This window comes from Paraburkholderia silvatlantica (assembly GCF_003096715.1).
Classification (GTDB): domain Bacteria; phylum Pseudomonadota; class Gammaproteobacteria; order Burkholderiales; family Burkholderiaceae; genus Paraburkholderia; species Paraburkholderia silvatlantica.
Map to the genome: position 1 here is coordinate 287,674 of NZ_QEOL01000003.1, position 115,343 is coordinate 403,016.

100 protein-coding genes and 1 pseudogene (2 of these 101 only partly in view) are annotated in these 115,343 nt (G+C 64.1%); 59 read left to right on the forward strand and 42 right to left on the reverse strand.

Annotation, left to right across the window (positions count from 1 at the left end):
* The 4 genes from C7411_RS05730 to C7411_RS05745 form a co-directional block, all read left to right on the forward strand.
* Nucleotides 1-748, forward strand: the 3' portion of a protein-coding gene (locus C7411_RS05730; protein ID WP_110383699.1) for an ABC transporter ATP-binding protein. It extends 383 nt beyond the left edge of the window; 748 of the gene's 1,131 nt are visible here — the last part of the coding sequence; the start codon falls outside the window, past its left edge; its stop codon occupies nucleotides 746-748.
* 29 nt (nucleotides 749-777) lie between these two features.
* Nucleotides 778-993 (forward strand): hypothetical protein, encoded by a 216-nt coding sequence (locus C7411_RS05735; protein WP_110383698.1) that lies wholly within the window; start codon nucleotides 778-780, stop codon nucleotides 991-993.
* A 698-nt stretch (nucleotides 994-1,691) separates the two neighbouring features.
* Nucleotides 1,692-1,922 (forward strand): type II toxin-antitoxin system Phd/YefM family antitoxin, encoded by a 231-nt coding sequence (locus C7411_RS05740; RefSeq protein ID WP_110383697.1) that lies wholly within the window; start codon nucleotides 1,692-1,694, stop codon nucleotides 1,920-1,922.
* Nucleotides 1,922-2,311, forward strand: a complete 390-nt coding sequence (locus C7411_RS05745; protein ID WP_042267575.1) for a type II toxin-antitoxin system VapC family toxin — start codon at nucleotides 1,922-1,924, stop codon at nucleotides 2,309-2,311. The genes C7411_RS05740 and C7411_RS05745 overlap by 1 nt, the downstream gene beginning before the upstream one ends.
* Here C7411_RS05745 and C7411_RS05750 read toward each other — a convergent pair.
* Complete coding sequence (locus tag C7411_RS05750; RefSeq protein ID WP_110383696.1) at nucleotides 2,290-3,339, reverse strand: LacI family DNA-binding transcriptional regulator; 1,050 nt, start codon at nucleotides 3,337-3,339, stop codon at nucleotides 2,290-2,292. The genes C7411_RS05745 and C7411_RS05750 overlap by 22 nt on opposite strands.
* A 312-nt stretch (nucleotides 3,340-3,651) precedes the next feature.
* On the opposite strand from C7411_RS05750, the gene C7411_RS05755 reads away from it, so the two are divergent.
* The 9 genes from C7411_RS05755 to C7411_RS05795 all read left to right on the forward strand — a co-directional run bounded on the left by C7411_RS05755 (nucleotide 3,652) and on the right by C7411_RS05795 (nucleotide 14,410).
* Entirely contained in the window at nucleotides 3,652-4,947 is a 1,296-nt protein-coding gene (locus C7411_RS05755; RefSeq protein ID WP_110383695.1) for an extracellular solute-binding protein, read from the forward strand.
* 60 nt (nucleotides 4,948-5,007) lie between these two features.
* Entirely contained in the window at nucleotides 5,008-5,925 is a 918-nt protein-coding gene (locus C7411_RS05760; protein ID WP_243413058.1) for a carbohydrate ABC transporter permease, read from the forward strand.
* A gap of 3 nt (nucleotides 5,926-5,928) precedes the next feature.
* Nucleotides 5,929-6,759 (forward strand): carbohydrate ABC transporter permease, encoded by an 831-nt coding sequence (locus C7411_RS05765; protein ID WP_110383694.1) that lies wholly within the window; start codon nucleotides 5,929-5,931, stop codon nucleotides 6,757-6,759.
* 56 nt (nucleotides 6,760-6,815) lie between these two features.
* Complete coding sequence (locus C7411_RS05770; RefSeq protein WP_110383693.1) at nucleotides 6,816-7,946, forward strand: ABC transporter ATP-binding protein; 1,131 nt, start codon at nucleotides 6,816-6,818, stop codon at nucleotides 7,944-7,946.
* 109 nt (nucleotides 7,947-8,055) lie between these two features.
* Nucleotides 8,056-10,464 carry a glycoside hydrolase family 3 N-terminal domain-containing protein gene (locus tag C7411_RS05775; RefSeq protein ID WP_110383692.1) on the forward strand — a complete coding sequence of 803 codons (2,409 nt, stop codon included), beginning with the start codon at nucleotides 8,056-8,058 and terminating at the stop codon, nucleotides 10,462-10,464.
* A gap of 88 nt (nucleotides 10,465-10,552) precedes the next feature.
* On the forward strand, nucleotides 10,553-11,320 hold the full coding sequence (xylB, locus tag C7411_RS05780; RefSeq protein ID WP_110383691.1) for a D-xylose 1-dehydrogenase: 768 nt from the start codon (nucleotides 10,553-10,555) through the stop codon (nucleotides 11,318-11,320).
* Entirely contained in the window at nucleotides 11,317-12,201 is an 885-nt protein-coding gene (locus C7411_RS05785) for an SMP-30/gluconolactonase/LRE family protein (protein ID WP_110383690.1), read from the forward strand. Before xylB ends, C7411_RS05785 begins: the two co-directional genes overlap by 4 nt.
* Before the next feature lie 131 nt (nucleotides 12,202-12,332).
* Nucleotides 12,333-12,959, forward strand: coding sequence for a hypothetical protein (locus C7411_RS05790; RefSeq protein WP_110383689.1), 627 nt, complete (start codon nucleotides 12,333-12,335; stop codon nucleotides 12,957-12,959).
* A 302-nt stretch (nucleotides 12,960-13,261) separates the two neighbouring features.
* On the forward strand, nucleotides 13,262-14,410 hold the full coding sequence (locus C7411_RS05795; RefSeq protein ID WP_110383916.1) for a GGDEF domain-containing protein: 1,149 nt from the start codon (nucleotides 13,262-13,264) through the stop codon (nucleotides 14,408-14,410).
* 24 nt (nucleotides 14,411-14,434) lie between these two features.
* Here C7411_RS05795 and C7411_RS05800 read toward each other — a convergent pair whose 3' ends face one another.
* Together C7411_RS05800 and C7411_RS05805 are read right to left on the reverse strand one after the other, a co-directional pair.
* The gene (locus tag C7411_RS05800) at nucleotides 14,435-15,319 is read right to left on the reverse strand and encodes an amidohydrolase family protein (protein WP_042267562.1); all 885 of its coding nucleotides are present in this window, start codon (nucleotides 15,317-15,319) and stop codon (nucleotides 14,435-14,437) included.
* Between the two features lie 39 nt (nucleotides 15,320-15,358).
* Nucleotides 15,359-15,856 (reverse strand): MarR family winged helix-turn-helix transcriptional regulator, encoded by a 498-nt coding sequence (locus tag C7411_RS05805; protein ID WP_110383688.1) that lies wholly within the window; start codon nucleotides 15,854-15,856, stop codon nucleotides 15,359-15,361.
* A 111-nt stretch (nucleotides 15,857-15,967) separates the two neighbouring features.
* Here C7411_RS05805 and C7411_RS05810 point away from each other — a divergent pair, with 111 nt between their 5' ends.
* From C7411_RS05810 to mhpT, 5 genes are all read left to right on the forward strand, one after another.
* Nucleotides 15,968-16,795, forward strand: a complete 828-nt coding sequence (locus C7411_RS05810) for a p-hydroxycinnamoyl CoA hydratase/lyase (RefSeq protein WP_042267557.1) — start codon at nucleotides 15,968-15,970, stop codon at nucleotides 16,793-16,795.
* 36 nt (nucleotides 16,796-16,831) lie between these two features.
* Entirely contained in the window at nucleotides 16,832-18,283 is a 1,452-nt protein-coding gene (locus tag C7411_RS05815; RefSeq protein ID WP_110383687.1) for an aldehyde dehydrogenase, read from the forward strand.
* Between the two features lie 82 nt (nucleotides 18,284-18,365).
* Nucleotides 18,366-20,279: a feruloyl-CoA synthase gene (locus C7411_RS05820; protein WP_110383686.1), complete on the forward strand. Its 1,914-nt coding sequence runs from the start codon at nucleotides 18,366-18,368 to the stop codon at nucleotides 20,277-20,279.
* A gap of 12 nt (nucleotides 20,280-20,291) precedes the next feature.
* Nucleotides 20,292-22,079, forward strand: a complete 1,788-nt coding sequence (locus C7411_RS05825; RefSeq protein WP_110383685.1) for an acyl-CoA dehydrogenase family protein — start codon at nucleotides 20,292-20,294, stop codon at nucleotides 22,077-22,079.
* 87 nt (nucleotides 22,080-22,166) lie between these two features.
* A complete protein-coding gene (gene mhpT, locus C7411_RS05830; protein ID WP_165822747.1) occupies nucleotides 22,167-23,396 on the forward strand; it encodes a 3-(3-hydroxy-phenyl)propionate transporter MhpT in 1,230 nt (409 codons plus the stop codon).
* A 22-nt stretch (nucleotides 23,397-23,418) separates the two neighbouring features.
* Here the strand turns inward: mhpT and C7411_RS05835 are convergent, their stop codons facing one another.
* From C7411_RS05835 to C7411_RS05845, 3 genes are all read right to left on the reverse strand, one after another.
* Nucleotides 23,419-24,375 (reverse strand): PDR/VanB family oxidoreductase, encoded by a 957-nt coding sequence (locus tag C7411_RS05835; protein WP_110383683.1) that lies wholly within the window; start codon nucleotides 24,373-24,375, stop codon nucleotides 23,419-23,421.
* 58 nt (nucleotides 24,376-24,433) lie between these two features.
* The gene (locus C7411_RS05840; protein ID WP_110383682.1) at nucleotides 24,434-25,480 is read right to left on the reverse strand and encodes an aromatic ring-hydroxylating dioxygenase subunit alpha; all 1,047 of its coding nucleotides are present in this window, start codon (nucleotides 25,478-25,480) and stop codon (nucleotides 24,434-24,436) included.
* A 93-nt stretch (nucleotides 25,481-25,573) separates the two neighbouring features.
* Nucleotides 25,574-26,344: a GntR family transcriptional regulator gene (locus C7411_RS05845; RefSeq protein WP_110383681.1), complete on the reverse strand. Its 771-nt coding sequence runs from the start codon at nucleotides 26,342-26,344 to the stop codon at nucleotides 25,574-25,576.
* 285 nt (nucleotides 26,345-26,629) lie between these two features.
* On the opposite strand from C7411_RS05845, the gene C7411_RS05850 reads away from it, so the two are divergent.
* The 5 genes from C7411_RS05850 (at nucleotide 26,630) to C7411_RS05870 (ending at nucleotide 35,319) form a co-directional block, all read left to right on the forward strand.
* On the forward strand, nucleotides 26,630-27,907 hold the full coding sequence (locus tag C7411_RS05850; protein WP_243413059.1) for an MFS transporter: 1,278 nt from the start codon (nucleotides 26,630-26,632) through the stop codon (nucleotides 27,905-27,907).
* 123 nt (nucleotides 27,908-28,030) lie between these two features.
* Complete coding sequence (locus tag C7411_RS05855; protein WP_243413060.1) at nucleotides 28,031-29,143, forward strand: porin; 1,113 nt, start codon at nucleotides 28,031-28,033, stop codon at nucleotides 29,141-29,143.
* Nucleotides 29,144-29,543: 400 nt separating this feature from the next.
* A complete protein-coding gene (locus C7411_RS05860) occupies nucleotides 29,544-30,779 on the forward strand; it encodes an MFS transporter (protein ID WP_110383679.1) in 1,236 nt (411 codons plus the stop codon).
* Between the two features lie 338 nt (nucleotides 30,780-31,117).
* Nucleotides 31,118-32,362 carry an ABC transporter substrate-binding protein gene (locus C7411_RS05865; protein WP_243413072.1) on the forward strand — a complete coding sequence of 415 codons (1,245 nt, stop codon included), beginning with the start codon at nucleotides 31,118-31,120 and terminating at the stop codon, nucleotides 32,360-32,362.
* Nucleotides 32,359-35,319, forward strand: a complete 2,961-nt coding sequence (locus tag C7411_RS05870) for a bifunctional diguanylate cyclase/phosphodiesterase (protein ID WP_110383677.1) — start codon at nucleotides 32,359-32,361, stop codon at nucleotides 35,317-35,319. Before C7411_RS05865 ends, C7411_RS05870 begins: the two co-directional genes overlap by 4 nt.
* Nucleotides 35,320-35,434: 115 nt before the next feature.
* Here C7411_RS05870 and C7411_RS05875 read toward each other — a convergent pair whose 3' ends face one another.
* Nucleotides 35,435-36,226 carry a 3-hydroxybutyrate dehydrogenase gene (locus C7411_RS05875; protein WP_110383676.1) on the reverse strand — a complete coding sequence of 264 codons (792 nt, stop codon included), beginning with the start codon at nucleotides 36,224-36,226 and terminating at the stop codon, nucleotides 35,435-35,437.
* Between the two features lie 26 nt (nucleotides 36,227-36,252).
* On the reverse strand, nucleotides 36,253-37,653 hold the full coding sequence (locus C7411_RS05880; RefSeq protein ID WP_110383675.1) for a GntP family permease: 1,401 nt from the start codon (nucleotides 37,651-37,653) through the stop codon (nucleotides 36,253-36,255).
* A 380-nt stretch (nucleotides 37,654-38,033) separates the two neighbouring features.
* Here C7411_RS05880 and C7411_RS05885 point away from each other — a divergent pair, with 380 nt between their 5' ends.
* Nucleotides 38,034-39,491: a sigma-54 interaction domain-containing protein gene (locus tag C7411_RS05885; protein ID WP_110383674.1), complete on the forward strand. Its 1,458-nt coding sequence runs from the start codon at nucleotides 38,034-38,036 to the stop codon at nucleotides 39,489-39,491.
* Nucleotides 39,492-39,509: 18 nt separating this feature from the next.
* Here C7411_RS05885 and C7411_RS05890 read toward each other — a convergent pair whose 3' ends face one another.
* Nucleotides 39,510-40,430, reverse strand: a complete 921-nt coding sequence (locus C7411_RS05890; RefSeq protein ID WP_110383673.1) for a 3-hydroxyacyl-CoA dehydrogenase family protein — start codon at nucleotides 40,428-40,430, stop codon at nucleotides 39,510-39,512.
* A 239-nt stretch (nucleotides 40,431-40,669) separates the two neighbouring features.
* On the opposite strand from C7411_RS05890, the gene rbsK reads away from it, so the two are divergent.
* The 6 genes from rbsK to C7411_RS05920 all read left to right on the forward strand — a co-directional run bounded on the left by rbsK (nucleotide 40,670) and on the right by C7411_RS05920 (nucleotide 46,814).
* On the forward strand, nucleotides 40,670-41,593 hold the full coding sequence (rbsK, locus tag C7411_RS05895; RefSeq protein ID WP_110383672.1) for a ribokinase: 924 nt from the start codon (nucleotides 40,670-40,672) through the stop codon (nucleotides 41,591-41,593).
* Nucleotides 41,590-41,988: a D-ribose pyranase gene (gene rbsD, locus C7411_RS05900; protein ID WP_110383671.1), complete on the forward strand. Its 399-nt coding sequence runs from the start codon at nucleotides 41,590-41,592 to the stop codon at nucleotides 41,986-41,988. The genes rbsK and rbsD overlap by 4 nt, the downstream gene beginning before the upstream one ends.
* A 19-nt stretch (nucleotides 41,989-42,007) precedes the next feature.
* Nucleotides 42,008-43,501, forward strand: a complete 1,494-nt coding sequence (locus tag C7411_RS05905; RefSeq protein WP_309147571.1) for a sugar ABC transporter ATP-binding protein — start codon at nucleotides 42,008-42,010, stop codon at nucleotides 43,499-43,501.
* 43 nt (nucleotides 43,502-43,544) lie between these two features.
* Nucleotides 43,545-44,504, forward strand: coding sequence for an ABC transporter permease (locus C7411_RS05910; RefSeq protein ID WP_110383669.1), 960 nt, complete (start codon nucleotides 43,545-43,547; stop codon nucleotides 44,502-44,504).
* Nucleotides 44,505-44,610: 106 nt separating this feature from the next.
* The gene (gene rbsB / locus C7411_RS05915; protein WP_110383668.1) at nucleotides 44,611-45,585 is read left to right on the forward strand and encodes a ribose ABC transporter substrate-binding protein RbsB; all 975 of its coding nucleotides are present in this window, start codon (nucleotides 44,611-44,613) and stop codon (nucleotides 45,583-45,585) included.
* Between the two features lie 197 nt (nucleotides 45,586-45,782).
* Nucleotides 45,783-46,814: a substrate-binding domain-containing protein gene (locus tag C7411_RS05920; RefSeq protein WP_110383667.1), complete on the forward strand. Its 1,032-nt coding sequence runs from the start codon at nucleotides 45,783-45,785 to the stop codon at nucleotides 46,812-46,814.
* Here C7411_RS05920 and C7411_RS38590 read toward each other — a convergent pair.
* A complete protein-coding gene (locus C7411_RS38590; protein ID WP_110383914.1) occupies nucleotides 46,811-47,038 on the reverse strand; it encodes a tannase/feruloyl esterase family alpha/beta hydrolase in 228 nt (75 codons plus the stop codon). The genes C7411_RS05920 and C7411_RS38590 overlap by 4 nt on opposite strands.
* On the opposite strand from C7411_RS38590, the gene C7411_RS05930 reads away from it, so the two are divergent.
* The 5 genes from C7411_RS05930 (at nucleotide 47,016) to C7411_RS05950 (ending at nucleotide 55,237) form a co-directional block, all read left to right on the forward strand.
* Nucleotides 47,016-48,977 (forward strand): amylo-alpha-1,6-glucosidase, encoded by a 1,962-nt coding sequence (locus tag C7411_RS05930; RefSeq protein ID WP_110383666.1) that lies wholly within the window; start codon nucleotides 47,016-47,018, stop codon nucleotides 48,975-48,977. The genes C7411_RS38590 and C7411_RS05930 overlap by 23 nt on opposite strands.
* 108 nt (nucleotides 48,978-49,085) lie before the next feature.
* Entirely contained in the window at nucleotides 49,086-51,812 is a 2,727-nt protein-coding gene (locus tag C7411_RS05935) for an MGH1-like glycoside hydrolase domain-containing protein (protein ID WP_110383665.1), read from the forward strand.
* A gap of 213 nt (nucleotides 51,813-52,025) precedes the next feature.
* Nucleotides 52,026-53,345, forward strand: a complete 1,320-nt coding sequence (locus C7411_RS05940) for a tetratricopeptide repeat protein (RefSeq protein WP_110383664.1) — start codon at nucleotides 52,026-52,028, stop codon at nucleotides 53,343-53,345.
* A gap of 148 nt (nucleotides 53,346-53,493) precedes the next feature.
* The gene (locus C7411_RS05945; protein ID WP_110383663.1) at nucleotides 53,494-54,714 is read left to right on the forward strand and encodes a TIGR03118 family protein; all 1,221 of its coding nucleotides are present in this window, start codon (nucleotides 53,494-53,496) and stop codon (nucleotides 54,712-54,714) included.
* A gap of 142 nt (nucleotides 54,715-54,856) precedes the next feature.
* Nucleotides 54,857-55,237 carry a BON domain-containing protein gene (locus tag C7411_RS05950; protein ID WP_110383662.1) on the forward strand — a complete coding sequence of 127 codons (381 nt, stop codon included), beginning with the start codon at nucleotides 54,857-54,859 and terminating at the stop codon, nucleotides 55,235-55,237.
* A gap of 68 nt (nucleotides 55,238-55,305) precedes the next feature.
* Here the strand turns inward: C7411_RS05950 and dmeF are convergent, their stop codons facing one another.
* Nucleotides 55,306-56,595, reverse strand: coding sequence for a CDF family Co(II)/Ni(II) efflux transporter DmeF (gene dmeF / locus C7411_RS05955; RefSeq protein WP_110383661.1), 1,290 nt, complete (start codon nucleotides 56,593-56,595; stop codon nucleotides 55,306-55,308).
* A 7-nt stretch (nucleotides 56,596-56,602) separates the two neighbouring features.
* On the reverse strand, nucleotides 56,603-56,875 hold the full coding sequence (locus tag C7411_RS05960; RefSeq protein WP_110383660.1) for a metal/formaldehyde-sensitive transcriptional repressor: 273 nt from the start codon (nucleotides 56,873-56,875) through the stop codon (nucleotides 56,603-56,605).
* Nucleotides 56,876-57,026: 151 nt separating this feature from the next.
* Here C7411_RS05960 and C7411_RS05965 point away from each other — a divergent pair, with 151 nt between their 5' ends.
* The 6 genes from C7411_RS05965 (at nucleotide 57,027) to phaP (ending at nucleotide 60,585) form a co-directional block, all read left to right on the forward strand.
* Entirely contained in the window at nucleotides 57,027-57,350 is a 324-nt protein-coding gene (locus tag C7411_RS05965; protein ID WP_110383659.1) for an ArsR/SmtB family transcription factor, read from the forward strand.
* A 12-nt stretch (nucleotides 57,351-57,362) separates the two neighbouring features.
* Entirely contained in the window at nucleotides 57,363-57,839 is a 477-nt protein-coding gene (locus C7411_RS05970) for an ArsI/CadI family heavy metal resistance metalloenzyme (protein ID WP_110383658.1), read from the forward strand.
* Nucleotides 57,840-57,861: 22 nt separating this feature from the next.
* The gene (locus C7411_RS05975) at nucleotides 57,862-58,356 is read left to right on the forward strand and encodes an arsenate reductase ArsC (RefSeq protein WP_110383657.1); all 495 of its coding nucleotides are present in this window, start codon (nucleotides 57,862-57,864) and stop codon (nucleotides 58,354-58,356) included.
* Between the two features lie 23 nt (nucleotides 58,357-58,379).
* A complete protein-coding gene (gene arsB / locus C7411_RS05980) occupies nucleotides 58,380-59,450 on the forward strand; it encodes an ACR3 family arsenite efflux transporter (protein WP_110383656.1) in 1,071 nt (356 codons plus the stop codon).
* Nucleotides 59,451-59,587: 137 nt separating this feature from the next.
* The gene (locus C7411_RS05985; RefSeq protein ID WP_110383655.1) at nucleotides 59,588-59,872 is read left to right on the forward strand and encodes a CppA family protein; all 285 of its coding nucleotides are present in this window, start codon (nucleotides 59,588-59,590) and stop codon (nucleotides 59,870-59,872) included.
* Nucleotides 59,873-60,291: 419 nt separating this feature from the next.
* Nucleotides 60,292-60,585 carry a phasin family protein gene (gene phaP / locus C7411_RS05990; protein WP_110383654.1) on the forward strand — a complete coding sequence of 98 codons (294 nt, stop codon included), beginning with the start codon at nucleotides 60,292-60,294 and terminating at the stop codon, nucleotides 60,583-60,585.
* 179 nt (nucleotides 60,586-60,764) lie between these two features.
* Here phaP and C7411_RS37340 read toward each other — a convergent pair whose 3' ends face one another.
* Nucleotides 60,765-60,932 carry a hypothetical protein gene (locus C7411_RS37340; RefSeq protein WP_165822748.1) on the reverse strand — a complete coding sequence of 56 codons (168 nt, stop codon included), beginning with the start codon at nucleotides 60,930-60,932 and terminating at the stop codon, nucleotides 60,765-60,767.
* A 207-nt stretch (nucleotides 60,933-61,139) separates the two neighbouring features.
* Here C7411_RS37340 and C7411_RS05995 point away from each other — a divergent pair, with 207 nt between their 5' ends.
* From C7411_RS05995 to C7411_RS06005, 3 genes are all read left to right on the forward strand, one after another.
* Nucleotides 61,140-61,733, forward strand: a complete 594-nt coding sequence (locus C7411_RS05995; RefSeq protein ID WP_110383653.1) for a J domain-containing protein — start codon at nucleotides 61,140-61,142, stop codon at nucleotides 61,731-61,733.
* An 85-nt stretch (nucleotides 61,734-61,818) separates the two neighbouring features.
* Nucleotides 61,819-62,148, forward strand: coding sequence for a hypothetical protein (locus tag C7411_RS06000; RefSeq protein ID WP_110383652.1), 330 nt, complete (start codon nucleotides 61,819-61,821; stop codon nucleotides 62,146-62,148).
* 117 nt (nucleotides 62,149-62,265) lie between these two features.
* Entirely contained in the window at nucleotides 62,266-62,562 is a 297-nt protein-coding gene (locus C7411_RS06005) for an H-NS histone family protein (protein ID WP_110383651.1), read from the forward strand.
* Between the two features lie 37 nt (nucleotides 62,563-62,599).
* On the opposite strand, the gene C7411_RS06010 is transcribed toward C7411_RS06005, so the two are convergent.
* The 6 genes from C7411_RS06010 to C7411_RS06045 all read right to left on the reverse strand — a co-directional run bounded on the left by C7411_RS06010 (nucleotide 62,600) and on the right by C7411_RS06045 (nucleotide 70,942).
* Nucleotides 62,600-63,361: a YoaK family protein gene (locus tag C7411_RS06010; protein WP_110383650.1), complete on the reverse strand. Its 762-nt coding sequence runs from the start codon at nucleotides 63,359-63,361 to the stop codon at nucleotides 62,600-62,602.
* Nucleotides 63,362-63,591: 230 nt separating this feature from the next.
* Entirely contained in the window at nucleotides 63,592-64,173 is a 582-nt protein-coding gene (locus tag C7411_RS06015; RefSeq protein WP_110383649.1) for a hemerythrin domain-containing protein, read from the reverse strand.
* Nucleotides 64,174-64,413: 240 nt separating this feature from the next.
* The gene (locus tag C7411_RS37815) at nucleotides 64,414-65,523 is read right to left on the reverse strand and encodes a hypothetical protein (RefSeq protein WP_183606397.1); all 1,110 of its coding nucleotides are present in this window, start codon (nucleotides 65,521-65,523) and stop codon (nucleotides 64,414-64,416) included.
* A gap of 450 nt (nucleotides 65,524-65,973) precedes the next feature.
* Nucleotides 65,974-67,890, reverse strand: a complete 1,917-nt coding sequence (locus C7411_RS06030; protein WP_110388065.1) for an NHL repeat-containing protein — start codon at nucleotides 67,888-67,890, stop codon at nucleotides 65,974-65,976.
* Nucleotides 67,891-68,113: 223 nt separating this feature from the next.
* The gene (gene phaC / locus C7411_RS06035; protein ID WP_110388066.1) at nucleotides 68,114-69,796 is read right to left on the reverse strand and encodes a class I poly(R)-hydroxyalkanoic acid synthase; all 1,683 of its coding nucleotides are present in this window, start codon (nucleotides 69,794-69,796) and stop codon (nucleotides 68,114-68,116) included.
* 426 nt (nucleotides 69,797-70,222) lie between these two features.
* Nucleotides 70,223-70,942 (reverse strand): TetR/AcrR family transcriptional regulator, encoded by a 720-nt coding sequence (locus C7411_RS06045; RefSeq protein ID WP_110388137.1) that lies wholly within the window; start codon nucleotides 70,940-70,942, stop codon nucleotides 70,223-70,225.
* A gap of 346 nt (nucleotides 70,943-71,288) precedes the next feature.
* On the opposite strand from C7411_RS06045, the gene C7411_RS06050 reads away from it, so the two are divergent.
* The 5 genes from C7411_RS06050 to hydA all read left to right on the forward strand — a co-directional run bounded on the left by C7411_RS06050 (nucleotide 71,289) and on the right by hydA (nucleotide 78,500).
* Nucleotides 71,289-72,554, forward strand: a complete 1,266-nt coding sequence (locus C7411_RS06050; RefSeq protein ID WP_110388068.1) for a Zn-dependent hydrolase — start codon at nucleotides 71,289-71,291, stop codon at nucleotides 72,552-72,554.
* A gap of 123 nt (nucleotides 72,555-72,677) precedes the next feature.
* Nucleotides 72,678-74,087, forward strand: a complete 1,410-nt coding sequence (locus tag C7411_RS06055) for an NAD(P)-dependent oxidoreductase (RefSeq protein ID WP_110388069.1) — start codon at nucleotides 72,678-72,680, stop codon at nucleotides 74,085-74,087.
* Between the two features lie 48 nt (nucleotides 74,088-74,135).
* Nucleotides 74,136-75,413 (forward strand): NAD-dependent dihydropyrimidine dehydrogenase subunit PreA, encoded by a 1,278-nt coding sequence (gene preA, locus C7411_RS06060; RefSeq protein ID WP_110388070.1) that lies wholly within the window; start codon nucleotides 74,136-74,138, stop codon nucleotides 75,411-75,413.
* Nucleotides 75,414-75,477: 64 nt separating this feature from the next.
* Nucleotides 75,478-76,980: an NCS1 family nucleobase:cation symporter-1 gene (locus C7411_RS06065; RefSeq protein WP_110388071.1), complete on the forward strand. Its 1,503-nt coding sequence runs from the start codon at nucleotides 75,478-75,480 to the stop codon at nucleotides 76,978-76,980.
* A 44-nt stretch (nucleotides 76,981-77,024) separates the two neighbouring features.
* Complete coding sequence (hydA, locus tag C7411_RS06070) at nucleotides 77,025-78,500, forward strand: dihydropyrimidinase (RefSeq protein ID WP_110388072.1); 1,476 nt, start codon at nucleotides 77,025-77,027, stop codon at nucleotides 78,498-78,500.
* A 24-nt stretch (nucleotides 78,501-78,524) separates the two neighbouring features.
* Here the strand turns inward: hydA and C7411_RS06075 are convergent, their stop codons facing one another.
* The 4 genes from C7411_RS06075 to C7411_RS06090 all read right to left on the reverse strand — a co-directional run bounded on the left by C7411_RS06075 (nucleotide 78,525) and on the right by C7411_RS06090 (nucleotide 84,624).
* Entirely contained in the window at nucleotides 78,525-79,451 is a 927-nt protein-coding gene (locus C7411_RS06075) for a lipase family protein (RefSeq protein WP_243413062.1), read from the reverse strand.
* Complete coding sequence (locus C7411_RS06080; protein ID WP_165822749.1) at nucleotides 79,394-82,324, reverse strand: patatin-like phospholipase family protein; 2,931 nt, start codon at nucleotides 82,322-82,324, stop codon at nucleotides 79,394-79,396. The genes C7411_RS06075 and C7411_RS06080 overlap by 58 nt, the downstream gene beginning before the upstream one ends.
* A 283-nt stretch (nucleotides 82,325-82,607) precedes the next feature.
* On the reverse strand, nucleotides 82,608-83,387 hold the full coding sequence (locus tag C7411_RS06085) for a phosphoribosyltransferase (protein ID WP_165822750.1): 780 nt from the start codon (nucleotides 83,385-83,387) through the stop codon (nucleotides 82,608-82,610).
* Nucleotides 83,388-83,505: 118 nt separating this feature from the next.
* Nucleotides 83,506-84,624: a patatin-like phospholipase family protein gene (locus C7411_RS06090; RefSeq protein WP_110388076.1), complete on the reverse strand. Its 1,119-nt coding sequence runs from the start codon at nucleotides 84,622-84,624 to the stop codon at nucleotides 83,506-83,508.
* A gap of 224 nt (nucleotides 84,625-84,848) precedes the next feature.
* On the opposite strand from C7411_RS06090, the gene C7411_RS06095 reads away from it, so the two are divergent.
* On the forward strand, nucleotides 84,849-86,540 hold the full coding sequence (locus C7411_RS06095) for an MFS transporter (RefSeq protein WP_110388077.1): 1,692 nt from the start codon (nucleotides 84,849-84,851) through the stop codon (nucleotides 86,538-86,540).
* Nucleotides 86,541-86,621: 81 nt separating this feature from the next.
* Here the strand turns inward: C7411_RS06095 and C7411_RS06100 are convergent, their stop codons facing one another.
* The 4 genes from C7411_RS06100 to C7411_RS37345 all read right to left on the reverse strand — a co-directional run bounded on the left by C7411_RS06100 (nucleotide 86,622) and on the right by C7411_RS37345 (nucleotide 90,568).
* Complete coding sequence (locus tag C7411_RS06100) at nucleotides 86,622-87,884, reverse strand: DUF3734 domain-containing protein (protein WP_110388078.1); 1,263 nt, start codon at nucleotides 87,882-87,884, stop codon at nucleotides 86,622-86,624.
* A gap of 26 nt (nucleotides 87,885-87,910) precedes the next feature.
* Nucleotides 87,911-88,693: a 3-hydroxybutyrate dehydrogenase gene (locus C7411_RS06105; RefSeq protein WP_110388079.1), complete on the reverse strand. Its 783-nt coding sequence runs from the start codon at nucleotides 88,691-88,693 to the stop codon at nucleotides 87,911-87,913.
* Nucleotides 88,694-88,724: 31 nt separating this feature from the next.
* On the reverse strand, nucleotides 88,725-89,534 hold the full coding sequence (locus C7411_RS06110) for an acetoacetate decarboxylase (RefSeq protein WP_110388080.1): 810 nt from the start codon (nucleotides 89,532-89,534) through the stop codon (nucleotides 88,725-88,727).
* 518 nt (nucleotides 89,535-90,052) lie between these two features.
* On the reverse strand, nucleotides 90,053-90,568 hold the full coding sequence (locus tag C7411_RS37345) for a hypothetical protein (protein ID WP_165822751.1): 516 nt from the start codon (nucleotides 90,566-90,568) through the stop codon (nucleotides 90,053-90,055).
* Nucleotides 90,569-90,640: 72 nt separating this feature from the next.
* On the opposite strand from C7411_RS37345, the gene C7411_RS06115 reads away from it, so the two are divergent.
* Complete coding sequence (locus C7411_RS06115) at nucleotides 90,641-92,122, forward strand: ATP-binding response regulator (protein ID WP_165822752.1); 1,482 nt, start codon at nucleotides 90,641-90,643, stop codon at nucleotides 92,120-92,122.
* On the opposite strand, the gene C7411_RS06120 is transcribed toward C7411_RS06115, so the two are convergent.
* A complete protein-coding gene (locus tag C7411_RS06120) occupies nucleotides 92,119-92,871 on the reverse strand; it encodes a response regulator (protein ID WP_243413064.1) in 753 nt (250 codons plus the stop codon). The genes C7411_RS06115 and C7411_RS06120 overlap by 4 nt on opposite strands.
* Before the next feature lie 157 nt (nucleotides 92,872-93,028).
* Between C7411_RS06120 and C7411_RS06125 the strand changes: the two genes are divergently transcribed.
* Together C7411_RS06125 and C7411_RS06130 are read left to right on the forward strand one after the other, a co-directional pair.
* Complete coding sequence (locus C7411_RS06125) at nucleotides 93,029-93,460, forward strand: hypothetical protein (RefSeq protein WP_110388083.1); 432 nt, start codon at nucleotides 93,029-93,031, stop codon at nucleotides 93,458-93,460.
* Between the two features lie 26 nt (nucleotides 93,461-93,486).
* Nucleotides 93,487-93,852, forward strand: coding sequence for a hypothetical protein (locus C7411_RS06130; protein ID WP_110388084.1), 366 nt, complete (start codon nucleotides 93,487-93,489; stop codon nucleotides 93,850-93,852).
* Nucleotides 93,853-93,971: 119 nt separating this feature from the next.
* Here the strand turns inward: C7411_RS06130 and C7411_RS06135 are convergent, their stop codons facing one another.
* Together C7411_RS06135 and C7411_RS06140 are read right to left on the reverse strand one after the other, a co-directional pair.
* On the reverse strand, nucleotides 93,972-96,011 hold the full coding sequence (locus C7411_RS06135; RefSeq protein WP_110388085.1) for a 2Fe-2S iron-sulfur cluster-binding protein: 2,040 nt from the start codon (nucleotides 96,009-96,011) through the stop codon (nucleotides 93,972-93,974).
* 33 nt (nucleotides 96,012-96,044) lie between these two features.
* Nucleotides 96,045-96,686: a glutathione S-transferase family protein gene (locus C7411_RS06140; RefSeq protein WP_110388086.1), complete on the reverse strand. Its 642-nt coding sequence runs from the start codon at nucleotides 96,684-96,686 to the stop codon at nucleotides 96,045-96,047.
* Between the two features lie 126 nt (nucleotides 96,687-96,812).
* Between C7411_RS06140 and C7411_RS06145 the strand changes: the two genes are divergently transcribed.
* Nucleotides 96,813-97,757 carry a LysR family transcriptional regulator gene (locus C7411_RS06145; protein ID WP_110388087.1) on the forward strand — a complete coding sequence of 315 codons (945 nt, stop codon included), beginning with the start codon at nucleotides 96,813-96,815 and terminating at the stop codon, nucleotides 97,755-97,757.
* 47 nt (nucleotides 97,758-97,804) lie between these two features.
* Here C7411_RS06145 and C7411_RS06150 read toward each other — a convergent pair whose 3' ends face one another.
* From C7411_RS06150 to C7411_RS06160, 3 genes are all read right to left on the reverse strand, one after another.
* Entirely contained in the window at nucleotides 97,805-99,031 is a 1,227-nt protein-coding gene (locus C7411_RS06150) for an FAD-dependent oxidoreductase (protein WP_110388088.1), read from the reverse strand.
* A 219-nt stretch (nucleotides 99,032-99,250) separates the two neighbouring features.
* Complete coding sequence (locus C7411_RS06155; protein WP_110388089.1) at nucleotides 99,251-100,246, reverse strand: O-fucosyltransferase family protein; 996 nt, start codon at nucleotides 100,244-100,246, stop codon at nucleotides 99,251-99,253.
* A gap of 298 nt (nucleotides 100,247-100,544) precedes the next feature.
* A complete protein-coding gene (locus C7411_RS06160; protein ID WP_110388090.1) occupies nucleotides 100,545-101,141 on the reverse strand; it encodes a DUF1571 domain-containing protein in 597 nt (198 codons plus the stop codon).
* Between the two features lie 104 nt (nucleotides 101,142-101,245).
* Here C7411_RS06160 and C7411_RS06165 point away from each other — a divergent pair, with 104 nt between their 5' ends.
* The 5 genes and pseudogenes from C7411_RS06165 (at nucleotide 101,246) to C7411_RS06185 (ending at nucleotide 106,543) form a co-directional block, all read left to right on the forward strand.
* Nucleotides 101,246-101,737 carry an SRPBCC family protein gene (locus C7411_RS06165; RefSeq protein ID WP_110388091.1) on the forward strand — a complete coding sequence of 164 codons (492 nt, stop codon included), beginning with the start codon at nucleotides 101,246-101,248 and terminating at the stop codon, nucleotides 101,735-101,737.
* A 148-nt stretch (nucleotides 101,738-101,885) separates the two neighbouring features.
* Nucleotides 101,886-102,008: pseudogene (locus tag C7411_RS06170) on the forward strand (ferritin-like domain-containing protein); the annotation flags it as partial.
* Nucleotides 102,009-102,033: 25 nt separating this feature from the next.
* Nucleotides 102,034-102,720: an ABC transporter ATP-binding protein gene (locus tag C7411_RS06175; protein WP_110388138.1), complete on the forward strand. Its 687-nt coding sequence runs from the start codon at nucleotides 102,034-102,036 to the stop codon at nucleotides 102,718-102,720.
* Nucleotides 102,721-102,723: 3 nt separating this feature from the next.
* Nucleotides 102,724-105,375: an ABC transporter permease gene (locus C7411_RS06180; protein ID WP_110388092.1), complete on the forward strand. Its 2,652-nt coding sequence runs from the start codon at nucleotides 102,724-102,726 to the stop codon at nucleotides 105,373-105,375.
* 4 nt (nucleotides 105,376-105,379) lie between these two features.
* A complete protein-coding gene (locus C7411_RS06185; protein WP_110388139.1) occupies nucleotides 105,380-106,543 on the forward strand; it encodes a lipocalin-like domain-containing protein in 1,164 nt (387 codons plus the stop codon).
* Nucleotides 106,544-106,580: 37 nt separating this feature from the next.
* Here the strand turns inward: C7411_RS06185 and C7411_RS06190 are convergent, their stop codons facing one another.
* The 9 genes from C7411_RS06190 to C7411_RS06230 form a co-directional block, all read right to left on the reverse strand.
* The gene (locus C7411_RS06190) at nucleotides 106,581-107,426 is read right to left on the reverse strand and encodes a GNAT family N-acetyltransferase (protein WP_110388140.1); all 846 of its coding nucleotides are present in this window, start codon (nucleotides 107,424-107,426) and stop codon (nucleotides 106,581-106,583) included.
* An 11-nt stretch (nucleotides 107,427-107,437) separates the two neighbouring features.
* Nucleotides 107,438-107,845 carry an OsmC family protein gene (locus tag C7411_RS06195; protein ID WP_110388093.1) on the reverse strand — a complete coding sequence of 136 codons (408 nt, stop codon included), beginning with the start codon at nucleotides 107,843-107,845 and terminating at the stop codon, nucleotides 107,438-107,440.
* Nucleotides 107,846-107,910: 65 nt separating this feature from the next.
* Nucleotides 107,911-108,381 (reverse strand): hypothetical protein, encoded by a 471-nt coding sequence (locus C7411_RS06200; RefSeq protein WP_110388094.1) that lies wholly within the window; start codon nucleotides 108,379-108,381, stop codon nucleotides 107,911-107,913.
* Nucleotides 108,382-108,562: 181 nt separating this feature from the next.
* Nucleotides 108,563-108,781, reverse strand: coding sequence for a hypervirulence associated TUDOR domain-containing protein (locus tag C7411_RS06205; RefSeq protein ID WP_042269291.1), 219 nt, complete (start codon nucleotides 108,779-108,781; stop codon nucleotides 108,563-108,565).
* Between the two features lie 137 nt (nucleotides 108,782-108,918).
* On the reverse strand, nucleotides 108,919-110,499 hold the full coding sequence (locus C7411_RS06210; RefSeq protein WP_110388095.1) for an isocitrate lyase: 1,581 nt from the start codon (nucleotides 110,497-110,499) through the stop codon (nucleotides 108,919-108,921).
* A 578-nt stretch (nucleotides 110,500-111,077) separates the two neighbouring features.
* Nucleotides 111,078-111,824: a glucose 1-dehydrogenase gene (locus tag C7411_RS06215; protein ID WP_110388096.1), complete on the reverse strand. Its 747-nt coding sequence runs from the start codon at nucleotides 111,822-111,824 to the stop codon at nucleotides 111,078-111,080.
* A gap of 219 nt (nucleotides 111,825-112,043) precedes the next feature.
* A complete protein-coding gene (locus C7411_RS06220) occupies nucleotides 112,044-113,039 on the reverse strand; it encodes an aldo/keto reductase (RefSeq protein WP_110388097.1) in 996 nt (331 codons plus the stop codon).
* Nucleotides 113,040-113,147: 108 nt separating this feature from the next.
* The gene (dctA, locus tag C7411_RS06225; protein ID WP_110388098.1) at nucleotides 113,148-114,512 is read right to left on the reverse strand and encodes a C4-dicarboxylate transporter DctA; all 1,365 of its coding nucleotides are present in this window, start codon (nucleotides 114,510-114,512) and stop codon (nucleotides 113,148-113,150) included.
* 104 nt (nucleotides 114,513-114,616) lie between these two features.
* A protein-coding gene (locus C7411_RS06230; RefSeq protein ID WP_110388099.1) for a mandelate racemase/muconate lactonizing enzyme family protein crosses the window boundary here: on the reverse strand, nucleotides 114,617-115,343 show its 3' portion. The gene runs 440 nt beyond the window's last position; the window shows 727 of its 1,167 coding nt (coding positions 441-1,167); its start codon lies beyond the right edge, outside the window — the gene reads right to left on this strand; it ends in the stop codon at nucleotides 114,617-114,619.

Sequence of the window (115,343 nt, forward strand, 5' to 3'; positions counted from 1 at the left end):
CGAGCGCAAGCCCAAGGCGCTCTCGGGCGGCCAGCGGCAGCGCGTTGCGATTGGCCGCGCGATCGTGCGCAAGCCGCGCGTGTTTCTGTTCGATGAGCCGTTGTCGAATCTCGATGCCGCGCTGCGCGTGCAGATGCGTATCGAACTGGCGAAGCTGCACCGCGAGCTCGGCACGACGATGATCTACGTCACGCACGATCAGGTCGAGGCGATGACGCTCGGCGAGCAGATCGTGGTGTTCAACAAAGGGAACATCGAGCAGAGGGGCGCGCCGCTCGATCTGTACGACCGGCCCGCGAACCGCTTTGTCGGCGGTTTTATCGGTTCGCCGCAAATGAACATGCTCAGCGCCACGGTCGTGTCGCAAAACGGTGCGCAGACCGTCCTCGCGCTTGCGGGTGCGAGCCACCGCGTAGCGTTGCCAGGCCGTCCGGACCGCGCGCTCAACGGCGAGTTGACCCTGGGTGTGCGCGCCGAACACCTGAGCATCGGACTCGCGGACGAAGGCATCGCCGCGCGCGTGGAACTGGTCGAGCATCTGGGCGATGTCTCGATCCTGCATGCGCGCCCCGACGGCATGGTGCACGCCATCTCGCTCAAGCTCGACAAGAAGGACGCGCAATACGAGCCGGGCGCACGCGTGGGCATCAAGGTGGCCTCGTCGGCGGTCACGCTGTTCGATGCGAAGGGGGCCGCCGTGGCGTTCGAGCGCCCCCAGGTGGGAGAGAACGTTCAAGCCGTCGTTTGACGTGCCGGTTTGCGTAGAGGAAGAGTGCCATGGCGAACAAGGGGTCGAAGGACGATTTCGCGTCCACCGCAAATGCGCCGGGCGGGCGGGTCGCGACACCAGCTCAAACGCGCGATCTGACGGGCGGTGAACGCGGGCCGCAACGCAACCGCCAGGCGAGACGGCGCGAGCCGCTGCATGCGTTCATCGTCCATTTCGACGTTGAGCCTTCGTCGAAGCCGCCATTCCCGGAGGATCCGGATTAGCGAGTGTGACGATATGGGGGCAGGGATGATTACGAGTGTCGCGAATGGGCGTTACGACTTTTCTTACCGCACATTTAACGTTAGCCGGAACGGTACTTTTTTGCATTACGCTGTTGCCAGCTTGCCAGGCGCTCTTTCCTCGCCACGCCGGGCTCCGGTGGGGTTTGCGCGGACTCCGCGTCAATTCACCAAGCCCAGGTAAACCACGCATGGCGGCGCTCAAACGGGGAACTTAACATGATCTAACGTTAAGGGTAACGTTATTATGTTTCTGTTTAATCGATGGTCTGCAGCAAGAGCAATCATCTCCCCTCACGCTCCGCTTTCCTGCGGCAGCGTCCGTATCGGCAAGCGAAGCGTACACCGCCACTCGCGCCTGGCCGCTGGCAAGCAACACACCCTGTTGTCGTGCCTCGCGGGTCGCTCGATCATAGCTCGGGCTGCTTGACGGGTAATCACCAGACAGATCGATTATATGAAAGCGCAAGGGCTGCCGGGCGTATTCGGGCGAAGGAAGTTACCGGTAAAAACCCGCAGTCCGTTCGAGCGGGATCTACCGGCGTAGGAGCGTCATTCAGGTAGCAGACCGTTGGGCAACGCCGATAAAGAGCCATTGGGGTGCGATGCACAATTTGGTTGTGTGTGCAACGACCTGATGCAATAAAAATCCGATAGAATTTTGATGGGTGGAGAGCGTCATGGAAAAGCGAGTATCCAAAGCCATTTTCAAGTCCCGCGCCTGCGAGTTGTTTCGTCAGGTCGAAACGCTGGGCGAAACCGTCGTCGTGACGGACCGGGGACAACCCACCATTGAAATCCGGCCGTATCGCAGCAAGACGGAGAATCCGCTCGAGTTGCTGCGGGCCTCGATCACGCATGTCAATCTCAAGCACGCGCTTGCACACGTTCCCGCCGGGCAGGAAGAGTAATGATCACGCTCGACACGCTTGCGCTCGTGTGCTGGCTCGGCAGGCAGAAAGCGCTGAGTCAGGCAGCTCACGATGCGATCGACCGTGAACTCGCCGGCGGCGAGATCCTGATTTCGGCCATCAGCGCGCTGGAAATCGCGGAGTTCGTAAAGGCGGGCAGCCTCGGGCTCACCATGGATGCGCGCAGCTGGCTGTCGACGTTTCTGAAACTGGATGGCGTGCGCCTGATTCCGGTCGATTCGGAAATTGCGTTCCGGGCGGCGACGCTGCCGCCCGCGCTCACCTCGCATCAGAGGCTGATCGTCGCGACCGCCCGCACGCACGGCGGCGCGCTCGTGACGTCCGACGCGAAGGTGCGCGCCTCGACCTACGTCGAAACGATCTGGTGACGCGAGCGGCGGTGCCGCGCTCGTACCGGCCCGGTCGAGTCGCGCACCACCAGCTCGGCAGGCAGCGTGATGCGCTGCGAAGCGGCGTCGATGCCGGCGATCTGCGCGAGCAGCGTATTGACCGCCGAACGCGCCATTTGCTGGAACGGCTGGCGAATCGTAGTGAGGGCAGGATGAAACTGCTCGGACATGGGAATGTCGTCGAACCCGATTACGGAAATGTCGTCGGGCACGCGCAGGCCCGCTTCCCTGACTGCGGCGATCACGCCAAACGCGCTCTGGTCGTTGGCCGTGAAAATCGCGGTGGGTGGATCGGCGAGGTTGAGCAGGTCGAACGTAACGTCGAACGCCATCATTTGCGAAAGATCTCCCGCGGCAACCAGTGCGTCTTCGCGCGGCAAGCCGAGCTTGGCAAGCGTGTCGCGATAGCCGCGTTGGCGGTCGCGTACCCCTTCGATGGTTTCGTCGCCGGCGAGGAACGCAATGCGCTTGTGGCCGAGTTCCGCCAGATGTTCGACCGCGAGACAGGCGCCGCCGTAATTGTCGACCGACACCGAAGGAAAACCCGTAAGCGTGCCGCGCTGATCGACCACCACCACTGGCACTTTGGCCGTGGCGAGCGCTTCGAGACAGAGCGATTCGCGCGGCAGGATGGCGAGAATGCCGTCCGAAAACTGTTGAATCAACCCGAGCAGGTCGTGATGCGTATGGCGGTCTTCGTCGAACACGGTGTACACGAGCATTTCCATGCCCGCGCCGCGCGCCGCGCGGCCTGCGCCGAGCACCAGTTCGCTCGAGAACTGCGTGTCGAGCGTGGGCGTAATGATGCCGATGATGCCGTTGCGGCCGCCCGAGAGTTTCTGCGCGGTGCGGTTCACGACGTAACCGATGTCCGAAGCGATTCTCAGCACTTCGTCGCGCGTTTCGCGCGACACGCCCGGGCGTCCGTTGAGCGCGCGCGACGCGGTCATCTGCGACACCCCGGCCAGCTTCGCGACGTGCTCGAGCGTGGGAGTTTGCCTTGCCATGCGTGGTGTGGGCTTACGAGAGGTCATGTCTGCGAAGACTCGCTCGTGACTCGCTGGTTACTCCGCGGATTGGTCGCTCGTCACGTTAGCGATACCGTTTATGTGCCGGCTATTCTATCAGATGCGCGCTTGTTCGACCCTTGCCGCATATACCGACCTTGCGCACGACGCAAGCTCCGGCGGGGGCTCACCAGGAAAATCCCGCATAGCCGTAGTTCGCAGCACAGCTTAACATCTACTAACGTTAAGGCTAACGTTAAATCCACAGACAACTCAGGTAGCTCTCAAAATTCCTAAAGAGGGGACACAAACATGGCGTACCCAGGTTTCTCCAAGGCGCGGGCGATAGTCGGCGCCACCGCGCTGGCGTTTTCACTGTCGGCCGTCGTTTCGAACGCCGTCGCGGCGGACACCAGGACGATCACGGTTTGGGATCAGCAGACCAATGCGTCTTCCAGCAAGATCATCCGCGACGCCTCGGAGCGCTTCGAAAAAGCCGATCCGGGCTACAAGGTCGAGAATTCGCACGTTCTGAACGAGGCCTACAAGACGAAGCTGAAGGTCGCTTTCGGTGCGAACCAGCCGCCGTGCGTGTTCGAGAACTGGGGCGGCGGCGGCCTGCAGGAATATGTGAAATCCGGTCAGATCGTGGACCTCACGCCGTACCTGAACAAGGACCCGGCGTTTCGCAACCGCTTCATGCAGTCGTCGTGGAGCGTAACGACGTTTGGCGGCAAGACCTACGGCGTGGCTGCCGAAAACGCGGCGGCCGCGGTGATCTTCTACAACAAGGAAGTATTCAAGAAGTACGGCATCACGCCGCCGAAGACGTGGGATGAACTGATGCACGTCGTGGATGTGCTGAAGCAGCACAACGTGGCCGCGTTCTCGCTCGCGAACAAGAACAAGTGGACGGGCTCGATGTACTACATGTACCTCGTCGACCGTATCGGTGGTCCGCAAGTCGTGAGCGACGCCATCGCAGGAAAGGGCAAGGGCTTCGAAGATCCGGCGTTCATCGAAGCCGGCAAGCGTATCCAGGAGCTCGTGAAGGCTGGCGCGTTCGCGCCCGGCATCAACGGTCTCGACTATGACTCGGGTGCTTCGCGCCGTCTGCTGTATTCGGGCAAGGCCGCGATGGAGCTGATGGGCGCCTGGGAAGCTTCGACGATCGCGAACGAAAATCCGGGGTTCTCGAAGGATCTCGACTTCTTCGCGTTTCCGAGCGTGCCGGGCGGCAAGGGCGACCCGCGCGACCTGATCGGCACGGTGGGCGACGGCTTCCTGAGCATTTCGGCCGAGTGCAAGACGCCGGACGCCGCGTTCAAGCTGATCCAGGCGCTGACCGACGACCAGGCGATGCAGGCGCGCGCGTCGGATGACCACAAGCTCCCGCCGGTCAACAACGTCAAGATCGACGATCCGTTCACGCAGCGTCTGCAGCAACTGCTCGCCGCGGCGCCGAGCGTGCAGCTCTGGTACGACCAGGCCCTGCCGCCGGCGTTGGGCGAACTGCACAAAGACACGACGCAAGCGCTGTTCGGTTTGTCGCTGACGCCTGAGGCGGCCGCGCAGCAAATGGAAGCCGCTTCGAAGAAGGGCGGTTGATCTCCAGTACCCAGGAAAAGTCCGGCTGGCGCCGCAAGGGGCCGGCCGGCATAAAAGCTCGTGAATATCGCACTTTCCGCTACACCCGAACGCCGGCTGAAGCTCTCGTCGCAAACGCTCGTCACGGTCGTGTTTCTTGCGCCGGCGCTGCTGCTGCTGGCCGTGTTCCTGCTTTATCCGCTCGTTTCCAGCTTGCGGCTGTCGCTGCTCGACTGGAATGGCCTCGGCAATACGGCCCGCTATACGGGGCTCGCGAACTGGGCGCGGCTCGCCCATGACACGGTGTTCTGGCAATCGCTCAAGAACAACGTGATTCTCGCGCTCGCCTCGATCGTCATTCAGCTTCCCGTCGCGCTCGCGCTCGCCGTGCTGCTGGAAAAGGCCGGCCGTGGCTCGCGCGTGCTCAAGGTGCTCTATTTTCTGCCGCTGCTCATGTCGAGCGTGGCGATCGGCGTGCTGTTCAAGCAAATCTACGATCCGAATTTCGGACCGCTGAACGTCGCGTTGCAGGCATTCGGGCTCGATTCTCTCGCGAAGGACTGGCTGGGCGACCCGCACTTCTCGCTGGGCGCGACCATCGCCGTGATCATCTGGCAGAACGCGCCTTTCTACATGATTCTGTTCCTCGCCGGCCTCTCGTCGATGCCGGCCGAGGTCAACGAGGCGGCGCTGCTCGATGGCGCTTCCGAGTGGACCATCTTCTGGCGCATCAAGCTGCCGCACCTGCAGGGCACGGTGCGCACGGCCGTGATCCTGTCCGTGCTCGGCTCGCTGCGTTACTTCGATCTCGTCTTCGTCATGACGGGCGGCGGCCCCGAGGGCTCGTCCGAGGTGATGGCTACCTATATGTATCGCACGGTGTTCAGTTCGTTCCAGCTCGGCTACGGCAGCACCATCGGCTCGGCGATGTTCCTGATCGTCATCGCGGTGGCCGCGGTCTCGATGTACTTCACGCGTCGCTACGCAACCGAGGTCTGAACCATGAACAAGCAATTCCGCTTCCCCCGGGTGACGATTCCGATCCTCGCGCTGATCTGGCTGGCTGTCACGACGGTGCCGTTCATCTTCATGGTCGTGTCGAGCTTCAAGAGCCAGGAAGAGACGTTCTCGACTTCCGTGTGGGCGCTGCCGGGCCATCTGTACTGGGGCAATTACGCGGCCGTGCTGCAGGGGCCGTTCTTCACGTATTTCCGTAACAGCCTGTTCACGGTGGGCGTGTCGGTCGCGCTGATCGTCGTCATCAGCGCGATGGCCGCCTATGTGTTTGCGCGCATGCGCTTCAGGCTGAACAAGCTGCTCTTCGGTCTCGTGGTCGCCGGCATGATCGTGCCGCTGCATGCCACGCTGGTGCCGATCTATCTGCTGACGCGCAACCTCGGTCTTTACGATACGCAGTTCGCACTGCTCGGGCCGTATGTGGCGCTCAGCCTGCCGGTGTCGATCTTCATCCTGACCGAGTTCATGCGGCAGATTCCGCGCGAGCTCGAAGAAGCCGCGCAGCTCGACGGCTGCAGTCCGTTCCGCATTTTCTGGCGTATTTTCTTCCCGCTTTCGGGACCGGGGCTCGCCACGGTGGCGATCTTCAACGGCATTGGTCTCTGGAACGAGTTCATCTTCGCGTACATGCTCACGTCGACGTCCGAGCACCGGACGCTGCCCCTCGCTATCTGGGACTTCATGGGGCAATACGCATCGAACATACCCTCGATGCTGTCTGTTCTCGTGCTCACGTCGTTGCCGTTGATCGTTGCCTACGCGTTCGGTCAGGAGCGCGTGATCAAGGGGATGATGGCCGGCTCGCTCAAGGGCTGATTCAGGGCTGATTCAGGGCCGATCCGCACCGCTAACCGAACTTCGCATACATCGATATGGCAAGCATTTCCCTCAATAACGTACAGAAGGCCTACGCGAGCGGCAACGCGGTGATCCGCGACGCCAACCTCGAGGTCGGCAAGAACGAATTCTGCGTGTTCCTCGGGCCGTCGGGCTGCGGCAAGTCCACGCTGCTGCGCATGATCGCCGGACTCGAATCGATTACCGACGGCGAACTGCGCATCGACGGTGAACGGATGAACGAGGTCGAACCCGCAAAGCGCAAGGTCGCGATGGTGTTCCAGAACTACGCGCTCTATCCGCATATGAGCGTGTACGAGAACATGGCATTCGGTCTGCGTCAGGCGAAAGTCGACAAGGCAATCATCGACAAGAAGGTGCGCAGCGCGGCTGCGGCACTGCAGCTCGACAGCTATCTCGAACGCCGCCCCGCAGCGCTTTCCGGCGGCCAGCGCCAGCGCGTGGCGATCGGGCGTGCGATCGTGCGCGAGCCGGGCGTGTTCCTGTTCGACGAGCCGCTGTCGAATCTCGACGCGGCGCTGCGCGTGCAGACGCGTACCGAGATCGCGCGTTTGCATCGCGAGTTCAGCGAGGCGAGCGCCGTGTATGTGACGCACGATCAGGTTGAGGCCATGGCGCTGGCCGATCGCATCGTGCTTCTGCAGGCGGGCGACGACATGGAGCGGCACGGCAGCGTCGCGCAGGTGGGGGCGCCGCTCGACCTGTATCACCATCCGAAGAGCCGGTTTGTCGCGGGCTTCATCGGCTCGCCGAAGATGAACTTCTTCGCGGGCACGGTGGTGGGCGGCGACGATGGCGGCGTGGACATCGACCTGCAAAGCGGCGAGCGCGTGCGTGCGCGTGTGGACGGTTCGCGTGCGCGCGCCGGCATGAAGGTGACGCTCGGTGTGCGTCCGGAGCATCTGCGCGTGGCCGGCGATGCACGCAGCGAACAGACGCTGGCGTGCCGCGTGAAGCTCGTCGAGCACATGGGCGAGCACAGTTATATCCACGCGACGCAGACCGGCCCGGCCGCGGCGACATTGATCGCAAAGGTGCCCGGCGACAGCGCATTGACGCACGATGAAGTGGTCAGGCTTGCGCTGCCAGCCGAGGCTTGCCACGTGTTCGACGATCACGATATGGCGCTGCGTCGTCTCATCTAGGCCGAGCGCGCCTTTCGCCACGCGCCCCGCGCAACGCCATTTTCAAAAGCACAACTAAACAGACGGCAAGAAAAAAACGCCGTCTCGTGCAATACCAGGGAGTGAAGCCATGTCGCTTGAACACACCACCGAGATACCGCTTTACCGCCGCTCCAACGCGCCGACCGCGCAACGCGTGGCGGACCTGCTCGCGCGCATGACGCTCGACGAAAAAATCGCCCAGCTTCACGCCGCGTGGCTGGTGCTCTCGGCCGACGGCGAACACAAGGCGCGCAGCATCGATTTCGCGCAAAGCGCCAACAGCCTCACGGTGAACCAGATTCTGCAACACGGTCTTGGGCAGATTACGCGTCCGCTCGGCACGCACACGGTCGATCCCAAAGAGGGCGTGCGCGCGCTCAACGAATTGCAGCGCAAGATGGTCGAAGACACGCGCCTCGGCATTCCCGTCATGTCGCATGAAGAATGCCTCGTGGGCCTGATGATCAAGGACGCGACGCTGTTTCCCTCGCCGCTGAACTACGCGGCGACGTGGAACCCGGGCCTCGTGGGCGAAGTGGGGCGTATCATCGGCGAGCAGGCGCGCTCGATCGGCTGTCACCAGGGCCTGGCTCCCGTGCTCGACGTGTCGCGCGATCCGCGCTGGGGCCGCACCGAGGAAACGCTCGGCGAAGACCCGTATCTGGTGGGCGTGCTCGCGTGCCACTACGTGAACGGTCTGCAAGGCGAGCGGCGCGACGTGCTCGCCACGCTCAAACACTTCGTCGGCCACTCGGCGAGCGAAGGCGCCCGCAATCACGCGCCCGTGCATGTCGGGCCGCGCGAGTTGAACGACGTGTTCCTGCTGCCGTTCGAAATGGCGGTCAAGCTCGCGCACGCGGGCTCGATCATGCCGGCCTACCACGATATCGACGGCGTGCCCTGCCATGCGGATCGCACGCTGCTGCACGACACGCTGCGCGAGAAGTGGGGTTTCGAGGGGCTCGTCGTTGCGGACTATGCTGCCGTCGACCTGCTCTACAGCCATCATGCGGTGGCGCACGACAGCGCATCGGCGGCGGCGCTCGCGTTCAATTCGGGCCTCGACGTCGAGTTGCCGGGGCACGAGTGCGCGGTCCATCTGAAAGAAGCGCTCGATCGCGGCGAGATCACCGAAGCGACGATCGACACCGCCGTGTCGCGCGTATTGAGCACGAAGTTCCGCCTTGGCCTTTTCGAGAATCCGTATGTGGATCCCGAACGCGTGGATGTGAAGGGCACGGCGGCGGGCGATACGGCGTATCAGGTCGCGCTCGAATCGGCGGTGTTGCTGCGCAATGAAGGCGGCGTGCTGCCGTTGAACGCCAATGGCGTGGAGAAAATCGCGGTGATCGGTCCGACGGCCGACGACCCGCTCGCGCTGCTCGCCGGCTATAGCTTCCCGGTGCACCTCATCAACTCGGGCGAGCAGTCGGTTGCTTCGATCGCCACGCCGCTGGGGGCATTGCGCGCGCTGCTGGGCGAGTCGCGCGTGCTGCATGCCAAGGGTTGCGACATCATCAAGACCCGCCGTGCGGGCGCGCCGGTTTTCCCGGGCGACGTATCGCTCGATTTGAGCGGTGCCGCCAACCGCGACGAACTGATCAGCAAGGATACCGAAGCGATTCCCGACGCAGTCGAGGCCGCGCGCAAAGCGGACGTGGCCGTCGTGTTCGTCGGCGATCTGGCGGGCTTGTTCCAGTCCGGCACGGTGGGCGAAGGCTCCGATACGGACAGCCTGGAACTCCCGGGCGTGCAACTGCAATTGCTCGAGGCCGTGGTCGAGAGCGGCACGCCTACGGTCGTCGTGATGACGGGCGGCCGGCCGTACAACCTGGGCGGCCTCGAAGATCGCATTGCCGCGCAGATCATGGCGTTTGCGCCGGGCGAGCGCGGCGCCGAAGCGCTTGCCGATCTGCTGGTGGGCCGCGCCGATTTCAGCGGCCGTCTGCCGCTGTCCGTGCCGAAGAGCGCAGGGGCCGTGCCGTATGTCTACAACCATCGCCTCAAGAGCGCGGGCACGCCGATCGCCTACCACTTCGGAAGCCGCTATCCGTTTGGGTTCGGCCTCGGCTACACCCGGTTCCGTTACGGCGATCTCGCGGTGGTGCAACGCGAAGTCCCGCTCGAAGACGGCACGGTCGAACTGAGTTTCGCGGTTGAGAACATCGGCTCGCGCGACGGCACGGAGGTCGTGCAGATTTACGTGCGCGATCGGCACGCGTCCGCGGCACGGCCGGTACGCGAACTCAAGGCGTTTGCACGCGTGCCGCTCGCGGCAGGCGCGCGCACTCGCGTGAACGTGAAGCTGCCCGTCGATATGCTCAACTTCACCGACGCGCGCGGCGAGCGCATCGTCGAGCCGGGCGAGTTCGATCTGATGGTGGGCAGCTCGAGCCGCGACATCCATCTGAGCGGCACGGTCACGGTGGTCGGCAAGGCAACGCGCACGCTTGCACGCGACTGGCGCATGCTGAGCGCCGTCGAGGTCGTGTCGTAACGGGCAGGGAAGCGGCAGGGCAGGGCGGCGAGTCGTCTGCGGCTCGCCGCCCTGTTTGGGTTCTGACAAGTCAACACTGGAATATCTGATGTCGTACGCAATCTATCCGAGCCTGGCGGACAAAACCGTCGTTATCACCGGCGGCGGCAGCGGGATTGGCGCCGCGGTCGTGGAGGCCTTTGCGCAGCAAGGCGCGCGCGTGTTCTTCCTCGACGTGGCCGAACACGATTCGCTGGCTCTCCAGGAGAAGCTTCGCGATGCGAAGCATCCGCCGCTGTTCAGGCGCTGCGACCTGTGCAGCGTGGACGCCATCGAAAGCGTGTTCGCGTCGATCGTCGATGCCGCGGGACCCGTCGACGTGCTCGTGAACAATGCAGGCAACGACGATCGCCATGATGTCGGCGAGCTGACCGCAAGTTACTGGGACGGGCGTATCGCCGTGAACCTGCGTCACCAGTTCTTCTGCGCGCAAGCAGCCGCGAGGGGCATGCGCCAGGCGGGACGCGGCGTGATCCTGAACTTCGGTTCGGTGTCGTGGCACGTCGCCTTGCCGAACCTGCCGATCTATCTGACCGCCAAAGCCGGCATCGAAGGTTTGACGCGCGGTCTTGCGCGCGATCTGGGCGGAGCAGGCATTCGCGTGAACTGCATCATTCCCGGCGCCGTGAAAACGCCGCGGCAGATGAACCTGTGGCAAACGCCGGAGAGCGAGGCGAAAGTCGTTGCGGGGCAGTGTCTGCCACTGCGCATCGAGCCCGAGCACGTCGCCCGCATGGCCTTGTTTCTCGCCTCCGACGACGCCTCGCGCTGTTCCGGGCGCGACTACTTCGTCGACGCGGGATGGTACGGAGAATGACGATGGCGCATCCCGTGTGTGTATGGCCGATCGGCGCGGAGCTTGGCGAAGGGCCGCTGTGGCAGGACGCGGAAAGCGCGGTCTATTTCGTCGATATCAAGGGACGCCGGATCCATCGTCTCGTGGTTACGACCGGAGAGCGCACGACGTGGTACGCGCCGGACCAGGTCGGCTTCATCGCGCCGCTGGGCGAGCGGATTTTCGTGTGTGGCCTGCCTGACGGCCTGTATCGTTTCGACGCCGTGAGCGGGGAATTCGACAAGCTGGTGGACGTCGAGCCGCATTTGCCGGGCAATCGCCTCAACGACGGTTTCGCCGATGCGCACGGACGCCTGTGGTTCGGCTCGATGGACGACGCCGAGGAAACACCGAGCGGCACGCTGTATCGCGTGGACGCGGGCGCGGCGATGAGCGCACAGGACAGCGGCTACGTGATCACCAACGGCCCGGCCATGAGCCCGGACGGCCGCACGCTCTATCACAACGACACGATGCGTCGCGTCGTGTATGCATTCGACGTCGCCGTTGACGGCACGCTGTCGGGCAAGCGCGTCTTCACCGCAATTGCCGGCGGCGGGCACCCGGACGGCATGGCGGTGGACGCCGAGGGCTACGTGTGGATCGCGCTGTTCGGCGGCTGGCGCATCGACCGTTATTCGCCCGAAGGCGAACGGGTCGATCAGGTTGCGTTTCCTTGCGCGAACATCACGAAGCTCGCGTTCGGCGGGGACGATATGAAGACCGTATACGTTTCCACCGCGTGGAAGGGGCTCACGGCAGCCGAACGCGAGAAACAGCCGCTGGCGGGCGGCTTGTTCACGTTCCGCTCGCCGGTGCCGGGGCAGGCGCCGGCGAACTGCGCGGCGGCCTTCGCACGTTAGGCGCAGCCTGGATCGTATAGGACCAAAGTCCGATGGCCGGGGCGTTCTGCAGTGCTAGGCTGCGAGAGCACACGCCATGGTCTCTGACCGGCGCAGCAAGCGCGGCACCTGATCGCTTCAAGGGGACTACCATGCTCTATCGATCGAATACGGGCGTTGCTTTCGCGCGCTGCCTGGCGCTCTCCGTGGCGGCCCTCGGCTTGCTTGCCGCCTCGGCGCCCGTCTGCCGCGCGGCCGACACGGACGCCTCCGCCGCCTCGGAAGCCATGCCGGCAGGGGCATCCGTCGACACGGAAAGCGGCACCATCAGTTTGATCGATCAGAAGAATGCGCTCATCGTCGTGACCGTGCCGGGCCGCGACGACCTGAGCTTCAGTGTGAAAGATCATCCCGACGTGCTCGAGGTCGTCAAGGTCGGCGACAAGCTGACGACCCACTTTATGGAGCCGTACGTCACCGGGTTGACGCCTGCCGGCGGCGCGGCGGTCACGCGCCTGACTCACACGGCAAAGATTACCCAGCATTCCTCCGGCGCCGACAACGAAAACTTCCAGGTGCTCCGCGTCTTCAGCGGCGTGGCGCAGGTCACGGGCGTCGATCGCAAGCTCAACCTGCTGACCGTCGTGGACAAGTCGGGCACCGCGCGCTCCGTTCGGGTCAGCCGCCCGGACCTGATCGAGGTGATGCAGACCCTCAAGCACCATAGCCACGTGAAGATCACGTACGAGTCCGAGATGACGGTCATCGTCGCCCGTTAGCGGCCACGAAAAGCTTTCTTTTTGCGTGTTATGTGCCGGATGGCGCGGACTTGCAAGCGCTTCTGCAAAGAATCGTGCTTCGTCTGACGTAAATCGCACAGGGCACGTGCAAATATCTTCCATTGGTTGCCAGTTCAACCAATGACTTCCCCACCCCCGCATTCCTAAAGTTTTCCTTGCAGCCCGCCGTTATGCAGTAGGGCGGCGGCGCCCGTTGCTTTCGCACGGCCGTACGACCCGGACTTTACAGGGCGCGAGAGGCGAAAACGCCTGGGCGCGCAGTACGACCGACGGTGACGCATGTGAGCTCCCGCAACGAAATCTACTCTTTGCCGCGTGGCAAGCTGGCCCGTTGGCTAACCGAGCCCGGGCAGGACACGCCGCACGAAATCCGTGTCGCCCTTGTCGGCACCTTGTTCGGAACCCTGCCGATCTTCTTTGGCGGTGTATCCAATACCGTGGCCGTGGCGTGGGTCCTCGCTTGCCGTCACGCAACGCTGCCGTTCAAGTGCTGGCTCATCGCCGAAATCGTCGTTTGCGCGGTGCGCCTCGCGACGCTCGCCCTGTCACGCCGCCGGGCAAGGGAGGGCAAGAGCACGCCCACCGACTTCTATATTCTTCTCGCGCCGTTGTGGGGCGCGACGGTCGGCTATGGCGCGCTCGTCAGCGCCATGAGCCGGGACTGGGTATCCGCTACGCTCGCTTTTCTTTCCGCCGCCGCCATGGTGGGCGGGATCTGCTTTCGCAATTTCGCGGCGCCGCGACTGGTGGCAGTCATGATCTGCCTTTCGCTCGGCCCGTGCTGCATCGGCGCGCTGCTGGGCGGCGAGCCGGTCCTCCTGCTCACGCTCCTGCAAATTCCGTTCTATCTGTTCGCCATGAGCGCCGCCGCGCGCCACCTGAACGCCATGCTCATTTCGACAATGAAGGCCGAACGGGAAAACAGCCATCGCGCGCGCCATGACGCCCTCACGGGACTCCTGAACCGGGATGGCCTGTTCCGCGCGGCCGGAACGACGAGCGCGTCGCCCCTCAAGGCGGGCATGACAGTGTTCTTCGCCGATCTCGACGGCTTCAAGCTGATCAACGACGCGCATGGCCACAAGGCCGGCGACATGCTGCTCGTGCAGGTCGCGAGCCGCCTGCGCATGCTGGCCAGCGCGGGCGCATGGGTGGCGCGCATGGGCGGCGACGAATTCGTCATCATCGACCCTCAGGTGGACCGGGCGCCGCGCGATTGGGCCAGCCTCGTGACCGAAGCGATCGAGCGGCCGTTCGAACTTGCGCCGGGACTGCAGGTGAGCGTCGGGGCGAGCGTCGGATTCACGACGGTCGCGGCCGATGACCTGGACTTCGATCTGGTCCTGCGCCGCGCCGATCTCGCGATGTACGCCGTCAAGCGCGAGAAGGCGCAGGGCGAACAGGTTCCGGCGCTTGAAAGACCCGCCTGACGCACACCGGGCGTGCCGCTTGCATCAGGGCTTTGCCGCGAGATCCAGCAGGCGCACCGCATTCTCCTTGAGGATCAAGGGCCGCACCTCCGGTTTGATGTCGAGCGTATCGAAGTCCGCGAGCCAGCGGTCCGGCCGGATCAGCGGGAAGTCGGATGCGAACAGCACCTTGTTGCGCAACAGCGTGTTCGCGTACTTCACCAGTTCGGGCGAGAAGTATTTCGGCGACCAGCCCGACAGGTCGATGTAGACGTTGGGCTTGTGCAGCGCGATGGAAAGCGCCTGCTCCTGCCACGGCCACGAGGGATGCGCGATCACGATCTTCATGTCGGGGAAGTCGGCGGCCACATCGTCGAGATAGATCGGCTCGGAATACTTCAGACGCAATCCGCCGCCGCCACGCATGCCCGAGCCCATGCCCGAGTGGCCGCTATGAAACACGGCGGGCAGGCCATATCCGGCAATCACTTCGTATAGCGGATACGCCAGCCGGTCGTTGGCGAAAAAGCCCTGCATGGTGGGGTGAAACTTGAAGCCGCGCACGCCGTGATCCTCGATCAGCCGCCGCGCTTCGCGCGCGCCGAACTTGCCCTTGTGCGGGTCGATGCTCGCGAACGCGATCATGATGTCGGCGTTTTGTTGCGCGAAGCCGGCGATCTCCTCGTTGTCGATGCGGCGGCGCCCGATATTCGCCTCGCAGTCCACCGTGAACATCACGAAGCCGATCTTGCGCTCGCGGTAGTGCTCGATCGTTTCCGCAATCGTCGGACGGCGGCCAAGCTTTAGCACGGTCCCGAAGTATTTGTCGGCGGCCTCGTCGAATTCCTTCGCGAAGAGGTCGGGCGGCTGGCAGCACGACACTTCGGCGTGGACGTGCGTGTCGATGGCAACGAGCGGGTCGATGTTCAAGGGTGTCTCCCTGTTTTTGTCATTTGCAGCGGGCTCGCCTCAAGCGGCGCGCAGATTGCGCACGCAGGCATGCAGCAGCACGTGCAGTTTTTCCGCTGTTTCGGTATCCATATCGTCGAGCATCGCGCCTTCCACGTGATCGGCGGCGGCGTCGCATTCGCCCAGCAGCGCGTTGCCGGCTTCGGTGAGCGAAAGCAGCACCACGCGGCGGTTCATCGGGTCGGCTTCGCGCATGACCCAGCCATTCGCCTCCATCGTCTTCACGACTTCGTTGGCCGCCTGCGGCGTGATGAACGAGCGCTCGGCGAGTTGCGCATTGGAGGCGCGCCCGCGCGCGCGCAGCACGGAAAGCGCGGTGTACTGCGGCAGCGTGAGACCGTGGCGGGCGAGCGCTTCCGTCAGGCGGCGGGAGACGACGCGGTCGAGCTGGCCGATCAGATAGCTCAGGCGCATGGGCGGCACGGTGTGCAGGCTGCCTTCGGCGGACGGTTGCGCGGTTCGGGCGCGCGGCGCGGTGGGGGGCGTTTTCTGGGTCATCGCGTTTTACGGGTTTGTACCGACGAGATCATATTCTACTTTACATATCAGGTAGCCTGATAGTAAATTGATTTCAAGCCGCGAGTGCGGCAGTGTCCACGGAGATAGAGAATGAGTTACGAAGGTCGCTGGAAAACGGTCAAGGTTGCGGTGGAGGGTGGCATCGCCTGGGTGACGCTCAATCGCCCGGAAAAGCGCAACGCCATGAGCCCGACGCTCAACAAGGAAATGATCGACGTGCTCGAAACGCTCGAGCTCGACGCCGAGGCGCAGGTGCTCGTGCTGACCGGCGAAGGCTCGGCGTGGACGGCCGGTATGGACCTGAAGGAATACTTCCGCGAAGTCGACGCGGGCCCCGACGTGCTGCAGGAACGCATCCGCCGCGACGCGAGCCGCTGGCAATGGCAACTGCTGCGCATGTATTCGAAGCCGACCATCGCGATGGTCAACGGCTGGTGCTTTGGCGGCGGTTTCTCGCCGCTCGTGGCATGCGATCTCGCGATCGCCGCCGACGAAGCCACGTTCGGCCTTTCGGAAATCAACTGGGGCATTCCGCCGGGCAACCTCGTGAGCAAGGCAATGGCCGATACCGTGGGACACCGCGAGGCGCTTTACTACATCATGACGGGCGACACCTTCACGGGCCAGCAGGCCGCGAAAATGGGGCTCGTCAACAAGAGCGTGCCGCTCGCGCAGTTGCGCGAAGAAACGATCGCGCTTGCGGCGAAGCTGCTCGACAAAAACCCGGTCGTGCTGCGCAACGCGAAGCACGGTTTCAAGCGCTCGCGCGAACTCACCTGGGAGCAGAATGAGGACTACCTCTACGCGAAGCTCGACCAGGCGAACCATCGCGACAAGGAAGGCGGCCGCGAGCAGGGCCTCAAGCAGTTCCTCGACGAGAAGAGCATCAAGCCGGGCCTGCAGGCATACAAGCGCTGATCGCTCACAACGCACAAGGACGGAGGAGACAACGACATGCATGAAACTGGCCTCTTGATCGGCGGCGCGGCGCGCGCCGCGTCGAATGGCAAGACGTTCGAGCGCATCGATCCGGCCACGGGCGCGGTGGCGACGCGCGCGGCAGCCGCCACGCAGGAAGATGCCGACGCGGCCGTTGCCGCCGCCGCGCGCGCCTTTCCCGCGTGGGCCGCGCTCACACCCACGGAGCGCCGCAAGCGCCTCTCGGTTGCCGCCGACAAAATGGATGCGCGCACAACGGATTTCATCGCCATCGGCGCGGCGGAAACGGGCGCGATGGCGAACTGGTACGGCTTCAACGTGATGCTCGCGGCCAACATGCTGCGCGAGGCGGCTGCCATGACCACGCAGATCGACGGCGCGGTGATCCCCTCCGACGTGCCGGGCAGTCTCGCGATGGCCGTGCGCCAGCCGTGCGGTGTGGTGCTCGGCATGGCGCCCTGGAACGCGCCGGTGATTCTCGCCACGCGTGCGCTCGCCATGCCGCTCGCGTGCGGCAACACGGTGGTGCTCAAGGCTTCCGAAGGGTGCCCTGGCGTGCATGCGCTGATCGGCGAGGTGCTCAACGAGGCAGGGCTCGGCGAGGGCGTCGTGAACGTGCTCACGCATGCGCCGGAAGACGCGCCGGCCATTGTCGAGCGTCTGATCGCCAACCCTGCAGTCAAGCGCGTGAACTTCACGGGCTCGACGCGCGTGGGCCGCGTCGTCGCGCAGCATTGCGCACGGCATCTGAAACCGGCGCTGCTCGAACTGGGCGGCAAGGCACCGGTGCTCGTGCTCGACGACGCCGACTTTGACGCGGCAGTGGAAGGCATCGCTTTCGGTGCGTTCTTCAACCAGGGGCAGATCTGCATGTCGACGGAACGCGTGATCGTCGATCGCAAGATTGCCGACGCGTTCATGGAAAAACTCGTTGCGAAGGCGCGTACGCTGAAGGCCGGCGACCCCGCGCAGCCGGGGTCGGTGCTGGGTACGCTGGAGAGCGAAGCGTCGGCGCGGCGCATCCGTGCGCTTGTGGAAGATGCGCGCGAGAAGGGCGCGACGCTGCCGCTGGGCTGCGAGGTGAATGGCGCGATCATGCAGCCGGTGATTGTCGAAAACGTCACGCGCGAGATGAAGCTCTATGCGGACGAATCGTTCGGCCCCGTGGTGACGGTGCAGCGCGTGGATGGCGACGACGAAGCGCTGCAGGTGGCGAACGACAGCGAATACGGTCTTTCGGCGGCCGTGTTCAGCCGCGATATTGCGCGTGCGATGAACGTGGCGAAGCGCATCGAATCGGGCATCTGCCATATCAACGGGCCGACGGTGCACGACGAAGCGCAAATGCCGTTCGGCGGCGTGAAGGCGAGCGGCTATGGGCGCTTCGGCAGCAAGGCTTCGATCGCCGAGTTCACCGACCTGCGCTGGATCACCGTGCAGACCGGCCCGCGCCACTATCCGATCTGAACGCGTTCACAACATGAAACACCGGGCCGGCAGCGCCGACACACGGCGCTGACCGGCACCGGCCAGACAAAGGAGACAGGCTTTGGATTCGGAGCCGACCCAAACGCACGCCCGCGCGCGCGTGCAGCCGGACTTCGCCGGCTACCGCGCCGTCGCGATCGGCTCAGCCGCGCCGCAGATCGAACGGCGTGGCGACTGCTGGTATTTGCGCTCGACCGAGACGCTCGAGGACTTCCCCGCACGCGTGACCGACCGCCTCGCGAGCGGCGCGCGTGCGCATCCAGACCGCTGGCTCGTGGCGCGCCGAGGCGCCGATGGGCAATGGCAGGGCATCAGCTACGCGCAGATGCTCGAGCGCGCACGCGCGATCGGGCAGGCGTTGATCGAGCGGGGTTTGTCCGCTCAGCGTCCGGTCGCGCTGCTTTCGGGTAACGATCTCGAACATTTGCAGATGGCGTTCGGCGCGCTGTGGGCAGGTGTGCCCTACGCGCCCATTTCACCCGCGTATTCGCTCGTGTCGAGCGACTACGGCAAGCTGCGGCACACGCTGGGGTTGCTCAACCCTGGTCTGGTATTCGCCGCCGATGGCCCGGCTTACGCGGCAGCACTCGATGCGGCCGTGCCCGACTCCATTGAGCGCGTGGTGGTGACACCCACGGGAGGCGCGCGCCGCGAGACGCCGTTTGAGGCGTTGCTTCAGACGCAGCCGGGCAGCGTCGAAGATGCGCAAGCGCGCGTGAACGGCGATACGATCGCGAAGTTCCTCTTCACCTCGGGATCGACGCGCCTGCCCAAGGCCGTGCCCACCACGCACCGCATGCTGTGCAGCAACCAGCAGATGCTGTTGCAAACCTTCCCGCAGTTCGGCATGGAGCCGCCTGTACTCGTGGACTGGCTGCCGTGGAACCACACCTTCGGCGGCAGCCACAACGTGGGCATCGCGCTCTACAACGGCGGCACGCTCTATATCGACGATGGCAAACCCGTTGCGGGCCGCTTCGAGGAGACGCTGCGCAACCTGCGCGAAATCGCTCCGACGCTCTACTTCAACGTGCCCAAGGGGTGGGAAGAACTGACCGCGGCGCTCGAAACCGACGCACGCCTGCGCGAGACGTTTTTCTCGCGTGTGAAGATGTATTTCTTCGCGGGAGCGGGGCTCTCGCAGGCAGCGTGGGACCGGCTCGAACGCGTGACGCAGGCCCATTGCGGCGAGCGCATCCGCATCATGGCGGGGCTTGGCATGACCGAGACCGCGCCGTCGTGCCTTTTCACGACCGGGCCGGTGATGGGCTCGGGCTATATCGGGCTGCCCGCGCCGGGCTGCGAGACGCGTCTCGTGCCGGTGGACGGCAAGCTCGAAGCGCGCTTTCGCGGACCGAACGTGATGAGCGGCTACTGGCGCGCGGACGAGTCGGACCGTCACCACGTGTTCGACGAAGAGGGCTACTACCGTACCGGCGACGCCGTGCGCTTCGTCGATGCCGAACGCCCCGAACTGGGGCTGCTGTTCGACGGGCGCATTGCCGAGGACTTCAAGCTCAGCTCCGGCACGTTCGTGAGCGTGGGGCCGATGCGCGCGCGCATCGTCTCGGGCGGTGCGCCGTATGTGCAGGACGCGGTGATCGCGGGCATGGACCGCGACGACATTGGCGTGCTGATTTTCCCGCGCCTCGATGAGTGCCGCCGGCTCGCGGGGCTCGACGCGGGTGCGGCAGCGCGCGACGTTCTGGACTCGGCTGCGGTGCGGGATTTCTTTGCTGGCCTCATGGAGCGGCTGAACCGCGACGCAACGGGCAGCGCGACCCTCATCACGCGGCTTCACGTGATGGACGCGCCGCCTTCGCTCGATCTCGGCGAGATCACCGACAAAGGGTCGATCAATCAGCGCGTCGTGTTGAGCCAGCGCTCGGCGCTCGTGAATGCGCTCTATGCCACGCACGGTGAGAGTGCCGCAAGCGCGCGCGTGATTTTCGCGCGTCATGTGCAGCAGGTCTAAGGGACGGTCACGATGAGTCTCGACTATCAGGTTCCGCTGCGCGACATGCGCTTCGTGATCGACGAATGGATCGACGCGCCGGGGTGGTGGCGCAGCGTTCCCGCATGGGAAGACCTCGACAGCGCGACGGCGCAGCAGGTGCTCGAAGAAGCCGCACGATTCGTAATGGAACGCATCGCGCCGTTAAACGCGCGTGGCGACCTCGAAGGTTGCCGCTTCGAGCGCGGCGAGGTCGCGATGCCAGCGGGCTTTCGCGAGGCATATGCGGACTTCGTGGCGGCAGGCTGGCCCACGCTCGCGCTCGATGCCGACGCGGGCGGTCAGGGCTTGCCGCAACTGCTCGAAGTCGCGTTCCAGGAAATGCTCGCGGCGGCCAATCATGCGTGGCTGATGTCGCCCGGCCTCACGCACGGCGCGACGGCGTGCCTGATGGCGCACGGCTCCGATGCGCTCAAGCGCGACTGGCTGCCGAAGATCGCAAGCGGCGAATGGCTCACGACAATGTGCCTGACCGAGCCGCAGGCGGGCAGCGATCTCGCGCTGCTGCGCGCGCGGGCGGCGCCGGACGCGGCGCACGACGCGTGGCGTATCGACGGCAGCAAGATTTTCATCACGGGTGGCGATCACGATCTGACCGGGAACATCGTGCACCTCGTGCTCGCGCGTCTGCCCGACGCGCCGCCGGGGACGAAAGGTCTCTCGCTTTTCCTCGTGCCGAAATGGTTCCTGGGCGAGAACGGCGAGCGCGTGCGTAACGGCGTGCATTGCGAAGGCATCGAGAAAAAGATGGGTCTGAAGGCGAGCCCGACCTGCTCGATGCGTTTCGAGCAGGCGCTGGGGTGGCTCATAGGCGAGCCGCACCGCGGCCTCGCTTCGATGTTCGTGGTGATGAACGCGGCACGCCTGCAGGTGGCGATGCAGGGCGTGGGCCACGCGCAGCTTGCCGCGCAGCGCGCCCATGCCTACGCGCACGAGCGCGCGCAGATGCGCGCCGTGAGCGTGCCCGCGCACTACGAAGGCGAGCCCGGAAAGGCCGCGCCGATTGCGTTTCATCCGGCCATGCGGCGCATTCTGCTCGATTTGCGCGCGACCGTGGAAGGCGAGCGGGCGATAGGCTACTGGACCGGTTACTGGCTCGATGTGGCCGCGCGCGATCCCGACGCCACAGAGCGCGAGGCGGCCAGGCAGCTTGCCTCGCTGCTCACGCCTGTCGCCAAGGCGTTCTTCACCGCCAATGGCTTTGCGGCTGCGTCGAGTGCGCTACAGGTGTTCGGCGGCTACGGCTACATTCACGAGTACGGCGTGGAGCAGACCGTGCGCGACAGCCGCGTCGCCATGCTTTACGAAGGCACGAACGAAATTCAGGCCATCGATCTGCTCGTGCGTAAGGTGCTGGGCGATGGCGGCGAGGCGTTGCGCGCCTTGTTGGCGCATGTCACGGCGGAGGCGGCGCACTGTATGGCATCCGGCGATGCGGCGCTGAACGGCGCGGGCGCACGGCTCGACGCGCTGGCTGCCGACGTGCAGCGCATCACTGGCGAAATCGGGCAGGGCAGTGCCGACGATCGCGAGTTGCCCTACCGCGTCGCCGACGACTACCTCGCGCTCCTCGGCTGGCTGCTGCTCGCATTCGCATGGGCGCGAACGCTGCGTATCGCGTCGAACGCACCCGCCGGCGATCCGTTCTATGCCGGCAAGCTCACCACAGCGCGTTACTTCTTCGCTTACCCGCTCGCGGCGTTCGATCACCGGTTGCGGCTCATCGAAGCGGGCTGCCGCGCTCCGCTACCGCACGTTTGAAAATTTTTCAGCACGTAGATTAGGCTAACTAACTAGTGCCGGCGCGGTGAAAGGCCGCGGCATTCCATTACAAAACGAGGAGGCAACGTGTCGTCATCGACTACGCAGGTGGGCGCGCGCACGGCGGCGGGCGCCGCATGGGTGTTGGGTTTGTGTCTGATCGTGGCGGTGCTGGAGGGCGTCGATCTTCAATCGACAGGGGTTGCCGCGCCGCGCATGGCGCGCGAGTTCGGTCTTTCGGTCAGCCAGATGGGGCTCGCGTTCAGCGCGGGCATGCTGGGGCTCCTGCCCGGCGCGATGATCGGCGGACGCCTCGCGGACCGCATCGGACGCAAGCGCGTCCTGCTGCTCTCGATGGTGGCGTTCGGCGTGTTCTCGATCTTCACTGCCCACGTGTGGAGCTTCGCCTCGCTGCTGGCGGCGCGCGTTTTGACCGGCATCGGCCTGGGCGGCGCCATGCCGAACCTGATCGCGCTCTCGGCCGAAGCCGTGGCGCCGCGGCTGCGCAATACGGCGGTCAGCATCATGTATTGCGGCATGCCGCTCGGCGGGGCGCTTGCGGCGTTGATCGGCGTGCTCAGTGCGGGCGATACCGGATGGCGGCATATCTTTTACGCCGGCGGCGTCGGTCCGCTCGTGGTCGCGCCGCTGATTCTTGCTTGCCTGCCGGAATCCGCAGCCTATGAGGCCGCCGCGAGCCGCGCGCAGTCCACGCAGGGCGGCCCGCCGCCCACGTGGCGCGTGCTGTTCGGCGAGGGCCGCGCCAGGGTGACCGCGCAGATCTGGATCAGCTTTTTCTGCACGCTCATCGTGCTGTACTTTCTGCTCAACTGGCTGCCCTCGCTGATCGTGAGCCGCGGCCTCACGCGCAGCCAGGCCGGTGTCACGCAGATCTTTTTCAACGTCGGCAGTGTGATCGGCGTGCTTGGCATCGGCGTGCTGATGGATCGCGTGAAGCCCGGACGTGTCGTCGCGGCTGTCTACGCGGCCATTGCGATTTCGCTCTTCATGCTCGCGGGCGCGGACAATCTGTTCTGGATCTGCGTTTCGGTGCTGCTCGCGGGCATGGGCGTGGTGGGCGCACAGTCGATGCTGTACGCGCTTTCCGCCGCGAGTTACGCCACCGTCATGCGCGGCACCGGCGTGGGCGCGGCTGTAGCGGTGGGCCGCGTGGGTTCGATCGTCGGTCCGCTCGCGGCCGGGCAATTGCTGGCGGGCGGCGCGAGCGCCACGACGGTGATTGGCGCGAGCGTGCCGGTCACGGTGGTGGCGGCGCTCGCGGCGCTGCTCGCGGTGCGGCGCGCGCGCACGTCCTGACGCGCGGCGCCGCATCGAAGCATCAGAGATCGAGCACGAGCATGGGCGTGCGCGAGCGCGAGCAGCACGGCAGCAGTTGGTCGTTTGCGGCGCGCTCCTCGTCGGTCAGATAGAGATCGCGATGGTCCGGCTCGCCCGATAGCACGCGCGTGAGGCAGGTGCCGCATACGCCTTGCTCGCATGAGACCGGTACTTCGACGCCGCCCGCACGCAGCGCTTCGACGATCGATGTCCCGGCCGGTACGTCGAACACGCGCTGGCAGCCCGCCAGCGTGACCTGGAAAGCGCCGTTGGCGTCGGCGTCGGTGCTTGCGGACGGCTGAGCTGCACCGAAGTACTCGCGATGCACGTTCTGCGCGGGCCACCCCGCGCTGGCCGCAGCGCCGAGCACGGCATCGATGAAGCCCGCGGGGCCGCATACGTACGCATGCTTGCCTTCGTGCGGCGCGCCGAGCACCCCTGCGAGGTCGATGCGGGCATCAGTCCCCTCGCTGTCGAAATAGAAGTGCGTGTGCTCCGCGAAACCGGCTTCGGCCAGGCGCTCGCGAAACGCGGCGCGTTGCGGGTCGCGGATGCAGTAGTGCAGCTCGAACGTGCGGCCTTGTTCGCGCAACTGCTCGGCCATGGCCATGAGCGGCGTGATGCCGATGCCGCCCGCGAGCAGGATGGTTTGCGTGGCGCGCTCGTCGAGCGGGAAATGATTCTTCGGCGTACTGATTTCAAGGATCGTGCCGGCTTCGAGCGCGTGCATCGCAACGGAGCCGCCGCGCGAAGCCGCGTCGCGCAGCACGCCGATGCGGTAGGCGCCGGCTTCGGAGGGATGGCTGCAAAGCGAGTACTGGCGCACGAATCCGTCGACATGGACGTCGATATGGGCGCCCGCCTCGAACGCCGGGAGCGGCGCGTCGCCGGCGCTCGCCAGTTCGAAAACGCAGATGTCGGTGGCAACGGGAATCTTGCGCAGAAGGGTGACTTTCATGATGCGTTGGGGCAAGGGAAGGAGAGCGGCCGCGCGCGCGGCCGTGGCTTCAGGTCGGTCAGGCAGCCGTGGCGGTTGCGCCGCGCTCGGCGGCGATCAGCCGGTCGAGCACGCGGCGCGACTGCACGCCGCCCGCATCGATGTTCAGGCTCAGAATGCGGCGTTCGGGCCACGTGAGCAGATTGCGCTGCTGCGATTCGAGCATGTCGAGATCTTCCGCGAAAATCTTGCCCTGGCCCGCGCGGATCGTTTCGGTGAGCGCCTGATCGTGCACGGCGAAGCTGCGCGCCATGCCCCAGAAGTACCAGATCGACGTTTCGGTCTCCGGAGTGATGAAATCGACGACGATGCTCGACGCCTTGTCGCGCGCATCGGCGTCGTATCCGCCCTTGCCCGCATGCGCCACGCCCACTTCGATCATCACGTGGCTGGGCGGCGAAAAGTGGCAGATTTGCCAGCGGTCGCAGGGCACGTTGTCGGCGAGGCCGTTGCCGCGCAGTGCCGCGGCCCAGAACGGCGGCGGCATGATGTTGTGCATGAAGCGGCTGGTCGTCACCACGTCGCCGTTGACCGTGGTCCTGGGCGGCGCTTCCTCGATCTCGGGCTGGCCGATGCTCGAGGCGTGCACGTAGGTTTCGTGCGTGAGGTCCATGAGGTTGTCGACCATCAGGCGATAGTCGCACTGGATGTGATACAGGCCGCCGCCATAGGCCCACGCGGGATTGCCGGCCCATTCGAGGTGATGGATCGTTGCGGGGTCGGCCTGCGCCGCATCGCCGGGCCACACCCAGATGAAGCCATGGCGTTCGACCGCGGGATAGCTGCGCGCGGACGGAATGCCGCCCACGCGCTGGCACGGCATGCTCACGCATTTCCCGCTCGCGCCCACCGTAAGGCCGTGATAACCGCACACCAGGTGCCCCTCGCGCACGGTGCCGAGCGAAAGCGGCGCGCCGCGATGCGGACAGAAGTCTTCGAGCGCAGCGACGCCGCCATCGGCCGTGCGCCAGAACACCATGCGCTCGCCGCAGATTTGCCGGCCAAGCGGCTTGCCGTCGATTTCATCGGGGGTGCACGCGACATACCATGCATTCTTCAGGAACATACATCTCCTCCAGGGCGCTTCGTTGCGCCTTCGTTCAGGGTGAGGGGCGGCACGCGTGCCGCCGTTCAGATCAAGCCGGGGCGCCGCGCATCGCTAACGCGGATTGCGGCGAATGAGGTTGCCGCCAATCAGCCTCGTCATCGCGCGCTGGTTGTCGAGCACGCGCTTGAGGTTCTGATGGGCGATATGCGAGTGCTCGCGCATCAGCGCTTCGGCACGCGCGCCTTCGCGGCTTTCGATCGCTTCGAGCACCGCGCGATGCTGGGCTTGCGCCACGATCAGCGTTTCGCGCGCACGCGGGTCGAGCGACTGCACGACCACGAATGCGCTTGCCGAGGCGAATGGCAGTGTCGCGACTTTTTCGATCTGCCGTGCAACCACTTCGCTATCCGAAGCAACGGCGAGCAGGCGGTGAAAACGGCCATTGGCTTCGACATAGCGCGAGAAGGTTTCCTCGCTCAGTTCGCCTACGAGCAGTTCGTCGATCTCATCGATGCAACCGTGCAGGTCGCGGAACATCGAATGGGTGATGCCGCGTTCGGCGGCAAGGCGTGCGGCCAGCCCTTCGAGCGTGCCGCGCAGTTCGATCGAGTCGCGTATTTCGTTTTCCGAAAACGAGCGCACGGCGTAGCCGCCGCTCGGAATCGGTTCGAGCAGTCCTTCTTCTTGCAGACGCATGAGTGCCGCGCGCACCGGCGTGCGCGACACGCCAAGGCGCTCGACCACGCCCAGTTCGGAAATGCGCTCGCCGGGCGCGAGTTCGCCGCCGAGTATCAGTTCTCGCAGCCCGAGCTGGGCTTTGACCGTCTGCGAAGCGGCGGAGCCGGCGCGCGTGCTGGTGGGGGTGTCGTCGATGCCGTTCATGCGTATGGACGTGTCGGAAACGGGGGTGAATGGGGCGCAGGTGCAATCTGCAGGCAGCGTCGTGATGTGTACAAATTGTATACAGACATGTGACCAAATCAATCAAACCAACGCCAAAATCAGGGTAAACGTGGAAAAGTAAGCTGAAAGTAAAGATAAATTGTGTACAACAAGGGTCTTTTTTGATTGACACCAACGGGCGAGGTTTCCTACGATCTGGCTCGAAGTTCGATAAACGAAGCAACGTTCGTAATGCGAACGAGCAGGATAATCAAGGAGACAAACGTGACAAGGCATGGCCAGGCACACAATCCGCACGAACCACACGATCTGAAAAACGAACGCAGGACGCTCATCCTGCTCGCTATCGGCTTCGGTCTGGTCGGGCTCGATCGCTGGATGATCGCGCCGCTTTTTCCGCACATGATGAAAGACCTCAATCTGAGCTACCAGCAGCTCGGCCAGTTGATCGGCATACTCAGCATCGCGTGGGGTCTGTTCTCCATTCTCATGGGCCGCCTGTCCGACAGCATCGGCCGGCGCAAGATCATGATCGCGGCGATGGTGATGTTCTCGCTGCTTTCGAGCTTCTCGGGCTTCGCTACCGGCTTCGCGAGCCTGCTGCTCATTCGGGCGCTCATGGGCGTCGCGGAGGGCGCATTCACGCCTGCGAGCGTGGCCTCGGTGGGCGAGGCTTCGCATCCCTCGCGCCGCGGGCGCAACCAGGGGCTGCAGCTCAGCATGTTCGCGCTGATGGGCCTCGGCCTCGCCCCGATCATCGCGACGCAACTGCTGCGCGTCGTGCCGTCGTGGCACTGGGTGTTCGCGGTATCCGCCGTGCCGGGGCTCATCGTGGCGCTGCTGATCGCGACGATGTTGCACGACGCGCCGCAAGTCAAGCCGGCGCCCGCGAGCGTTGCGCGCGCAACGAGCGGCCCGCGCTGGAGCGCGCTCTTCGGCAGCCGCAACGTCGTGCTCGCCATGCTGGCCACGCTTTGCGCGATGGCTGGCATTTTCGTGATCGGCGCGATGGTGCCCAACTATCTCGTGGACTACCTGCACCTCGACACCTCGCAAATGGGTTTTGTCGTCTCGGCGATCGGCTTCGGCGGCTTTCTCGGCGAGTTCGGTCTTGCCAGTCTCTCCGACTTCGCGGGACGCCGGCTGACTTCGGTCGTTTCCTTCGCGGGCGCGGCGATTTCGCTCTATGGGTTCGCCCGTATCGGCGCGAACCCATGGATGCTTTTTGCCGTGCTGTTCGTTGTGTCGTTTTTCGCGCTTGGCATGCTGGGCGTTCTGACCGGGCCGATTGCGACGGAAGCGGCCCCGGCCGGTCTCGTCGCTTCGGCCATCGGCATGACCTCGGGCGCCGGCGAGATTTTCGGCGGCGGCATTGCGCCGGCCATTGCCGGATATATCGCGCAGCACGACGGCATTCAGTTCACGCTGCAGTTCGCGCTGGGCGGGCTGATCTGCGGTGTCTTCGTTTCGACGTTCCTGATCGAAACCGCACCGCGCGCGTTGGCGCGCCGCTCAATCCCCGCCGCACTGCAATCCGATTGATGTTGCGGTAACGGCGCCGTGGCGCCGTTACCTTTTCCCGAAGTTCGGAGTCTATTTCAATTAATAAGGTATCCGTAAGAAAACGAATGCCGGAAAAGAGATCAAGGTAAAGGAGACGTCAACATGAAGAGCCTCGCACTGTGGTGCACGGCGGTTTCGGCCATGGTTTGCGCCCAGGCGCATGCGCAAGGCGGCCCGGCTGGCGACAGCGTGACGCTGTACGGCATGGTCGACGCGGGCGTGTCCTACGTCAGCAACCAGGGTGGCCACTCGGTCGTGAAGTTCGACGACGGCATTTTCACGCCGAACCTGCTTGGTATTCGCGGCCGCGAAGATCTGGGCGGCGGCCTGCACGCGGTATTCGACCTCGTCGATCAGTTCTCGATGGGTACCGGCGCCATCGTATCGGGACAAGGGATCTTCGGGCGCAACGCCTACATTGGCCTCGACAGCGACCGGTACGGCAGGCTGACGATGGGCAACCAGTACGACTTCATGACCGATTCGCTGTTTTTCGGCCACGACGACGCGGCGATGGAAGTCGGTGGCCTTTACAACTTTCGCGCGGGGCCGTTCGCGAAGATCGCGATTCCGGGCAATCCGCCCTTTGCGCCGCAATTCGACTGGGACCGCATGGCCGGCGCCACGGTCGAGAACTCGGTGAAGTATCAGTCGCCGAAGTTTGGCGGATTCAGCTTCGGCGGCTTGTACGGCTTTGGCGGGATTCCGGGCGCATTCGGACGCGGCAACACCGTCAGCGCCGGCGCGAATTACACCCATGGTGCGTTCGGCATGGCGGCGGCGTATACGGAGGCGAAATACGTTGAGGATGGCGAACCCGATGTCGGCATTCGCAACTGGGGGGTGGGCGCGCACTACGACTTCGGCAAGGTCATGGCGACGCTGCTCGTGACGACCGTGCGCAACACCTACAACGGCGGCGCGATCGCTCAGGCCGAGGTGGGCGCGAACTGGCTGCTCGCGCCGGATTGGGCGATTGGCGCCGACTACATGTACATGAAGGGCAACGCGTACCTCGACAACAATCACGCTCATCAGATCACGGCTATCGTCGATCACTTCCTGTCCAAGCGTACCGTCGTCTACGCGGAGACCGTGTATCAGCGTACCAATGCGGGGGCCCAGGCGCTGATCAGCGGCGTGCTCGATCCCGATGGCACGTCGAGCGGTCCCAATCAGTTCATCGCACGCGTGGGTGTGCAGACGCGCTTCTGAACTCAGGCGCTTGCAAGCGCCGTGCGTGAATCGACGTACCGGTTTCCGGTAATGCCACGCGGGGCGCCTTCCCGGCGCCCTCAGCCTGCCATCCGACGCCAGGCACAAGCATCAAATCGAGGCGCATTTTGTCCCCGGAAAAATATCGTCTATTTTTCCGGCGCTGAAATGACATGGTCTCTTCCCCGCTGGCGCGGCGCGCAGCGGGTCACATCGCTTTGCGTTCATAACCCTCTTGTCGACCCCGCTAATCGCCGTGCCGCACGCGTTTCTTTTTTTAATGTTAATTTAAACGCCATCCCCGATTGGCCATTTAAACGGCGATTTTCCCCATTTTTTGGTGAGACATTGCCGAACAATGGCTTTTATTATTCGCCACACACAAAACAGTCATCGAAACATGAACGACCGTTCTCCCAATCTCGCGCCCGCGCCGCTCGCAGAGACGACGCTGCGCCAGTGGCTGTCCGTCTTTGCCGTGGCGATCAGCGCCTTCGCGTTCGTGACGTCCGAGTTCCTGCCGGTCGGTTTGCTGACCGAGATTGCCCGCGATCTCGGCGTGACGGCGGGCACCGCTGGCCTCATGGTGACCACGCCGGGTGTGATGGCCGCGTTCTTCGCGCCGGGCCTGATGATGTTTGCGGGACGCATGGACCGGCGGAAGGTCTTTCTGTTGCTCACGGCCATGCTGCTCGCATCGAATATCGTCTCCGCACTCTCGACTCATTTCGCGCTCATGCTGGTGGGCCGCGCGATGCTCGGCGCGGCGCTCGGCGGCTTCTGGACGCTCGCGACTGCAGCGGCGGGGCGCCTCGTGCATACGAGCGACGCCGCGCGCGCCACGGCGATCATCCTGACCGGCGTGACCTGCGCGACGGTGATCGGCGTGCCGCTCGGCACGTTTATCGCCGGGCTCGCGTCGTGGCGCATGTCGTTTCTCGTGACGGGCGGCCTCGTCGCGCTCGCGCTGATTGCCCAGGCGTTGCTGGTGCCGTCGCTGCCTTCTGCTGCCGCGTTGCGTCTTGCCGATTTCGCCACGCTGCTGCGCCGCCCGCATGTGCGATTGAGCATGCTGATGGTGGCGCTCGTGTTCGGCGCGCATTTTTCAACGTACACGTTCATTTCACCGCTGCTTCAGCAGGACTTTTCGATGGGCGCGATCACGCTGCTGCTGCTCGCATTCGGCGTGATTGGCTTTTTCTCGAACGCGTTGACTTCGGCGTTCGTCGCCACGCGCTTGAAGTCGGCTGTGGCGACGATGACGGCGCTGCTGCTGTGCGCGCTCTCGGCAATGATTCTGCTCGACCACGCACGCATTGGCGAAATCGCGGCGATGCTGATGTGGGGCGTGGCGTTCGGCGCGATTCCGCTGTGCTTTTCCGTGTGGATTCAGCGCGGCACGGCCGATCAGGCCGAAGCGGGCTCGGCGATGTTCGTGAGCGTGATCCAGGTGGCGATTGCGCTTGGCTCGTCGGTAGGCGGCGCGATCGTGGATCGTGCTGGCATACGCGCGGACCTGATGCTCGGCTGCGTGCTCGCGGTGTCCGGACTGGTGACGTTGCAGCGGCTTGCGGCCATGGAGCGGCCGGCGCGTGTCGCCGCGCTCGACTGCGAATGCAGCCCGTCGCTCGACTGAAACGTGAGCGTAGCAAGGCGGCGAGCCATCGAGTTTGCCGCACCGTGAGGTGCGAAACGCGTACGCGCGTTCCGGGTCTGCGCAAAGAGACCTGATGGCATTGCACCACATTAGCGTATCCCCGCGCTAACGTTTGCGAACGGGAATGAAAGTTCGTCCGCAGACGCCCGGCGATTCTCGCGTGCCCGGCTCACGCGTCCCCCCTCAAGTGACGCCCGGTTTCGGCCGATATGCAATGTGGCTCTCCTGCGTTGCGCAGGGGCCGCCACTCCCGAACTGAAAGCGAGCGTTACGTGCACGGAATCAAGTTAGCCTGGCTGCTGCCTGGTTTGATCGGCATGCTCTTGCTCCTGGGTTGCGATCAGCATAATGGCGCCCGGAGCAGCGAGGCCGCGCCGGCACGGACCACCATCACCGCACTGATCTGGGCGCCGGACTGGCCGGAGGAGATGCTCCAGATCGCCGCCGAGTTCGACAAACTCAATCCCGATCTGCACGTGAACGTGCAGTTCATGGTCGGCAACTCGGTCGAGGAGAACATCAAGCCGCGCGTGGCGGCAGGCACGCTGCCGGACCTCGTCAGCATCAATCCGAACGCCTATGCCGCTGAGCTGGCCGACCAGGGCGTGCTCGCCGATGTTCGCCAGAGTTCCGCATGGAAGAACATGCTGGATCCGCTCAAGGCCGACTGGACCAGTCGCGACGGCAAGGGGTTCGGCATTTCGGGCGGCGTGGCGACGACGATGATCTATTACAACCGCGCCATGTTCGCCAAGGCCGGTATCGATACGCTGCCCACCAATTTCGATGAATTCCTGGCGGTATGCGCCAGGCTCAAGCAGGCGGGAATGATTCCGGTGATGTGGTACGGCGGCTTTCCGAACATGCTCGGCAACGGACCGTTCGCGTCCGGCTTTGCCAACAATGTGGTCGCGCGCGAACCGCACTGGAAAGAGAAGATGGCGGACGGCACGCTGAACCTGGACACGCCGGAGGTGGCCGATATCTTCGCCAGGATCGCATTGATTCCCGAGCGCGGTTACGCCCAGCCATCGTTTATGACGACGGGATACGACGAGGGCATTCGTCTTTTCAGAGAGGGCAAGGTGGCAATGGCATTCCAGGGCAGTTGGGCCGCCGGTCTCATGCTGCGTGGAAACGACTTCTCGGTGGGCGTGTTCGTGCCGCCATGGAACGCGCGCGGCCAACGCGTCGTGCCGGTGCTCGGCAGCGAAACGGGCTTTGCCGTTTGCGAAACGCCCAACAAGGCCGCAGCCACGCGTTTTCTGGAATTCATCGCCGGCAAGGGATTTCCGATTCTTCAGAGGAAGCGCCACAACGTTTCGCCGTTTCAGCAAGGCATGGGCACTGTGGTGACCGACGTGGAGATCGTCGACTACACGAATGCGCTCAGCCGTTATCCGGTCACGGCGAGCCCCTATTATTCGTCGCTTCCTTCCAACACAATTGAGCTGGTGCATAAATTGATGCAGGATGTGCTGCTCAGGAAAATGACGCCCAGGCAGGCTGCAGAGCGCCTGGACATCTCGGTCAAGACTGAAGCGAAGATGCATTACAAATGAATTCGATCTCCGCGTTGCTGCGACGCGCTTTCGACTACCTTTGCCAGGATTTGCTTCGACGCGTCGAGATTCGCTATCGACTGATTGGCGCCTTCATTCTGTTGGCGCTGTTGCCCATTATCATTTCGGGCTGCATTTCCTATGTGAAGTCGGTCGCGGCGATCAAGGAAAATGCGGAGATATTTTCGAAAGAAGTCGTGAGGCAGGTTTCGAGAAATGTCGGGCTGCGCATGCAGCAAATCGAGACGGAAAGCAACCTTCTCGTGCTTTCGGACCGGGTACAGGGCGCGCTGGCGAGAGCGGCAAGCGGCAGCGCCAGGGAGCAGAGCGAGGCGCGCGAGGACATGACGCGTTTGCTGCTGGAGCATTATGGGTCGGTCGATTTCATCAATCAGAAATATTTGCTCGACCAGAAAGACCGGGTTCTGGATACGCAGGCATTTGCGCAGTTGACTACGGGGGTGACGGCGCTCGTCGGCCTCGCGCAAGAGTCGCAGGAACGCACCTACTGGGGCAGCTACGACGACGGGGTCGGCCAGCAGAATCTGGGCATGGTGCGCGCCATCTACAACAAGAGCGACAACGCGAAGATCGGCAGTCTGGTTCTGGTCGTCCGCCCCGAATACTTCTCGACGATTTTCAACGACGTCGCGACAGGCAGCGGGACCGAGATTTATGTGTTCGATGCGAGCGACAACAAGATCATCGTCGTCCCGAATAATGCGTCGTCGCCCCGCGCGGGCGCCACGCCCGAACCTGGCCTGATCGAAGATATCACCCGCCACCGCGTTTCGGGCGAGTCAAGCCGGTTCGTCAATTTCGCCGCAAAACGCGGCGGGCGTTTTCTTGCCGCCTACGCACGAATTCCCAACACGAGCTGGTTCGTGGTCAGCACGATTGCGGAACGCAGTCTCACTGCGGAGGCACAGGCCGTACGCAACCAGATCGTGGTGGTCGGCATTTCCGGCTTTCTGCTTTCCATTTTTTTGGCCTACTTTATTTCGAACAGTATTTCGGCGCCGCTGCGCGACCTCGTGCGACGGATGCACGACACGGGCGAGGATGCCGGCGCTGTCGAGGACGACGGCACCGAAGGGGCGGGCCCGGCCGGCGGACCGGACGAACTGGCCCGGCTGGCACAGCGATTTGAGCGCATGCGCGCGGCAATCAGGCAGAAGATTCAGAAGATCAACGAAATCAATGCGACGCTCGAGCAGACTGTCGTCGACCGAACGGTGGAACTCGTCGCCCGCGAACGGGAGGCGCGCACGCTGATCGAGAATTCGCCCGACACGATTACGCGATATGACCGCGAACTGCGCCGCACTTTCGCCAATCCGGCTTTTTGCACGTCGGCGGGATGCGATCTCCCTACCGCCCTCGGCAAACGGCCTTCGGAGCTTCCCGGCGGTGCGAATGCGCTGGTCTACGAAAGGAAGATCGCCGAAGTCATCGCGACAGGAAAGAGCGCGCAGTTCGAACTGCGGTGGGCGGGAAAGGACGGGCAGGAACAATGTACTCACATTCGCATCACGCCCGAGATCGATCGCTCCGGCGATGTCACTTCCGTGCTCGCCGTGGGCCGCGACCTCTCAGACCGGATGGCGTTCGAGGCCACCATCTGGAAGCAGGCCAATTTCGATGCGCTGACGGGTCTTCCGAACCGGCAGCTATTTCACGATCGTCTCACCGAAGAGGCCGCGCTCGCGAGCCGTTCGGAAAGGCGCGTGGCCCTGATGCTGATCGACCTCGATCGCTTCAAGGAAGTGAACGACTCGCTGGGCCACGACCGCGGCGACGTGCTGCTGATCGAGGCGGGGCGCCGCATTAGCGCATGCGTGCGCAATCTGGACACCGTCGCGCGACTGGGCGGCGACGAGTTCACGGTGATCCTGCCCGATCTGGGAGACATGGAAACGGTCGAACAGACCGTGCGCAGCATCAATCGCAAACTGACCGAGCCGTTCAAACTGGGCGCGGACGAGGTCTACATTTCGGCCAGCATCGGCGTCACCGTTTTCCCCGACGACACCGTCGAACTCGACGCGCTGTTCAAGAACGCCGACCAGGCCATGTATGCGGCCAAGAATGCCGGTCGCAATCGCTTTAGTTACTTCACGCCCGACATGCAACTGGAGGCGCAAACGCGCTTGCGCCTGACGAGCGACCTGCGCGCGGCGCTTCCTCGCAACCAGCTTCGGCTGCTGTATCAGCCAGTCGTCGACCTGGCAACGGGCCAGGTCCGCAAAGCGGAGGCGTTGATACGCTGGCTGCATCCCGAGCGGGGCATGGTCAATCCGCTGGAGTTCATTCCACTGGCCGAAGATACCGGACTGATCATTCCGATTGGCGACTGGGTGTTCCGGCAAGCCGTGCAACAAGCGCGGCTATGGCGTGAGCAATACGATCCGTCGTTCCAGATCAGTGTCAACATGTCGCCGGTGCAGGTCCGCCAGGACAGCACGCTCGGCGCGAGGTGGCATGACTATCTCAACCGGGAGGGCATGCCGGGACAGAGCGTGGTGGTGGAAATTACCGAGGGGCTGCTGCTGCAGGCTGAATCGCATATCGACGAGAGGCTGCTCGATTTCCGTCTTGCGGGCATTGGCATTTCGATCGACGACTTCGGTACGGGTTACTCCTCCCTGGCCTATCTCAAACGCTTCGATATCGATTACCTGAAAATCGATCGCTCATTCGTCCAGAACCTGAGCGTGGACGAAAACAATCAGGTGCTATGCGAGGCGATGGTGGTGCTCGCGCACAAGCTGGGAATCCAGGTTATTGCCGAGGGCGTGGAAACGGTGGAGCAACGGGATTTTCTCAAATCGATGGGCTGTGATTTCGCGCAGGGCTATTTGTACTCCGCGCCCGTCGCGCCGGACCAGTTCGAACATCTGGTCTGGCCGTTGATCGCAGAAGGGGCGGCTGGCGAGAAGGGGCGAAGCAATAGCTAACGAATCGATGCGCCCGCATCGTATCGACTCGTTGCGCCACGACCCGAAAGGCGCGCGATTGACGCGTTGGATCGACGACACACCAACACACGTCGCTCGCACGCCGCCGCCACGCTTACTGCGCGAGCCAGCCTCCGTCCACCTTGAGCTCGGCGCCGCGCATCTCGTTTGCTGCCGCCGAGCACAGAAACGCCGCCACGCCGCCAATTTGCTCGACCGTCGCAAAGCTTGCCGACGGTTGCTTTTCGCCGAGCAGTTTCAGCGTGGCGTCTTCGACGGACATTGCCTCGCGGCGGGCCAGATCGTCGATCTGCTTCTGCACGAGCGGCGTGAGCACCCAGCCTGGACAGATCGCATTGACGGTCACGCCGCTGCGCGCGGTTTCCAGTGCGGCGACCTTGGTGAGCCCGATCACGCCATGCTTGGCCGCGACATAGGCCGATTTGCCGACCGAGCCCACGAGCCCGTGTACCGAAGCAATATTGATCACGCGTCCCCAACCCGCTGCGCGCATGATGGGAAGCGCCGCGCGCGTCGCGTGAAAGGTCGCGCTCAGATTGATCGCGATAATCTGGTCCCAGCGCTCCACCGGGAAGTTCTCGATCGTTTCGACATACTGAATACCCGCATTGTTGACGAGAATATCGAGCCCGCCGAACGTGCTTGCCGCGAAAGCCACGAGGGCTTCGATCTCGGCAGGACGGCTCATGTCCGCGTTGTGATGCACGGCGCGCACGCCGGCCGCTTCGATTTGCGCGAGCGCGGCCGCCGGATCGCCAAAACCGTTCAGGACGATATTGGCGCCTGCGCGAGCCAGCGCCGTCGCAATGCCGAGACCGATGCCGCTGGTCGAACCGGTGACGACGGCGGTTTTTCCGGCGAGGGAGAGCGTGTTGGGGAGATGCATGAGTTGGGGCCTGGGGCGAATGCGGGTTAGACGATACCGGTCAGGTAGAACACGGCGATGACGAAGAAGACCGCGAGCGTTTTGATGATAGTCACCGCGAAAATGTCGCGATACGACTCCCGGTGCGTGAGACCCGTGACCGCGAGCAGCGTGATGACCGCGCCGTTGTGCGGCAGCGTATCCATGCCGCCGCTCGCCATCGCCACCACGCGGTGGAGCACGTCCATCGGAATATGCATGGTCTGCGCGGTCTTGATGAAGGTGTCCGACATGGCGGCGAGCGCAATGCTCATGCCGCCCGACGCGGAACCCGTGATACCCGCGAGCGCCGAAACCGAAACGGCCGCATTCACGAGCGGATTCGGAATGGCCTTGAGCGCATTGCCGATCACGAGGAAGCCGGGCAGCGCCGAGATCACGCCGCCGAAGCCGTACTCGGATGCCGTATTGAGTGTGGCGAGCAGCGCGCCGCCCACTGCGGTCTTCGTGCCGGTCGCGAAGCGTTCCTTCACGCGGCCGAACGCCGTCGCGACGACGAGCAGAATGCCGGCCAGCAGTGCGCCCTGCACGGCCCAGATGGCCACGACGCTTTTCACGGCGACCGTCACCGGCGCATGAATGCCGGGCAGCACGTCCGGCGCAACGGTGAAGCTTTCGCCGTACCACTGCGGTATCCACTTCGTCAGCAGGAAGTTGGCGACGCCAACGAGCACGAGCGGCGCGATGGCCAGCGCCGGATGCGGCAGGTTGCCGGTCTCGACGCGCTCCGGTTCGTTCACGAGCGACGTGCCATAGCCTTCGCCCTTCGCCATGGCGCTGCGGCGGCGCCATTCGAGGTACGTGAGACCGACCACGATGATGAAGATCGAGCCGATCACGCCGAGCCAGGGCGCGGCCCACGCGGTAGTCTTGAAGAACGTCGTGGGGATGATGTTCTGGATCTGCGGCGTACCGGGCAGCGAATCCATCGTGAACGTGAATGCGCCGAGCGCGATCGCGCCGGGCATGAGGCGCTTGGGAATGTTGCTCTGGCGATAGAGTTCGGCGGCGAACGGATACACCGCGAACACCACGACGAACAGCGAGACGCCGCCATACGTGAGCAGCGCGCACACTGCGACGATCACGGCATTGGCGCGCGAGCGGCCAATGTAGCGGATCGCGGCGGCCACGATCGCCTCGGAGAAGCCGGATAGTTCGATGACCTTGCCGAACACCGCGCCGAGCAGGAACACGGGGAAGTAGAGCTTGACGAAGCCGACCATCTTTTCCATGAAGATGCCGGAAAACACGGGGGCGACGGCGGTGGGATCGATCAGCAGCACGGCGCCCAGCGCGGCGATGGGCGCAAAGAGAATGACGCTGTAGCCGCGGTAGGCTACGAACATCAGGAACGCCAAAGCGGCGATCACAATCACAAAGGACATCTTGTCTCCAGTGGGTTATTCGTGCAGGTCTGTTTGTTGTTTGCACGCGCCGAAGCCGGCGCGACCGCGCAATAGAGCACGATATGTGCCAGCGGGCGCAGAGCCTTGAGCGAAGCGGCGCGCAAACGGGCGGCCTTGGGGGCGGCATGGGACACGTGGGTGCGCTCGGGTGGTTGCGGCGGCAGCGAGTCTCAAAACTGGGACGACTAAGGCGAAAAGGCGCGCCGTGGCGAGCGGGACCATGCGTAAATCCGGGAAATTGCCGGGGACATGGTGCAATCTCATTTCTGAGATAATGCGTCCCGAAACTGGGAATCCGGTGACCGTGACAAGCCACGTCAGGGCCGCGACCCAAGAAAAGCAACCGATAAAAGCACCCAATGGAAATCGAAACGACCGCGCTGCTGGCCGACTACGACCACGTGCGCAAGCTGGCGATGCAATCGCTCTTTCAATCGCTCGACAAGTTCAGTGAAGGCACCGTGATCGTCGATCGCAACGCGCGCGTGGTATGGATCAACCGGGATTACGCGGCGCGCTTCGGCTTTAACGACCCTGCAGCGGCGATCGGTCTCGATTGCGAAGCCGTCATTCCGAACAGCATGATGCGCGACGTCGTGAAGGGGGGCGAGCCCATCTTGCTCGACATTCTCGAGACCGATCGCGATCCGATCGTCGTCACGCGTTTGCCGATCAAGGACGACAACGGCGAAACGATCGGTGCAGTCGGCTTTGTGCTGTTCAACGAACTCAGGGGACTGTCGCCGCTATTCAGCCAGTACGCGCGGCTGCGAGCCGAACTGATCAGCACGCGCCAGTCGCTCGCGCAGGTGCGTCGCGCGAAGTACAGCTTTTCTAGCCTGATCGGAACGAGCGCCGCAAGCCTCGAAGTGAAGCGCCAGGCGCGCCGGGCTGCGCGTCTCGCGTCGCCGGTGCTGTTGCTCGGCGAAACGGGCACGGGCAAGGAACTGCTTGCGCACGCCATACACGGCGCGTCCGGACGCGCGGACGCACCGCTCGTGACGGTGAACGTCGCCGCGATTCCCGACACGCTGCTGGAACTGGAGTTCTTCGGCGCGGAGGCGGGCGCCTACACGGGCGCGGAGCGCAAGGGGCGCATCGGCAAGTTCGAGCTGGCCCAGGGCGGCACGCTATTTCTCGACGAGATCGGCGACATGCCGCTCGCGCTGCAGGGCAAATTGCTGCGGGTTTTGCAGGAGCAGGAGTTCGAGCCGCTCGGCTCGAATCGCATCGTGCACACCGACGTGCGCATCATCGCGGCGACCGCGGCGGATCTGCCCGCGCTCGTGGCGCAGGGCCGGTTTCGCGCGGACCTCTACTATCGGCTCAACGTACTGATGATTCGTGTGCCGCCGCTGCGCGAGCGCCTGGCGGACATCGAGGCGATGGCGTATGCGATTCTCGACAAGCTCGCGGTGGAGAGCGGCGCGGGGCATCTCGAACTCGACAAGGATGCGCTTGCGGTGCTGTGTGCGTACACCTGGCCGGGCAATGTGCGCGAGTTGCGCAATACGCTCGAGCGCGCGGTGCTGCTATCGGATAGCGAGCGCATCGATGCGCGCTCGCTCGCGCGCTTTATTGGCGATGGGCGCGGGCAGCGCCGGGACGATGAAGGGGGCGATCCGCGCGACACGCCGGACGAGAGCGGCGCGCAGCAGTATCAGCAGTACGGCGAAGCCATGCGCGATTACGAACGCCGCTTCCTGACCGACGCGTTGCGCGCAGCGGGCGGGCAGGTGACGAAAGCCGCCGCGCAGATCGGCATGGCGCGCGCGACGCTGTACCGGCGCATCGTCGCGCTGGGCATCGACGTTTGATGCCGCAAGTCCGTGCAGTCACCCGAGCGCGATGAGCTTTTTGCGCGCGGCCTTCACGCGCGCGACATGCGCTTCGTCCCAGTCGTAAAAACCCGCGCCGCTGCGCACACCCACGCGGCCTGCTTGTACTTGCGCGCGCAACAAATCGATCACCTCTTCGTCCTTCGCGAGTTCGGGCATGAGATGCGAGGCGATGTCGACGAAGGTGTCGAGGCCGCCCATGTCCGCGCTCTCGAATGGGCCGACGATGCCCCACCGGCGGCCGAGCGACGCCTTCATGACGCGATCCACCACCTCGGGACTCGCTGCGCCCGAACGCACGATATTGAGCGCCTCGCGCAGCACCGCGAATTGCAGCCGGTTGCCGACGAAGCCGGGGATCGCCTTCGCGAGCACCACGGGTTCCATGCCGATCGCGCGCATGAGCGTCTCGGTTCGCGCGGTGACGTCGGGCGTGGTGGCGCGCCCCGGCACGACTTCGACGAGCGGGATCATGTGCGGCGGATTCCAGAAATGCGCGATCAAGAAGCGCTCAGGCGCGGCTAGCGGCCCCGCCAGCAGATCCGGCTCGAAGCCGCTCGTGTTGCTTGCGAGAATCGCATCGGGGGCCAGCACCGCGCCGATTTGCGCATAGAGCCGGTGCTTGAGATCGAGCACTTCGGGTACGGCCTCGAAGACGAACTGGGCTTCGGCCATGGCTTCGAGTGTTGCGCTCGTTTCGATGCGCGCAAGCGCGGCGGCACGTGTGGCCGCATCGATGCGGCCCGCGTCGATCAATTCGTCGAGCACGGCCCGGGCCTTCACGGGCACGCTCTCGAGCCGTGCGGGATCGACGTCATGCACGATCGTGCGCAGGCCGTGCAGTGCACATTGCGTCGCGATGCCGACGCCCATCAACCCCGTGCCGATCACGCCCGCCACCGTCACCGTTTTCTTCATGCTGCGTCATCTCCTTGCTGTTCCTGATCTGGATTCGACAGCATAGCGCTTCGCATGGCACGACGTTGTCCCGCTTCTACGGGCCGTCGAGAACCGGGGACATAGCGACCTGCGCATCCGGTTATACCCTGGGTCTATTTCACTCGCGTGGGGACTCTGGTATAACTGCGCTCCCAAGCTGATCACGTTTTAGCACGGCAAAAAACCGCAGATGCGGCAAGCCGTGGAAAGGGAGTGCAATGGCGCGCGTAGTGGTGGTGGGTAGCATCAACATGGACATGGTCGTCGCGACCGACACGTTTCCCCGGCTCGGCGAGACGCTGTTCGGCACGCATTTCTCGACGCATCCGGGCGGCAAGGGCGCGAACCAAGCGGTCGCAGCGGCGCGCCTTGGCGCCGAGGTGACGATGATCGGCCGCGTCGGCGCCGATGCGTTCGGTGCCGAAATGAAAGCGACGCTGGCGCGCGAAGGCGTCGATATCGCCCATGTGAGCACGGCGCGCGAGGCGACCGGCATCGCGTCAATCACGCTCTCGGGCGGCGATAACGCGATCATCGTCGTGCCAGGCGCGAACCACGCGCTTTCGCCCGAGGACATCGACCGTGCGAGTGCCGCGATCGCACAGGCCGACGTCGTGCTCGCACAACTCGAAGTGCCCTATGCAACGGTGCTGCACGCCGCGCGGCGCGCCCGCGAACACGGCAAGCCATTCTTTCTCAATCCCGCGCCCGCAATCGAACTGAGCGGCGAGCTGCTCGAGCTGACCACGCTGCTCACGCCAAACGAGCATGAGCTCGCGACCGCGCTGCAAACGCCGGAAGGCGCGTGGGCCGAGGTCATCGCGCGCGCGCCCGTGCATGGCCCGCGTATTGCCATGACCCACGGTAAAGACGGCGCGTATTACGCGAACCCCGACGCCGGCGCCAATGGCGCGCTCGTGCATGAGCCGGGATTCGCCGTCGAAGCCGTCGATACGACCGGCGCCGGCGACACGTTCAACGGCGCGCTCGCGGCGTTCTGGCATCTCGGCATCGGCAAGGCCGTGCGGCGCGCGAACGCGGCGGCCGCGCTTTCGGTGACGCGCGCCGGCGCGCAGGGCGGCATGCCCACGCTCGCCGAGCTCGAAGCCTTCCTGAACGCACAAGCCCGGAATTCGCAGTGAAAAAACACGGACATCTGAATCGCGACATCGCACGTGTGCTGGCCCGCATGGGCCACACGGACAGCCTCGTGATCGCCGACTGCGGGCTACCGGTCCCCGACGGCGTGGAATGCATCGACGTTTCGCTCGCGCTGGGCGTGCCCGACTTCTTCGCCGTGCTCGACAGCGTGCTCGCCGATTTCAAGGCCGAGCGCGCAGTGTTCGCGAGCGAGGCGCAGGGACACAACGCGGCCGTGGCGGCGCGCAGCCGCGAGATGGCCGCTGCGCACATCGCCGTGGAGAACGTGCCGCACGAAGAATTCAAGCGCCGCTGCCGCGAGGCGAAGGCGGTGATCCGCACCGGCGAGTGCACCCCCTATGCGAATGTGATTTTGCATTCGGGCGTGATCTTCTGAGAGGTCCAGGATGCAAGTGATGATGCAGGGGATCGGCAAGGCGTTCGGTCCGGTTCGGGTGCTCGAAGGCGTCGATTTCCGCATCGAGGCGGGCGAGATCCACGCGTTGATGGGCGAGAACGGCGCAGGCAAATCGACGCTCATGAAGATCCTGAGCGGCGTGTATCAAGCCGATGCAGGCGAGATCCTCGTGGATGGGCGCCCGGTGCAGATCCGCAGCACCGTCGAGGCCGAACGCGCGGGCATTGCTATCATTCACCAGGAATTGAACCTCATCCCGCAGTTGACGGTGATGGAGAATCTTTTCCTTGGCCGCGAGCCGAGCCGCTTCGGAATGGTCGATATCGCGACGATGCGCAAAGAGGCGCGCAAATGGCTCGACAAGGTCGGTGCGCAGCGTATCGATCCGCAGACCGAGGCGGGGCTGCTCTCCATCGGTCAGCAGCAACTCGTGGAAATCGCCAAGGCGCTGTCGCTGAATGCGCAGGTCCTTGTGATGGACGAGCCGACCGCGGCGCTCACGAACCGCGAGATCGAAACGCTCTTCGAGATCATGCAGTCGCTCAAGGCGAGCGGGGTGGCGATCGTCTACGTTTCGCACCGCATGGAAGAGATATTCCGCGTGTGCGACAAGATCAGCGTGCTGCGCGACGGCCATTTCGTCGGCGAGCGCGCGATTCGCGAGACCGGTTTCGACGAGATCGTGCGCCTGATGGTGGGCCGCGAGATTGGCGAGCGTTTCCCGAAACGCAGCCATGCGCCGGGCGACGTACGCATGAGCGTGGCGGGTCTTGCGGACGACGGCCATATCGAAGGCATTACGTTCGACGTGCGCGCGGGCGAGGTGCTCGGTATCGCCGGACTCATGGGCGCGGGCCGCAGCGAGATTCTGCGCACGCTGTTCGGCGCGAACCGCAAGACTGCGGGCACCGTCATGCTCGACGGCAAGCCGCTCGAGGCGCGCGACGCGTCTGGCGCGATTGCGGCGGGCGTTGGTTTCGTCACGGAAGACCGCAAGCGCCAGGGGCTCGTGCTCGGCATGTCGGTGCGCGAGAACGCGACGCTCGTGCATCTGGACCGGTACGCCACCCTCGGCTTCGTCAACGAGCGCGCGGAGCGCAGCGCTGTCGACGGTCTCATCAAGCAGTTGCGTGTGCGTACGCGCGACGCCGAACTGGACGTCAAGGCCCTCTCGGGCGGCAATCAGCAGAAGGTCGTGTTCGCGAAGTGGCTGGCGCAGCCGCCGAAGGTGCTGCTGCTCGACGAGCCCACGCGCGGCGTGGACGTGGGCGGCAAGGCCGAGATCTACACGATCATCAATCAGCTCGCGGAGCAGGGCGTCGCCATCGTGATGGTGTCGTCCGAGCTGCCCGAAGTGCTGGCCATGAGCGACCGTATTCTCGTCATGCATCAGGGACGCCAGAACGGCATCTTCGAAGCCCGCACGGCCACCCAGGAACGGATCATGACGGCAGCAGCCGGCGGCCCGGCTACGCAAGCTGTCGCGGCCTGAGCGAAGGCGCTGACTCATTCACTGAAAACTAGCGAGACATGACATGTCGCAAGTGACCCTCACCCCCGGCAGCCGGGCGACGCTGCAAAAGCTCGGACCCTTCGTGGCGCTGCTGATCATTTCCGTGGCGCTCTCGATCGTGAGCCGCGATTTCCTCACGCTCGACAACCTGCTCAACGTGATGCGTCAGGCGTCGATCAACGCGCTGATCGCGTTCGGCATGACGCTCGTGATTCTGCTCGGCGGCATCGATCTCTCGGCGGGCTCCGTGCTCGCGCTGTCGTCGGTGATCATCGCGACGCTGCTGAGCGCGGGCACGCCCGCCGTCGTCGCGACGTTCGCCGGCCTCCTGGCCGGCGGCTTGATGGGCTTCGCCAACGGTCTCGTGATCAGCAAGGGCAAGGTCGCGCCGTTCATCGCCACGCTTGGTTCGATGACGGTGCTGCGCGGCCTCGCGCTCGTCGTGTCGAATGGCAGCCCGATCAGCAGCTTCAACAGCGACTTTTTCTCGCTGCTCGGCGGCGGCTATGTCGCGCGCCTCGTGCCGATTCCCGTCGTGCTCATGCTCGTGATGTTCGGCGTGTTCTGGGTTCTGCTGCGCAAGACCGTGTTCGGCCGCCATATCTACGCAACGGGCGGCAATGCCGAATCGGCGAAGCTTTCCGGCGTGAAGGTCGATCGCATCCAGCTGTGGGTATACACGATCGCGGGCGTCATGTCGGCGCTCGCCGGTGTGGTGCTGACCTCGCGGCTGAACTCCGCGCAGCCGACCGCGGGCACGGGCTACGAGCTCGACGCCATCGCGGCGGTCGTGCTCGGCGGCACGAGCCTCACGGGCGGCCGCGGCTGGATCTTCGGCACGCTCGTGGGCGCGCTCCTGATCGGCGTGCTCAACAACGGCCTGAACCTGCTCGACGTGTCGTCGTTCTATCAGCAGGTCATCAAGGGCATTGTGATCCTGCTCGCCGTGCTGATCGACCGCGGCAACAAGAAGTCGTCGTAATACCCGGGCCGCACCACGTTTCATTCGCGTGGCGCGGCAGTTTCACATCCATAGTCATCCTGAGTTTTTATCTCCACACACTCCACATATAACGAGGAGGAAGACAATGCATCAGCACAACTCGCCGTCGATCCCGAAACTCTTTGCGGCGCTCGTCGCCGGTTCGCTCGTGCTGGGCCTCTCGGCCTGCTCGAAGGAAGGTCCGGGCAGCACGGCGGACGCCGGCGCGAGCGGCGCAGCGGCTGCGGCGCCGGCTTCGGGCGGCGCGGTCACGGTCGGCCTGTCGATCTCGACGCTCAACAATCCGTTCTTCGTCTCGCTCAAGAAGGGCGCCGAAGACGAGGCCAGGAAGGACGGCGTGACGCTCATCACCGTCGACGCGCAGAACGATCCGGCGAAGCAGCAGGCGAGCGTGGAAGACCTGATCGAAAAGAAGGTCAACGTCATCCTCATCAACCCGACCGATTCTTCAGCGGTGGCCAACGTCGTGAAGGAAGCGACGAGCAAGGGCATCAAGGTGATTTCGCTCGACCGCAGCGTGAACGGCGCGGAAGTCAGCTCGCATATCGCTTCGGACAACAAGGCAGGCGGCAAGATGGCCGCCGCTTTCCTTGCCGACAAGCTGGGCGGCAAGGGCAACGTCGTCGAGCTGCAGGGCATTCCGGGTTCGTCGGCTGCCAACGAGCGCGGCGCCGGCTTCGACGACGAAATCGCGGCAAAAGGCGGCGTGAAGATCGTCACGAAGCAGCCGGCCGACTTCGATCGCGCCAAGGGTCTTTCGGTGATGGAAAACATCATCCAGAGCAACAAGGACATTCAGGGCGTGTTCGCGCAGAACGACGAAATGGCGCTGGGCGCGGTGAAGGCGCTGCAGGCTGCGGGCCTGAAGAACGTGGCCGTGGTCGGCTTCGACGCCACCGACGATGCGATCGCCGCGGTCAAGGCCGGCCAGATGGCCGCGACCGTGCAGCAGCAGCCCGAACTGATCGGCCAGTATGGCGTGCAGGCCGCGAAGAAGGTGGTCGACGGCCAGCCGGTCGACAAGTTCATCCCGGTGCCGCTGAACCTGTACAAGCAGTAAGCCCGTTTTCAGGCGCGCGCGAGCGTAGTACCATCGGACGCGAAGGTCTTCGCGTACGCGCGCGCTTGAGAGCGACTGCGCGCCCCGTGCCATACGGGGCGCTTCGTTTTGGGGCTTGCCCTCGCTCGCCGCCGCGTCGCCGGCGCTTCGCCCCCGCGTTCATCCGATCCCCAACCTACATCCAGCAGGAACGCCGCGTGTCCCAGTTCGAGCGTCTGACTATCGACGACATTGCTCGCCTCGCGGAGGTTTCGCGCACCACGGCCAGCATGGTGCTCAACGGCAATGCCGAGCGTTACCGCATATCGGCGGCGACGGTCGAGCGCGTGCTGCAGGTGGCGAGGGACCATCATTTCACGCCGTCGCAATCGGCGCGCGCGCTACGCTCGCGGCGCAGCAACACGATCGGCCTCGTGATACCCGATCTGACCAACTCGGCGCACGCCGCGCTTGCCCAGGCCATGGAATGGCAATGCCGCGAGCGCTACCGCTATCAGCTCGTGATCGTGACGAGCGACGAAGATCCGGTGCGTGAGACCGAGGGCATCGCGCGTCTGGTCGCGCAGCAGGTGGACGGCGTGGTGGTCGTGCCGTGCACCGCCGATGCGCCGCGCTACGACAAGTGGGTCAAGCGTCTGCCGATCGTGTTCGCCGACCGCCGCGTGGCGGCGAGCGCGATTCCCTATGTGATTACCGACGCCGCCGAAACGGTGGCCGCTTTGGTGGGCGAGACGATCGGGCAAGGCGCGCGGGAAGTGGTGTTCTTCGGCGGCCAGCCGGAACTCTCGCCGAGCCGCGACCGCCTGGCGGGCTATCGGCTCGCGCTCGAGCGGCATGGCATTGCGGAGCAGGCCGACTGGGTGTTTCAGCGCGACTACCAGAGGGAGTCGGGCTATGCGCTGATGAAGGCCTGGTTCGAGGCGCATGGGCGTTATCCCGAGGCGCTGTTCGCCGGTTCGATCACGTTGCTCGAAGGATTGCTCGAATTCGTGAACGAAGCGCATCAACTGGCCCAGGCGCCGGGCCGCGTGATGACCTTCGACGATCATCAACTGCTCGACTGCCTGCCGCTTCGCATCGACGCCATCGTGCAGGACAGCGCGCAACTTGCGCAACATAGCCTGCGTTGCGTATTCTCGCTGCTCGAAGGCGAAGGCTCGCCCGAGTCCATTCAGGTGCCCGCGCAGATCCATTATCGGCAGCGGCACGGGCGGCCTGACCTGCGCTAACCCTGCACGCACGTAAACGACTTCGCGCTGTTCACGCCGCTCGCGCCGTTATAGCTGGGCCAGGCGGGAAACTGGCACGGCGGCTGCGTGCGGCCCGGCACGCCCGCGGTGTCGGTCACGATCTGGCGCGCCGGCGGTGTGCCGTGCCCGACCCAGTTGGTAGTATCTTTGCGCAGGTGATCCACGAGAGCAGGACAACCGATGACGCGTCTTGACAGCCCCATCGATGCGCAGCGCCTCGACGACGAATGGCTCGAAGCGGACGGCGCCGGCGGATTCGCGTCCGGCACGGTCGGCACCGCGCGCACGCGCCGCTATCATGCGCTGCTGCTCACGGCTGCGCAGCCGCCTACGAACCGCGTGGCGCTCGTCAACGGCATCGAAGCCTGGCTCGAGGACGGGGAGCGCAAGACTGCGCTGACGATGCAGCGCTACGCACCAGACCTGCTCTATCCCGATACCTCGGAGCGCATCGCAAGCTTCGACACATCGCCGTGGCCCACGTGGCGCTACCGGCTGGAAGGCGGCGCCGAGCTCACGGCAGAAGTGTTCGTGGCCAAGGCGAGCCGCGAGACCGTGCTGCGCTGGCGGCTCGACGTGTCGTCCGGGACTGGCGATGCCGTGCTGAAAGTCCGCCCGTTGATTTCGGGCCGCGACTATCACGGGCTGCATCACGAGAACGCGGCATTCGATTTCAACGCCCGGATCGACGGCGAGCACGTGCGCTGGCAACCGTACCGCGATCTGCCCGCCATCGTCGCGCACGCGAACGGCGGCTATGCGCACGCGCCGGACTGGTACCGCAACTTCTGCTATACGCGCGAACGCGAGCGCGGCCTCGACTGCATCGAGGATCTCGCGACGCCAGGCGTGTTCACGTTCGATCTGCGCAAGGCAGACGCTGTCATGTTGTTGCGCGCGCAATCATCGCCGGGCGCACCCGATGCCTCGTTCGACAGCCGAGAAAGCGCGATGAGCCGCGCGCAACGGCTCGCCGGCTTCGAAGAGGTGCGCCGGGCGTCGCCCGGCTCGCGCCTGCAGCATTCAGCGAGCGCCTATGTCGTCGCGCGCGGCGACGGCCGCACGATCGTCGCGGGCTATCCGTGGTTCACCGACTGGGGCCGCGATACGTTCATCGCCATGCGTGGCCTGCTGCTCGCGAACGGGCGCTATGAGGAGGCCGGCACGATCCTGCTCGAATGGGCGGCGGCCGTTTCAGAGGGCATGCTGCCGAATCGCTTCCCCGACGCGGGCGGCGAGCCCGAATACAACTCCGTCGATGCATCGCTGTGGTTCGTCGTGGCGGTGCACGACTACTTCGCCGCGGCGAACGTGCCGCGCGGAGCGCGGCATGCGCTGCAAAGCGCCGTCGACGCCATCCTCGAAGGCTATGCGCGCGGCACGCGCTACGGGATCGCAGCCGATCCGCGCGACGCGCTGCTGCGAGCGGGCGTGCCGGGCGTGCAGCTCACCTGGATGGATGCGAAGGCGGGTGACTGGGTGGTCACGCCGCGCATTGGCAAGCCGGTCGAAATTCAGGCGCTGTGGATCAATGCGCTGCGCATTGCCGCGGCATGGGATACGCGCTGGCGCGAACTCGAAGCGCGCGCCAGCGCCTCGTTTGCCGGGCGCTTTGTCGATCCGTCGACGGGCGCGCTCTTCGACGTGGTCGACGTCGATCATGTGGAGGGCACGGCCGATCGCTCGATTCGGCCGAACCAGATCTTCGCAGCAGGCGGTCTGCCGTTCGCGCTGCTCGAAGGCGATGCGGCGCGCCCGGTCGTCGCGCAGGTCGAGGCCAATCTGCTCACGCCGATGGGGCTGCGCACACTCGCACCGTCGGACCGCGCGTATCGTGGGCAGTACCGTGGCGGCGTGCTGGAGCGCGACGGCGCCTATCATCAGGGCACTGTCTGGCCCTGGTTGCTCGGCCCCTTCGTGGACGCCTGGCTGCACGTGAACGGCGATCACGCGGCGCAGCGCGCGCTTGCTCGCGAGCGGTTCGTCGTGCCGCTGCTCGCGCATCTCGACCGGGCCGGGCTCGACCATGTTTCCGAGGTCGCCGATGGCGACGCTCCGCACCCGCCCGGCGGCGCACCGTTCCAGGCATGGTCGCTCGGCGAATTGCTGCGCGTTCTCAAGCGGCTTGGCGACGCCGGCTAGCCCGCACCCGCGGCGCGGCGCGCGCGCCCGACGGGCAAACCGCGCTAGCATGGGAGACTCGCGGCGTTCGCCGCTCGCGCCCCACCTCGGCGGCCCCAATTCAAGGAGATGCCCATGCTGCAGCGCGCCGCCGGCCTCATCCACACGGTCGAAGGCCAACGCCTGTACTCGGCCGATTACGCCCGCTGGCAGCGCTGGGGACCGTACCTCAGCGAGCGCCAATGGGGCACGGTGCGCGAGGACTATAGCGAGCATGGCACCGCGTGGGACTACTTCCCGCACGACCACGCGCGCATGCGCGCCTATCGCTGGGGCGAAGACGGTCTGGCCGGTTTCGCCGACGAGCGGCTGGACTGGTGTTGTTCGCTCGCGCTGTGGAACGGCCTCGACCCGATTTTGAAGGAACGTCTGTTCGGCCTCACGAATCAGGAAGGCAATCATGGCGAGGACGTGAAGGAACTGTACTTCTACCTCGACAGCACGCCGACGCATTCGTATATGCGCATGCTCTACAAGTATCCGCAAGCCGCGTTTCCCTACCAGGACCTGATCGACGAAAACGCGCGGCGCGGCGTTGGCCTGCCCGAATATGAAATCCTCGACACGGGCGCATTCGACGACGAGCGTTATTTCGATGTGCAGATCGAATACGCGAAGCACACGCCGGAAGACATCGTCATGCGCGTGACCGTCGAGAACCGCGCCGGGCAACACGCGTCGATCGACGTGTTGCCGCAGATCTGGGCGCGCAATACGTGGTCGTGGAAGGCCACGGGCAAGCCGTCGCTCGCGCTGGTTTCGTCGGCGGGGGGCGAACACGTCGTCGCGCACTGTGGCACGCACGAACCGCTCGTCGTGACGGCTGCCGCAAAAGGAGGCGAGCGCGTCGAATGGCTGTTTTGCGAGAACGAGACCAATGTGAAGCGTCTCTTCGGCATGGACGGCGCCGGTCCATTCAAGGACGGCTTCGACGACTATGTCGTGCACGGCAACCACGACGCGATCCGGCGTGACGCGGGCACGAAGGCGGCCGCGCGCGTGCATCTCGAGATCGCGGCGCACGGCCGCGCGGTCGTCACGTTCCGCTGGCGTCCGCTGTCCTCGCCGAAGGACGACGTGGCGCTCGACATCGACAGCCTGTTCGCGCAGCGCATCACCGAAGCGGACGCGTTCTACGACGCGTTGCAGCGCGACATCGAGAGCGCCGACGCGAGGCTCGTGCAGCGCCAGGCGCTGGCGGGCATGCTGTGGTCGAAGCAGTACTACCAGTACGACGTGAACCGCTGGATGGAAGGCGACCCGCTGCAGCCGCCACCGCCCGCGGCGCGCCAGCGCGGGCGCAACGCAGACTGGCGGCATCTGTGCAACGCGGACATTCTCTCGATGCCGGACAAATGGGAGTACCCGTGGTATGCGTCGTGGGACCTCGCGTTTCAGGCGGTCGCGTTCGCGCTGGTCGATCCGATGTTTGCAAAGAAACAGATGCTGCTGCTCGTGAAGGACCGCTATCAGCATCCGAACGGCCAGTTGCCCGCCTACGAATGGGCCTTCGGCGACGCGAATCCGCCCGTGCACGCGTGGGCGGCGTGGCGCGTGTATGAGATCGATCGCGCAATCACCGGCAAGGCAGACCGGGATTTTCTCGAACTCATCTTCCACAAGCTGCTGCTGAACTTCTCGTGGTGGGTGAACCGCAAGGACGCAGACGGCCGCAACATCTTCCAGGGCGGCTTCCTCGGGCTCGACAACGTCGGCATCTTCGACCGTTCGTCGCCGCTGCCAACAGGCGGGCACCTCGACCAGGCGGACGGCACCGCGTGGATGGCGGCTTATGCGCTCGACCTGATGCGCATCGCGCTCGAGCTCGCGTTCGCAAACCATGTGTTCGTCGATATCGGCGTGAAGTTCTTCGAGCACTTCCTGTATATCGCGGGGGCGGTGAGCTGCGACGACGGCTGTGAGACGGGCCTGTGGGACAGCGTGGACGAGTTTTTCTACGACAAGCTGAGGCTGCCGGACGGCAGCAGCGTGCCGCTGCGGATGCGCTCGATTGTCGGGCTGATTCCCTTCTTCGCGGTGCGCGTGCTGGAAGAGCGGGTCCACGGCGGGCTGCCGGGCCTGCGCGAGCGGCTCGTTTTTTTCCTCCAGCACCGGCCCGACCTTGCCCGTCTCGTGTCGCGCTGGAACGAACCCGGCAAGGGCAATGCATTGCTGCTCTCGCTATTGCGCGGGCACCGGATGAAGGCGCTGCTTCGGCGTATGCTCGACGAAGCCGAGTTTCTCTCGGACCACGGCGTGCGTGCGCTCTCGCGCGCCCATCTCGACGAGCCTTTCGTCTACCGGCACAACGGTTGCGACTTCCGCGTCAAGTACCTGCCCGCCGAATCGGACTCGCGCGTATTCGGCGGCAATTCGAACTGGCGCGGCCCGGTGTGGATGCCGGTCAACTATATGCTGATCGAGTCGCTGTACGAATTCCACCGCTACTATGGCGACGATTTTCGCGTCGAGTATCCGACCGGCTCAGGCAAGAAGCTTTCGCTCGCGCAGATCGCCGACGAGCTCGCGCGCCGCGTCACGACGCTCTTTCTGCTCGACCGCAACAACGAGCGCCCGGTGATGGGCGCGTACCCGCTGCTGCAGGCCGATCCGCGCTGCCGCGATCTCGTGCTGTTTCACGAGTATTTCCATGGCGACAACGGACGCGGCGTCGGCGCATCGCACCAGACCGGCTGGACGGGGCTCGTCGCGCTGATGCTGCAGCCGCGCATGATGAGCCCCTCGGGCAATGTGCCGGTGGCGGGCCAGATCGAAGACGTGGAGGCGGTGAAGTGAGCGCGAAGGATCAGCCTCGTTGATAACTGTGTGCCGCGAACCGGCACTCGCCATGTTTAAGAGTTGGTCAGGAGATAACACCCGCGCCGCCCGAAATTCGCAAACATGGCCAGAACGCCCGGCAGTAAAGCGTTCGAGAGTACTGGCACAGTCGATGCGTTCACGCCGACCGACAGTTGGGCACAGCCAGCTGCAGCCGAGTCGAGGTGCAACATGTCGAGCGTTCCAGATCGCAGGCCCGCGGGTCTTTCGCATGTGTTGTTGCTGATCGAACTGATCGGCCGCGCTCCACGGGAGCTATGGCCCTTTGTGCTGACCTGGGTCATCGTGGTGCTGACCGTTCCCTTTTGCTGGCTCGTCATCTCGGGCGCGCTCACGCAACACGTGCTGGTGCCGCCGGTGCAAACGCCGAAAGCGCTGGCCGAAACCGGCTATGCCCCGGAATTGCTGGCAGAACGCATTCTTGCGGCGATGCGCGGAATCAGCAGCGACAGCGACGCGGTTCCGCACGATGTATCGCTGGCCGATAACGACAGCCCGGATATCAAGCTGCCGGGCCAAGACATGTCCTATGCCTCGATTGTCGGGTTTCTCAAATCGACGCTGTTCAGGAACAAGCAGGACGTGGTCGTCCATATCGGCATTACGCATGCGGTCGACGGTGCGGATGCGTATATCGCGCATATCCAGATCGAAAACGGTCCGTTCAACGCCATGCACGAGGACGTTGCGTTCACAGGCAAGGACTTCAACCAGTCGGTGCGAGACATCGCGATCGAAGTCATGCGTCTCGTCGAACCGAATACGCTCGCGAGCCACGTGTTCTCGACGGTGCAAAAGACACGGTGTTCGCCGGGTCAATGCGACTACAGCGACGTCGAAGCGATCTATGACGATGTCCTCGGCCGGCCAGGCTCGCCGCAACGCCAATGGGCGCTCGCTGGAAAAGGCTGGCTGCTGCTGAGGCAAAACCGCTCCGAGGAGGCGGAACAGCAGTCGCGCGACGCGCTGTTGCTGTATCCGCACTCGGCCGTCTTGCGGGCCAATCTCGGCATTGCGCTCGAGCAGGAGCATAGAATCGACGCCGCGATCAAGGAGCTTCGCGCGGGCGCCCACGAGCGGTGGAGCACCGCGGAAAACCAGCGCCTGCTCGGCGACGTCTTGTTGCACGCGCACCGGTATGCCGAAGCCCTTAGCGCGTTTCACCGCGCGGACGAAATGCACCACGACGATGTGAACATCCTGCATGACTGGGGAGAGGCGCTCATCGACAACGGTCAATACGAGGCGGCGGTCGTCAAGCTCGCGCATGCGGTGGAGCTTCGTCCCGATCTCGCGCCCTCGTATGAACTATGGGGGCAGGCGCTGGAAAACGAAGGCGATCTGTCTCATGCGGCCCAAAGATATGCCGAGGCGGACAAGCGCGACAGCGGGGCGCTGACGCCGCACGAAAAGCAGCTCGCCCTGCCTGGTACGCCGCGCAGATTGCCGCCGGTATCGGCGAGTCTGCAGGCGCCGCAGAATCACGCATAGCGTTCGTTTGCCCGCCATGTATTTTTCGCTAGCTAGTTCAGTCATTGCGTTCTCCCGCAAAGCAAGCCCTTGTTCTTCGCTGGAATAAACGCTGTGTCTTCCTCGTTCTTTTTCCGTTAGTCCTTTGGACTGAACGAGGAGTGCGGTCATGAAGTCTCTACTCGCCGTATTGGGCGTCGTAGCATGTGGCGCGGCCATCGCGACGCTCGTGTCGTGTGGCGGCAGTTCCGGTTCCAGCTCGGGTTCCGGCAGTGCGGGCGTGCCCGTCCAGTCGTCGTTCGCGGCGACGGCGCTCGTTTCCGATGGCGCGGTGGCGGCCGCGCACATCGACGGGAATCTGAAAAACCCGTGGGGTGTCGCCTTCAATCCGAAAGGTTTCGCGTGGGTTGCGGACAACGGCACCAATGTCGCAACACTCTATGACGGCAACGGCGTGCCGCAATCGCTGATCGTCGCAATACCCAGCGGGAAGAACGGCACGGCATCGCCCACGGGCATCGTCTTCAACGGCACACAAAGCTTTACCGTCACGGAAAACGGCAAGTCCGGCGTCGCGGCATTCATCTTCGCGGGCGAGGGCGGCACCATCACCGCGTGGGCGCCAGCGGTCGGGCCGACCAACGCGTTCGTCATGTACGACGACGGCACGGGCGGCGCCGTGTACAAGGGTCTCGCGCTCGCGACGATGAACAACGCGAATTTCCTCTACGCGACCGACTTCCATAACAACAAGATCGACGTTTTCAATACCTCATTCAACAAGGTCAAGATGCCCGGCGGCTTCACGGACCCGGCAATCCCGGCCGGCTTCGCGCCGTTCGGCATTCAGGCGGTCGGCTCGAATCTGTTCGTCACGTATGCCATGCAGGACGCGGCCAGGCACGACGATGTCGCAGGCGCGGGGCTCGGCATGGTCGACGTGTACGACACGGCCGGCAACCTGAAGCAACGCTTCGCGACAGGGAGTCCGCTCGATGCGCCATGGGGCATTGCCCAGGCGCCGGCAAACTTCGGTTCGATGAGCGGCGCGATACTGATCGGCAATTTCGGTAATGGCGCGATCAACGCGTTCAACGCATCGAACGGCCAGTCGATGGGGCCGCTCACCGGGTCGAACGGCAAGGCGCTTGTCGAACCGGGCGTGTGGGGCATTGCGTTCGGCAACGACCTCAGCAATCAGCCTTCCAATACGCTGTTTTTTGCGGCGGGGCCGAATGACGAAGCCGATGGCGTGTATGGAAGGATAGATTTGAATGCGACGTCGAACACAGGCGCGACTACCGGCACCGGCACCGGCACCGGCACCGGCACCGGCACGGGCACGGGCACGGGCACGGGTGCAGGGACGGGCATGGGCATGGGCATGTAGCGCGCGGCACATTGCCGACGCGCTTCGCGACAGTCGAAGCGTGCCTTTCCGCCGTCGATGGCGCCGACGCGTGAATTCCTGTGAGAACATACGCGTAGAGGTGGCGCTTTTTCCTCGGTTGACTCGACCCGGCGGAGGCAGCATGAACAGAAACGGTGCGAAGGGAACGATCTGCGTGATGGTGTTCGTGGCTGTCGCGAACTGCGCTGCCAATGCGAACGCGCAAGCCGGTATGAACGAGCCGGTCCGTGTGGCCGTGCAAAGAGTCTCGGCATCGACACCCGGAAGCCGGCCGGATAGCTCGGTGGTGCGCGACGTTCGCCGTGCTATCAGGCGCGTCCCGGATCTCGACGATTCGGACATTCACATCCGGGTCAGCCATGGTGTCGTCACGCTCTCGGGCACAGTCCCACAGACCTGGCAGATCTCGCGCGCGGCCAATGCGGCAAGGCCGGTGCTGGGCGTGAAGGCCGTGACGAACCGCTTGACAGCCCGGAAAGGGGACGCGCCGGCCAGCGAGTAGTGTCTCGCGCGCTGCCGTCCGCGGCGGCGCCCGATCTTTTCGTGGCAAGGCGATTTGAGTGCCGCCGCTCAAGCGGCGGCACGCGCGGGATTCACTTCGACCGTCACATGCGACAGCCCCTTGAAGCGTTTGAGCGCCGCATGATAGAAGCTCGGGCTGCGTTGCGCTTCTCGCGTAATAACCGATACGACGGCACTCATGTGGCCGGGACCGACTCGCCATACATGGAGGTCGAGCACGGTGTCGCCATTGTCCTCGATGACGTGGCGAACGTTCTCGGCCATGCGTCTGTCCAGATTCATGTCGAGCAGGATGCCTCCCGTGTCGCGCATCAAGCCCCACGACCAGTTCGCAATCACCAGGGCGCCGACCACGCCGGCAAGCGGATCCATCCAGAGCCAGCCGAACTCGCGGGCGAGCAGGAGACCGATGATCGCGAGCACGGAAACCGCTGCGTCCGCGATAACGTGAATGTAGGCCGAACGGATATTGTGGTCGCGATTCGAGGCGGCCTGTGCGTCGTCGTGATCGTGTGCGTGTTCCTCGAACCCGATCTGATGCTCTCCATCGGGCAGGCGGACAACGGCCGTGAATGCATGCGGCTCGGGAATGTCATCTTTCGATTCCAGCCAGGTCCCACGGTCGGCAAACGCGAAAGTTTGCCGGGTTCCGTCGGGGCGAACCGTCGTGACTGAAACCGCATCGGCAGGCAGCTTTGAAGACGCCGTTTCCGGCGTAATGCGGAAGACGGGCGGCACACCCTCTTCGAAGATCGATACGGCGAAAACGCCCGCGCTACCGAAGATACGATGCGCCTCTTCCTCATGACCGTGGTCGTCTTCGTGCCCATGCCCATGCGCGTGGCCGTGCCCATGTCCATGATGATGACCGTGATGGTCGCCGCTGAGCAGCCAGACGCTGGCGAGATTGACCAGCAGGCCTAGCACCGCGATAGGGATCGCCTGGCCGAAGTGAATGGGTACTGGCGAAAGGAAGCGCGATACGGCCTCGTACACGATCAGCAGCGCGATCATGGCGAGCACGATGGCGCTCGTAAAGCCCGCGAGGTCGCCCAGCTTCCCGGTGCCGAATACGAAGCGGCTATCGCTCGCATGCCTGCGCGCGTAGGTGTACGCCAGCGCGGCGATCAGCATCGCGCCTGCGTGTGTCGACATGTGCAGACCATCCGCGACGAGCGCCAGTGAACCGAAAAGGCTGCCGCCGACGATCTCGGCCACCATCATCGCGCTGCACAGCGCAATCACCATCCAGGTTCTGCGCTCGTTGTCCTCGTGGGCGGCGCCCAGGAAGATATGGTCGTGTCCCGCTCCAAAGGCGGTGTCCTCGAACTTGCTCATGGTTCTCTTACTTGAAGTAGCTGTGCACCACTTCGATTAGCTGCTCTGTCGCGCTGCCATGCTCGTCGTCGGGCTCTGCGTCGACCAGATGGGTGCGAACGTGGTCCTCAAGGACGACGGCGAGCAGCCCGTTCATGGCGCCGCGACAGCTCGTAACCTGCTGCAGCACTTCCATGCAGCCGCGCTCTTCCTCTAGCGCCCTTTCAATCGCTTCGACCTGCCCCTTGATTCGACGAATGCGGTTAAGCAGCTTCTGCTTTTCGCGGATCGTATGGCTCATGCCTGTTCTCCTCGATGAGCACGAAGTGTAACATCAATAGGGTAGGGGGGTATACCAAGTCGAAGCTGAAATCGGTCGGATGCGCTGCGCGTGACTAAACGTCGGCCGGGAATTGGTTGCGGCGAGTCGTTATTTTGAATATATTGGAAATATGGAAGAGAAAGACATTGTCCGCGCCCTTGCGGCGCTTGCCCACGAATTGCGTCTGCGCGTTTTCCGGATGCTGGTTGTCGCCGGGCCGGACGGCTTGACGCCCGGCACCATCGCGACACAGCTGGATCTGCCCAATGCAACGCTCTCCTTTCACCTGAAGGAACTCATGCACGCCGGGCTGGTGACTCAGGAACGCGATGGGCGCAGCCTGATCTATCGGGCTGCCTACGGGCAGATGAATGCAGTCCTCGGCTTTCTGACCGAGAACTGCTGCCAGGGGCAGGCTTGCCTCGCGTCGGGCGCAGATTCATGTCAATGCTGACGGAGAACCTCGATGAAGCGGTTTCACATTCACGTCCACGTGGACGATATCGCAGCCAGTGTCGCGTTCTATTCGAAGCTGTTCGGCGCAGAGCCGACGCGAATCGAAGCGGATTACGCGAAGTGGATGCTGGACGATCCTCGCGTGAACTTCGCGATCTCGACGCGCGGTTCGAAGGTCGGTGTCGACCATCTGGGTTTCCAGGTTGACGACACGGCGGAGCTGGCCGAACTCGCGCAGCGTGCGCAGGCCGCGGACATGACCTTGCTCGACCAGGGCGAAACGACCTGCTGCTATGCGCGCAGCGACAAGCACTGGATCGTCGATCCGCAAGGCATCGCCTGGGAGCACTTCCATACGCTCGACACCACGCCGGTCTATGGCGAAAGCCGGCAGGCAGTGCCGGTGTCGGGCGCGGAGAACTGCTGCGGGCCTGGCGCGATGCCCGTTGCCATTCCCGTGAAACCGGCCGGTTCGGCCTGCTGTTGATCACGGCGCATCTGATAACACCATGACCACCAACGTCCTGATTCTCTGCACGCACAATTCAGCGCGCAGCGTGCTTGCCGAAGCCATGCTGAACCACTGGGCGAAGAAGCTCGGCAAGGACGTACGCGCGTTCAGCGCCGGCAGCGCCCCGAGCGGCCGCATCAATCCGTTCGCACTCGAAGCGTTGACGAACGCGGGTATCGATACGGAAGGCTATCGCAGCAAATGCTGGGACGAGTTCGCGCAGGACGGCGCGCCGCCAATGCGCATCGTCATCACGGTCTGTGACAGCGCCGCCGCTGAAGCGTGTCCGCTGTGGCCCGGTAGCCCCGTCAGGGTCCACTGGGGCTACGCCGATCCGTCGAACGCACCGGGCGGCGACGAAGGCAAGCGCCAGGCATTCGAGCTCACACGCCAGGCCATCGGCTATCGCATGCTGCAACTGCTCGAACTGCCCATCGACCGTCTGGAGAATGCCGGGCTCCAGCAGGCGCTCAACGCCATCCTGCAAAGCTGAACCCTTCTGCTTCGAACTCACAGATGAACACCTCCAATGTTGCGGCTTCGCGCGAGACTGCGGCGAAACCGGCCATCAGCTTTTTCGAGCGATACCTGAGCGTCTGGGTCGCGCTTTGCATTGTCGCCGGCATCCTGCTCGGCAAGGTGCTGCCCGGCGTCTTTCAGGCGATTGGCCGGATGGAATACGCACACGTCAATCTGCCGGTCGGCCTGTTGATCTGGGTGATGATCGTCCCGATGCTGGTCAAGGTCGATTTCGGCGCACTGCACGAAGTGCGTCAGCACATAAAGGGCATCGGCGTCACGCTCGTCGTCAACTGGCTGGTCAAGCCGTTCACGATGGCGTTCCTCGCGTGGCTCTTCATCAAGCAGTGGTTCGCGCCGATGCTGCCAGCGGCGCAGCTCGACAGCTATGTGGCCGGGCTGATCCTGCTGGCCGCGGCGCCCTGCACGGCGATGGTGTTCGTCTGGAGCCGCCTGACTGGCGGCGATCCGCTCTTCACGCTCTCGCAGGTCGCACTCAACGACAGCATCATGGTGGTCGCGTTTGCGCCGCTCGTCGGTCTGCTGCTCGGGATCTCGGCGATCACGGTGCCGTGGGCGACGCTGCTCACGTCGGTCGTGCTCTACATCGTCATTCCGGTGATCCTCGCGCAGATCGTGCGCAAGGTGCTGCTCGCGGGAGGTGAGGTCGTATTTGAGGCAGCGATGGCGAGGATGGGTCCCTGGTCGATCACGGCGCTGCTCGCGACGCTGGTGCTGCTGTTCGCGTTCCAGGGCGAGGCCATCCTGAAGCAGCCGCTCGTCATTGTGCTGCTCGCCGTGCCGATCCTGATCCAGGTATTTTTCAATGCGGCGCTGGCGTACTGGCTCAATCGCGCGGTCGGCGAAAAGCACAATATCGCCTGTCCGTCGGCCCTGATTGGCGCGTCGAACTTCTTCGAGCTGGCCGTCGCCACGGCAATCGGCCTGTTCGGCTTTAACTCGGGCGCCGCGCTGGCAACGGTCGTGGGCGTACTGATCGAGGTGCCGGTCATGCTGCTCGTCGTGCGCATCGTCAATCATTCGAAAAACTGGTACGAGTGCGCGTGAAGAGCGGGACGGCGTCCGTCCAGCCCGCGCCCGCCATGCTCCGCGAACTCCCCAGGGAGTCGGTCCAAACTTCCCTTGCGCTGGCGCACAATACTGTATAAATTCACAGTATGTGTTTACGTCCAGTGGAGCGTCGCATGGAATCGCTAATTCGCATTGTGAATGACGAGGACCGTCAGGCGTTTGAATGGCTGGTGGCAAATGTAGGGGCGGATCGCGTGGCTGCGGCGACCCGGCGGCTTGCTGGCGGAGGGAAGCGGCCGTTTGTTTCCGCGCTGTGCAGATACCTCGGGGCATGGCCACCTGCTGCGCGTCGTGCCCGAAAGGTTGAGTCTGTTCACACGGCCGTTGGCGATCTGCATCTGGCGCGCATACGCGAGCTGCTTGCGCAACGCAACGCGGTAAAAGCCAGCGCGCATTGATCGGCCAGTCCCCCTTGCTCGAGGGGCAACAGCGTTGCACTCACAATCCGCTTGCGACGAATCCTCATCGCAAGCGGTGTCTTGTTTGACGTCTTGCCTCATCTAACAGCGCGAAACCCATCATTCATCTTTTCTTGTCTGACTGGCTAAGACCCAATCTGACAAGTCAACTTTTCGCAAACCTGTTCGACATTCGCCGCCGCCGTACTTCGGGGCGAATCCGTCTGCACAATGAATTGGGGAAACTCCCGATTCAACTAGCATTCATGAGGCGGATTTAACAAAGTTAGAATCAACGTTCTAGATCGACACCGCCATTCGCTTCTGAATGGGCAACGCCACTCGCGTTGAAACGCCATACATCAAACGCTGTCGATACAGACATAACGCTTGATGAAATGCACGGGGGATAAATTAGTATGTCTAATCAAAAATTGGTTGCGGCGGGAAGCGAATCATGGGCCGCAAAGTTCACAACGTTGACTGGTCATCTATTCGAAGGTTTTTGTGAACTCTCGCGCCTGAATCTCGCAACTTGCAGGTCGATATTCGCCGGGTCGCAACAGCACTTCGAAGGCCTGTTGTCCGCGCAGACGCCCGAGCAATTTGTCCGCAACCAGGTCGAGATATTGCCGTGGGTGGCTTCGCAGGCGGCCGGGTACACTCGCGCATGCATGGATATCGCATCGGAGACTGCGGCGAAGCTGCGCTAGCACGCATCGCGTTTGGGCCGCGAGTGCGCTCGCAGTCGCGAAGAAGCGCGACTAAACAGGATCGCCCCCGCGTGGCGCCTCAGGCGATGCGCTCCTGCGGGCGGTCGCCCGCGTGCGCTGATTGGCGGTCGAGACCGCATAGTCTGTCACATGGACGGGCTATATTCAGAGTGCGTTGCTCACAATTGGGTTGCGATCCGCATGGATCCGAGGAGGCTGACGTGGACCCGTCCTGGCTGGGTATGGCTGCCGGCACGATCGTGCTCGTAATAGCCGCAGTGGGTGTCACCGCTCACTACCGGCGCGAACGGCGCAGAGCCGATTTGCTGCGCAATCTCGATCACCACGAGTGGTGTCGCTGGACACGGGTTCGACGCTGAGAACCCCGTGCTGCGCTCGGGCGGTGCAGGCGGATTCCGGTATCCGCTGCCCGTTTGCTTAGGATAATTGAGCAGTTGACGCCTCGCGATCGCCATCGAGCGCCATCGATCGCGCGATGCGTCTGCGCATGACATGCTAGGATCGACGGCATCTCAGTTCCATTTGTGCGAGCCATGGCGACGTTGTATGACTTGCTGGGCGTACGCGACGACGCAAGCGACGCAGACATCAAGCGGGCCTACCGCAGGGCCGCGATGAAAGCGCATCCCGACCGTAATATGGGACGCGAAGCCGCTGCGCATGCGCAGTTCCAGGAGATCAAGGAAGCGTACGCGATTCTTTCCGATCCGGCGCAACGCAGCGTCTACGACGCGGTCTATGCCGAGGAGATGGGGCGTATCGCCCGTGAACAGGCAGAAGAGGCGCGTTTGCAGGAGGCGGCCCGTCAGGAGGCGTATGCGCGGTACGTGTCTGTAGCCATGCGCTTCGCGGAGCAGGGCTACAACCGCGACGTCGTGTTCGGCGCTCTGCTCGCTGGCGATTGCGAATCCCAACTGGCCGGGCGCATTGCCGACGGCGCCATCGCGCTGCACCTGTCGCGTCAGGCGGGTAGCGCCACGCCCCGCAATGCCGGCGAGCCGGAAGAGGCCATGCCGCCGTCTTCATCGCACGGCGCGGGCGACGAGGAGTCGCAAAAGTCCGACGATCGTCATCACGCCAACTTCTTTAGCGCGATCTGGCACGGTATGTTCGGGTTACATCCCTGAGCGCGCGTCGCGCTGCCAAAATGAGCCGAACAGGCGGGAGCGGGGGTACGATAGTGGCCGATACACTACTCAGCGTGGCCATCCTATGACTGCGAACTCACATGCCGCCCGCAATGTCGACACAGAGGCATTGGCAACCTTGTCCGAGTACCTGGAGCTTGCGCTCGATAAGGGGGGAAGCCTGATTCTCGTTCGAACGCCTGGCGGGAAGAACGAGGTCTATCTGGGGGACCCCGCGCTGTTGCCGGAAGACTGGACGCACCTCGGCGCGATTGCGGAACCGGTGGCCCGGGCGATACTGGACGGCACGCGCTCCGGGCTCAACGAACTGACGATCCAGGCACAAAACTATCGTTTCATACGGTTGTTCGCCCAGGCGGCCGATGTGGGAGCAATCGTCTTCGTCACGGCCTGAGCGGCCTGCTGCGTGGGCGTGCTTTCGCCGCCGCGAAAGTATGCGATCACGTTTGAAGGGGCCGTGAGCGAAAGCCACTATGATTAGCGAGTAGTGTCCTCGCGCAGGAGACGATTCGTGGCAACGTACAAGGAACTCAAGGCGCAACTTGCGGAACTCGAGCGTCAGGCGGCCATCGCCCGTCAACAGGAGTTCGAGACGGTTCTCGCCGATATCCGCGCAAAGGTGGCCGAATTCGGGTACACGCAGCAAGACATCTTTGGTAGCCGTCGCGGCAGGTCGGGGCTTTCGCATAGCGCGGCGCCCCCGAAATATCGGGACCCCGCAAGCGGCGCGACCTGGTCCGGCAGGGGACGCGCACCGAACTGGATCAAGGACGCCAGGAACCGCGACCGGTTTTTGATAAGCGAGTGAGTTGCCCGCTATCGGCCGCCGGCGACCGACGTCATCCTCAGAACAGGTCGCGCAGCGGCAGGCGACGCAAATCGTCGGAGACCGGAACGCTCGCCAGAATCACCAGCAGCATCGCCAGGGGAACGCCCGCGGCAAATCCATAATGCCGGAACGCCAGTGCGCCCAGCGTTCCGCCCAGCAAAAACATGCCGAGCAGGGAGCCCAGTATGCGTACGCGCTGCATATCGGCCGCCACGTGATGCGACGTTGAGGCCGGCACGCCCCAGTTCCAGTAGAGCGCCTTCCCAAGTTCGATTCCCAGATCTGTCACGATGCCGGTCACATGCGTCGTGCGGATTTCGGCTTGCGAGATTTTCGTGATCATGGCGTTCTGCACGCCCATGATGTAACAGAGCACTGCCACCGTCAGCGGCACGAAGAGAACGCGATGGATGCCGAGATTCGCGCCGAGCGCGGCGAAGCAAAGGAGCAGGGCGGCTTCGAGCAGGAGCGGCAGCGCGTAGACGCTGCGCGCGCAACGACGGCGTCCCCAGTTGATCAGAATGGCGGAAGTCGCGGCACCACTCGCAAAGGCAAGGACGGAACTGACAGCGGACAACGCGATACCGCTATTGCCAAGCGCGGTGCTGTCGGCAAGCGAAGAGACGATGCCCGACATATGCGACGTGTATTGCCCAACGGCGAGGAACCCGCCGGCATTGATCGCACCGGCGACCCAGGCCAGTGCACGGCCAAGCCGCAGGTTGGCCTGCTCGGTGCGTTCGATAGAGGTGAAGCTGCGCAGATAGTGAATGGGCACGACGGCGTTCCAGGCTACGGGCGTCCAAACGTACAGTGTACGACGTGGACGGATTGCACGGCCTAACGTCATCTGGCGCTGGGGGTGCGGTTATTTGCCGCAGGGCTTGCCACGTTGTCGTGAATTCGTGTAGTCCGACTGCACGTGCCTTTTTCGCGCGAGACCCGCGTCTCGATCGAGCGTCCGCAAGACCGGAGGGGCGATCGGCGATGCGATCGCGGTGAGATCGTTCAGCCTTGCGCTTCGGGCATCGTCTGGACGATCAAGCTGTAAAGATCGTTGAGATTGTCCTCGGACTCCAGACTCTCGAACGGATCGCGATTCGCGCCGAACGCCTCATCGATCTCCATCCAGTCGGATGGCGTCAAATAACGTTGCGCGCCGGGCAGGATGACGGATTCTTCGAGGTGCCGGTGACTGGCGTAAAAGTCGGCGTAACCGTATACGCCGTCACGCAACGCTGGCAGCAAATCGGCGCCAGCAAGTTCATATCGTGTGAGTGCGCGTTCGAGTGCGTGAATGCGCAGCTTGCCCTCCTCGTGCTGGCGCGCGAGTTCCCCGATGGCAGCGTCGAATTCATCGGTGCGTTCTTGAAGCCGCGCGAAAAGATATTGTTCTTCTTTGGGATGATGGACCTGCTCGGGGAATTCGCTGATGTAGTAGAGCATTGCCCGCATCAGCATGGCGTTGCGTAGGCCGGAGCCGGACGCCATGCCATCGATCACACGCAACATGCCGCTGACGATACTCTTCAGGTGGCGGTGTTCGCTCAAGATCACTTGTGTCGCATTGCGGCGGGTGGCGAGTTCCATGTCGGGCTCCGTGAGAGGAGCGGCCGACCTGGGGCAAGGGAGCAGAGGGGGTGGGGACAGCGCTGTGTGGTCAGCCGCGGCTGATTCACTATGCGCCCCGCGTTTCACGATGCATTGATTCTTGTCAATTTCTGCTCGCTGTGCGGGCCGCTAACGGACGTCCGGGCAGCGGATATCGGCACGGCGATTCGTCACCGTGCCGATATCGAGGCGACCTGCCTCGGGAGCGCATGAATGCGGTCAGGGTGTGCTCGTTGGAGTCAGGATGGGTGGTTCGTACCCGCCCGTGTCCACGGCGAAACCCGCTTTGGTGGTCCCACCCCCGCCCGCCGGGCCGCCGCCGTTCGCAGCCCGGGCGGGACCGGCGCCGCTGCCCGTGCCGGACACGCCTGGCGGGCCGTAGTCGTTCGCAACCGGCTCGGCACCTGGCCTCGCAACCGCACCAGGGGCCGGACGCACTACGCCCGGCGGCGCGAAGTTCGCAACCGGCGCACTGGGGGCGCCGTTGGTTGTGCCCCGGACCGACGTGGTCGCGCTCGTTGGCGGGGCGTAGTCGTTCCTGGCTGGCGCGGGCACTGCCACAGTTCTCATGCGTTGAGCCGAGTCCGGAGGTTGCGGCGGTGGGGCGTATGCGGCGGTAACCGGTGCGTCGATGATCGGCGCCGGTGGAGGAGGTGGCACGATTTCCACCATGGCCGTAGGCGCACCCATGCCCGGTGCGCCGCGGCCTAAAGGTCCACCTGGGCCGCCTGCGCTCGCGCTACCTGAGGAACTCCCCGCACTCGAGCTACCGCCTGCACCGGAGTTACTACCACCGGCGCTACTGCCACCGGAACTGCCTGCACCGGAACTGCTGCCTGCGCCGGAACCGCTGCCTGCGCCGGAACCGCTGCCTGCGCCGGAACCGCCTGCGCCGGAACCGCCTGCGCCGGAACTGCCTGCGCCGGAACTGCCTGCGCCGGAACTGCCTGCGCCGGAGCTACCTGCGCCAGATCCCGAGCCCGAGCCTGCGCCAGATCCCGAGCCGTGACCGGCGCCCGCACCACCGCCCGCACCGGCGCCCGCACCACCGCCCGCACCACCGCCCGCACCACCGCCCGCACCACCGCCCGCACCACCGCCCGCACCGGCGCCCGCACCGCCGCCCGCACCGCCGCCCGCACCCGCGCCCGCGCCGCCGCCCGCACCCGCGCCCGCGCCGCCGCCCGCACCCGCGCCCGCGCCGCCGCCGTGACCTCCACCATTGCCGCCGCCGTTCCCGCCGCCATTACCACCGGCTGCGCCATAAGCCGCACCCGACAGGGCCAAAGCGAGCACCCATACCACGGTCTGCTTCGTTGATCGGTTCATGGTTCCCCCCTGTTTCGCGCAAGCCGCTTCAAACACGCGACTTGCCCGCGCAAAGCCGCTCCGCGCGTTTGTCAACGGGCGCGCAAGCGATGTTCCCCACGCGTTCCTCCCGATGCGTGTCGTCGGCATTGTTCAGAAGAACTCTCTTCGTTGCGACTCCGCCTCCTATAAGCGGAACGCAACGACTTATCGCGGCAGAATACGGCGATTGGAAATCCGCGTCATCTCTCATTTGATTCGCATCGCGAATCAATCACACTCATATGATTCGCAGACCCGGTAAACGACCTGGCCTATATGTGGATTGTCAGGGCTAGCGGTTGAGTTGGAACAGGTTGGCGAAGAAAGACTAGCGAATGGCGTAGGTTCGGGAACCCGGCTCCGTTCGGACCTGAACGGGGTCTGGCCCGGCAGCGTGTCCTGATGCACAGGCACCGCCAGGGACAGGCGTCACGGGTGCCAGCGATAAACCACGACGCTCGATCCGTTGTAATTGTCTTTCGTGACGACGTATTCGCCGGTCGAGCGCAGGTACGCACGAATGCCGTACATCGAGTCCACGTCGTTGCCGACATCCATCGTCGTCGGGTTGGAGTTCGTCAATGTCGTGACAAGACTGCCGGTATCGAGGTCGAACACGTCGATATTCGGAACCGTATGCACGTAGCCGACGAACAGGTAGTGGCCCGCCGCCGCGATCGATTTCGGATTCGCGCTCGTGAGATCGATCACCGGACCCGGCGCGCTCACGTTGCCCGCTTTCCAGCCGTGATAGATCTCGATGTGCCCGTTCATCGCTGTCCAGTCCCAGCTCCCCGCGATGCCTTGCGCGAGAATCATCGTGTCGCTGTCCGACTGATAGATGATCCGCGTGAGCGGGCGCACGGTCCGCGGGATCTGGATCGTGCTGGCGGCGCCCCATGATGGCTTGCCGTTCGCGTCGAAGCCAGTCAGCGGGTAATGGTAAATCTGGTTGGTCCGGTCGAGGCCGGCCCAGACGTCGCCGTTACCGTCGATTGCGAAGCCGGCCGTCACTTTCGTATTCGTGTTGAACGCTTTGCCCGGGATCGAACCGTCGGGGATGGCAATGTATCCGCTCGACGGCTGGAAATGAAAGAAGTTGAACGTGTCGGGATTTTGCCCGGAGGCGACGAGAATGCGGTTGCCGCCCACCACCACGAGCTGTCCGAAAAGCTGGCCGCGTTGATAGTCGTTCATGTTCAGGCGCGGGTCGGCCGGCCAGCTGAACGGATCGATCGTGTTCGCCAGGAACGTGCCGCCCGATGTACCCGTGTAGATCGTGTTGCCGCTATAGAAGTTCGCGCCATCGGTCGCCGGGTCGGGCGCCGCGATCGCCTCGAAATTGAGCGCCTGCAAGGTCCACTGCAGCGTGCCCGTTGAGTTGTACGAATGAATGTCGGTGCTGCCGTTGCGGCCGAGGTCCCAGTCGCCGCCCCATGCGTTGTTGAGCACGTACAGATTGCCCGCTGCATCCTTGCCGATACCGACGACGCGCGTGAAGCGCTTGTCGCCGACCTGCCCCTTGATGCCCGTCGTGGTGTCGAGATAGCCGCCCTGCACACCGAACGTGCCGACCAGCGCCGGCACCCCGGTCAGGGCGTAACACTTGATGTTCATGTCGGGCCCCTCGTCGCCAACCAGCAGCTGGTTCGTCGGCGCGTCGAAATCGAGTGCCGATGGCCGGGCGCCCGCGGCCATCTGGATCGTGTTCATCGGCGCGCCAGCCGGGCTGAACTGTGCGATCACGCCTGCGTTTTCGCGCGCGACCCAGACGTTGCCTGCACCGTCGACTGCGAGCGCGCCGGGTTGCTGGACGCCGATGTCGCGCTGCCAGACGCCGTCGGTTGTGTACACACGTATGCGATTGCCGTAATAGTCGCTGGCGTAGAGGAGTGTGCCCGCTGTCGCGAGACCGGTGATCACGTCCGCGTTCTGGATTCCGGTCCACGTGCTCACGGCGATGCGAAGGTCGCGTGTGTTCGAGCTTCGGTTGTAGCGGCCCACCGATCCGCTGCCGAATGCCCGGCTATAACCGAGCGCGACGAAGATCGACGTCGCGTTGCCCGTGATCGCACTGCCCTGGAACTCGTCGTGCGCGCCAATGGTGCCGAGCGTTGCGCCGTTCTGATAGAGTGCGACACCGCCCGCGTTTTCGTCCCAGCGCGATGACGTATAGATGACACCCTCGGGTGCGACCCACATCGAGCGCGCGCCGTTGCCGACGTGTGCGGCGAGTGTGCCGAAGGTGTTGGCGAGCCAGTCGGTCGTGTATTGCGCGTAGCTGGCAGGTGCAGTTGCGGCGACGAAAAGACCCAGCAATGCTGCGCGAACCCGGCCTTTGATCATGCGTAGTGCTTCCCATAGACATCGCGCCGCGATGGCGTGAATCGCGGCGCATAAAGTGACCGATGTTGAAGCTACGCCGCAATCGGGAGGTCGTGCTGTGTGAGCGCGTGTATCCGGAGTGTAGCCAGTAAATCGCGATCAGCGTTCCAATGCGTACCTGAACTTCGCCAGAAGATGCGCGGCGAATGATCCAGCGCGCATCGGTGTCTGCTCGCGCATGGACTCAATTCGCCCGCGCCTTGACGTAACGCCCAGGTGCGGGCTCTATCGGCCGAAACTTCGTGCTTCCCAGCTTCGTGCGCGCCTTGACTTGATCTCCCGCGTGCGGCTGCAGCCACGCGATCCAGTGATTCCACCAGCTGCCCGAAGTCTGCTGCGCAGAAGCGAACCATCCGTCGGCGCCGCTTTCAGGATTGCCGTTCACACCGCCAACCCAATAGCTGCGTTTGTTCTTTTTCGCCGGATTAATGACGCCGGCGATGTGTCCGCTCGCGCCGAGCACGAACTGGGCTTCGCCGCCAAGAAGCCGGGTGCTGCGCCACGCCGATCTCCACGGCACGATGTGATCGTCCTGGGTCGCCAGTACGTAGGCTGGCATGTCGACGCGGCCGAGATCGACCGGCACGCCGCACATGGTGAGCTTGCCGGGCTCGCGCAGGTTGTTTTCCAGGTACATATTGCGCAGGTACCAGGTGTACATCGGGCCGGGCAGATTGGTGCTGTCGGCATTCCAGTAGAGCAGGTCGAACGCCGCGGGGGGCATTCCCTTCAGATAGTTGTTGATCACATAAGGCCAGATCAGATCGTTGGCGCGAAGCATCTGGAATACGAAGCCGAGTTCCCGCCCCGGGTAGATGCCGCCGCTTCCTATCGAACGCTCGCGCTGCAATACGGTTTGCTCGTCGATGAATACGCCGAGATCGCCCGGGTCGGTGAAGTCGAGCATGGTCGTCAGAAGCGTCAGGCTCGCAACCTTTTCTTCTTCGCGCGCGCGCATCACCGCAAGCGCCGAAGAGAGGATCGTTCCGCCGACACACCAGCCTACCGTGTTGACCTTGTCCGCGCCGGTGATCGCAAGCGCGACATCGATTGCCTGCATCACGCCGGCTTCCAGATAGTCGTCCCATGTCGTTTGCGCAGTTTCCGCATCGGGGTTGCGCCACGACACCATGAATACCGTTTGTCCCTGCTCGATGGCGAAGCGCACAAACGAGTTTTCAGGCTGAAGGTCGAGAATATAGAACTTGTTGATGCAAGGCGGCACGATCAGCAAAGGACGTTTTGCTACGTGTGTGCCGAGCGGCGCGTACTGAATCAGCTGGAACAGGGGGGTCTCGAAGACCACCGCACCCTTGGACACGGCAACGTTGTGACCCACCTCGAAGGCGGCTTCGTCGGTGATCGTAATGGTGCCGCGCGCGAGGTCGCCAAGCAGATTGTTCATGCCCGTACGAAGGCTATCGCCGTTCGACTCGATGGCCATCCTGATCGCTTCGGGATTGGTCGCAGCGTAGTTGGTGGGACTCGCCGCATCGATGAACTGGCGCACGAAAAAGCGCAGCCTGTGCTTTTCGCTTTCGTCATAGCCTGTCGCGCCGACCATGTCTTCGAGCAGGCCCGCGTTGGCCAGGTAGCTCTGCCGGAGCAGGTTGTACCAGACGTTGCTGGTCCATTCGTCCGCCCGGAACCGTTGGTCGCGGCATGCCTGGCCGGCGGCCGCCTGCGGGTTCAGCATGTTCGTCCACAGCGCCCACTGCTGTTCCCAGTAGCGAGTGCCGGCTTCATGCAACACAGCCGGCGCAACGGCTGCGCTCGCCGGGATGCCGGCCAATGCGCTCAGGAAATCCTTCGCCGAGCGCGAGAATCCGTGCGCAACCTCGTCGGGCATATTGAAGTGATTGCTCATGCCGGTTCCACTGCGGTATTCGTCAAAGCGTCTGCGCAACGTGTTTCGCGGGTGCGATCCGCGCGCGAAGTGGGCATGACGAGCGCGTCACCGTCGACGACAACCTCGCCATGGACGGTGCAAACGGTGTCGCGCTCATCCCTGGCGCCAGGTCTTCGAAGTCGTATCCTGCAATGTCGTTCATGGGTGATCCTAAGGAAATGGGGAGCGCGTTCAGCCGTCGTGTCGTGATTCTTCACACGAAGTGTCGTCGGTACTGGGTTCACGATTGAAATTACACAATACGGCAAACGCGAATCTCGCATTTACGATTGGACGCCATGGTTTTTATATTTCGCGCCATCGCTTGATATCGAATGGGGCGGAAAAAGGGCGGCAGGTGGGGCGCGCCGCGTTTGCGCGAGCAGCAGGCTGTTGCGGCTTCGCTCAAAGCCCAGGCGAGCGCGCGCCGCTCGCGCGCAAGATCAACCGCACCACTTCCTCGGTGCTCGCCTCGAATCCCGCCGTCGAAAGCGCGCGCTTGCCCGAGAGCGCGCGAATTTGCGCCTCGAAGTCGGCATAGTGCTGCGTGGTTGCCCAGATCATGAAGAGCAGCGTTTTCGGATCGACGGGTGCGAGCAATCCCTCCGCAATCCAGTGATCGATCAGCTTCACGCGCGTTTCCATCCACGGCTTCACACGCTTGAGCAGGATGTCCTGCATATGCGTCGCGCCGCTGATGATCTCGTTCGCCCACACTTTCGATCCAAGCGGCCTGCGCCGCGAGAGTTCCATCTTCGCGCGCACGTAGCCTCCAATGGCCTCGACCGGATCGTCGCTCGCGTCGAAGGTATTGGCGGCCGCGTTCCATTCCTCGAACAGATCGTCGAGCACGCGCCAGTAGAGCGCGAGTTTGGTCGGGAAGTAGTAGTGCAGATTGGCCTTCGGCAGGCCCGCACGCTCCGCGATCAGCGCCGTGCTCGCGCCTTCGAAGCCGCGCTCGGCGAACACCGCCTCCGCGCAGGCGAGCAGATGGGCTTCGTTCGACTCGCGAATGGCGGCTTTGCGCCTGCGCGGCTTGTGCGCTGCGTCAGCGGCTTCCCGTTCGTGCGCCGTACCGCGCATCGCGCGGGTCGCGGCTCGTGTCGTGGGTTCGTCGTCGCGCATGATGGTCGGTCCGTTCAGAAGCGAAGAGGCGGTGCACGGCTGCCGCGCCCGTGCCGGCTTCATTGTAGTCACGATGTAAGCGCCTTGTGCATTCACCGCCCTCGGGGAAAACGCGCGGAACGCGGGCGGGTTTTCGCGCACCGCAGCATCGATGGCACGCTTCTCGCTGGTAACACCGCATTGAATTCGAGAAGTTTATCGCCTACAACCTGTCCAATCGGACAGGATTCGCGGGGCGGGGTTTCGGGAGCCGCGATGCGCCATTCGAGCGTGCACCGCCATGGCGCTTCCCGCCCCAGAAGGTGGCGCGAATGCACGTTTGACGAACACGGAAAGGAGGGCACGCATGAACGCAGTAAGCGAAGCCGCGCTGACGACCGCGATTCACGTGAACGGCCAGCGTTTGTGGGACAGCCTGATGGAGATGGCAAAAATCGGCGCCACGCCCAAGGGCGGCGTGTGCCGTCTCGCGCTCACCGATCTCGACAAGACAGGGCGCGATCTCATCGTGCAATGGGCGAAAGAGGCGGGCTGCACGGTGAGCGTCGATCAGATGGGCAACGTGTTCATGCGCCGCGCGGGACGCAACAACGACCTGCCGCCGGTGATGACCGGCTCGCACGCCGACTCTCAGCCCACGGGCGGGCGCTTCGACGGCATCTATGGCGTGCTGGGCGGGCTCGAGGTGATCCGCTCGCTCAACGATCACGGCATCCAAACCGAGCGCCCCGTTGAAACCGTGATCTGGACCAACGAGGAAGGCTCGCGCTTCGCGCCAGCGATGGTCGCCTCCGGCGTGTTCGCGGGCGTTTTCACGCTCGACTACGGGCTTTCCCGCAAGGACGTCGACGGCAAGACTATCGGCGAGGAGTTGCAGCGCATCGGCTATGCGGGCGAACTGCCGTGCGGCGGGCGCAAGATTCACGCGGCGTTCGAACTGCATATCGAGCAGGGGCCGATACTCGAAGCCGAAAACAAGACGATCGGCGTCGTGACGGACGCGCAGGGGCAGCGCTGGTACGAAGTCGTGCTCACGGGGCAGGAAGCGCACGCGGGCCCGACGCCCATGCCGCGCCGCCGCGACGCGCTGCTGGGCGCCTCGCGTGTCGTGCAGCTCGTGAACGACATTGGTCTGCGCCATGCACCGCTAGCCTGTGCGACGGTCGGCATGATGCAGGTGCACCCGAATTCGCGCAACGTGATTCCGGGCCGCGTGTTCTTTACCATCGATTTCCGCCATCCCCAGGACGACGTGCTCGCGCAGATGGACGCCGAGTTGCGCGAAGGCATCGAACGGATTGCCGGGCAAGGCAAACTCGAAGCGCAGGTCGAGCAGATTTTCTATTACGCACCGGTGCCGTTCGACAAGGCCTGCGTGAACTCCGTGCGCGCGGCGGCGCAGCGCTTTGGCTACTCGAACCGCGAGATCGTTTCGGGCGCGGGCCACGACGCGTGCTATCTCGCAACGGTCGCGCCGACTTCGATGGTGTTCGTGCCATGCATCGACGGCATCAGTCACAACGAGGTCGAGGACGCGACGATCGAATGGATCGAGGCGGGCGCGAACGTGCTGCTGCACGCCATGCTCGAACGCGCGAACGAATCCGGCTGACGCCTTCGACACCAATGCAAGCGGCCTGAGAGCCGCGCTGTCTTTTACGCTTTCCCCATGTACCGGCTGCGCATGTCATGCACAGCCGGCGGACCCGTGTTGTGCCTCGCAAGGAGCGTCCGGATGTCCCAGTCCCACTCGAATGCCGCCGACGGCATCGCGCCTGGCCGCCTCACGGCCGAGCAGCTAGGCTGCAACTTCGCCGACGTCGCACCGCCACTCTCCGCCAACGCAGCCGTCATTGCCGCCGACCGCTGCCACTATTGTTACGACGCGCCCTGTGTCGCTGCCTGCCCGACTGGCATCGACATTCCGGGCTTTATCCGCAAGATCGGCAACGGCAATTTCAAGGGCGCGGCGCGCGACATATTGAGCGCGAATCCGCTGGGCGGCACGTGTGCGCGCGTGTGCCCGACCGAAATTCTTTGCGAAGGTGCGTGCGTGCGGAATCATCAGGACGGCGAACCAGTCAGGATCGGCGCGCTGCAGCGCCATGCCACCGACTTTCAGATGGCACGCGAAGCCGCCGGCGCGCCGGCGCTCTTCAAACGCGCGGGTGAGACGGGACGGCGCGTTGCCGTGGTCGGGGCCGGACCGGCGGGGCTTGCCTGCGCGCATACGCTGGCGCTCGCCGGGCATCGCGTGAGCGTGTTCGACGCGGGCGAGAAGCCGGGCGGGCTCAACGAATACGGCATCGCAGCGTACAAGGTCGTCGACGATTTTGCGCAGCGCGAAGTGCGATGGCTGCTTTCCATCGGCGGGATCGAAATACGTCAGGGCCAGCGGCTTGGCCGTGACGTCACGCTTACGGAACTGCGCGCCGCTTATGACGCCGTGTTCATTGGCGTGGGCCTTGGCGGCACGCAGGCGCTTGCCATTGAAGGCGAAGCGCTCGATGGCGTGCGCGATGCTGTGGAATTTATCGCACGCCTGCGCGAAGCCGACGAACTTTCTACGCTAGCGGTGGGCCGCAAGGTCGTGGTGATCGGCGGCGGCAATACGGCTATCGACGCTGCCGTGCAAAGCCGCAAGCTGGGCGCGGAGCAGGTGACGCTGGCCTATCGCCGTGGCGCGGCGCAGATGAGCGCCACCTGGGCCGAGCAGGAATTCGCACGCGCGCAGGGCGTGGTGCTGGTCGAATGGATGAAGCCGCTGCGCATTACCGGCGACACCCGCGTGCAGGCCGTGGAGTTCGAGCGCACCGCGCTCGATGCGGGCGGCGCGTTGCGCGGCACCGGCGAGATCGTGCGCGTGGAAGCCGACATGGTCTTGAAAGCCATCGGTCAAAAGCTCTTGCCCGAAGGCCTGGTTGGCCCCGACGCCCTGCAACTTACCGCGGGCGGCGCGCGCATTGCCGTGGATGCGCATGGAGCGACATCCGTCGAAGGCGTATTCGCGGGTGGCGACTGCGCGGGCCATGGCGCAACCGATCTCACCGTGCAGGCTGTGCAGGACGGCAAGCTCGCCGCGCGCGCGATCGACCGCTACCTCGCGGAGTCAGTCCGCCAGAGCCGCTTGAACTGCGCAGCTTGATCCAGGCGAGCAGCACACTGAATCCAGACAACACGAAGGAGTCGCATCATGGCCGACCTGCGCTGCACGATTGCCGGCATTGAATCGCCGAACCCGTTCTGGCTTGCCTCCGCACCGCCCACCGACAAGGCCTACAACGTCAACCGCGCCTTCGAAGCGGGCTGGGGCGGCGTGGTCTGGAAAACACTCGGGCTCGATCCGCACGTGGTGAACGTGAGCTCGCGCTATGGCGCCACCACGTGGCGCGGCCAGCGCATGGCAGGGTTGAACAACATCGAGCTCATTACCGACCGGCCGCTCGACGTAAACCTCAAGGAAATCGCGCAGGTGAAGCGCGACTGGCCAGACCGGGCGCTCATCGTCTCGCTGATGGTGCCCTGCACCGAGCAGGACTGGAAGTGGATCCTGCCGCAAGTGGAAGCTACCGGCGCCGATGCGGTGGAGCTCAACTTCGGCTGCCCGCATGGCATGAGCGAGCGCGGCATGGGCGCGGCCGTGGGGCAGGTTCCCGAATACATCGAAATGGTCACGCGCTGGGTGAAGGAGGGCACGCGCCTGCCTTGCCTCGTGAAACTCACGCCCAACGTGACCGACATACGCCACGGCGCGCGCGCGGCGATGAAGGGCGGCGCGGACGGCGTCTCGCTCATCAATACGATCAATTCGATCGTGGGCGTCGATCTCGACGTGATGGCGCCGCTGCCCACCGTGGATGGAAAAGGCACGCACGGCGGCTACTGCGGCCCCGCCGCGAAGCCCATTGCGCTGCACATGGTGGCGGAAATCGCGCGCGACCCGCAAACGCACGGCTTGCCCATCTCCGGTATCGGCGGCATTTCCGACTGGCGAGACGCCGCCGAATTTATCGTGCTGGGCGCGGCAAGCGTGCAGGTGTGCACCGCCGCGATGCACTACGGATTCCGAATTGTCAGCGATATGATCGACGGCCTTTCAAACTGGATGGACGACAAGGGCTACGCGAATCTCGACGCCATTCGCGGCCGCGCCGTGCCCAACGTCACCGACTGGCAGTACCTGAACCTGAACTACGACATCAAGGCACGCATCGATCAGGACCGCTGTATTCAGTGCGGGCTCTGCCATATCGCCTGCGAGGACACGTCGCATCAGGCGATTACCGCCACGCGCGACGGCAAGCGTCACTTCGAGGTAGTCGACGCAAACTGTGTCGGGTGCAATTTATGCATGCATGTCTGCCCGGTCGACCAATGCATCACGATGGAGCGCGTCGACTCGGGCCGCTACGCGAACTGGACCACGCATCCCAACAACCCGGCGCGCGTGGCCGATCCGAAAGCCGCCTGACGCATTGAAACAGAACTGAGCCGAACCGAACCAGACCAACGACAAGCCACGGAGAACTGCAACCATGAGTCAGCCATTGACAGGCGACGCCAGCGTGCGCCGCGCCGAAAGCGAGTTATACAACGACGATCTCGCGCCAACCGGCGCCGCGCAGCGCACGTGGCGCTGGTATCACTTTGCGGCGCTCTGGGTGGGCATGGTGATGAACATCGCCTCGTACATGCTCGCGGCTGGGCTGACCGAGCAGGGCATGTCGCCGTGGCAGTCGGTGCTCACGGTGCTGCTCGGCAATCTCATCGTGCTCGTGCCGATGCTGCTGATCGGGCACGCCGGCACGAAATACGGCATTCCCTACGCGGTGCTGGTGCGTTCCTCGTTCGGCACGCAGGGCGCGAAATTGCCGGCCATGCTGCGCGCCATCGTGGCGTGCGGCTGGTACGGTATCCAGTCGTGGCTCGGCGGCAGCGCCATCTATACGCTCGCCAATATCCTTACGCACAACGCTCTGGTGGGCGACGCGCTGCCGTTTCTCGGCATCTCGATCGGCCAGGGTGCGTGCTTCCTTGTGTTCTGGGTGCTGCAACTCTACTTCATCCTGCATGGCACCGATTCGATTCGCTGGCTCGAAAGCTGGTCCGCGCCCATCAAGGTCGTGATGTGCGTAGTGCTCGTGTGGTGGGCCTGTTCGAAGGCGGGCGGCGTGGGTTCGATGCTCTCGCAGCCTTCCCAGTTCGCCGCCGGCGGCAAGAAGGCGGGTCTCTTCTGGGCGACGTTCTGGCCGAGTCTCACGGCCATGGTGGGCTTTTGGGCCACGCTCGCGCTCAATATTCCCGACTTCACGCGCTTCGCGAAAACGCAGAAGGACCAGTTCGTTGGGCAGGCCATCGGCCTGCCCATTCCAATGGCGCTGCTTTCGGTGGTCTCGGTCGTCGTGACTTCTGCCACGGTGGTGATCTACGGCAAGGCGATCTGGGACCCCATCGATCTCACCAGCCGCATGGAAGGCGTGGGCGTGGGCATCGCGCTCGTCATCCTCACGCTCGATACGATGTGCTGCAATCTCGCCGCCAATCTCGTCGGTCCGGCCTACGATTTTTCGAGCCTCTGGCCCAAGGCGATCTCGTACAAGGCGGGTGGGCTCATTACCGCAGGTATCGCCATCGTGATGATGCCGTGGAAGATTCTCGCCACCACGCAGGGCTACATTTTCACCTGGCTCGTCGGCTATTCCGCGTTGCTCGGACCCGTGGCGGGCATTCTCATCGTCGATTACTTCCTCGTTCGCGGCACGCGCCTCGATACGGCCCAGCTATTCGAGGAGAACGGCGAATATGCCTATTCGAACGGCTGGAACCCGGCGGCCGTCATCGCGCTGGTCGTGGGCGTGCTGCCCAATCTGCCGGGCTTTCTCAATACCGCGTTCCCGAATGTGTTTCCCTCCGTTCCCGACGCGTTCAAAAGTATTTACACCTACGCGTGGTTCGTGGGACTGGCGATTGCGGCGCTCGTCTACGGCGTGATGATGAAGCTCGGCAAGAGCCGGCGCCCGAGTGTGGCAAGTGCGTGAGGGATTGCAGCGCGAATTCGCTTAACTGAAGGAGACTTGGCATCATGGCGATCCTGATTCGAGGCGGCACCGTCGTCAATGCGGACAAGAGCTGGCGTGCGGACGTGCTTTGCGAAAGCGGCGTGATCCAGGCCGTGGGCGAAAATCTCGACGCGCCCGCTGGCGCCACGGTGATCGACGCGGGCGGCCAGTATGTGATGCCGGGCGGCATCGACCCGCATACGCACATGGAACTGCCGTTCATGGGCACGACGGCGAGCGACGACTTCTACACGGGCACGGCGGCGGGCCTGGCGGGAGGCACGACGTCGATCATTGATTTCGTGATTCCGAGCCCGAAGCAGCCGCTCATGGACGCGTTTCGCGAGTGGCGCGGCTGGGCCGAAAAGGCCGCCGCCGACTACGGCTTCCACGTCGCGGTCACGTGGTGGGACGACAGCGTCCATCGCGACATGGGCCTGCTCGTGAACGAACACGGCGTGTCGAGCTTCAAGCACTTCATGGCGTACAAGAACGCCATCATGGCCGACGACGAGATTCTCGTGAACAGCTTCGCGCGTTCGCTCGAACTGGGCGCGTTGCCCACCGTGCATGCCGAGAACGGCGAACTCGTTTTCCAGTTGCAGCGGCAGTTGCTTGCGCGCGGCTTCACGGGGCCCGAGGCGCATCCGCTTTCGAGGCCGCCCGAAGTCGAGGGCGAGGCGGCGAATCGCGCAATTCGCATTGCGCAGGTGCTGGGCGTGCCGGTGTACATCGTGCATGTCTCGGCGAAAGACGCGCTCGAAGCCATCGCCCGCGCGCGCAGCGAAGGGCAACGCGTGTTCGGCGAGGTGCTCGCCGGGCATCTGGTGATCGACGAGTCCGTGTATCGAGACCCGGACTGGACGCGCGCCGCCGCCCATGTCATGAGCCCGCCGTTCCGTACGAAAGAGCACCGCGACGCGCTCTGGCGCGGGCTGCAGGGCGGGCTGCTGCACACCACCGCGACCGACCACTGCGTGTTCTGTGCCTCGCAGAAGGCAATGGGCCGCAACGATTTCACGAGGATTCCGAATGGATGCGGCGGCGTGGAAGATCGCATGGCGGTGCTGTGGGATCAGGGTGTGAACACAGGCCGCCTCACGCCGAACGAATTCGTGCGAGTGACCTCCACTAACGCCGCGCAGATCTTCAATCTGTATCCGCGCAAGGGCACGGTGGCTGCCGGCGCCGACGCCGACCTCGTCGTGTGGGATCCGCAGGCCACGCGTACGATCTCGGTGAAGACGCACCACCAGAACGTCGACTTCAACGTCTTCGAAGGCATGACGGTACGCGGCGTGCCCACTCATACGGTCTCGCAAGGCGAACTCGTGTGGGCGAACGGCGATCTGCGGGCGCGGCGCGGTGCCGGGCGTTACCTGAAGCGGCCGGCGAACCCCGGCTATCTGCAGGCTTCGCGGCTTGCGAAGAGCTTGAAGGAGACGCAACCGGTGCGTCGGGAGGGGGACGCGTCTAATCAGGCGGGAGGGCCCGGTTAGTCTGATTGACGGCGGCGTGTCGCTTCACGGAACGAGACATCTCACGTAGTTGATCGGGGCGTGATCCGCGAGGTCGCGCACCATGACGTTACCGATGCGCCACGCGTAGTTGAGCAGATAGTCGTCACGCGCGGCGGCGCGGTCCGCCTGCACGAAGGCATCGTCGGCGTGCGGTGCCAGCGCGCCTGCGCGCGTGATGTAGTTCGACGCTCCTGCGTGGACGTATCCGCCAATGGGCGGTGGCAGATCGGTGACGAGATCGCAGCAGTCGACATAGCGGGTGATGCCGACCCCGTCGAGCGTCGCGACAAACGTCGCGTCGCCTACGCGAGGCGAACCGAACGTCACGAGGGCGTTTGGCGTGCATAGGCTGGCAAAGAGCGTCGCGATGGCTGCACCGAGACTATGGCCTGTCACGATGAGTTGGGTTCCCGGTGCAATTGTCTCTTTGAGCCAGTTGTCGGCCGCTGCGCGCAAGCCGCGGGCGGCATGTGCAAATCCGGCGTGGACTTTCCCTGCGCTTTCCGTCCAGTCTGTCAGACTGCCTTCGAGGTCGATTGCGATATCGGTAAGCGACTGCGGTTCCGTTCCCCGGAACGCGAGCACGACAAGCTTGTCGGATTGCCTCGCGGCGCCGAAGCCATGCGTGTCGTCGGCGGCATTGTTGAAGGGAACGGCGCCTTCAAAATCCACCAGCGCGAGCGCTTGTTCGAGCCGCTGGAGTTCGGCCCCGCCTTTCTCGTAGCGTATGTAGGCAAGCCGGGCGAACTCCGCGCATAGTCCGCCGATGTCGTATTTGCCACCGGCAGTGAACACCGTCGGCCTGAGTTCCGGCGAGTTGAGCGCGTCGCGCGATGGGTCGTAGGGGATAGCGCACATGTGCATCTCCGTCTTCACGGCCGCAGCAGGTTGCACATCTGCGAATATCCTAACTCGCGATGCGATTCCCACTGGACGTCATCGAAAAACTGGTTGGCGGTAGTCTCGTTGGGAAACGAGGGGTTCTGCTTCCGATACTCGCGCACGTCGGCCGGGGCGGCGGAGGTGACGCGAGGCTTGATGACCAGTATCTGCCCATTAGTCCCGTTGGCAAACGTAACCGCGAACTGGAGCGCGAGGAACTTTCGCTTCCTCCTGAATTCTCCGATCGACAAGGCGATGTGAGCCGGATTCAGGCGGAACCAGGAAGGGAGCGGGAGCCGTGTGCGCGGCTCGCGTATTTCGGCGCCGAAATCGACGCGCGCGCGACGAATCAAGTTTGCAATATCGCCGAACTGATATTCCGGATCACAGCCATTGTCGATCAGCACGATGAATTTCAGCTTGCGCCGCAGTAATTCGTAGGCACCCGTGTTTTCGAAATGACCGCCATCGGTGAGATACCAGCGGCGCCCACGCGGCCCGTCGAATTCACCCGTCAATTCGTCCATGAGGCAGAACTGCGTGCCGAAGAGTTTCTCGGAGAGAAAACGGTGAGGGAGGTTCGCGTCGGGTATCGGCACACGCTTGCGCTCGAAGTTCACCGCACCCAACTGGAATGGCTTCGAAAACGTATCCCACCAATAGCCGAGACGGATATTCGCCACGCCAAGCAGCAGTGAGTAACCAACGTGCGTATTCTGGCCGAGCCCGGTGCTCACAGCGGCACCGGAAATGGCGACCCAGTCGCCCAGCGTCATCGATTCGAGCCAGATGTCACGCGTGCGCGATTCCCCACGGACGTAACACGCCGGCGTCGAAATATCGTTCGCGCTTTCCCATTCGCACTCGAGCACGCCGAGCCTGGCGCCCACGGTCATGCCGCCAGGCCCGATGCTAAAGGCGAGCCCACGGGCGCCACGCTGTACCAGCGACGAGTCCCAGTCGATCGTCTTGTTGATCGTCGCGTTGATGAGATGAACCGGCGCATGACTACGGGAGTGGAAATATTCCCCCATCGTGATGCTGTCGCCAGCCACGAGATTGGTCACGTCACGCATGGCGGGCATGTTCAGCCGCGTGGCATTGGTCGCGCCCAGAAACGCGCGGGTCAAGCGCGTGCTGTAAAGCCGCTGATAGGTCGAGAGATTCAGGAACTGGATGCACAGGCCATCCACCATCGCCAGTGCGAGAAAGGCAACGCACAGGATTGCCATGCGCGATGCGTAGTCCTGGTCGTTGCCGTAATGCCGCCATATGACCATCGAGATCGAGAGGGCCACGGTGGACCAGAACGCCAGCGTGGCGAGCGCCGCGAAGACCGCGGCGACCGATGCGAGAACGAGGCGCGGAATTTTGCTGAGACCGCCAACGATGTTATCGCCTTTCGCTAACAGGAAACGGGCGACACTCCATAGCACAGCGCCGATGCCGGCCAGCACGCCCAGTGGGCCGGAGTTCGGCGCGCTCAGGAAGTTCATGGATAGGTGGCGAGTGGCTTCGTACGTGAGTCCGCCGAGTGCGTCGACGAGCGCGAGTAGCAGCATCCAGAGCACAATCTGAATCGGTCCGGCGCCGACATGATGTCCACAGAGACGAAGCGGTGTTGTGAACGCGTTCGTGAGCGCATTGCGCAAGCGGTCGACGAAGGCGCGGCTATCCGAGCGCGGCGACGAGGAGGGAACCGAGCCGCGGTACCACGATTTGCCTGAGCCGCTGCCTCGCTTGCCGACATATAGCCACGCGATGACCAGAAACAGGGTGCCGAGCACACCCGTGCTGATGACGAAGAGTGCGGCGAGAAGCTTGGCGGACGGATGCGTCAGCTGGCCGAGCAGCAGTGCCGTTACTGGCTTTGACGATCCGTGATTGAATACGACGATTGTGCTGACGGCCAGTGAAGTGACTATGAATAGCGATATGAAAGGCAGCCACTTTCCTACGAAGCCCGTTTTCTGTGCGAGGTTCTGGGTCAGCCAGTAGGCGCGGCTGAGCGGAGAAAAAACAAATGCAGCGATGAGGACGGCGATGGCTCCGGGCAACAGCGAGCGGGCCCACCAGATGTCGGGTACGGCCGATTGCAGTGGAGCCCACCAGGGGTCGCCCACGATCAGAGGGGAACACCAGACGTCCGGCACGGACGAGAGCAACGGAGACCAGCACACTTCAGGCGAGACCAGGTGCAGCTGCTTGAGATCCGCTACGGCCATCGATGGATGCGTCAACCACGACGCAGGGTGCGGCGAAAGTACGTAGAACCACCAGACGTCCGATGCCGGCGAGGGCGGGCCGAGGAGCTGCGCGGCCAAATCGTGCACGGCGAAGTCCAGCAGGCCAAACGCAAGAAGAATCGTCAGAAGCGACACGCCGATCACATACTGTACGGCGAACCAGTTTCTCATCGAGAACACGAGGTATTGAAGGTAGTCCTTCAAGCCGTTCGGCACGAGATAGTTGCAGTTGTCGCGCAAATAGGCGATGGGCGTGACTGCGTCCGCTTCGTCGGGCGCCGCGTCCGGGCATAGCTTGCCCGACGCCCTCTGGGCCTGAGCGATGAAAGCTGATTGCTCAAGTCGCAAGTTCCCTGCGCGTAGTTCGTCAGGAACGAAAAGACTGCCATAGAATGCGCCGATGTAGCTGCCGCCCGAAACCGTGGAAAGATAGTCGAAGCGCTTCAGCGTCTTCGTGTCGGCCAGTGCCTGAAGGATGCCTAACGAAAATACGGCACTCCGTATGCCGCCGCCCGAGATGGCCAGGCCGCAGGCATCGGTGGCGCTGGGCAATTCGGGAAGATCGACCGCAATCCGATGTCGCTCGACCTGCTCCAGTTCCCGACGCGAGAAGTCCGGAGGCAGTTGCCACGACGGCGCAGGTGGAGGCGTCGAAGCCGCGGCGGGCTTGCGCACGGGTCGCTGCAGGGTCCTGACAATGCACGAAAGGAGACCCGGCATCATTCACTCCTGTTCTCTGGACGATGAACGGCGCAGCACTTAGGTCAGAATGTCGGGGCAGCCGGCACAGTATGAGGAAATTAAAGTCCGGATGGTTGTCGGCGTATGTGATCTGGCGAACACAAGCGGCGCAAACACACTGGACATGATCGCAATCGTTCGTAACGCTCACGGCGTCCGTTTGCTTACAACGTGACGCTACGCGTACTCGCTGGGAGGTAGAGTACCGAGTCAATCGCTAATCCAAAGCGATGATTCTGTATCGCTTGTTGTTGATCGTTTTATAAATGATGGAAAACGGAAACGCTTTGAGCAAGACTTTTATCAGACACTCGTTGTTGCAATAAATCTCCTCCGGCCCAACGGTTTCGATGGTTTGCAGGAGCGAGTGGTGATCGCCCGTGAATTCAAGACGGCTGTCCACCCTCCATTCCTGTTTCAGGTTCAAAGGGTAGGCGGAGTCGTCAATGGCCAATGTCTTTTTGTAGCGTTGATCTTCCAGCAGTGCCGCTTCCGCCTTCACGAAATCGTCGAAGCACTGGCGACTGGTGACGTACCGCTCCCACGGCAATATTGCGTGCACCGAAGAGCAGTCTTTGTAGTGGTCCGCTTCCGTTCTACTATCGGCGTGGTGCACCAGCGTCAGCACTCTGATCAAAGACTCGTCTTTAACAAAAGAAAGCAAATACTCGTAGCAGTTGGCCAGCGTATATCCAACACCGGCAACATCGTCCACGAGAAGGATTGTCTTGCCTTGCTCGATGCAGGCATCGACGAGAGCAAACACTTTCTGGTTGTTGATTTCGGCCCTTGCTTCCCGACGATCGTAGTGTACAAAGTCGACCGGCAGGCCCAGCATCTGCGAAAGCATCAGGGCAGGTATGGCGCCCCCGCGCAAGATGCCGAGTATCAAACCTGTGTTTTCCCGAACCAGTTGCTCTCTTTTAGACAGGCAAAAGGTTTCTATGTCGTCGTAGCCATAGAAGTAGACGGGAAGCCGGGAAAATTCTGTGTTCACCTGGTTTTGCTCCGAATATCCGCCCAACCGTGGCGCGGTCGCTCCTGCCCGGCCATGAGCACGGGCGCGCTCAGTTTACCGGCCTACTGCTTCAGTGTCTCACGCCACGCCACAGGCGTTACTGCGTGTGCGTCCCGCTGACCCGTTTGAGCGTTGGATCGAGCAACGCATCCTTGACGTCGAGCGAAGACACTTTCCCGAGATTCGCGTAGTTTTCTGTGAGCCACACCTGCGCCACCTCGCGTCCGCGGTCGAACAGCGTTTTGAGCAGCGACCAGGACGTGCTGCTCTTGGAGACGAAACCGAACTGCGCGAGAAAGTCGTCGTCGCGAATCAGGTGAAACCGGACGGTCTTGAAGCGGCTTTTGCTCGCGGCCTCTTCCCCAACCGAGTCGAGCACGCGGTTGACCGCCTCGATCGCGTTGATCTCGAGCACCACGGAAGCGTTGAAACCGATTTCGTTGAGCCGGTTCAGAATGCCACGCGCATTTCTCGGCGGCATGTCGTGGCGCACGAACGGATTCACGAGGATCAGGATCAGGTCCTGGGCATGGGCGATCAGCGGCGCCAAAGGCGGATTGCCCAGATAGCCGCCGTCCCAGTACGGTTCGCCGTGGACGTTCACGGTGCGGAATTCGCCTGGCAGGCATGCGGACGCGCGCAGCACATCGACAGAAATTTCGGGCTGCGTAAAGATGATGCGCTCGTCGGTTCGTACGTTGGTCGCGCATACGAATAGCCGCGGGCCGCCGCGTTTCGCATTGAGCGTGGAGAGATCAGATTCCGGGAGCGCGGAGCGGACCACCGGCCCGAGCGGATCGCGATAAAAGGGATTGTTGTAAGGCGAAGCGACGAGTCCCACGATCTCCGAAAATATGGCGCCAGGACTCCAGTCGATATTCCAGCCGCCGAACGGCCCAGGCTCGGAAAAGCCGAAGAGCGCATTGCCGGCCTGCTCCCCGGCGTGCGACACCGCTTCCCAGAAGGTGCGCAGCCGCTCGCGCGCTTTTGCTGCGCCGCCGCTGGCCAGGCCCGCCGCGCATAGCGCCGCGTTGATTCCGCCCGCGCTGGCCCCGCTGATCGCCTCGACACGGAACGGCGTGCCCTGCGATGTCGATTCCAGCAATCGATCGAGCACGCCCCACGTGAAAGCGCCGTGCGAGCCGCCGCCTTGCAGGGCAAGTGCGACTTTGGGGTCGGACTGTTGCACGCCGCCCGTGGATGCTTCTATCGCCATGGCTCCCCTCTCGTCGTCATCGCGCTGCACGCAATCGTACGCGCGCGAGGGAACGCGTGGGCGGCGAATGCCGCCTCAGGAACCGGTAAGGACGGGGCGCGGCCTTCAGCGCGTTCGCGCACAAGCGTGTGGCGAAATGGGGACGGCGCAGCGCTGTGGCCGGCAGACCGATGTATGCCAGCCTGATCTGGATCGCGTTCGCACGGTGACCGCTGCCGACGCGTATGCGGTCTCCCGGGTTGACTCGCGTCCCCGACGTCAACAGACTCTGTTTACCATCGATCCACACGGGAGCGAACTTGACCAGCCGGGATCTTGTTGAAAGCGAGCCGAAGGGCGCGCATGTCGTCGCCGCGCAGGCGAGCCCGTGCGACGCGCTCGTTATCCGCGCGCAGCCCACCGTAATTGACCGTCCGTGTCGGCGCAAGCGCCTTGCGCTCGCTGCGACGATCCTGGGTTCGAGCATGGCGTTCATCGACGGCTCCGTCGTCAACGTCGCACTGCCGTCCATTCAGAGCGAACTCGGTGCGAGCGTCGCGGCGATGCAATGGGTCGTCAACGCATATTTGCTGTTTCTCGGCTCCCTCGTGCTGGTCGGCGGGTCGATGGGGGACAGGCTTGGCCGCCGCACGGTGTTCATCGCGGGCACTGCGCTGTTTACGCTGGCGTCGGCGGCTTGCGGCCTCGCGCCGAATGCAGCTGCGTTGATCGCCGCCCGCGCGGCTCAAGGCATCGGCGCGGCGCTGCTCGTCCCCAGCAGTCTCGCGATCATCGGCGCGGTGTTCCACGACGAAGCACGTGGGCGGGCGATCGGCACCTGGGCCGGCGTCGGCGCGATCACGTCGGCGGTGGGACCCGTGGCGGGCGGCTGGCTCGTCGATGCACTTTCCTGGCGTGCGATCTTCTTCCTGAACGTCCCGCTCGCCGTGCTGACGATCGCGCTCGCTGTTGCATCGGTACCCAACAGTCACAGGCCCGATGCGCCCGGACAGCTCGACTGGCCTGGCGCGATGGCCGCGGCAGCAGGACTTGCCAGTCTGACTTTCGGCCTGACCCAGGCTTCGGCGCGAGGCTTCGAGCATCCGTTCGTACTGGTCGCAATTGGCGCGGGCATGCTCGTGCTCGCTGCATTCGTGATGATCGAAGCGCGCAGCGCCAACCCCATGATGCCGCTCGATGTGTTCCGTTCACGCGACTTCACGGGTGCGAATCTCGTCACACTGCTGCTTTACTTCGGGCTCGGCGGCGCGTTCTTCTTCCTGCCGTTCACGCTGATCCGCGCGCATGGCTTCACCGCGGCCGAAGCGGGTGCCGCGCTGTTGCCGGTGCCCGTCATCATCGGTTTGCTGTCGCGCTTCACCGGTGGACTGACGAGCCACTTCGGCTCACGCGCGCTGTTGACCGTTGGCCCGGGCGTCGCCGGGCTCGGGTTCACGCTATTGGCGTTGCCGCTCGTGCGCGGAAGCTACTGGAGCGGATTCTTCCCCGCGCTCGCGGTGCTCGGGCTCGGCATGACGATCACCGTCGCGCCGCTCACCACGACTGTGATGGGCGCGGTGTCGAGCGAGCGCACCGGCGTCGCGTCCGGCATCAACAACGCCGTGGCGCGCGTGGCGAGCCTGCTGGCGGTGGCGGTGCTTGGCATCGTGTTCGTGTGGTCGCATCACGCGGCGCTAGCGGCGCGCCTCGACGCGTTGCACGTGCCGGTGAACGCGCGCCAGACGGGGCAACTGCTGGAGCCGGTCGGGCAAGGCGGGCTCGCATCGGACGGCGCCGGCACGCCGTATGCAACGCTGGTGGCGCGTGCGCAAGCGGACGCCATGATCGACGCGCTGCGTGCCGTCGCCGTTGTATCTGCCGCGTGCGCGTTCGCTGGAGCGGGTATTGCGGCAGCAGCCATACAGTCCCGGAAATGAACTGCAAACGTCTGCATTTGATCGAATGCGCGGAAATGACACTTCGGCATGAATCGGCATCGCGGTCTCCGACCGCTGAGCCTACGCGACCTTGCGAGTCAGATCCACCTGTCCCGAAGTGCCGGCGCTCAGTTCGGCGCGATCCGACTCGGGCACTTCGCCCGCGCGCCGATGGATGTCGTGCGTGACGAAGCCTTGCTCGCGGCTCGGTATCGAGAACCAGTCCGGATGCGCAAACGACGCGCGAATGTCTTCGACGCCGCTCGACCAGTGTTCTTTCATGGTATCGGCACTGAATTCGTAGTCCTTGTAATGCCCTTCGTAAGGCTTGTTCTTGTAGATCAGATGGATCACATTGATCGACGAACCATCGGCCACTTTCTCGGCGAGCCGGAACAGGGGATCGTTGCGGCGCGCCTCGGCGGGCACGTGCTCGAGGAGTTCCTTGATAAAGCGCGCATGCTTTTGCCGATCGGCAAGCATGTTGGTGATGGCGCGCGTGCGGCTCGAATATTGAATGTCCTTGGCTCGTTCGGCCACGTCCAGGAAATCGGCGGGTACGTTGCCGCTCGCACTCCATAGATCGACCTGGAATACGAGCGTGTCCTTGTGGTCCGCGTCGCGCAGCACCTCCGTGAGCGGTGTGTTCGACACGAGGCCGCCATCCCAGTAATACTCACCCTCGATTTCCACGGCCGGAAAGCCCGGCGGCAGCGCGCCCGATGCCATGAAGTGCTCGGGCTCGAGCCGCATCTTCGCGTTGTCGAAATAGACGAGATTGCCGCTGCGCACGTTCACGGCCCCCACCGACACCCGGATCGGGCCATCGTTGATACGGTCGAAATCGGCGAAACGTTGCAGCGTCGATTTCAGTGCGGCGGTGTCATAGTAGCTCACCGCGTTGGGTGTCGCCCTTTGCCAGCCTGCCACCGGCAACGGCCGCCGCGGCGCGAAAAAGCCCGGCTGGCCTTCGGTTAGCGCGCGACCCGCGGCCCACATGCTGGCCCAACGGCGCGACAAATCCTGATGGCTGAACAGCGGCATGGCGAGCGCGCCGAGGTTCCCGAACCAGTCGAGCGGATGGCAGATCGACTCCCAGAAGCCGCGCAGCGCTTCGACGCGCCGCGCGGGCTCGTTGCCCGCGATAATCGCCGTGTTGAGCGCGCCGATCGATACGCCCGCAATGCGATGCGGTTCGACGCCGGCCTGTGCGAGCCCTTCGAACACGCCGGCCTGATAGGACCCGAGCGCGCCGCCGCCCTGCAAAACAAGGGCGATTTCGTCGTAGCGCGGCAGCTCAAACGGCTTGCGCTCCGTGCGGGCGGTGAGATTGCTGCTGCGCATACGTTCTCCCTTCGTTCGTTGATTGCTTAGTGCATCGACCAGCCGTGCGTGACGAGCACCGACTGGCCCGTCAACGCCTGCGACCCGAAGCCCGCGAGGAACGCGACCGTGTTGGCCACGTCGTCGAGCGAGGTGAACTCGCCGTCCACGGTGTCCTTGAGCATCACGTTCCTGACGACGTCGGCTTCCGAAATGCCGAGTGCCTTGGCCTGCTCGGGAATCTGCTTGTCGACGAGCGGCGTACGCACGAACCCCGGGCACACGACGTTGGCGCGCACGCCGCGCGGACCGCCTTCCTTCGCCACGACGCGGGCCAGGCCGAGCAAACCGTGCTTCGCCGTGACATAAGCCGCCTTGAGCTTCGACGCCTCGTGCGAGTGCACCGATCCCATGTAGACGATCGAGCCGCCCTTGCCGCTGCCGTACATATGCTTGAGCGCGGCCTTGGTGGTGAGAAATGCGCCGTCGAGATGAATCGCGAGCATCTTCTTCCAGTCGGCGAACGGGAACTCGTCCACCGGGCTGATGATCTGGATGCCCGCGTTCGACACGAGCACGTCGATCCCGCCGAAAGCCTTCGCCGCTTCGTCGATCCCCGCATTCACGGCTTCCTCGTTGGTGACATCCATCGCCACGGCAAGGGCCCGTCCGCCCGCGGCCACGATGCTGTCCGCCACCTTTCCTGCGTTCGCGAGATTGAGGTCGGCGATCACGACCGCCGCCCCCTGGCTCGCGAACGTGCGCGCGCAATGTTCGCCAATGCCGCTCGCGGCGCCCGTGATGACTGCAACCTTATCTTTCAAAGACATGTGTATTCCTTATAAAAATTTTTTAAACAGCTTATGCGAGCTCGGCTTCCGGTTCACCCAGGGCGGCGTCGCGGCTCGCGCCCTGGTTCGATGCGGCGGCGAGATAGTCGAAGGCGATCTCGCCGATGTCGAGCGTGAGGTCCGCAATGACGTGACGTGCACCCACCACGCGACGCACCGGCAGATCGGCGACGGGCGCGAGCGCGTGCGGATGCAGCTCGATCGCCGCCGGGCCGCTCCATGCGCCTCGCACCGTCACGTCGCGCAAATAGAAGCGCACGAGTTCGCAGATGCGCACCGTGCCGTCCACATGCGGAATGATCTTGAGAAGGTAGTTGGGCGTGTCGGCGAGCTTGCGGCGCTCGTCTTCGCTGTTGAGCACATGATGCTTGTAGCCCATTGTGCCGGTCGCGATGCGCTGCGTGCCGTAATCGAGCGTGCCAAGCAGCGTGTCGTTGCCATCGACGGCGAGCACGGGGCGCGCGAGCTTCTTCGGGAAGCCCCAGATTTCACGGCCGCCGGCAATCGGGCCTTCGTCGTCGAGATACATCGAATGCGTGTAATTCGCGAGGCGGCCTTGCGGATCGCGTACGGAAATCACCTGTCCGCTTTCGGTGTAGTCGCCAAAGCCCGACGAGTCGGGCATGCGGATGAATTCGTAATGAACGAGATTGTTTTCCGGCTTCAGCGGCTCGGGCACGATGGCGCGCAGTGCGTCGGGATCGGTCTCGTACGTGATGATGAAATATTCGCGATTGACGAAGCGAAAAGGCGGCCGCGGATACGCGGGGTTGTGCATGGGCATCGCGAATGCATCGCGGCGGATTCTTGCCAGATCCATATGTTCTCCAGACCAGGTTGCGTGAAAACGTCGCGACAGATGTTAGAGGCAAAACACGACACGATCGCATTTATGACTATAAAACACCGTTTCAATTTCGTTAAATAAAAAGGAAACTGAAAGTTTATTGGCCATCCCGGCGCCATTTTCGTGTGACCGGCGCAACGTCGCGTATGGAAATTTTTCAGCCTGATCATGGCATTACGTGCGTCGCGCGGAAAACATGTGACGAATGCTGCTCAAAACGGGAAATAGATTAATGCGTGGATTGAGAGAGGAGGCCGGCCACTTCGCTCAGAGGAGGAACGTCTCGCCCCGGCATAGCCTTGCTTCGTCGAAATAAAGAAGGAATGCGAAATAGGTGAGTTGGCTGGAAAGAGCCGCCACGATGCCGGATCGTCGCGCGCCGAACACCATGTTATGTGACATCTCTTATGGCCGGTTGGCGTAAGATATCCTCGCTTCCAGCGGGGAAGCGGGCGAGGCCGGCTGTGACCGGCTAGAATGGATTGGCACGCCTAAGCACGGGACGTGCTTCCTGCTTCGTTAGCCAGCGAGCATACCGGCGAGATGCGATGAGCATATTCAGGTTTCAATCGGCGACGGAATCGGCATTCCTCAAACGCTCGCATGCGCCCAGCGCGGTTCGCGCATGGCTGGTCGATATGCTTTGCTGGCCCGCCCGGTTCGAGGATCCGCAGGTCGAACGGGAATTTACGGAGGAGTATGGCCGGCGCTTCGCCGACTTTCGCCGTGCGGCGCTGGTGCTCGGAACCCTGATCTGGGTGTGTTTTGGCTTTTGGGAAATCAGCCTTGCACAGACCAGTTCGGTGTTCCGGCCATACTTTCCGGAAGTTTTCGCGTTCCGTTGCGCCGGTGCCCTGGGCGCGACTGTGGGCATCGTGCTGGCCTTCAGGCTCGAATTTCATCGGGACAAGGTTGCACACTGGATACTGCTGTCGGGCCTGGCGTTCATGTGCTTTTGCCTGTTGATGCAAACGGTCCTTGCCCCACGCCCATTCAATTTCACCCATTTCTTTGTCGGCTTTTATTTAATTCTCTTTTATCTGTTCGGCTTTCTGCGCCTGCGAGCCAAGGCGACGCTCATGCTGACCGCATGCGTGATTGCCGTGATCGTGATGGCCCAGCTGGTCACCCAGGCGGTCGAGCCGGACAACTTCGCCGCGGGGATGTTTTATCTGTTGAACGTCGCCGTGCTGGGGCATAGCGTCAACGTGAATGCCGAGCGGCATGTGCGCGACCGCTATGTTGCCGTCCAGGCGCTTGCCCAGAGCAACGCTGCGCTGCAAAGTGCGAACGCCGAACTCGCGCAAAAGCACCATGACCTCGAGCGCGCGCGGCGCGACCAGCAGACCAAGTCGGAAGCCCTGATCGCCTTGCGCGAGCAGCAGCGCGAAGCCGCAGAGCAGGCGAGCCGGGCGAAGTCGCGTTTTCTGGCCGCAGCCGCGCACGACCTGCGCCAGCCCATGCATGCGCTGAACCTGTTCCTCGCGGCGGCAGACGAGGCGCTGGAAGCCCGCGACATCGAAGCATCGAGCAAACTGATCGGCGAAGCGCGCAAGGCGTCGGTGTTGACGGCGCGCCTTTTCAATGCGGTGCTCGACCTGTCGAAGCTCGAATCGGGGCACGTCAACCCGACCTATACGAGCGTCGACCTGAGCCGCGTGACCGAAGAGACGGTCGAGCAGCTCGCGTCGTTCGCTGCGAGCCGCGGCGTTGTGCTGCGTTATGCAAAGGCGCTGCAAAAACCCGCATGGGTACGCACCGACGCCGACTGGATTCCCCGCGTGCTGAGCAATCTCATTGCGAACGGAATCAAATATTCAGACCCGTCGAAAGCGGGCCGCTCCACAGTGCTCGTTGGCTTGGTACGTATGCCTAATTATGTGCGGCTCGACGTGCTCGATAACGGCATTGGCATCGCGTCGGAGCATTGGGACGCGATCTTCCAGCCGTTCGTACAACTCGGAAACCCGGAGCGGGACCGCGAGAAAGGGCTTGGACTCGGTTTGTCGATCGTGAATGCGGTGGTGTCGCTGCTCGAGGGGCATCGTCTCGAACTCAAGTCGATCGAGGGGCGCGGGTCGCGTTTCTCGGTGCGCATGCCGGTAGCGGACCCATTCGCGCACGAGGATGCCGCGATATCGCCCGCCGATGCGGCATCCTCGCCGTCACCGTCGTCGTTGCGCGGTCTCTACGTGTTGCTGGTCGAGGACGACAGCCTGGTGCGCGCCTCGATGGAGGCGTTGTTTGCACGCTGGGGGGTGCTGTCCGATTCGGTGCGCAGCGCAGCCGAACTCGGCGACCTGTTGCAGACGATCGAGCGCGTGCCGGACCTCGTGATCAGCGACTACCGGTTGCCGGAGAATTCGACCGCACACGACGTCATCCGGCTCCTCGGCGAGCACTTTACCCGGCCCGTGCCGTGCCTTGTGGTGACGGGGGAAGCCGTGGCAAGCACGCAGGGTGTGTTGCCGGAGCGCTGCGTGCTCAGCAAGCCGTTGGCTCCCGACCTGCTGCTGGCGCGCATGCTCGAATTGACGGGGGCGTCCACCCGGGCGAGTTAGGCCGCCGGCGCGTGCGCAACGGCGGGAATTTCAATGCCGCGGCGTGCCATTTCGACGATCAGGAAAGTGCGCCGCGAGACGTTGAAACGGCTCAGCAGATCGCTGATGTACTCCTTCGCGGTGTTCTCCGAGATATTCATTTTTCGCGCGATGGCCTTGTTCGACATGCCCTGCAGGAGAAAACCCAGGGTTTGCGCGAGGCGCGGCGGCAGGTTCAGCGAGTCGATCGGAATGGCTTTGCTCGGACCCGGGGACTGCGGGGTATGGCCGCCCTTGCCGAGTACGCTGTTGGGCAGGTAGACCCGTCCATTCAGGATCGTCTGAAGGGCATCCCGGAACACCGCGCCGCCTTCCTCGCTGGCCTTCGAGATGAAACCGCCCGCGCCATTCTTGATGCAATCCAGCACGGTTTCGCGATCGTCCTGCGCGGACAGCATGACCACATGCGCCGCGCGCTCGTTCTCCTGCAGCCAGCGCAGCAGGTCAAGCCCGGTGTGATTGTCGCCGATCTGGTAGTCGAGAAAGACGAGGTCGTAAGCCTTGTTCTCCAGCCGTTCGACAGCAGCGTCGTATGAGCCCGCCTCGTCGATGTCGAGCGTCGGTTCCGAGGTCAGGATCAGGCTCTTCATCGCGATACGCGTCAAGCCCTCGTCTTCTACGAGCAGCACGTGCCGGAAATACAGGTTGTCCATCTGGGTCTCTCTAGTCCTGGGCAAGCTCGCTACTAACGCGAACAGGCTTTGGCGCACTGTACCCGTATTCCTTCAGGTTGCGATCCCCCCAAAGCGGGGGACGCTTCCGGGGCCGCCTTCTGGAGGCGTTTTTCCCCCGCCATGGCCGGTTTTGCGAGAACCCGGTAACGCGCAGGATGGAGTCGCTGCAGTTCGGACGATAAGGGACACCATCATGCATACGCCGCATCCCGACTTCAAAAGCCTGCTGAACATTTTCCGCTTCGCGTCGGATGACGAAACACGCGCACGCCCTTGCAAGCCGGACCCTGAACCGGCGACGCAGCCGGACGCAACGATCCTCGCCGAACTGCTTCGGGCAAGGGCGCTCATGGTCCGCATCGAGTCGAGCGGCGTGAAATTTCCCGACCAGATCTACGACGTCTTCGTGCAGGCCCTGGCTGCCTATGACCAGAAGTGCTGGACGGAGCAGATCGACCGGAGTTTCTGCATCACGTTGAGCCTGCTGGAGTCGGTCGCACGCCACCGGCGCGGCACCGCAGCGGCGCGCCCCGCATGCACCGATGCGACCCTGGTCAATCACGACAATCCGGGCCCGAGGGTCGTCATCGGCGAGCACCGGAAGATGCTCGACGGTAATTGGTGAGCGATCGCCGACGAGGAGACCGTGCGATGCGAGACAACGCCATCCGGTACGACACGCCTGATGAAGAGCGCCTGCAATCCCTGCTTGCGCAGGAACGCGATGGCCAGACGGGGGGCAGGCGGGCAGGACGCGAGAAAACGATTCAGACAAAGACAGAGACGGAACGGCGACCTCCCAGTCCCTACACTGTCCACACGCTCGACACCGCGATTGCCCACCTCGAAAGCGCGATCAGTGCGGACAAGGCGATGGCGATCTTCGGCGCGAGCTATTGGCACTCCCGCGTGCTCGAGCTCCGTTGCACGCCGGGGATCTTGCACATTCAGGAGCGTCGGCTGCAGTGTTTGCTGGACCGGTTCGCTGCCAGAGCCGGAGAACATGAAATGGAATGAGCGATGCCAGAATCGGCGGGGGAAAGGAGACCGAACAAGATCGGGAAGCGTGAGAGACCACCAAAACCACCAAAAAATCAGCGAAATAACTATCGACTTGCATTAGCCGGAAACGGCGGCTAGAGATCCAGCGTCACGCCGCCCGCTGCCGGATGTCCGGCGCAGATCAGCGCATACCCCGGCTCGACGTCGAACTCCGGCGGTTCGTCGTATGCCACGCTGCCATCGAGCACGCGCGTGGCGCAGGTCCCGCAGATGCCGGAGCGGCAGCTCGACACCGCGTCGGCGCCGCAGCGCTCGGCGGTATCGAGCAGCGAGCCCTGCTGCGGCTGCCAGTGCACCGTTTGCGCGATGCGCGCGAATGTTACCGGTCTGGCTGTCGTTGCCTCGCCGGCAACGGGAGCGCGATCGTGCGTGCGCTTCAAGCTCGATGGCCCGAACGCCTCGAAGCGGATCCGGTCGTCCGCAATATTCAGCGCGCGCAGCCCGTCGTACAGATCGCGCATGAACGCTTCGGGGCCGCACAGATAAAAGTCGTAGTCGTCGAACGGCAGGAAGCGACGCAACGCAGCGACGTTCACGCGGCCCGCGAGCCGGTCGCCATCGAGCGAGTCGCGCTGCGCGGCGCTGTCGTACAGATGCACCGAGACGTTCGGATGGCTGCGTTCGATCTCCCGCAGCGCCTGTGCGAACGGCCTTTCGCGCTCGCCGCGCGTCCCATGGAACACGTGGATGCGGCGTTGCGGTTCGAGCGCAAGTGCCGCGTCGAGCATCGCCAGCATCGGCGTGATGCCGATGCCTGCCGCCGCCAGCACGATCGCGCGCGGGCTGCGCGTATCGAGCCTGAACGATCCGCGCGGCGCCAGCGTGTCGATCAGCGAGCCGATGCGAACGTGGTCGTGCAGCCAGCGCGACGCTGCGCCGTCGCGCTTCACGCTGATCCGGTAGCGCGCCGGACGTGCGGCGTCGTGCGCCGCGGAAAGCGTATAGGTGCGCATGAGCGGCTGGTCCGATTCGGGCGTGACGATGCGCAGCGGAAGGTACTGTCCGGCTTCGAACGGCGCGAGCGGCTCGCTGTCCACCGGTTCGAAATGGAACGAGCGGATCGTCGGGGATTCGTCGCGCACCTCGGCCACGCGCAGCGTGCGCCACGCGCGCGCGTCGGCTTGCTTCGGCGCGGCCGCCGGCGACGATTGCGTTGCAGCCTGCGCGAACTGGGATGCATATTCGACCGCCGACCATCGCAACGGCAAGGCTTCCCGCACGCGGCGCGCTTGCGCCACATGAAACCGCACCAGCCGCTGTGCCATCGGGAATTGCGCGACTTCGGGGCCGTCCCAGATCACCTCGGCGCGTACGGCCAGATACAACAGATCGCCGCGCGCAAAGTCGACGAACAGCAGCCCCGCACGCGAATCGCGCAGCAGGTTGCCGATCGTGTTGAAGAACTGGTTGCCGCTGAAGTCGGGCGCGGTCAGCGTGCGCACGTCGTCGATGCGCACGAAGCCGGGCATGCCGCCGCGATGCGACACGTCGGCGCCGCCCGCCGCGCCAGCTGCGTCATCGAGATTGGCGCTGGCGATGAAGAATACGTCCGCGCGTGCGATCAACGCGCGGTCTTCCACCGAAAGTGCCTGCGCATGTTCGACCGTGGCATTCGCCGGCGTGTTGCCGGCGAATGCCGGTTCACGTCCATTGATGTATTTCGCGCAGTTGCCGAAGCTCTGCTTGACTGCGAGCGTCACCACGCCGCCATCGACGGCCTGGATCACGCCATTTACGCGGTTGCGCCGCCGCGTGTGCGGCTGGATGCCGAGCCCGCCGATACGCGCGCCAGGCACCCAGCTTCCTTCGAGCGGATCGCCCGGCAGCGCGCCGCCGTCGACGCGCAGCGTGCGGCTGTCCGGCGTCGACACGAAGCCCGCCGCGTTCGCGCGCAGCGTCGCCCACGGCTGACCGGTTGCATCCACGCCGCCGAACACCATGAAGGGCAGCATCGCGAAGAACGCGCGATGCTGGTCCGGCATGGAGTCGCGGATGCCGCGCGAGCCGTTTTCGAGTGCAACGCCGGCCACGCCCGCGCGCCATTGGGCCTCGCGCTCGCCGTCGTGAAACGGCCCGGCGGCGCGGTACGGATTCAGTTCGGGGAGAGCGGTCATGACGGTCCCGGGTTGGCGGCGCGCAAGTGCCGTTCAGACGGCGAGCAGGCCCGCTTTCGTCGATGGCATCGGCACGAAGCCCGGCAACGCGGCCACGCGCTCGAGCCATGCGCGCAGATGCGGATACGGCTCCAGCGACACGCCGCCTTCGGGCGCGTGCGCGATGTAGGTATGCGCGGCAATGTCGGCGATCGTCACGTGGTCGCCCGCGGCGAACGGCTTGTGCGCGAGTTCCGCGTCGAGCAGCGGCAGCAGCGTCCGCGCGATCTGCTGTGCACGCGCCAGATCGAGATCGCTCTTGAATACGTGGACGAGACGCGCGGCGCACGGCCCGAACGCGATCGGGCCGGCTGCGAGCGACAGCCAGCGCTGCACGGCAGCCGCGCCGGGAGGATCGTCGGGAAGCCACGACGGATCGCCGTAGCGCTTGGCCAGATAGACGAGAATCGCGTTCGAATCGAACAACACCGTGTCGCCATCGACAATCGTCGGGACCTGGCCGAAGGGATTGAGCTTCAGGTAGGCGGGCTGGCGGTGTTCGCCCGCGGCGAGATCCACCGGCACGATCTCGAACGGCAGATCCAGCATGGACAGGAATAGCCGGACACGGTGTCCGTGGCCGGACAGCAGCGTGGTGTACAGGCGGATCGGCGTGGCGGGACGGACAGCGGGCATCGCATTCTCCATATCGATAGCGCTTCGGGATGAAGCGGCAAGGAGCGTTCAGATTAGGCAATGGCGGCGCGCGCGAGAAGACTGCTAAGCTTGCATTCATTTTCTATCGAAAGTGGACAATCGCCGATGACCGATATACGCGACGTGAATCTGAACCGGCTGGCGGTATTCGTCGCCGTGGTCGAGGCGGGGTCGCTTACGGCGGCGGCCGAGCGGCTCGGCATCGCCAAGACGATGGTCAGTGCGCATATGCAGCGCCTCGAACGCGAGGTCGGCGCGAGCCTGATCACGCGCACCACGCGGCAGCTGTCCGTGACCGATGCGGGTCGTGCGTTTTACGACGCCAGCTGCCGCATCCTGCAGATGACGGAAGAGGCGCTTGCGGCCGTCTCGGACGAGGCCACGCCCGCGCGCGGCGCGCTGCGGGTCAGCGCGCCTGTCGACTACGGCGCGCAGATCGTAGCGCCCGCGCTCGTCGATCTGCGTGCTGTCTATCCGGAGCTCGACATCGAACTGATATGCGCCGATCACTACGTCGACCTGATCGGCGAGGGGATCGATCTGGCTGTGCGGCTGGGCAATCTGCCGGACTCGAACTACCGCACGGTGAAACTCGGCAGCTACGTGCGCTGGCTGGTCGCGAGCCCCGCGTTCGTTGCGCGGCACGGCATGCCGAGGTCGCTGAACGCATTGACGTCCTTGCCGCACATCGCGATGACCGTGCTTCGGCATCCGTCGACGCTCGAGTTGACGCGCGATGCCGGGCGCCTCGCGGCGGGCCGCGTCACCCGCGGCAAAGTCGTGCGCCGCGTGCGCTGCGTGAATGCGCTGAGCGTGAACACGGCGACGTCGGCACGCGCGGCGGTCCTCGCGGGCGGCGGCTTTGCCGCGCTGACCGACTTCTCGACGCGCGCCGATCTTGTGTCCGGCGCGCTCGTCCGCTTGCTGCCCGAATGGTCCGGCGTGCCTTTGAATGTCCAGGCCGTATTTGCGCCGACGAACTACCCGTCGGGCAAGGTGCGGGCTGTCATCGAGGCGCTTAAGGCGAGGATCGCGACACGTGCCGCGTAAGCGAGCCTGGCTGCTCGCGCGCGTGACGTTGCACATGCGCCGCGAGATCAGCCTTGCGGCAAAAAACGATCCTCGACGAAAAACCGCCGGCGAGCCTTTTCGTCCGATGGCGTCTCCGGCCCGAGCCCCGGTAGATCAGGCGCGCGATCGGGCTCCATGGCGAAACACGGCAGGATGCGGGCGCGGCGCTCGTCAGCGGTCGCGCCGCGTTCGTACAGCAACTGGGTGAGCCAGTCCAGTACGCGGTGCAGGGCGCCGTAATACCGGTCGTGCTCGAAGGCGTATGCGTGCGCGGCGGCTTCCCAGTCATCGTTAGCGAGCAAGCGGTCAAGCAGCACCCTGACGTCGCGCAGCGTCAACGAGAGCCCGCATCCCCATGACGGGTCGCTGGCCGCCGCCGCGTCTCCGATAAGCACCACACTGCCGTTGCAGGGGTGCTCGACCCAGGTGTCCGCGCCGGGATAGGCCGCGAGCGGGCCAACGACACGCGCGCGTCCGAACCAGTCGCGCGGCACGCCGGTATCGACGCAGGCGTCGAGGAACTCGCGGATATGCCCGCTGCCGCTGATGGGGTGCGCGCGCTGCCCGACCCATGAGACGAAGTACGTCCTGAACCGCTGGTGCCCGATCGGAAAAACCAACGCGGCCTGTCCCAACGCCGGGGACTGGAAGTGGTGGACCGAATCTTCCGGCGCGTCGAGGCCTTCGTAGAGCACACCCGCCACGACCAGCCGCCCGGGATCCTGGTTGAGGGTGAAGCCGGCTATTCTGCGCAGCGTCGATCTGCGTCCGTCGGCACCCACCACGAGCCGCGCTTTTACCCGATGCGTGCCGCCATCCGTGCGAATCTCGACGACCGGCGGCTTGCCCGGATCGGCGTGCACGACTTCGGCGCCGCGCAGCACAATGGCCCCCGATGACTCGGCGGCATCCAGCAGCGTGCGCTGCATCGACGGATGATAGAAGTCCAGACAGGGGGTGTGCCCAGGGGTGGTATCCGCGAGGTTGCGGGTTTCGGCTGGCACCAGTCCGCTGTATCGCCTCCAGAACGGGACCACGTGCGCTCCGTCATCGCACAGCAGTCGATCGATGCCGAGCGCGCGGGCTTCGACGACACCCCAAGGCATCATGCCCTCGCCGCGCACGCGGTCCCTGAACGCCGTCTCGCGTTCGACAATCAGCGTGCGCGCTCCCGCGCCTGCCAGTGCACGGCCAAGCGTTGCGCCGCCAAGACCGCCGCCCGCGATCACGATGTCGTAGCTGCCCTGTGTCATTTGAAAACCTCCATGCCTGACGGCGACGCGAACCCGGACGTCAGCAAACTGACGGCGCATGAGGCGCTTGAGCGTGCGGGTCCCGAGGCGTGCGGATAGCGCAATTATGCGACTCGCATACGCCTGCGGAGGCAAGATTTGATGTGGCATGCGCCGAATCGCATCGACGCCGATGTCAGCGTTCGCGGGGCAAGGGCAAGCGGTGAGCCGCGGGCGTCGTTACGGGTCGAAAGCCGCAATCTCGATTTCAGGATTCACCAGATCGTTGTCGCGCTTGTTCTGCTCGGTCCAGATCTGGCTATCGGGAAACCAGAATGCGTTTTCGCGTGGCGGCACGACGAGCCTCACTCGCAGCGACGGATTGAAGATCTTCGACCAGGCCGAGAGGTAGGAGGGCGTCTTGATCAACTGACTGCAATTTGCGAGCAGCAGACTCGCGACCAAGGCTTCGCGGCCGATTGCGAGCCCGGGATGTCCGCTGAAGTGCACGGGCTTCCCTGCGCTCGCGAGCAGCGTGGCCGGCGCGACGCTGACGGGCACAGCGAAACCCCACTGGCGGAAGAAGTCAAGGAAGGCCTGCTCGTCGCTGGAGACGAAGATGTTCGTGAGCCGGCGATCGACAGCAAGTGTTTGCTCGACCATGCGGCAAAACGCATTCCAGTCGATTGTATGGGCCTCGAACCTCTTGTCCGTGCCGCGAAAATGGACGCCCAACGTCGAGGCGCCGATATCGAGCCGCTCGCTGATGTGCGCGACTTCCTCGCGGATCGATTCGCCTGGCCGGTAGTTCGACAGGAATACCGTACTCGCCCGCGCGAGCCCGAGGCCGGCTTCGTAACGGCGAAAGCCCAGATCGCCGAGATCGTGCACGATCGACGTTCGCAAATCCGCCCTCGCGGCGTCCGGCACGGCGGACGGTGCGAGGTTTTCAAAGTATTCGGCCAGCCAGTCGATCTTGCATTGCGCGTCGCCATAGCTGCCGCCGCGCGCCGAAATGACAGGGGTCAAGCGCTTTTCGTCGCAGTACAGGAGGATGCACAAGACGATCTGCATGACGGAAAAAAAGCCCGAATTTGCGCGAATCTCGATGACGAAGTGGCCACGGTTGAGGCGCTGCTTCGCGTGCAGGGAAAGGCGAGCGGGCGTATTGAGCACGTTCTTGACGCCTTCGCTGCGCCGCATCTGCTTTGCGAATCCAATGAGGTTTCTGAACATGCCATGTCCCTTTGATCCAGAAACGGGGATTCCCTTTCGGGCTGGGCGACGCCGCTTCCTGTTCGCAGGCGAGCGGTGCGCACACGGTAGAACCCGTCGATGGATGCGCCTTTAACTGCGTTAGCAACGATTGCGGGATGAGACGTATATTTTCCGACGATAGCGGGATCGTCGCGCACGCCTGGCTGGCTGGTTATTTGGCGTCCTAAGCGGTTTCGCCATTTTAGTATGGCATGTTTACGCATTGATTAAGCTGAGGATTCGGTGGCATCCCCAATGCCGGTGATCTCTCGCCAGATTAGCCGAACGGCTTGAGCTGCGACTCCGGCACGTCGATACGGAGGTTTTCCATGAGCACCGTTTCGATCGGCTCGCGCGACTCGCCTTCGCTCACGACCTTGACAGGCAGCCCATGGCTCAAATCGAACCATAACTCATAGCGGAACACGCCGGTCGCGAACTGTCCGGCCCGGCACGTCACGGTCACATGCGCCGTCTGGCGCGTGCCGATCGTCTCGGCGCCGACGACCTGTGTGTCGCCATGCAGTCGAAGCTCGCGGACATTGACCAGCAGTGCGCCGATATCGGACTCGTCGACGCGATGCCCCTGCGGGCTTTGAATCATGTGATTGTCGGGGCTCAGCGTGAGCCTCGGAAACGTGTCCATACCGAACGGCCAAAGCTTGACCTTACCCGATTCCGGGTTGAAGGTGAGCGTCGCGCCGCCATGCGGCCGGATAAAGTCCATCCGGACGAGGCCGGGCTTTCGGTAGCCATAGAGCACTTCGACCGTTTCGGCTCCCGCCGATGTCGATTTCAACGTGACCTGGTAGTTTGCGAGCGCATCGAAGCGTGCCTGCGCGAGGGCCACGAAATCCCGGTCTGGGAGCGTCATTGCCCCCTCCTATACTCGAACGTGGAAGATGGGCCATTCTGGAGCACGGCTTCGCACCGTGCAATCCACGCCTGACGCTGGCGCAGACAAGGAGGAAGTGAACGATGGCGGAATTCCGTCTGACCACCTTATGGTGTATCGAGGCGCCGGTTCAGCCGGTCTGGGACGCGATCCACGATGCGATGAACTGGCCGAGGTGGTGGAAGAACGTCGAGGCGGTACGCGAGCTGCAAGCGGGCGAGACCGACGGGCTGGGTGCGGTGCATCGTTACACGTGGAAAGGCGTGCTGCCTTATCGCGTGATCATCGACGTGCGCGTCACGCGCGTCGCGCCGCTTGTTGCCCTCGAGGGCGAGGCCAGCGGCGCACTGGAGGGCGTGGGGCGCTGGCATTTCGCGGCCGAAGGCGGCCGCACGGTGGTGCGCTACGATTGGCACGTCAGGACGGCCAGTGCGTGGATGAGCGCGGTCGCGCTCGCGCCCTTCGCACAGCTGGCATTCCGCTGGAATCACGATTCGATCATGCGCGAAGGCGGCCTCGCGCTTGCGCGCCTGCTCGAGGCACGTTGCATCGACTGCAGCGGCAAACCGCGATAAGTGCAACAATCGGATTCGTCAGTGCGCTTGCACACGCTTTCTGCAAGATTTCCGCGAGACGGAGGTGTTATGAACATGCCCCACCGCTTACTTGCCGTGCATGGGAGGCAACATGACTGAGATCGAGAAGGAGCCTGTCGTCGCAGTGCTGAAGGAATACGCGCGCCAGATGATCCAGGTCGAGGAACTGCACGCGGGCGAGGTCGACAGGATGCTGCGCCGTCCGGGCACGACCGCGACGTTGCTGCGGCAGGGCATGGATCACGCCTGACCGGCGCTGCGTGTGGCTCGACATGATGCTGACGCTCGCCAACGTATCGAAGCACTATGACGGCACCACGCCGCGCAACGTGCTGTGCGGCGTGAATCTCGAACTGCGCTCAGGTGAATGCGTCGCAATCATGGGCGAATCGGGCGCCGGAAAGTCGACGCTGCTCAATCTCGCAGCTGGACTCGACCGGCCGGACGCGGGACACATCGTTTTCGACGGACACGATCTCGGCACACTCGACGACGACGCGGCCACCCTGCAGCGCCGCCAGAAAATGGGCTTCGTGTTCCAGGCCTTCCATGTGCTGCCGAACCTCTCGGCGGCGCAAAACATCGCGCTGCCGCTGCTCCTGAACGGCATGCGGACGAAAGACGTGGCGGCGCGCGTGTCGTCCGTGCTGCACGCAGTCGGGCTCGGCGGGCGCGAGCGCGCGCTGCCGCGCGAATTGTCGGGCGGCGAGTTGCAGCGTGTGGCGATCGCGCGTGCGCTCGTGCATCAGCCGCGTCTCGTGCTGGCTGACGAGCCCACCGGCAATCTCGATCACGACACGGCGATGCGTATCCTTGCGCTGCTGCGCGAGCTGGCGCAAAAGAACGGAGCGGGCGTGCTGCTCGCGACGCATTCGGGCGCCGTGGCGGCTGCCGCCGACCGCGTGCTGCGGCTCACGCCCGCCGGGCTCGAGCCGTACACGCCCGGCGCGGGCGGTGCGTAGGCGATGCGCTGGTTCGGCGCCGTGGGTTCCTCGCGCGACGCTGCTGCAGCGCGCGCATCGCGTTGCCTCGGCAAGCGCATGCCCGCTGGCGGCGTCGGCGCCGCGCTCATCGCCGGTGAAATGCGCGCACACCCGCTGCGCACGCTGATCGGCATTCTCGCGATCGCGGCGGGCGTCGCGATGGGCTACGCCGTGCAGTTGATCAATCGCGCGGCGCTGGGCGAGCTGTCGGCCACCGTCAATTCGCTGATGGGCAACGCCGATATCGAACTGCGCGGTCCGCGCGCGGGCTTCGATGAAGCGCTGTACCCGCGCATTGCCCGCCTGCCCGAGGTCGCCGCGGCCAGTCCTGTGGTCGAAGTCGATGCGCGCGTGGCCGGACGCGACGAGTCGTTGAAACTGCTCGGCGTCGATGTGTTTCGCGCAGGCTATGTCACGCCGAATCTGGTCGGGCGCGTGGCGCTGGCCGATAGCGCGAACGGCACGAACGGCACGAACGGCACGAACGGCACGAAGGCCGCCACGCTCGATCTGCTCGACCCCGCCACCGTATTTCTCTCGCCCGCCGCGCTGAGCTGGCTCGCACTCAAGCCCGGCGATTCGCTCACGGTGCAGGTCGGACTGGCTTCGGTCGCGCTGCGCGTCGCAGGTGTGTTGCCCGCCTCGGGCGATGCGGTGCGCGTCGGCGTGATGGACATCGGTGCCGCGCAATGGCGCTTGCAGCGGCTCGGCACGCTTGAGCGCATCGACATCAAGCTCAAGCCTGGCGTCGATGCCGAAGTGTTCGCGCATTCGCTCGCACCGCGCTTGCCCGCGGGGGTCGCCCCTGTCACGCCGGGCGACAACGCAAACCGTACCTCGATGCTCTCGCGTGCGTACCGCGCGAATCTCAACGTACTCGCACTCGTTGCGCTATTCACGGGGGCGTTTCTCGTCTTCACAATGCAGGCCCTTGCCGTGCTGAGACGCCGTGCGCAGTTTGCGCTGCTGCGCGCGATCGGCGTGACACAGCGCGGCGTGCTGTGGCTCGTCGTCTCGGAGGGCGCGATTCTCGGCGTGCTCGGCGCGGCAGCGGGTCTCGTCATCGGCTTCGCGTTCGCCGCGGCCGTGCTCCGCTATGCGGGCGGCGATCTGGGCGGCGGCTATTTCGAAGGGGTGCAGCCGCGCGTGCATTTCGATGCGATGCCCGCGGCGATATTTTTTGCGCTGGGGATGGCCGCGTCGGTGCTCGGCAGTCTCGCGCCGGCGCTCGAAGCCGCGAGGGCGCGGCCCGCGCGGGCGCTGAAGGCCGGCGACGAGGAAGCGCCGGCCGCCCGGCTGCGCACGAAGCGCGCGGTCACGGCGGCGCTGCTCGCGCTCGCCGCCGGGCTTGTCGCAGCGCTATTGCCGCCCGTGGCCGGCTTGCCGGTGTTCGGCTATCTTTCCATCGCGCTGTTGCTGCTGGGCGGCGTGCTGGCCATGCCGGCACTCGCGCGCGCCGTCTTCGCTGGGCTGCCGCGCTCGCATCACGCCTTGCCGCAGCTCGTGCTGGCACAGCTCGCCAATGCCCCCGGCCGCGCGACGATCGGGCTCGCGGGCATCGTCACGAGCTTCAGCCTGATGGCGGCGATGGCGATCATGGTGTCGAGCTTTCGCATGGCAGTCGACGACTGGCTGCAGTTGCTGCTGCCCGCGCCGCTCTATCTGCGCGCTTCGCCGGGCGGCGACAGCGCATTCCTGTCGCCGGGAGATCAGGCGGTCATTGCCGCCACGCCCGGTATTGCGCGCGCCGAGTTTCTTCGCGCGACGCAAATCTCGCTCGACGCTCGCCTGCCGCCCGTGAGCCTGCTCGCGCGGCCCATCGATGCGCATCACCCCGCCGCGCGCCTGCCGTTGACGACTGCGCCTCGCGTGCCGCAAGCCGGCGAGCCGCCGCCGGTGTGGATCAGCGAGGCGGCCGCCGATCTTTACAGGATGCACACAGGCCAGCGCATCACGCTGCCGCTGGCGGGACAGCGCCTCCCGTTCACGGTGGCCGGCATCTGGCGCGATTATGCACGCCAGTTCGGGGCCATCGTGATCGATGCGAGCGACTATCGCCGGCTGACTCGCGACACACGCGTGACCGATGCCGCCTTGTGGCTCGACGCTGGCGTTGCGCCGTCGCAGGCGATCGCACGTTTGCGCGAGCGTGTGCACGGCGGGCAGCGCCTCGAGTTCGCGCAGCCTGGCGAGATCCGCGCGGCGAGTCTGCATATCTTCGACCGCAGCTTCGCCGTGACGTATCTGCTGGAAGCGGTGGCGGTGATCATCGGACTGTTCGGCGTCGGCGCGAGCTTCGGGTCGCAGGCGCTCGCCCGCACGCGCGAGTTCGGCATGCTGCGGCATATCGGCGTGACGCGTCGGCAGATCGCGGCCATGCTCGCGATGGAAGGCGCGCTCGTCGCGCTGCTCGGGGTGCTTGCCGGCTTGACGCTGGGCCTGGGTCTCGCGATGGTGCTCGTGCATGTCGTCAACCCGCAGTCGTTTCATTGGACGATGAGCTTGCATATGCCGTGGGGGTTGCTGGCCGCGCTGGCCTCGGCGGTCGTCGTGGCCGCCGCGCTCACGGCGCTCCTGAGTTCGCGCGCGGCGATGTCGGTCGATGCGGTGCGCGCCGTGCGCGACGACTGGTGACGCCGTGAGACGACGCACGTTCCTGCACAGGTTCCTGTCATGGCCGCTCGCGGCGCTGCCGCCATGCGCAGTATGGGCGCGCATGCCGGACTACCCGGCCGTGACGAGCGGACAGCCGCTCGTGTTTCCGCGCGACTATGGCGCGCATTCGCGCTATCGCACCGAATGGTGGTACGTGACCGGCTGGCTGCAAACGGATGCCGACGCCGCCGCGGATGCCGATGCCTCGCTGGGCTTCGAAGCGACCTTCTTCCGCTCGCGCCCCGCGCTAGACGACGCGAACCCGAGCCGCTTCGCGCCGGATCAGCTACTGTTTGCCAACGTGGCGCTGAGCGATCCGCACGCGGGCAGGCTGCAGCACGATCAGCGCATTGCGCGCCGCGGCTTCGGTCTTGCCGATGCAAGCGAGACGGACACGGCAGTCCACATCGACGACTGGTCGCTCGTGCGCAACGCGGACGGCGGCTACCGCCTGGACGTCGCCACGCCCGGTTTTGCGTTCGCCTTCACATTGGCGCCGACGCAGCCGGTGCTCGTCAACGGCGCAGGCGGGTATAGCCGTAAAGGTCCGCTGCCGGACGAAGCGAGCTACTACTACAGCGTACCGTGGCTGCATGTCGACGGCGTGCTCAAGCGCGGTGACGATCCGGCCAGCCATGCCCAGCACGTGCGAGGGCAGGCGTGGCTCGATCACGAATGGTCGTCGGCGCCGCTCGCTGATGAAGCGGTCGGCTGGGACTGGATCGGCATCAACTTCGATGACGGCGGCGCGCTCATGGCCTTGCAGATTCGCGACAGGGCCGGCCGCAAGTTCTGGGCAGGCGGCACGCTGCGCGCCGCCGATGGAAGCACACATACGCTTTCGCCCGAGAGCATTCGCTTCACGCCGCTGCGCCAGTGGCGTTCGCCGCATACCGGCGCACAGTATCCGGTGGCGATGCGCGTCGATGCGCGGGACATCCATCTGACGCTGGTGCCGCTCATGGACGATCAGGAGTTCGACAGCCGTGCCAGCACCGGCGCGGTGTATTGGGAGGGCGCGGTGACGGCGTTTGCCGCGGACGCGGCGGGCACGGGCACGGCAAATACCGCTGCGAAACCCGCAGGAAAACCGCTAGGACGCGGCTATCTCGAACTCACGGGCTATGTTCAGCGTCTCCGGCTCTAGACGGGCCTGTTAATAGCGTGAGCAGGCCCTTGCGCTATCACCCCAGCTCGAACGACGTCACGCCGAACACGCGATCGATCGCAATTGCGGGCGCGTTTTTCGTGTACATCCGGGCGGTTTCGAAAGCACTCGTCATACCGTGCCGCTGTGCCAGCGCGACGGCCGCGGGGTTCGTTTCCGGCACGTCGAGCACGATGACCTCGCCGGGCATGCTCGCCGCCAGCGCGCGAAAGAGGCCCGTGGCAACGCCCGCATCGTCGGCGAAGAGCGGGCCGATCTTGCAGCCCGTCTCGCAGCGACGCACGACGCCGTAACCGACGACGCGGCCCGCGTCGACCGTAGCGAGCGCAACGGCATCCGGCTGCGAGATCCAGGCGCGGAGGAAACGCTCGCGCGCCGCGGGAAAACAGGCGCGATCATAGGCAAGCAACTGCTCGAACGGCACGTCCGCGGCTGCCGCCGCACACGCGCACCCGATGCCGCTCACGTGTCCCTGATGGCGGATGTTGCGGTACGCAAGCTGGAATCCGGACTTCCCGTAGTTCGCCTGCTGGGCGACGACACCGTCGAGACCGATGTTACGGTCTCCCAGGTAGCGCATGCCGTGCCGCCAGATTCGCATGCCGAAGCCTTTGCCGCGAAATCCGGGTTTCACGATGTAGAGACCGATGAAGCCAAAGCTGTCGTCGTAGGCGACGGCGCAGAGGCACGCGACCGGCTCGCCGTGCCAAATGCCGACGAAGAAACCGTCCGGGTCCGTCGCCCTGAAACAGCGCGCGTCGTGCCACCCGGGGTTCCAGCCCTTGGCAGCCGCCCATTCGACCGACATGGCCACCTCGTCGGCCGACATGGTGCGCACGATGAAGTCGTCGGTTTGCTCCATGCCTTCGCCGGTCATGCAATGCGCAACGTCGTGTCGATGCGCGTGCCGCGCTTGATGAAGAGCGTGACTGGCGTCTTTTCGCAGATTTCGGCAAGGCGCGCGCGCTGCGCTTCTTCAAGCGGCCCGTCGACTGCGACGCCGCGGCGGATGTACTGGGTCCCGTCGTGATCCGCATGCAGGCTGACCTCGACGGCAATTTCGGCGGCTGGCCAGGTCTTGCGCTGCATGTACATGCGCAGCGTCGCGGCCGTGCACGCGGCAAGCCCGGACAACACGAACGCGAATGGCGCGGGGCCGCGGTCCTGGCCGCCTTCGTGCGGGCCTTCGTCGCCGGTCAGCGGGTGGCGGCCAGCCTCGATGGCGACGACGTAGTTGGGCGCGTCGGCGGCAAGGCGAGCCGTAGCGGAAGCGAGCGGCATGGGCAACTCCTCGGAGTGGTGCGATCTCGCGCGAGATCCGTTATGGGACGATCGGCCAGCATAGCTTACTCGACCGGTTTCCATGGCCAGCCCGTCCTCATCGCGGATGACCGAGACATTGTGCCGTTTTCGCCGTCACGATCGTTCACCGGTGTCGAGGCGCGGGCCGTCTTGTCGAGGTCGAGTCCGAACCAGCCGACCTTCTGCCTGACGTAGGCGGCGTATGATGCCCAACCTTGCGGATCGTCCGCGAAGAGTTCGCGCTGCACCGTCGAGGCAAGCCCGATGCGATCGAGTTCGGGTTCCAGTAGCGCCCTTGGCCAGCTCGCATAGGCGCTTACGGCCCGTTCAAGAAAATCTCTCGCACGCATGCGAGGCGACATCTGCTGCAGAAAGGGCAATGCCTGCAGGAAGGGCTCGCGCGACGCAAGATGCGCAATGGGCGAAAAGGGATGAGTCGCGCCGACGTTGCGCATCGCCTCCAGAACCTCTCCAAGGTGCAGCAAAAGTTCGCGTCGGTCGAATCGGTCGTCCACAATACGTTCCAGGTCGTGTTCCCCGGCGGCGGTGTGCGGCCGCGCGCCAGGAAGAGAATGATGAGGGTAATACCGGTGCGTTTCGGCAAGCCCTCGGCTCGCCGCGCACGAGAAGTTTACCGACTCATCGTGCACAGAACGTTTCGAGTTGTATCAGGGGACAGAGAGCCTGTCCCTCAAGTCAGTGCTTGTGCACTTTCTCCAGTCCGTCGGCGGGTTGCACCGTGTGCTGACCGGACTTCTCGCTTTCGACCTCGTAGTACGGGTCGTCCTTCGACGCGGCGACAGTGTGACCGTCCAGTTCCGTATCCCTGATGATCCGGCGGACGACGGTGCCCGTCGTCATGCCCTGCGGAGTGTTCCACGTGACGCGATCGCCTGTTTTGAGTCGATGGGACATGATTGTGCGCTCCGGTGGTTGAATCTCCGTCCGCGCCGCATTCCTCGTTCCTGCGGCAGGGCCGGCGAGCGGTCCCGAGGGACGAAAAAAAACGCCAACCCCGAGGGGTTGGCGTTTTACGTGGGGAACGGCGGGTATCAGAACTGATTCATGGTGTTGTCCTTACCCGCCGCCTTCAGCGCCGCTTCGCCGCTGAAATACTCCTTGTGGTCGTCGCCGATGTCCGAGCCCGACATGTTCTGGTGCTTGACGCAGGCGATGCCTTGACGGATTTCCTTGCGCTGCACGCCAGCCACGTAACCCAGCATGCCCTGGTCGCCGAAGTATTCCCTGGCCAGGTTGTCGGTCGACAGCGCGGCGGTGTGGTAGGTCGGCAGCGTAATCAGGTGATGGAAGATACCGGCTTCGCGCGACGCGTCGGCCTGGAAGGTGCGGATCTTTTCGTCGGCGGCCTTCGCCAGTTCGCTCTCGTCGTATTCCACGCTCATCAACTGGGCGCGGTCGTATGCCGACACGTCCTTGCCCGCGGCCTTCATCGCGTCATACGCCTGCTGGCGGAAGTTCAGCGTCCAGTTGAACGACGGGCTGTTGTTGTACACCAGCTTGGCGTTCGGGATGACCTTGCGAATTTCGTTGACCATGCCGCCGATCTGGCCGATGTGCGGCTTTTCGGTTTCGATCCACAGCAGGTCGGCGCCGTTTTGCAGGGCGGTGATGCAATCCAGAACGCAGCGCGCTTCGCCCGTGCCGGCGCGGAACTGGAACAGGTTGCTCGGCAGGCGCTTCGGACGCAGCAGCTTGCCGTCGCGCTTGATGACGACGTCGCCGTTGCCCAGCTGGTCGGCCGGCAGTTCCTCGCAATCGAGGAACGAATTGTATTGGTCGCCCAGGTCGCCCGGCGTCCTGGTCACGGCGATCTGCTTGGTCAGGCCGGCGCCGAGCGAGTCGGTGCGCGCGACGATGATGCCGTCGTCCACGCCCAGTTCGAGGAAGGCGTAGCGGATCGCGCGGATCTTGGCGAGGAAGTCCTCGTGCGGCACGGTGACCTTGCCGTCCTGGTGGCCGCACTGCTTCTCGTCGGACACCTGGTTTTCGATCTGGATGCAGCATGCGCCCGCTTCGATGAACTGCCTCGCCAGCAGGTAAGTCGCTTCGGCGTTGCCGAAACCCGCATCGATGTCGGCGATGATCGGCACGACGTGGGTGACGTGGTTGTCGATCTTTTCCTGGATGGCGGCCCTGGCAGCGCCTTCAGCCGCGTCCAGCTGGCGGAACAGGCCGCCCAGTTCACGGGCGTCGGCCTGGCGCAGGAAGGTGTACAGCTCGCGGATCAGCGCGCTGACGGAGGTCTTTTCGTGCATCGACTGGTCCGGCAGCGGGCCGAACTCGGAGCGCAGCGCGGCCACCATCCAGCCGGACAGATAAAGGTAGCGGCGCTCGGTGCTGTTGAAGTGCTTCTTGATGGAGATCATCTTCTGCTGGCCAATGAAGCCGTGCCAGCAGCCCAGCGACTGCGTGTACTTCGACGGATCGGCATCGTAGGCGGCCATGTCGGCGCGCATGATCTTCGCCGTGTACTTCGCGATGTCCAGGCCCGTTTTGAACTTGTTCTGGGCCCGCATGCGTGCGGCGTATTCGGGATTGATGGCATTCCAGGCGCTGCCTTGTTTCTCCTTCAAACCAGCCACTGCCTTGATGTCGTCTTGATATTGAGTCATGTCTATTTCCTCAGAGCAAAGCGCGATTGAATGAATGGTTCAGCGTGCCGCTACGTATGTCGAAGCGAACTGCATGACTCAATTGTAGGGTCTTCCTGATGCGCCGCAGCAAAGTCTTATATAAGACATATGACTTATTTATTCGTTATTTATCAATGAGATAGCTGGCAATTTTTGCTCTGTAGAACATGTTTTCATAAAGCGGGATGCCGTCGCTTCGAAAATCCAGGGCGGATTTCACAATGTGAAGTGCGCTTTCGGTTGCCGGAGGCGGACGAGCACGGATGGCTCGAGCAACGATAGGTGGGGGCGGTTTGCGGACGTCCGCATTGACGAACCGACGTCCCAATGTGCGATCGGACCCGTTTTCGAAACGGTCCGATGGGAATAGCCAGCCGTCGCGCTTCGTGGACGGGTGCGCGCCAGCCAGGCGCGCGTCAAGGCTTCAGATAGCGATGCGCGAGAGCTTCGTGCAGTGGCGGCATAGCTTCGTGGCCGTGCCGCCGCGAGGGCGACACGACCGGTCTACGGAAGGCTCGCACGCGTTTTTTCGCGCCGGCCAGTTCCGCCAACCCGCCTTAGCGCAGGCCCCCGCTGGCGACGATATGTTCGCCCGTCAACCATTTGGCGTCGTCCGATGCGAGGAACACGACGGCCGTGGCGATATCGTCCGGCTGGCCCACACGTCCGAGCGGCGTCTGGCTGACCACCTGGCTTTCGAAATCCGAGCCGATTACGCCAGCCGTGTGTGCGCCTTCCGTCTCGATCATGCCAGGATTGATCGCATTGACGCGAATCTTGCGCGGTCCCAGTTCGCGTGCGAGCACGCCCGTGATCGCATCCACGGCGCCCTTCGTGCCGCTATAGACGGCCGTTGCCGGCGGCGTGACCGTCGTCACGACCGAACTCACGTTGATGATGCTCGCACCCTCGCCAAGATGCTTGACGGCCGCCTGCGTGGTGAGCAGCACGCCGAGCACGTTCGTGTCGAACTGCTTGCGGTATTGGGCCTCCGTGAACTCTTCGATAGGCGCGAACTCATAGACGCCGGAGTTGTTGACGAGGATGTCGAGGCGGCCGTAAGTTTCGACGGCCGCGCCGATGATGCCTTGTGCGTCGGATGCCTTCGACACGTCGCCGCCAACGGAAACCGCCTTGCCGCCGGCCGCCGTAATCGCGCTCACGACCGCATCGGCGCCCGCCTTGGTGCTCGCGTAGTTCACGACCACCGAAGCGCCTTCGGCCGCGAGGGCCTTGGCGATCGCGGCGCCAATGCCTTTCGACGCGCCCGTGACGACCGCCACCTTGCCTGCCAGTTTGCTCATCATGTTCTCCTTACCGTATGTCGCAGTATCGAATGGAACCGGCGTCTCGACTTGTATGAAGCAATCGGCCGGCGACGCATACGAATGTAAAGGTCCGCGCCGCCGCGATAAAGCGGCCAGGCGCGAATTGACTGGCAGGTTCAGCCGAACAATCGGGGGAGGCGGCGCAAACTGCAGTAAGCGGATGTGGAACTCCAGCGGCATCGACCGCAAGGGCTTTTACCAGCGCTGGTGGACGTGCGGCGCAATATAGTGTTCGTACACGTCCCGCACGCGCTGCATCGTCGCGTTGGACAGCGGCGCGAGGTTCGCCGCCGAGACGTTCGATGCCGCCTGGGCCGCGTTCTTGCTGCCCGGAATGATGACGGAGACGGCGTCTTCCATGAGTATCCAGCGCAGGGCGAGTTGCGCCATCGAAGCGTCCACGGGTACCAGGCCGCGCAGTTCGTCGACCGCCTTCAAGGCGACGTCGTACGGCACGCCCGAGAACGTTTCGCCCACGTCGAATGCCTCGCCATGACGATTGAACGCACGGTGGTCGTCTGCCGCAAAAACGGAATCCGCGGACAATTTGCCGGTGAGCATGCCGCTCGCGAGCGGCACTCGCGCAATGACGGCAACGTTCTTCTTTAGCGCCTCGCGGAAAAACAGGCCGGCGGGACGTTGACGGAACATGTTGTAGATGATCTGCACCGAAACCACGTTGGGATATTCGATCGCCTTCAGCGCTTCCTCCACCTTTTCGACCGAAACGCCGTAAAAGCGGATCTTGCCGGCAGCGACCAAGCTGTCCATCGCGTCGAACACCTCGGGGCGGTAATAGACCTCCGTCGGCGGGCAGTGCAATTGCACCAGGTCGAGCGTGTCGACGCCCAGGTTCGAAAGACTCCGGTCGATGAAGCCTTCGAGTTCGCGCTTGTTCAGATAGCCGCTGGTCACATGCGGGTCGAGCCGGCGTCCGAGCTTCGTCGCCACGATGGGACGCTCGCCGCCGCGTTCGCGCAACACGTCCCGGATAATGCGCTCCGAACGGCCGTCGCCGTAGACGTCGGCGGTGTCGATGAAGGTGACGCCGCTATCGAGCGCGGCGTTCAGCGCGGCTCTCGCATCGTCTTCGCCAACGCTGCCCCACGAGCCGCCGATTGCCCATGCACCAAAGCCGATTTCGGACACATTCCAGCCGGTCCGCCCAAATTTTCTCTTCGAAAGTGTCATTTGCATGTTCCTCCTATGGTTTGCGCAGTTGTCTCGCAGGCGTTTCAATGGCCTCTGCGCCCGTAGTGTAGCTGGCGGTCTGTCCTGCTGCCGGCCAAAGCGCTCAATTCACAGACGGTTTTCTACCAGCCCGCTCGAGCCAGAAACAGGCTCGCCGCAAGGCAGAGACATATCGCCCGTGCCCGACGCCTCCCCAATCTCAATCTCGACCTCACCATTCAAAACGGCCCGCGCCCGCTCGACATCCATCGCGCCTTCCCATCTTGCGACCACAATGGTCGCCACGCCGTTACCAATCAGATTCGTCACAGCACGAGCTTCATTCAGAAAGCGATCCACGCCCAACAGCAGCACGAGCCCGGTAACCGGAATCTTGTGCATCGAAGCAAGCGTCGCCGCGAGTGCGACAAACCCCGCTCCCGCCACACCGGCAGACCCCTTCGAAGTCAGCAGCAAAACGCCGAGCACGACAAGCTGGTCGAGCAGCGAGAGATGAATGTTCATCGCCTGCGCCACGAAGAGGGCCGCCATCGTGAGATAGATCGCCGTGCCGTCCGCGTTGAACGTATAGCCGGTCGGCAGCACCATGCCGACAACAGGACGCGAGCAACCGAGGTTCTCCATCTTGACGAGCATCTGCGGCAGCACCGCCTCGGTCGACGCCGTGCCGAACGTGATCAGAATTTCGTCGCGGATATAGCGGAGATACTTCCATAGCGAAAAGCCGCAAACGCGCATGACGAGCCCGAGCACCACCGCGACGAAGACGATCGACGTCACGTACAGGCAAAGCATCAACTCGCCAAACGACGCCAGCGTGCCGAGCCCGTACTTCGCGACGGTGAACGCCATGCCGCCAAACGCGCCCACGGGCGCGACATACATGACGATACGCACGACGCCGAACATGCCCTGCAAAAACATGTCGAGCATATCGACGAGCGGTGCGGTGCGCGGGCCGAGCTTCGCCAGCGCAATGGCGAACAGCACCGAGAAAAAGATGATCGGCAGAATTTCGCCGTTCGCAAACGCGCCGACGATGCTGTTCGGCACGATGCTCATGAGGAACCCGAGCGCCGTGTGGTCGTGGGCCGCGTGCGCGTAGCCGGCAATAGCCGAACTGTCGAGGTGCGCCGGATCGATGTTCATGCCGCTGCCCGGCTTGATCACGTTCACGACGACGAGGCCCACGAGAAGCGCGATGGTCGAAGCTGCTTCGAAGTAGAGCAGCGCCTTCACGCCTACGCGGCCCGCTTCGTGCAGATCGCTCATGCGGGCAATGCCCACGACGACCGAAGCAAAGATGATCGGCGCGAGCGCCATGCGGATCAGCTTGATGAAGAGGTCGCCAAGCGGTTTGAGATCGGCTCCGATGTCCGGATGGAAGTGGCCGACGAGAATGCCCGCCAGGATACCGATCAGGACCTGTATGTAGAGCTTCGAAAGATATTTTTTGAGTTTCGAGGGCCGCATGTCTGTCTCCTGAGCATGGCGCCATCCGGGTGAATTGGGCGACCGCCAACCGCCATGCGTGCAGCGGTTGTGTTTGCGGCCGCGCTGTCCTGTTCGCCTGGGCGTCAAGCCGCGAGCGTCTGCATTTGCGCGAACAGGTCGGCCTTGCCCTCGAAGCCGATGCCGGGCAGGTCGGGCATGGTGATGTAACCGTTGTCGACCTTCACGCCGTCGGGGAAGCCGCCATAAGGCTGGAACAGATCGGGGTACGACTCGTTGCCGCCAAGCCCTAAGCCTGCCGCGATGTTGAGCGACATCTGATGGCCGCCGTGCGGAATGCAGCGGCTCGCGGACCAGCCGTGCTGGTGCAGCATCTCCAGCGTGCGCAGATATTCGACGAGGCCGTAGCTCAACGCGCAGTCGAACTGCAGCCAGTCGCGGTCGGGCCGCATGCCGCCGTAGCGGATGAGGTTGCGCGCGTCCTGCATCGAGAACAGATCCTCGCCGGTCGCCATCGGCTTGTCGTAGTAGTTGCGCAGCGTTGCCTGCAATTCGAAGTCGAGCGGGTCGCCCGGCTCCTCGTACCAGAACAGGTCGTATTGCGAGAGCGCTTTCGCGTACCGGATCGCGGTGTCCAGATCGAAACGGCCGTTGGCGTCGACGGCAAGCTTCTGGCCGTCGCCCAGCACGCTCAGGATCGAATCGATGCGGCGCAGGTCCTCGTCGAGCGACGCGCCGCCAATCTTCTTCTTCACGACCGTGTAGCCGCGGTCGATATAGCTGCGCATTTCGTCTTTGAGCTTGTTGTGGTCCTGGCCCGGGTAGTAGTAGCCGCCCGCCGCATACACGAAG

Coding starts and splice junctions, on each gene's coding strand:
- C7411_RS06130 (WP_110388084.1), top strand. CDS start 93,487: ATGCGAGACAACGCCATCCGGTACGACACGCCTGATGAAGAGCGCCTG.
- C7411_RS05865 (WP_243413072.1), top strand. CDS start 31,118: ATGCTCTTGCTCCTGGGTTGCGATCAGCATAATGGCGCCCGGAGCAGC.
- C7411_RS06195 (WP_110388093.1), bottom strand. CDS start 107,845: ATGCCGCTCGCTTCCGCTACGGCTCGCCTTGCCGCCGACGCGCCCAAC.
- C7411_RS06165 (WP_110388091.1), top strand. CDS start 101,246: ATGGCGGAATTCCGTCTGACCACCTTATGGTGTATCGAGGCGCCGGTT.
- rbsB (WP_110383668.1), top strand. CDS start 44,611: ATGCATCAGCACAACTCGCCGTCGATCCCGAAACTCTTTGCGGCGCTC.
- C7411_RS05845 (WP_110383681.1), bottom strand. CDS start 26,344: ATGAACGGCATCGACGACACCCCCACCAGCACGCGCGCCGGCTCCGCC.
- C7411_RS05890 (WP_110383673.1), bottom strand. CDS start 40,430: ATGAAGAAAACGGTGACGGTGGCGGGCGTGATCGGCACGGGGTTGATG.
- C7411_RS05885 (WP_110383674.1), top strand. CDS start 38,034: ATGGAAATCGAAACGACCGCGCTGCTGGCCGACTACGACCACGTGCGC.
- C7411_RS05790 (WP_110383689.1), top strand. CDS start 12,333: ATGCTCTATCGATCGAATACGGGCGTTGCTTTCGCGCGCTGCCTGGCG.
- C7411_RS05970 (WP_110383658.1), top strand. CDS start 57,363: ATGAAGCGGTTTCACATTCACGTCCACGTGGACGATATCGCAGCCAGT.
- C7411_RS05950 (WP_110383662.1), top strand. CDS start 54,857: ATGAACAGAAACGGTGCGAAGGGAACGATCTGCGTGATGGTGTTCGTG.
- C7411_RS06110 (WP_110388080.1), bottom strand. CDS start 89,534: ATGGATCTGGCAAGAATCCGCCGCGATGCATTCGCGATGCCCATGCAC.
- C7411_RS06000 (WP_110383652.1), top strand. CDS start 61,819: ATGACTGCGAACTCACATGCCGCCCGCAATGTCGACACAGAGGCATTG.
- C7411_RS06055 (WP_110388069.1), top strand. CDS start 72,678: ATGTCCCAGTCCCACTCGAATGCCGCCGACGGCATCGCGCCTGGCCGC.
- C7411_RS05995 (WP_110383653.1), top strand. CDS start 61,140: ATGGCGACGTTGTATGACTTGCTGGGCGTACGCGACGACGCAAGCGAC.
- rbsK (WP_110383672.1), top strand. CDS start 40,670: ATGGCGCGCGTAGTGGTGGTGGGTAGCATCAACATGGACATGGTCGTC.
- C7411_RS05840 (WP_110383682.1), bottom strand. CDS start 25,480: ATGTTCCTGAAGAATGCATGGTATGTCGCGTGCACCCCCGATGAAATC.
- C7411_RS06215 (WP_110388096.1), bottom strand. CDS start 111,824: ATGAGCAAACTGGCAGGCAAGGTGGCGGTCGTCACGGGCGCGTCGAAA.
- C7411_RS05875 (WP_110383676.1), bottom strand. CDS start 36,226: ATGCATCTCCCCAACACGCTCTCCCTCGCCGGAAAAACCGCCGTCGTC.
- C7411_RS05735 (WP_110383698.1), top strand. CDS start 778: ATGGCGAACAAGGGGTCGAAGGACGATTTCGCGTCCACCGCAAATGCG.
- C7411_RS37345 (WP_165822751.1), bottom strand. CDS start 90,568: ATGGGTGAAATTGAATGGGCGTGGGGCAAGGACCGTTTGCATCAACAG.
- phaP (WP_110383654.1), top strand. CDS start 60,292: ATGTCTAATCAAAAATTGGTTGCGGCGGGAAGCGAATCATGGGCCGCA.
- C7411_RS05775 (WP_110383692.1), top strand. CDS start 8,056: ATGTCGCTTGAACACACCACCGAGATACCGCTTTACCGCCGCTCCAAC.
- C7411_RS05835 (WP_110383683.1), bottom strand. CDS start 24,375: ATGAAAGTCACCCTTCTGCGCAAGATTCCCGTTGCCACCGACATCTGC.
- C7411_RS05825 (WP_110383685.1), top strand. CDS start 20,292: ATGAGTCTCGACTATCAGGTTCCGCTGCGCGACATGCGCTTCGTGATC.
- C7411_RS05985 (WP_110383655.1), top strand. CDS start 59,588: ATGGAATCGCTAATTCGCATTGTGAATGACGAGGACCGTCAGGCGTTT.
- C7411_RS05965 (WP_110383659.1), top strand. CDS start 57,027: ATGGAAGAGAAAGACATTGTCCGCGCCCTTGCGGCGCTTGCCCACGAA.
- C7411_RS05745 (WP_042267575.1), top strand. CDS start 1,922: ATGATCACGCTCGACACGCTTGCGCTCGTGTGCTGGCTCGGCAGGCAG.
- C7411_RS05750 (WP_110383696.1), bottom strand. CDS start 3,339: ATGGCAAGGCAAACTCCCACGCTCGAGCACGTCGCGAAGCTGGCCGGG.
- C7411_RS06090 (WP_110388076.1), bottom strand. CDS start 84,624: ATGGCGATAGAAGCATCCACGGGCGGCGTGCAACAGTCCGACCCCAAA.
- C7411_RS05805 (WP_110383688.1), bottom strand. CDS start 15,856: ATGACCCAGAAAACGCCCCCCACCGCGCCGCGCGCCCGAACCGCGCAA.
- dmeF (WP_110383661.1), bottom strand. CDS start 56,595: ATGAGCAAGTTCGAGGACACCGCCTTTGGAGCGGGACACGACCATATC.
- C7411_RS06150 (WP_110388088.1), bottom strand. CDS start 99,031: ATGACACAGGGCAGCTACGACATCGTGATCGCGGGCGGCGGTCTTGGC.
- C7411_RS06050 (WP_110388068.1), top strand. CDS start 71,289: ATGAACGCAGTAAGCGAAGCCGCGCTGACGACCGCGATTCACGTGAAC.
- C7411_RS06065 (WP_110388071.1), top strand. CDS start 75,478: ATGAGTCAGCCATTGACAGGCGACGCCAGCGTGCGCCGCGCCGAAAGC.
- C7411_RS05910 (WP_110383669.1), top strand. CDS start 43,545: ATGTCGCAAGTGACCCTCACCCCCGGCAGCCGGGCGACGCTGCAAAAG.
- C7411_RS06160 (WP_110388090.1), bottom strand. CDS start 101,141: ATGACGCTCCCAGACCGGGATTTCGTGGCCCTCGCGCAGGCACGCTTC.
- C7411_RS05810 (WP_042267557.1), top strand. CDS start 15,968: ATGAGTTACGAAGGTCGCTGGAAAACGGTCAAGGTTGCGGTGGAGGGT.
- C7411_RS05880 (WP_110383675.1), bottom strand. CDS start 37,653: ATGTCCTTTGTGATTGTGATCGCCGCTTTGGCGTTCCTGATGTTCGTA.
- C7411_RS06045 (WP_110388137.1), bottom strand. CDS start 70,942: ATGCGCGACGACGAACCCACGACACGAGCCGCGACCCGCGCGATGCGC.
- C7411_RS05975 (WP_110383657.1), top strand. CDS start 57,862: ATGACCACCAACGTCCTGATTCTCTGCACGCACAATTCAGCGCGCAGC.
- C7411_RS06190 (WP_110388140.1), bottom strand. CDS start 107,426: ATGGAGCAAACCGACGACTTCATCGTGCGCACCATGTCGGCCGACGAG.
- C7411_RS06175 (WP_110388138.1), top strand. CDS start 102,034: ATGCTGACGCTCGCCAACGTATCGAAGCACTATGACGGCACCACGCCG.
- C7411_RS05960 (WP_110383660.1), bottom strand. CDS start 56,875: ATGAGCCATACGATCCGCGAAAAGCAGAAGCTGCTTAACCGCATTCGT.
- C7411_RS05930 (WP_110383666.1), top strand. CDS start 47,016: ATGACGCGTCTTGACAGCCCCATCGATGCGCAGCGCCTCGACGACGAA.
- C7411_RS06125 (WP_110388083.1), top strand. CDS start 93,029: ATGCATACGCCGCATCCCGACTTCAAAAGCCTGCTGAACATTTTCCGC.
- C7411_RS06140 (WP_110388086.1), bottom strand. CDS start 96,686: ATGCCCGCTGTCCGTCCCGCCACGCCGATCCGCCTGTACACCACGCTG.
- C7411_RS06095 (WP_110388077.1), top strand. CDS start 84,849: ATGCGGTCTCCCGGGTTGACTCGCGTCCCCGACGTCAACAGACTCTGT.
- C7411_RS38590 (WP_110383914.1), bottom strand. CDS start 47,038: ATGGGGCTGTCAAGACGCGTCATCGGTTGTCCTGCTCTCGTGGATCAC.
- C7411_RS06205 (WP_042269291.1), bottom strand. CDS start 108,781: ATGTCCCATCGACTCAAAACAGGCGATCGCGTCACGTGGAACACTCCG.
- C7411_RS06220 (WP_110388097.1), bottom strand. CDS start 113,039: ATGACACTTTCGAAGAGAAAATTTGGGCGGACCGGCTGGAATGTGTCC.
- C7411_RS06155 (WP_110388089.1), bottom strand. CDS start 100,246: ATGTTCAGAAACCTCATTGGATTCGCAAAGCAGATGCGGCGCAGCGAA.
- C7411_RS05905 (WP_309147571.1), top strand. CDS start 42,008: ATGATGCAGGGGATCGGCAAGGCGTTCGGTCCGGTTCGGGTGCTCGAA.
- C7411_RS05870 (WP_110383677.1), top strand. CDS start 32,359: ATGAATTCGATCTCCGCGTTGCTGCGACGCGCTTTCGACTACCTTTGC.
- xylB (WP_110383691.1), top strand. CDS start 10,553: ATGTCGTACGCAATCTATCCGAGCCTGGCGGACAAAACCGTCGTTATC.
- C7411_RS05815 (WP_110383687.1), top strand. CDS start 16,832: ATGCATGAAACTGGCCTCTTGATCGGCGGCGCGGCGCGCGCCGCGTCG.
- C7411_RS06030 (WP_110388065.1), bottom strand. CDS start 67,890: ATGATCAAAGGCCGGGTTCGCGCAGCATTGCTGGGTCTTTTCGTCGCC.
- C7411_RS37815 (WP_183606397.1), bottom strand. CDS start 65,523: ATGAACCGATCAACGAAGCAGACCGTGGTATGGGTGCTCGCTTTGGCC.
- C7411_RS05860 (WP_110383679.1), top strand. CDS start 29,544: ATGAACGACCGTTCTCCCAATCTCGCGCCCGCGCCGCTCGCAGAGACG.
- C7411_RS06180 (WP_110388092.1), top strand. CDS start 102,724: ATGCGCTGGTTCGGCGCCGTGGGTTCCTCGCGCGACGCTGCTGCAGCG.
- C7411_RS05945 (WP_110383663.1), top strand. CDS start 53,494: ATGAAGTCTCTACTCGCCGTATTGGGCGTCGTAGCATGTGGCGCGGCC.
- C7411_RS05785 (WP_110383690.1), top strand. CDS start 11,317: ATGACGATGGCGCATCCCGTGTGTGTATGGCCGATCGGCGCGGAGCTT.
- dctA (WP_110388098.1), bottom strand. CDS start 114,512: ATGCGGCCCTCGAAACTCAAAAAATATCTTTCGAAGCTCTACATACAG.
- C7411_RS05940 (WP_110383664.1), top strand. CDS start 52,026: ATGTCGAGCGTTCCAGATCGCAGGCCCGCGGGTCTTTCGCATGTGTTG.
- C7411_RS05855 (WP_243413060.1), top strand. CDS start 28,031: ATGAAGAGCCTCGCACTGTGGTGCACGGCGGTTTCGGCCATGGTTTGC.
- C7411_RS06115 (WP_165822752.1), top strand. CDS start 90,641: ATGCTGACCGCATGCGTGATTGCCGTGATCGTGATGGCCCAGCTGGTC.
- C7411_RS05755 (WP_110383695.1), top strand. CDS start 3,652: ATGGCGTACCCAGGTTTCTCCAAGGCGCGGGCGATAGTCGGCGCCACC.
- C7411_RS05935 (WP_110383665.1), top strand. CDS start 49,086: ATGCCCATGCTGCAGCGCGCCGCCGGCCTCATCCACACGGTCGAAGGC.
- arsB (WP_110383656.1), top strand. CDS start 58,380: ATGAACACCTCCAATGTTGCGGCTTCGCGCGAGACTGCGGCGAAACCG.
- C7411_RS06015 (WP_110383649.1), bottom strand. CDS start 64,173: ATGGAACTCGCCACCCGCCGCAATGCGACACAAGTGATCTTGAGCGAA.
- C7411_RS05740 (WP_110383697.1), top strand. CDS start 1,692: ATGGAAAAGCGAGTATCCAAAGCCATTTTCAAGTCCCGCGCCTGCGAG.
- C7411_RS06145 (WP_110388087.1), top strand. CDS start 96,813: ATGACCGATATACGCGACGTGAATCTGAACCGGCTGGCGGTATTCGTC.
- C7411_RS06100 (WP_110388078.1), bottom strand. CDS start 87,884: ATGCGCAGCAGCAATCTCACCGCCCGCACGGAGCGCAAGCCGTTTGAG.
- C7411_RS05765 (WP_110383694.1), top strand. CDS start 5,929: ATGAACAAGCAATTCCGCTTCCCCCGGGTGACGATTCCGATCCTCGCG.
- C7411_RS06135 (WP_110388085.1), bottom strand. CDS start 96,011: ATGACCGCTCTCCCCGAACTGAATCCGTACCGCGCCGCCGGGCCGTTT.
- hydA (WP_110388072.1), top strand. CDS start 77,025: ATGGCGATCCTGATTCGAGGCGGCACCGTCGTCAATGCGGACAAGAGC.
- C7411_RS06105 (WP_110388079.1), bottom strand. CDS start 88,693: ATGTCTTTGAAAGATAAGGTTGCAGTCATCACGGGCGCCGCGAGCGGC.
- C7411_RS06210 (WP_110388095.1), bottom strand. CDS start 110,499: ATGACTCAATATCAAGACGACATCAAGGCAGTGGCTGGTTTGAAGGAG.
- preA (WP_110388070.1), top strand. CDS start 74,136: ATGGCCGACCTGCGCTGCACGATTGCCGGCATTGAATCGCCGAACCCG.
- C7411_RS05770 (WP_110383693.1), top strand. CDS start 6,816: ATGGCAAGCATTTCCCTCAATAACGTACAGAAGGCCTACGCGAGCGGC.
- phaC (WP_110388066.1), bottom strand. CDS start 69,796: ATGAGCAATCACTTCAATATGCCCGACGAGGTTGCGCACGGATTCTCG.